The sequence below is a fragment of the Aeromicrobium phoceense genome, from assembly GCF_013868155.1.
Classification (GTDB): domain Bacteria; phylum Actinomycetota; class Actinomycetes; order Propionibacteriales; family Nocardioidaceae; genus Aeromicrobium; species Aeromicrobium phoceense.
The window spans coordinates 906908-1020648 of sequence record NZ_JACEOG010000001.1 but is presented as its reverse complement, the minus strand read 5'-3'; the positions used below and the strand labels follow the sequence as shown (position 1 = coordinate 1020648).

Genomic DNA, 113741 nt, shown 5'->3' with positions numbered 1-113741 from the left:
ACGACGGCGTCGCCGACGGGGTCGGCCCCGACGTGGCCGGCGAGGTCCCCGCGGACGGGGTCGCCGAGGCGCCGGGGACGGCCGCCTTCGGCGCTGCGGTGGCGGTGGTGCGCTCGGTCGAGCCCTTCGGACGCGGCTTGTCCTTCGCACCCGGCTTCGACGTCCCGGAGGTGGGACGCGTCGTCTCCCGGGTCGGCGCCGGTGCGACCGCTGGCTGCACCGACGGCCACGTCCGCGAGGACGAGGTCTGGAACACGAACGCGACGGAGCCGCCCTGCGGCACCTTCAGCGAGGAGGCACCCACGCTCGCGTAGGCCCAGCCGGACTTCCCGTCCGAATAGAACAGCGCCCAGTAGGCGTCGCTCGGGGAGGCCTCGACGCAGGGGTCCGACGCGGGCGCACCGTCGACACGGCACACGAATCCCGGAGCGCGCGACGCGTAGGTCAGCCGGTGGCCGGCGTCGGTGAAGTTGCTCGCGGCACGGCCACCACCGTCGGAGTCGCACCCGACGCTCGAGCCCACCACGACCGTGACGCCCTGGCTGCCGCTGCACGCCGCGGCCTGGGCCGGTGCGCTGAGGGACGCGGGTCCGGCGGCGACCCCGAGGAGGGTCGCCGCCAGGACACGACGGAGCAGTCGGCTCACTTGACGACCCGGAAGACCCTCACGCCGTTGCGCTCGGCGTAGGCGCCACGGACGATGACCTTGACCTTGCCCGTCTTCCGGCCCACCTTCAGGCGGTACGTGTACGTCCCGCTCTTCGACGCGACGCCGCGCTTGACCAGCTTGCCGCGGTAGTAGACGCGCACCGGCTCGGCGGCGGCGAGGCCGCGCACGACGACCTTCTGCACCTTGGCGCGGCGCACCTTGGACTTCGACGAGACCCGCAGCTTCTTGGCGGCCAGCACCTGGACCGACGTGGTGGCGACCGTCCGGCCGGTGGCGTCGGAGACAGCGACCGTGCGACGGGCGGTGCCCTTCGGGACACGGAGCGTGAAGGTGGCGCGGCCCGCGGCCGGCACGACCTTTCGGGCGGTGGAGCCACCGGCGACACGCGCCGTGCTGCTCCAGCCGGCGGCGAGACCGCTCGCGGTGACGTTGACGGTGCCGCCCGAGCGGGCGAACCGCGGCACGGCCGCCGCGGCACGCGGCGACGAGAGCAGCGCGAGGGCCGGAGCCGCCTGCGTCGAGGCGCGGATCCACTGGTCGATCGCGAGCTCGTCGATGCCGTCCGCGGTGCCCGCGGTCAGGGCCGCCCGGTCGTAGGCGATCGCGCCGGTCTCCGAGGCGAGCTTCCCGCCCGTGGCCTCGGTGACCTGGTGGCGGGCGATCCACGAGGCGGCCTTCGTCGCCTCGGCGGCACGACCCGCGCGGCTCAGCGCCACGGCGGCCAGGCCGGTGCTGTTCGTGTTGGGGACGCCGTTGCCGACGAAGGAGCCGTCGGCCGCCTGGGCGGCGGCGATTGCGTCCACGGCGCGGTCGATGACCGCAGCGTCGACGTCGAGTCCGGCCTCGCGCGCGTCCACCAGGGCGTTGAGGGCAGCCGTGGTCGTATCGATCTCCGGCACCTCAGGGCAGGGCGCCGTGAGCACCTGACGGAAGGTCCCGTCCGCGCACTGCTGCGCCGCGACGTAAGCCACCGACGCGGCGGCCTCGTCGCTGTCGCCGGCGATCAGGCCGCGGGTGGCGAATGTCTGGCCGAAGAGTCCGTAGGTGTCGCTGGACTCGCCGGTCTCGTCGTTCGTGGCAGCCTCGATCTGGGCGACCAGGTCACGACCGCCGACCGAGGCGACGTCGCCCCCGGCGGCGTCGACCGCGAGCAGGAGCTTGCCGGCCGACGCCGTGTAGAACGTCGTGACCTCGTTGAAGGTCGACTCGACGTACTCGTCGACGCGGGAGGTGACGGTGGAGAGGATCGTCTGCTGGACGGCCGGCTGGACGCCGAGCGCGCGCAGGGCCCCGAGGACGTCGAGCGTGAGACCGAAGTCGTCATAGTCCCACTGGTCGTTGTGGACGACGCCGTTTGTCAGCTGCGCGGAGAGCCACTGGCCCGCCGCGGAGGTGGACGGGGTGGAGGCCGCCGAGGCGGAGGGGGCGACGGCGACGGCGGTGGACACCGCGACCGCGCCGCCTGCGAGCACCGCGAGGGCGCGTCGACGCAGGGATGTACTCATGGGGGTTTCCTTCCCGCTGCACAGGACGGGAAGGGGCCGATGTCATCAGCTCCGCCCGCTGCGTTCCTCGACAGCGTGTGGCCGGTTCCGACAGGCAGGTGCTCCGGCTCGCCGTCCCGAGGGGCGGTCTCACGGTTGCGGGTCAGCGCCGGATTCGCACCGGCTTCCCCTGGCACTGCGGAAGGTGATTGTTCAGGCGCACTCTAACAGGCCGGGAGCCCCGACTTTCCCTCTCGTCGAGGGCGGGATCAGCACGTGCGGTAGACGTGGCCCTTCGCGCCGCGCGGGACGACGTCGCGATCGCGGAGCAGGACCGAGATCCTCGACCCGCGCGCGCGACAGGCGCGCGTGAACGCGCGGCGGCCGTTGTCGGTGTACTCGATCTCGATGACGCGGCGGCCGTACATCCGCGTGTACCGGCCGCACTCGCGGTACACCTCGCACTCCTCGGCCACCGCGAAGTCGAAGCCGAGCCTGCGGCCGTTGATCTCGGCGGTGTTCTTCTGGGCGATGGCGAGGCCCTCGGCGTGCGCGGCGGTGACGAGGCGCTTGGCGTAGGCCCGCGCCTGCGACCGCCGGATCAGCCGCTGCGACCGGGTCCACGAGTCGAGGTTGTCCGGCTCCACCGCGCGGTACCCGCGATCGGCGCAGGAGGCGAACCACGTCCGCATCACCCGTGCCGCGGCCGCGCGCTTGCCCGGCGAGCGCAGGTCGAGCAGCACCTCGTCGGGCCAGCCGGCGTCGCGCACGACGCGTCCCCTGCCGTCGCGCAGCAGCAGGCTCGGGTGCTTCTTTTTCCACCAGCGCAGGCTGCCCGGCTGCGTCTGGAACGCGTTCACGTAACAGATCGAGTACACGCCGGGCGCGGGCTTCTCGGTGCGATCCCGCACGACGACGTCCACCTTCGAGGCGGGCCGGTACGCCCCACCGAGCTGGTAGTCGGCGACCCCGCCGGCCGGCGGGAGCGTGACGGGCGTGACCGCCGCGAGCACCGCGAGCAGCAGGGAGGACAGGAAGGTCATGCCTCAGGAGTACCAGTCTTCGCCGTGTCGTGGTGGGCCGCCGCCACTAGCCTGTGCCCATGAGTCTCGGTGAGGAACTTCGACGGTCCATCGACGGCAAGTGGCGCCACGTGCGTGAGCAGAGCCGGGCGGAGCTGGCGCAGCTGGACCTGACGTACGACCACTCGCTCACCCTCGACGAGGCCCGCGAGCGCGTGCTCGACCAGATGAAGCAGCTCGTCCCCACGGGCATCCCCGCCGCGGGCTTCCGCACCGAGAACGGCGGCACCGGCGATCCGGGGATGGCCGTCACGGGCATCGAGATGCTGGCCCAGTTCGACCTGTCGCTCATGGTGAAGGCCGGCGTGCAGTGGGGCCTGTTCGGCGGCGCGATCGAGAACCTCGGCACCGAGCGGCACCACGAGAAGTACATCCCGGCCCTGATCAACCTGGACCTGCTTGGCTGCTTCGCGATGACCGAGACCGGTCATGGCAGCGACGTGCAGAGCCTCGAGACGACGGCCACGTACGACCCCGCGACGCAGGAGTTCGTGGTCCACTCCCCCACGCCGTCGGCGCGCAAGGACTACATCGGCGGCGCCGCCAAGCATGCGCGCGTGGCCGCGGTGTTCGCCCGCCTCATCACCCTCGGCGAGGACCACGGAGTGCACTGCTTCGTCGTGCCGATCCGCGACGAGGCCGGCGAGGACCTGCCGGGCGTCACCACCAGCGACTGCGGGTTCAAGGGCGGGCTCGGCGGTGTAGACAACGGCCGCCTCATGTTCGACGAGGTGCGGATCCCCCGCGACAACCTGCTCAACCGATACGGCAACGTCGACGAGGGCGGCGTCTACTCCTCCCCCATCGACAGCCTCAACGCGCGCTTCTTCACCATGATCGGCACGCTCATCCGCGGCCGCGTCAGCGTGGGTGGCTCCGCCCGTGCGGCCGCCGAGGTGGCGCTCAGCATCGCCAGCCGGTACGCGCTCCAGCGCCGCCAGTTCGAGGGCGTGCCGGGCGAGGAGACCGTGCTGATGGACTACCGGATGCACCAGCGCCGCCTGCTGCCCCTGCTGGCCGAGGCCTACGCGTTCCGCTTCGCCCACAACCAGCTCGTCGCGCGCATGCACCGCCTGCAGACCGAGGCCGACCCCGACGCCCACGCGCAGCGCGAGCTCGAGGGCCGTGCCGCCGGCCTGAAGGCCGCGCTCACCTCGTTCGCCACCCGCGCGATCCAGGAGTGCCGCGAGGCCTGCGGCGGTGCCGGGTACCTGGCCGAGAACCGGCTCACGACCCTCAAGGCCGACAGCGACGTCTTCACCACGTTCGAGGGTGACAACGTCGTGCTGCTGCAGCTGGTCGCCAAGGAGCTGCTGACCTCGTACGCCCAGGAGGTCACGGGCCTCGACCCGGTGGGCATGGTGAAGTTCGCCGCCAGCACCGTGGCCGAGACGGTCAAGGAGCGCACCGCCGCCGCCCAGCTGATCCAGCGGCTGATCGACGCCCGCTCGCGCGACGACGACCACAACCTGCTCGACCGCGGCACGCAGCTGGACCTCTTCGAGGACCGCGAGCAGCACGTCATCGAGACGGCCGCCCGGCGCCTGCGCCGCGCCGGCAACGACAAGGGCGCCGCCTTCGCCGCGTTCAACGCCGCCCAGGACCACGTGGTCAAGATCGGCCAGGTGCACATCGACCGAGTCGTGCTGGAGGCGTTCACCGCCGGCATCGCCCGGACCGAGGACGACGCCGCGGCCGACGTCCTGCGCGACGTCTGCTCCCTCTACGCCCTCACCATCATCGAGCGCGACAAGGCCTGGTTCATGGAGCACAACCGCATCAGCGACACACGCGCCAAGGCGGTCACCACCGAGGTCAACGCCCTGCTGGAGAAGCTGCGCCCCCACACGCTCGCGCTCGTCGAGGGACTGGGTGTGCCGGAGGAGAGCCTCGGCGCCGAGATGCTCGGCTGAGATCACATCCGCGACTTGATGGTTCTTCGGAACTATCCGGTTCAGCCGTGGCAGACTGACGCTGCTCAACTCATACATTTCGTCTCGGGGAGAAAAATGAACCGACGCATCACCCAGGTCGCGGTCGCCGCCGCGGCCGCCATGGCACTCTCGCTGGCCACGCCCGTGTCCGCCCAGGCTGCCGATTCGTCGCCCGCCAAGCGCGGCAGCGTCTCCACCGCTGTCACCGCGCCCGTCACGACCTCCGCCACCGGAGCCGTCCGTTTCACGAGCCACGCCGTGCTCAACAGCAGCTCAAGCACCTACGCACGGACCGCCGTCTCCATCTCGGCTCCCGGGGCGGTCAGCTGGTACGTGCGCGGCGACGTGTTCGTGAACGGGGTGCTCCGGGTCCGCGACACGAGCATCGCTTCGCACAACTACCCCACCGGCCGCATCTACTGGCCGCGCGCTGCGGGCTACGGCACGGCACAGCTGCGCAACGTTCGCGTCGAGTCGTACGACGCCGCAAACAAGCAGACCGTGTCGCCGCTGCCCGCCAGCAACGTCATCCGGGTCCGTCGCAGCACCGGCTACCTGGAGTCCGCCTCCATCGTCAAGCGCGGCTCGAAGCTGACGATCAAGGCAAAGAACTGGCGCGTCTACCAGCCCAACGGCAGCACCGTCCGCGTTCCCAAGATCACGGTCAAGCGCTACTACAAGGGCAAGTGGCGCAACGTGAAGCACGTCAAGTTGAACCGCAACGGTCACGGCAAGGCCAGCTGGAAGTCCAAGAAGAAGTACAAGTACCGCGTCTACCTGAAGACGACGTCCACGGTTCAGGGCACATTCCTGTACTGGCCGCGCAAGATCTGACGCAACCGCTTCCTGCCGAGCGCCGGTCCACCTTCGGGTGAGCCGGCGCTTCGCGTTGTGGGACGAACGATGAGGCATTCGGGTACCCCAGCGGGGCCGAAGGCATCATCCTTCGTCCCGAGCGGAACTCAGCTCCAGTCGTCGCGGCGCAGCGGGGTGAGCAGCTCGTGGATCGTGCGCTGGTCCTGCGCGCTCACGCCGCCGACGCCGAAGTCGAGGTCCGTCAGCGCCTCGGTGGCGGCGTCGAGCACCTTGGTGCCGGCCGGCGTGAGCGAGGCGAGCGCGCGGCGCCGGTCGCGCGGGTCGATGTTGCGGTCGACGAGTCCGTCGGCGACGAGCCGGTCGATGACGTTGGTGACCGACGTGGGGTGCACCATGAGCCGCTCGCCGATCTTCGACAGCGGCAGCGATCCCGAGGAGCTGAACGACAACAGACGCAGCACCTCGTAGCGCGCGAAGGTGATGCCGAACGGCTTCAGGGCACCGTCGAGGCGGGCGAGCACGATCTGGTGGACCCGCATGATCGAGGTCGCCAGGCGCATCGAGGTCGCGTCACCGATGCGCTCCTCCCAGAGCTCGCCGGCGCGCTCGAGCGGGTCGAAGTCCAGTCCTGGCATGGCTCCACCGTAGCCATCCGCACCGCCCTGCGCGTCCACGGACCGATCCCGGTGGTGTCGCCGTGGCGGGAAGGCTTAGGCTTGGCTTACCTACCCGTGATGAAAGGTACTCCCTTGCGCCTCGCACCCCTGCTGGCCGCCGCGACCCTCGCGCTCAGCCTTGCCGCCTGCGGCTCCTCCTCCGACGACGCGAACGAGTCCTCGGGAGCCTCGGGCGAGAACTTCCCGGTGACGATCGAGCACGCGCTCGGCAAGACGCCGATCAAGAGCCAGCCGAAGCGGGTCGCCACCGTCGCGTGGTCGAACCAGGACACCGCCCTGTCGCTGGGCGTCGTGCCGGTCGGCATGCCCAAGGTCACCTACGGCGACGACGACACCGACGGACTCCACCCGTGGGTCAAGGACAAGCTCGACGAGCTCGGCGGCGAGGCCCCCGTGCTGTTCGACGAGACCGACGGCATCGACGCCGCCGCGGTCGCCAAGACGACGCCCGACCTGATCCTCGCGCCCAACTCCGGCCTGACGAAGGAGGAGTACGAGACGCTCAGCAAGATCGCGCCGGTCGTCGCCTACCCCGGCCAGGCCTGGGGCACCTCGTGGCGCGACGCCATCAAGCTCACCGGCCAGGCCCTCGGCAAGTCCGACGAGGCCACCCAGCTGATCTCCGACCTGGAGCAGCAGATCACCGACGCCACCGAGAAGCAGCCGGAGATCAAGGGCAAGACCGCCGTCATGAGCTGGATCGACCCGAGCGACCTGAGCAAGGTCGGCTACTACACGGCGTCCGACACCCGGGCGACTTTCCTCAACGACCTCGGCTTCGAGACGCCTGACTTCGTCACGAAGGCCTCCGAGGGCAGCGACCAGTTCTTCCTGGAGATCAGCTCCGAGAAGGCCGATGAGCTCAACGGCGCCGACGTGTTCGTGGGCTACGGCGACGACGCGGCCCTGAAGAAGGTCCAGGCCGACCCGCTGCTGGGCCAGGTCACCGCGTTCAAGAACGGCTCCGCCGCCCTGCTGGAGGACAACACGCCGATGGCCGCGGCCGTGTCGCCCTCGGCCCTGTCCATCCCGTGGATGATCGACGACTACGTCGCCCTGCTCGCGGACGCAGCCGCGAAGGTGAAGTGACCACGACGACCGATCCGACCGTGGGGGCTGCCGCGCTGACGCGACAGCCCCCGTGGTGGTTCCTCGTCAGCATCGTGGCGCTCGTCGCCGCGGTGTTCCTCTCGGTCGCGTTCGGCGCGCGGGTCGTGAGCCTGTCCGACGTCGTGGAGGCGCTCACCGGCAACGGTGGCGACGTCACCTCCGCCGCGATCCGCTCACGCGTGCCGCGCACGATCCTCGCCGTGCTCGTGGGCGCCGCCCTCGGCATCGCCGGTGCCGTGCTGCAGGCCGTCACCCGCAACCCGCTCGCCGACCCGTTCATCCTCGGCATCAACTCGGGCGCCTCGCTGCTCGTCGTGATCGGCATCGCGTTCTTCGCCGCCGCATCGATGCCCGAGTACATCCTCTTCGCGCTCACCGGCGCCGCGCTGGCGGCTGTCTTCGTCTACCTCGTCGGATCGCTGGGCCCCGGCGGGCCCACTCCGCTCAAGCTGGCGCTGGCCGGCGCGATCACCACCGCCGCCTTCACCTCGCTCTCGAGCGCGATCCTGCTGCCGCGGATCGACGTCATGCGAGTCTTCCGGTTCTGGCAGGTGGGCAGCGTGGGACGCGCCGAGAACTCCGACACCCTCATGGTGCTGCCGATCCTCGTGGTCGGCGCGGCGATCTGCTTCGCCAGCGCCCGCTCCCTGAACATCCTCGCGCTGGGCGACGAGGCCGCCGCCGGGCTGGGCGTCTCGGTCGTCCGGACGCGCCTGCTGGCCGCCGCCGGGGCGATCATCCTGTGCGGCGCCGCCACCGCGCTGGCCGGGCCCATTGGCTTCGTCGGTCTCGTCGTGCCGCACCTGTGCCGGCTCGTGGTCGGGGCCGACCACCGCTGGCTGCTGCCCGTGTGCGCCACCGTCGGCGCCACCCTGCTGACCCTGGCCGACGTCGTCGGTCGCGTGCTCGGCCGCCCGGGCGAGATCGACGTCGGCGTGATCACCGCACTCATCGGCGGACCCGTCTTCCTCTGGGTCGTCCTGCGTCGCACCGGGGGTGCCACATGACCATGACCCTCCCCACCGGCCCCGAGATCGTTCACGCCGCCCGCACCCGCGGCGCGCGCCGCGCCACCTGGACCGTCGTCGGCCTGGCGATCACCCTCGTCGTGCTGTTCGTCGTTTCACTGAGCGCCGGCGACCCCGTCTACTCGCTCGGCGACGTCTGGCGCGTCATCATCGGCGAGCAGGTGCCGGGCGCCTCGTTCATCGTCGGCGAGCTGCGCCTGCCCCGATCCGTCCTCGCGGTGCTCGCGGGCGCGGCGTTCGGCCTGGCGGGCATCACCTTCCAGACGATGCTGCGCAACCCGCTGGCGAGCCCGGACATCATCGGCATCACGAACGGCGCCAACGCCGCCGCCCTGTTCGGCATCGTCGTGCTGGGCGCGAGCGGCCTCGCGGTCTCGCTCGGCGCGGTCGTGGCCGGCGTCGCCACCGCCGCCCTCATCTACGGCCTCGCAGCCTCCGGCAAGGCCGTCGGGACGCGGCTCATCCTCGTCGGCATCGGCATCGCCGCGATGCTGCACAGCGTCACGTCGTACCTGCTGGTCTACGCCAACGAGCTCGACCTTCAGCGGGCGATGCGGTGGCTGAACGGCAGCCTCAACCTCGCGACGTGGGAGACCGTGGCGATCGTGGCGGTCCCCTTCGTCTTCCTCGCGCCGGTCCTGCTGCTGCTCGGGCCTCGTCTGGCGCTGCTGCGGCTCGGCGAGGACCTGGCCGCCGGACTCGGCGTCCCGGTGGAGACGACGCGGCGGATGCTCGTGCTCGTCGCGGTGGCACTGGCCTCGTTCGCCACCGCGGCCACCGGGCCCATCCTGTTCGTCGCGTTCATGGCCGGGCCGATCGCCACGCGCCTGGTCGGCCACCGCGGCTCGCTGATGCTGCCCTCGGCGCTGGTCGGCTCCACGCTCGTGCTGGCGGCCGACCTCATCGGCCAGTACGCCTTCGACACGCGCTACCCCGTCGGCGTCATCACCGGCGCGCTCGGCGCACCGTTCCTGATCTACCTGCTCATCCGCACCCAGCGCACGGGAGGCTCCCTGTGACCACCACCCTGACCACCGAGTCACTGACCCTCGCTTACGGCGACCGGCCGATCGTCTCCGACCTCACCCTGTCGCTGCCGGCGGGGAAGATCACGACGATCGTCGGCGCGAACGCGTGCGGCAAGTCCACGCTCCTGCGCGGTCTCGCGCGCCTGCTGCCCGCCCAGTCCGGCCGCGTCCTGCTCGACGGCAGCGACATCCACTCGATGCCGACCAAGCACGTCGCGCGACGCCTCGGCCTGCTGCCCCAGTCGCCCATCGCGCCCGAGGGCATCACCGTGGCCGAGCTGGTGGCCCAGGGCCGCCATCCCCATCGCCGCTCCTTCGCGCGATGGACCGCCGACGAGGACGCGATCGTGGCCTCCGCACTCGAGGACACCGGCGTGCTCGAGCTGGCCGACCGCGTCGTCGACGAGCTCTCGGGTGGACAGCGCCAGCGGGTCTGGATCGCCCTCGCGCTCGCCCAGCAGACCGAGGTCCTGCTGCTCGACGAGCCGACCACGTTCCTCGACGTGTGCCACCAGGTGGAGGTGCTGGACCTGCTGACCGACCTCAACCGCACGCGCGGCACGACGATCGCGATGGTGCTGCACGACCTCAACCTCGCCGCGCGCTACGCCGACCACCTCGTCGCCGTGGACCGCGGGCTCATCCACGCCCAGGGCTCGGCCGAGGAGGTGCTGACGCAGGAGACGGTCAAGATCGTGTTCGGCCTCGACGCCCGCGTGGTCGAGGACCCCACCAGCGGCCGCCCCATGATCCTGCCGCTGGGGCGTCACCACGTGCGGGCCTGACCGAAGCGCAGATTCCCCGGTTACGTGTGGAGTACCACGTAACCGGGGAAACTGTCAGCCCGTCAGCGGACGCGGACCGTGGTCGCGTTCGCGCTGGGCGAGAGCAGCGACGAGCCGCCGTAGCGCGCCCAGACGGTGCGCTTGCCCTTGGCCGACTTCAGCGTGACCGTGGCCTTGCCGTTGCGCAGCTTGACCACCTTGGTCGAGGAGCCGACCTTAACCCGCACGGAGCCGGTGGGCGTGCCCGCCGACGACTTCACCGTGACGGTGACCTGGACGCGGCCCTTGCCGAGCGCCTTGGCCCGGACCCCGGTGCGCGAGGCCGCCTTGGCGACCTTGACCGTGGCCGGAGCCGAGGCCGACGGGGCGAAGCCCGCACCCGACGGGACGAAGTGCGCCGTCAGACGTCGCGAGCCGGGCTTGAGGCCCGACACGCTCAGGGTCGCCGTGCCGCTCGCCGGCAGCGCCCGCGAGGCGAGCACCTTCGAGCCCTCACGCACCTGCACCGTTCCGGTGGGCTTCTGCGCACCGGCCGCCGTCACCTTGACGGTGGCGCTGATCGACCGGCCGTAGGTCGCCGTCGCCGGGACCTTCAGCGTCGTCGTCGTGGCCACCACCGGAGCGGGCGCCGGGACGCCCTCGCCCTCGGGGGCCGCCCAGAACAGCGCACGCGCCGCCTGGCTCTGGCCACCCTTGGTGTGCGAGCGGTAGACCGGCGACGTGCCGAACACGAACGCCTTGGCACCCGAGGGCAGCGAGGCCGAGACCGCGGCCGGCTGGCCCGCCGCGTTCAGCGGACCGTTCGAGCCGTTCGTGTCACGCCAGTGACCCGACAGCAGCGGGTTGCCCGTGGCGTACCGCTGCTCGACCGTGACCGACTCCGGCAGCCCCGTGAACCACGTGGCCGGGTAGACGAAGGCGAACTTCTGCGCGTACGGCGCCAGCACTCCCGCGTCGGCGGTGTCGATCGTGACGATGCCGTTGCCGGAGTTGTTGCCCACCACCGCGGTGCCGTCGGCGATGAGGCCGAACGTCTTCGCCGCGTTGAAGGCACCCGCCGCGCGACCGACGATGCTGCCACCGGCGTCGACGAAGGACTGCACCGCAGCGCGGCCGGCGGCCTGGCTGTCGTTGAAGTTCAGCGCCGAGCCGAGCCACAGCACGTCGACGCCGTCGAGGATCGCCGGGTTGGCGGTGATCGTGGCAGCGGTGACGGCCTGCAGGTCGTCGAAGCCCAGCTGCGTCAGCGAGAGGAGGTCGTCCTGGTTGCCGGTGTAGCCGATCTTCAGGTCCTGCAGCCCTCGCGTGGACTCGTCGGACAGCTGCGCGATCTCGGCCGCCGTCGCCTTGTCGACGTCGACGTCGAACTCCTCGGCGGCGTCCTCGAGCGCGTCGCGGGCCTCGTCGGCCTCGACGATCGCCGAGCCGTCAGCCAGGACCGACACCGCGACCTCGTCCTCCAGCAGCGCGTTCAGCGTCCGGAAGTCGTTGACGCCGGCCAACTCGAACGTGAGGTACGAGCCGCCCGAGGCGACCTTGCCGTCGGCGTTGCCGGTGGTGACCTTCGTGGACGCCGGCAGCGAGCCATCGCCCGTGGTGCCGAACGAGTCCACGTCGACGCCCCAGAGGTGGCCCCAGCTCCACGCCGACACGTCGTACATGCTCAGGATCCCGGGCTTGTTCGAGATGTCCGAGCCGGGCGCCAGCAGGGCGTGCGCCAGGTTGCGGTTGGGCTGCGACATGTCGACCACGTACGAGCCCGCGGGATACGACGTGCCGTCGATCGTGGTCGCCGAGTCGAGGCGACGGACCGCGATGTTGTGCATCAACAGGCGCGACACCAGGAAGCGCGCGTCGGAGATCGAGCGCTGCTCCTTGCCGACCGGGATGACGAACGCGCGGGGATACTGCACGGCCGTCTGGTCGTCGGAGTCGTTCCACAGCGGCTTCCACTCGGCCGGCCCGGGGACCGCGTCGATGTTCGCCTGCGTGAGCGCGACGCGCTCGGCGCCGACGTTCGCGCGCCGGAAGAACTCGACCTGGTCGGCGAGCATCGCGTCGTCGTTGGCCACGACGTAGTCGACCAGGCTCTCCATCGTCTTCTTCGCCACGGCCACGTTGATGGTGGCGCTCGCGGGCGTCTGGGAGCTGCCGTTGGGGCGGCCCTTCGGGAGCTCCACCGTGTTGCTGACGGCACCCGCGAAGGCGGCGTACTGCGCCGTGAAGATCGGCGGGAAGTCGTCCCAGCCGGTCGGGGTGTCGCGGTAGGGGATCTTGATGTGGTCGGTGTCGTCGCTCGTGTTCTCGGGCACGACCTGGCCGGTCACCACGTTGTAGTACGTGTTGCCGGGGATCTCGGCGTCGACGACGTCGCGCTCGACCTTCAGCGCCGCGGCGTAGGCGTGCGGGATGAACAGGTCGTACTCGTAGTCGTCACCATGCGGCGGGCCGCACGGCTCGATCTGCAGCACACTCGTGTAGCCGTGGAAGTCGGCCGCGTAGAGCGCCTGCACCGCGTGCGCCGTGCGGACGAACGACGTCGACTCCGGTGTCGTGTTCGTGATCATGTCGCGGTTGGCGTCGAGGTTGAGCGCGGTGGGCCGCTGGCCGATCGTGCGGCCGTCGGGGTTGAGCACGACGCTGAAGTACAACCGGTGACCGCGCAGCAGCGACTTGACGTCGTTCCACGGGGCGGAGGCGAGCTCCTCGATGTAGTCCAGCGACGCGTCCGTGCCCTCCCACTCGTTGCCGTGGATGTTCGAGCTGATCCAGATCGGGGTCTTGTAGCCCGACTTCATCGCCGCGTCGGTCGCCGCCTCGCCGGGGTTCGTGCGGATCTTCTTGCGCCATGCGGTCTGCTGGGCGGTCTGCTCCTCGTCCTCGGGCGCGGTGACCGTGACCAGGTACAGCTGGCGGCCCTGCGCGGACTCACCGACGATCTGCGTCGAGACCCGGTCGGACGCGCGCATCAGCGACTGCAGCCGCGGGGCGATGTCGTCGTAGCCGATGAGGTTGCCGGTGTCGGCCGCGTCGGGATTGGCGTCCGGGTAGACCTTGAGCTTCGGCTGGACCGGGTAGGAGTCCGGCATCGCCAGGGCGCCCTCGGGCTCGTCCTCGGCGGCGGCCGCGCGCGCGGCCTTCGCGGTGAGGGACCCGGGGGTCGTGGGCTCGGGAGCGGAGCGGACGGTGGCGGACGGTGGAGCGGTGGGCTTCTCGGCGGTGGCTGGGCTCGAGCCCAGCATGGATGCCAGGAGCGCGATGCTCGCGGCAGAGGCCAGCAGACGGGTGGTGCGCACGGACGGACTTCCCTTCGGACGGGTCCGGCAGAGCGTCTGGTGGGGCACCACCGGCAGGGGGATTGCCCGCCATCTTGCTTGCTCCGGACCCGCTCGGGGAAGGGTAAGTTGCGCTGGGGGTCAGCCTTCAGGACGGTTTAACGCACGGGACGCGTGGTGCGCCTGCGGTTTCCCAACCTCAGGGACGGCGCGGGAAGCGGCTGAAGTCCGGGGTGCGCTTCTCCTTGTAGGCGTCGCGACCCTCCTGCGCCTCGGCCTGCCCGTAGAACAGCAGGTTGGCGTCGTGGGCGAGCTGCTGGATGCCCGCGTAGCCGTCCTCGTGCGCGTGGAAGCTGAGCTTCGACAGGCGCAGCGCCCACGGCGACAGCTGCAGCATCTCGCGGCACCACCTCAGGGTCTCGGTCTCGAGGTCGGCCAGCGGCACGACGGTGTTCACCAAGCCCATACTCATGGCCTCGTTCGCGTCGTACTGGCGGCACAGGAACCAGATCTCCTTGGCCTTCTTCGGGCCGACGAGGTCGGACAGGATGCTCGCGCCGTAGCCCCCGTCGAACGAGCCGACCTTGGGCCCGACCTGTCCGAAGCGGGCGTTGTCGGCCGCGATCGTCAGGTCACAGACCAGGTGCAGCACGTGGCCGCCGCCGATGGCCCAGCCGGCCACCATCGCCACGATCGGCTTGGGCGTGCGGCGCATCTGCACGTGCAGGTCGGTGACATCGAAGCGGCCGGTGGCGCCTTCGTCGGACTTGTAGCCGGAGTCGCCGCGTACCCGCTGGTCACCGCCGGAGCAGAAGGCCTTCTCGCCCTCACCGGTCAGCACGATCACGCCGACCGACTCGTCGTCACGCGCGATCGTGAGGGCGCGCGAGATCTCGCGGATCGTCTGCGGGCGGAACGCGTTGTGGACCTCGGGGCGACAGATCGTGATCTTGGCGATCCCGTCGGCCGTCGTCTCGTACCGGATGTCCGTCCACTCGCCCGCGGCGTTCCACTCAGTCATGGTTTCCACCCTAGGGTGGGCCGCGATGCACGATGACCTCGGCTTCGACCTCCCGCCGCTCGGCGCTGCCCGGCGCGTGGTCAGCCTCGTTCCGTCCCTCACCGAGGCGATCGCCGCCACGCGACCCGAGGCACTCGTCGGCGCCACCGACTGGTGCACCCACCCGGCCGGGCTCGAGGTCGCCCGCGTGCGCGGGACGAAGAACCCCGACCGCACGGCGATCGAGGCGCTCTCCCCCGACCTCGTGATCGCGAACAAGGAGGAGAACCGCGAGCTCGACGTCACCCGCCTGCGCGCGGCGGGCGTGCGGGTGTGGGTCACCGACATCACCACGCTCGACGAGGCGTTCGCCAGCCTGCGTCGCCTGTTCGCCACGGCGCTCGACTGGGACGTCCCCGCGTGGCTCGACGAGGCCGAGCGGGCGTGGAGCGAGCCGGCCGCCCCCGACGGCCGCCGCGTCGCCGTGGCGGTCTGGCGCGATCCGTGGATGGTGGTCGGCCGCGACACGTTCACCGGCGACCTGCTGCGGCGGCTCGGGCTCGTGCACGCGTTCGCCGAGGCGTCGGACCGGTATCCCCACGTGGAGGTGGGCGACCTGGACTCCGCCGACCTGGACCTCGTCCTGCTGCCGGACGAGCCCTACGTGTTCACGAGCACCGACGGGCCCGAGGCGTTCCGGGCGGTGCCCACCGCGCTGTGCAGCGGCCGGGCGCTCACCTGGTACGGGCCGTCGCTGCTGACCGCGCGCGACGAGCTGGCCGCCGCGCTGGCCTGATCAGTCGCGCGGCTCGTCGATCTCGTCGATCGTCTGCTGCGCGACGGCCTTGCGCACCTGGGCCTTCTTCGAGATCGACTTGCGGGCCGACCGCGCCGACTTCTTCGGCGTCACCGTCTCGATGTCGCTGCCGGAGACGATCTTCGGCTCGTGGGCGATCACGTAGGGCGTCTCGCCGACGATCGCGTTGTGGCTGCGCCACAGCAGGTACTTCAGCGTCAGGTTCGTCATGGTGGCGAAGCGGTTGCGGTTGCCGAGCAGCAGCGCGACGTGGACGGTGACCCAGATGAACCAGGCCGGGAAGCCCTTGAGCCGCGGCAGGCCACGGACCTCGGCGATCGCGGCGGCACGGCCGATCGTGGCCATCGTGCCCTTGTCGAAGTACTTGAAGGGCTTGGGCAGGTCCTTGCCCGAGACGCGCGCCTTGATCACCTTGGCGACGTGCTTGCCTCCCTGGATCGCGGGCTGGCCCAGCTGGGGCAGCGGCGAGTCGGGGTTGACCGAGATGTCGCCGATCGCGAAGACGCCCGGCTTCCCGCGGACCTGCTGGTGCTCGTCGACCTCGATGCGGCCGCCACGGCCCTGCGGCAGGCCCCAGTCCTTCACCACGCCGTGCGCGGCGACACCGGAGGCCCACACGACGATGCCCGCGCTGAGGAACTCCTGGTTGCCGTCGTTCTCGATGAGCACGCCGTCGCGGCGGACCTCCTTCACGGCGGTCTTCAGGCGCAGGTCGATGCCGCGCTTGATGAGCTCCTTCTTGGCGTACTCGCGCAGCTTCGGGTGGAAGGGCGCCAGCACGTGCTCACCCATCTCCACCAGCGAGATGTGGATGCGCTTGGAGTCCAGCTCGGGGTAGGTCGTCGGCATGTCGAGGTTGCGCATCTCGGCGAGCGCGCCCGCGGTCTCGACGCCGGTGGCGCCACCGCCGACCACGACGACGCGCAGGTCCTGGTCCTGGCCGTTGACCGCGGCGTTCTCGAGGTTGGCGAAGATCAGGTCGCGCAGGGCGAGCGCCTGCGAGCGGCGGTAGAGCGGCATCGCGAACTCCTCGGCACCGGGGACGCCGAAGTAGTTGGCCGTGACGCCGTTCGCGAGCACGAGGTAGTCGTACGTGACCGTGATGTTGCCGTCGAGCAGCACCGACTTGGCCTCGTGGTCCATCGAGACGACGGTGCCCTTGAGGAAGCGGATGTTGTCCTGCTTGGCACGCACGGCGCGCAGGAACCACGTGATGTCGCCGGGGTTCAGGCTGGCCGTGGCCACCTGGTAGAGCAGCGGCTGGAACGTGTTGTAGGTGTGCCGGTCGATCAGGGTGATGTCGACGTCGGCTCGCGCGAGCTTGCGCACCAGGGCCAGTCCGCCGAATCCGCCTCCCACGACGACGACGTGTGGACGATAGGACGCTCGGACCATGGACATGAGATCCAGCCTAACGAGCCTTTTTCATCGGTTCACGCCGGAGTGGCCGGTGTGAGCACGATCATGCCCGGCGGAACCACGCTTTCGCCTCAGGACGCGACAGCTGGACGATCACCACGATGGCTCCGAGGATCCACACCAGGCCGACGGGCAGCCCGAGAGCCGCGAAGCCGGCCGTGACGACGCTCACGACGACGAGCGCCCACCAGCCCAGCGGCGCGCCGGAGGCGGCCCACGCGGTGGCGGCCAGACCGACGAGCGAGAGGACGAGCCACCCGCCGAACAGCCAGGTGCCGAGGGTGACCATCTCGCCGGCGGTGATCCCGGCACTGTCGAGCTGGCGTTGCAGGAGGTCGTTCTGCTCGTACTGGGCGGTGACCTCGTCGCGAAGTCCGACGAGGGCCAGCAGGACGACGCCCGAGCCCAGCGCGCCGACCAGGTAGGCGATGCCCGAGATCAGCAGGGCCAGGCCGACGGGTCGCGGCCGGCCGCCGGCAGGAACGGCGCCCGAGTGCGGCACGGTGGCGTGCTGGGCGGGGTCGTACGGCGGCGGCTGGACCGGCTGACCGGGCTGCACCGGCTGGTTCGCCGGGCCGGGAGGGGGGAACTGCGTGGGCGCGGACGGCACCGACGGAGCGGTGCCGAGCGACAGGGGCGTGCGGCCGTTCATCACCGCGAACCACTCACGCGCCGGGGCGGTCCACAGCAGGTACACGATCAGCAGGCCGAGGATCGCCGGCAGCAGGCCGGCCACGCCACTGGCCAGGAAGCCCGCCGCGCCGATGCCGGCGAGCACGCTGAGGCCGATGCGCGAGGACTGGTGGCCGCGCGCGGCGTAGAACGAGAAGACGGTCGCGGCGATCGCGCCGACCAGCAGCGCCATGATCACCCAGCGCAGGGTGGGCAGGACGGCGTCGGGATCGGCGCCGGTCGGCTCGAGGACCTGACGCAGCCCGTCCTGGACCTCGATTGAACCCCAACCCGCCAGCACCTCGTAGAGCGCGACGGCCGCCAGGATGCCGCCGAGCCCGCCGTACACGCAGGCGAGCGTCACCGAGCGGGGCCTGGGGGTCGACATGCCTTCGATCCTCCCAGATCGCGCCTGACGCCCTCACCCCCGGACCGAGCCCGTTCCCGCCCTGACGCGACGGCGCCTCCCCGGGGGATTCCCGGGGAGGCGCACGGCACGACGCGACCGGCCGTCAGGCGCGGCGCACCACCAGCTCGTCGGCGTCCGGCTCGCGGTCGACCAGGACCGTGTCGCCGTCGCGGACCTCGCCCGCGAGCAGCTCGCGGGCGAGCCGGTCGCCGATCGCCTGCTGCACCAGCCGGCGCAGCGGCCGGGCACCGTAGGCGGGGTCCCAGCCGGTGAGGGCGAGCCACTCCTTCGCCGCCGAGGTCACGTCGAGCGTGATCCGGCGTGGCGCCAGGCGCTGGCCCAGCGAGGCCAGCTGGAGGTCGACGATGTGCGTCAGGTCCTCCACCCCGAGGGCGTCGAACATGACGACCTCGTCGAGCCGGTTGAGGAACTCGGGCTTGAAGGACATCCGCACGACGTCCATGACCTTGTCGCGCTTGGCCGCGTCGTCGAGCGCCGGGTCGACCAGGAACGACGAGCCCAGGTTCGACGTGAGGATCAGGATGACGTTGCGGAAGTCCACCGTGCGGCCCTGGCCGTCGGTGAGCCGACCGTCATCGAGCACCTGCAGCAGGACGTCGAAGACCTCGGGGTGGGCCTTCTCGACCTCGTCGAGCAGCACCACCGAGTAGGGCCGGCGCCGCACCGCCTCGGTGAGCTGGCCGCCCTCGTCGTAGCCGACGTAGCCCGGAGGGGCACCGACGAGCCGGGCGACGGAGTGCTTCTCGCCGTACTCGCTCATGTCGATGCGCACGATCGCGCGCTCGTCGTCGAACAGGAAGTCCGCGAGCGACTTGGCCAGCTCGGTCTTGCCGACGCCGGTCGGGCCGAGGAACAGGAACGAGCCGGTGGGACGGTCGGGGTCGGAGACGCCCGCCCGCGCCCGGCGCACCGCGTCGGACACGGCGCGCACGGCGTCGCGCTGGCCGATGAGCCGCTTGCCGAGCTCGTCCTCCATGTGCAGGAGCTTCGCGGTCTCGCCCTCGAGCAGGCGCCCGGTGGGGATGCCGGTCCACGACGCCACCACCTCGGCGATGTCGTCGGAGCCGACCTCCTCGTGCACCATGCGGTCGTCCGCGACCGACGCCTCGGCGGCCTGGGCGTCGGCGAGCTGCTGCTCCATCTGCGGGATCTCGCCGTAGAGCAGCCGACTGGCAGTGGCCATGTCGCCCTCGCGCTGGGCGCGGTCGGCGGCGATGCGTGCCTCGTCGATGCGCTCCTTGATCTCGCCGACGGCGTTGAGGCCCTGCTTCTCGGCCTCCCACCGCTGCTCGAGCGAGCGCAGCGTCTCCTGCTTGTCGGCCAGCTCTTGGCGGAGCTTGGCCAGGCGCTCCTGGCTCGCCTCGTCCTTCTCGTTCTCCAGGTGCAGCTCCTCCATCTTCAGGCGGTCCACGCCGCGGCGGAGCTCGTCGATCTCGACGGGGCTGGAGTCGATCTCCATCCGCAGCCGGCTGGACGCCTCGTCGATGAGGTCGATCGCCTTGTCGGGCAGCTGGCGGCCGGGGATGTAGCGGTGCGAGAGGCTCGCGGCGGCCACGAGAGCGGCGTCGGCGATCTCGACCTTGTGGTGGGCCTCGTACTTCTCCTTGAGGCCGCGCAGGATCGCGATCGTGTCCTCCACGCTCGGCTCGCCGACGTAGACCTGCTGGAAGCGGCGCTCCAGCGCGGGGTCCTTCTCGATCGACTCGCGGTACTCGTCGAGCGTGGTGGCGCCGATCATCCGCAGCTCGCCGCGGGCCAGCATCGGCTTGAGCATGTTGCCCGCGTCCATCGCGGAGTCACCGGTGGCGCCGGCGCCCACGACAGTGTGCAGCTCGTCGATGAACGTGACGACCTGGCCGTTGCTCTCCTTGATCTCGGCGAGGACGGCCTTGAGCCGCTCCTCGAACTCGCCGCGGTACTTCGCGCCGGCGACCATCGCTCCGAGGTCGAGGCTGACGAGCCGGCGGCCGCGCAGCGACTCGGGCACGTCGCCGTCGATGATGCGCTGGGCGAGCCCCTCGACGACGGCGGTCTTGCCGACGCCGGGCTCGCCGATCAGCACGGGGTTGTTCTTCGTGCGGCGGCTCAGCACCTGGACGACGCGGCGGATCTCGGCGTCGCGGCCGATCACCGGGTCGAGCTTGCCCTCGCGGGCCAGGGCGGTGAGGTCGATGCCGTACTTCTCCAGCGACTGGTACTGGTCCTCGGCGTCCTGGCTGGTGACGCGCGCGCCGCCGCGCACGGCCTCGAAGGCCGCGGTCAGCGTCTCGGGCGTGGCGCCCCGGGAGGCGAGCAGCTGCTGGGCCGGGCCCGCGACGGTGGCGATGCCCACGGTGAGGTGCTCGCTGGAGACGAACTCGTCGCCCAGCTCGCCCGCGAGGTCGATCGCGCGCTGCAGCACCTCGTGGGTGGCGCGCGCCAGCTGCGGGTTGCCGACGGTGGAGCCGCTGGCGCTGGGGAGCCGGTCGATGACGGCCTCGAGCTCGGTCAGCACGGTCTGGGGATCAGCGCCGGCCGCGGTGAGCAGCGGCGCGGCGGTACCGCCCTGCTGGGTGAGCAGGGCTCGGAGCAGGTGCGCCGGCTCCACGGTGGGGTTGCCGGCGGCAGCGGCCTGCTGCATCGCGGCAGCGAGGGCCTGCTGGCTTCGCGTGGTGAGGTTGTTCAGGTCCATGTCAGTTCCAACGTACCCAAAGTTGAGTCCATTCCACTCAACCTTGCAATTCGTCCTGTGATCTGGGCCAAAGCGGTGATCTGGGCCGAACGCACGCAGGCCCGCCCCTTCCGGGACGGGCCTGCGAGGTCGGACGGATGGCTACTCCTTGGCGGGAGTCTCCTTCGTCGCGGCAGCGGCCGCGGCGTCCTCCTCCGCGAGGATCTCGTCGCGTCGGGCGCCGGGCGTCCAGCCGGAGTCGACGACCTTGACCTGGTAGATCGAGGCCGCGACCACGAGCACCACGCCGATGAGGACGCACAGCACGATCCCCACGCCGGAGCCCGCCTGGAAGCTCGTGCCGAGCAGCGTGCCGAACCAGCCGAAGTCGGCGTCGCCGAAGGTGGAGTTGATGTCGCCGAGCGCGCCGAAGACCTGCAGCAGCAGCGCCGGCAGGATCGTGATGAGCACGCCGTTGACGAAGCCGCCCACGACGGCGCCCTTGCGTCCACCCGTGGCGTTGCCGTAGACGCCGGCACCGCCACCGGTGAAGAAGTGCGGCACCATGCCGGGCAGGATCAACGCGAGGCCGAAGGCCGGCTCCAGCCACACGGCGATCAGCGCGAGCGTCACCAGACCGCCCACGAACGAGGCCAGGAAGCCGATCAGCACGGCGTTGGCGCCGAACGGGAAGACGATCGGGATGTCGAGCGCCGGCTTGGCACCGGGGACGACCTTCTCGGCGATGCCCTGGAAGGCGGGGACGAGCTCACCCAGCACGGTACGGACGCCGTAGAGGATGATCGCGACGCCGACGCCGAACTGCAGCGCCTGGGCGAAGCCGGCCATGACCGCGGCACCCGCGTCGGCGGCGCCGAGCAGCTCCTTGGTGCTTTCGGGGCTGGCGATCAGGCCCCAGATGACGAAGACCTCGTAGATGAGGACCATCGACAGCGCGGTGGCGACCATCGAGTCGCGCAGGAACTTCAGGCCCTGCGGGAAGTCGATCTCCTCGGTGGAGCGGCTCCTCTTGCCGACGGCCTGACCCGAGGCACCGGCGGCGATGTAGCCCAGCGTGCCGAAGTGGCCGATGGCCAGCGTGTCGTCACCGGTGATCTTGCGGGTCCACGGCTGCGCGAGCGCCGGCATGACCACCATGATCACGCCGAGCAGGAACGCGCCGACGAGGACGACCAGCCAGTCGTTCTTGCCGTCGAGGCCCACCGAGAGCACCACGGTCAGCATGAGCGCCATGAAGACCATGTGGTGACCGGTGAGGAAGATGTAGCGCAGCGGCGTGAAGCGGGCCAGTGCCAGCATCACGAGGAAGCCGAGCGTCAGGACGTAAGCGCTCTGCGCGCCGTACTGCTCGGCGGCCATCGCGGTGATGACCTCGTTCGTCGGGATGACGCCCTGGGCGCCGGTGACGTCGAGGATGATCTCGCCGAGGGGGGCCAGCGAGGCGATGACCACGTTCGCGCCGGCGCCGAGGATCAGGAAGCCGAGGGCCGCCTTGAGGCCGCCACCGATCACCTGTCCGCTGGAGCGCTTGAGCGCGATGAGGCCGACCGCCGTGATGATGCCGATCAGGTACGCCGGCACGTTGAGGATCTGCTGTCCGATGAAGTCGAGTACGTCGACCAACCAGTCCATGTCGTTCTCTTTCTAGGTTCCGTCGTCCGTCAGACGAGGGGGGTCAGCTTCGCCGTGATCTCGGCGACGTCCATGAAGTTGTCGATGACGATGACCTCCGCCGGCACGTCGCCGATCTCCGGCGCGAGCTCGGCCGAGGTCAGGACGATCTGGGCGGTGCGGGCGGCACCCTTGGCGGTGCCGATGTCGGCGGCCTCGACGTCGGCGTCCTTGCCGAGCGCACGGAGGGCCTTCTCGGCGTTCATCTTCAGCAGCACCGAGGTTCCGATGCCCATTCCGCACACGGCGACGATCTTCATGAGGTGGGCCCTTCGTTGGCAGTGGTGGGGGTCAGGAGTTCGAGGACACGCTCGGCGGAGTCCGCCTCGCGCAGCCGGTCCAGCAGTTCGGTGTCGCCGAGGACGGCGGCGAGGGCGGACATCAGACCGAGATGTCCGTCGTGGTCCAGCGCGGCCAGGGCGACGACGAGCCACACCGGGTCGTTCTTCTCGTGGCCGAACTCGACGGGCTCGGCCAGCTGCAGCCAGCCCAGTCCGGCGCGCTGCACGGCGGGCGACGGGCGCGAGTGGGCCAGAGCGATGCCGGGGGCCAGCACGATGTAGGGGCCGAGCTTCTCGACCGTCTGGACCATCTCGTCGGTGTACTCGTCGGTGGCGACGCCGACCGCGGTGAGCAGGGCACCGGCCTGCCGGACGGCGTCGCGCCAGTCCGAGGCCTGGGCACGGACCGCGATCGCATCCTTGGTGAGTTCGTCGTTGAGTGCCACGAACGCCCCCTTTCGTCCCCGGTGGGACGGCTGCTTGGAGCGTAACCCGCCCCGGGTGTCTTTTGCCTAACCCTAGGCATATGTCGGCGCGTCGCCGCCCGCGACCCCGGGGCGAAGGGTCAGGCGGGTCGCTGCAGGACGCGGAGGCTCTCGGTGTGACCGACCTCGACGAAGCCGTCGGCCAGCGCGCGCTCGTAGATGTGGAAGGGCGCCTGTCCGCCGTCGTTCGGGTCGGGGAACACGTCGTGGATCGCCAGGGCGCCGCCCGGACGCACCCACGGCGACCAGCCCGCGTAGTCGGCCTGCGCGGCCTCCTCGGTGTGGCCGCCGTCGATGAAGACGAGGTCGGCGGGCGTGCGCCACCACGACGAGATCGTCGAGGAGCGGCCGACCATCGGCACGACGACGTCCTCGAGCTTCGCGGCCCACAGGGTGCGGCGCAGGACGGGGAGGGTGTCGAACGCACCGGTCTCGGGGTCGACCAGCGAGGCGTCGTGGTACTCCCAGCCGGCCTGGTGCTCCTCGGAGCCGCGGTGGTGGTCGATCGTCACGAGCGTCGCTCCGGACTCGCGGGCGACGTGGCCCAGATGCACCGTGGACTTGCCGCAGTAGGTGCCGATCTCGACGATGACTCCCCCGGGGGTGGCGTACTGCGCAGCCGCGGCGCGCAGGGCCGTCGCCTCGACGTCGGGGAGGAAGCCACGGACCTCGTCGGCGATGCGGGTCAGGTCCTCGGGGAGCGCGTTCACCCGCCGCACTCTACGACCCCCGAAGTGGGTGTGACGGAAGTGGCAAGAGGGACTCATTTTCTGACGTAGCATCGTCCGGTGACTCGACGCCCCTGGATCCTGACGGCCGCCGTCGCCGTCGCGGTGTCGTTGCTCGCAGCGCCTCACGCCACGGCCGACGAGGCGGCTCCGGTGGAGACCGTGCCCACCCCGGTCACCACGCCCGAGCCGACCGCTCCCGCGACGACTCCCCCGCCTTCGGACGCCGACCCCGGCGCCATCCAGGAGGGCGGTGAGGTCACGGTCCCGAACCCCGCCGCGCCGTCCCTCCGGAACCCGCGCGTCCTCGTGTTCGGCGACTCCTTCTCCGCCACGCGCCGCTACAGCGCCGGTGGCACGCGCACGCGCCCCAAGGCCTGGTGGGCGCACGTCGCCGACGCGGCGGGCCTGCCGGCATCGGAGGTCATGGTGAGCGCCGAGGGCGGCAGCGGCCTCCTCGCCCGCGGCCACGGCGAGCGGCTCGAGGCGTGCACCGGCACCACGTTCGGCGAGCGGCTGACCGACCTCGCCACCACGGACCCGGACCTCGTGATCGTCGAGGTCGGCCGCAACGACGTCCACCGCTGCCGCGCCGGCGTCCGCGTCCCGGCCACCGCGGCCGAGCGACGCGCCGCCGCCGACGCGTACTTCGCGACGCTCGCCCGGCTGGCCGACCGCCAGGGCATCCCCCGCTCCTTCGTCTACGTCATGACCCCGTGGGGCTCGTCGGGCGGCGCGGGGAAGATCGCCACGGCGACGCAGTACGAGGCGCTGGCCAAGGCGCGCGGCTTCACGTGGATCGCCCTCCCGTCGCTCGTCCGCAGCCAGACAATCGACGCGATCCACCCCACCGCCGCCGGCGCGAGCACGCTGGCCGCGTGGGCGATGCGGGGCTCCGACCTGACCGCTGCGATCCGCTCGCGGGGCACGCGGCACGGGGCCGTCCCGAGCCACGCGCTCGCCCAGTGCACCGGCGTCAGCGCCTGCCGTCGCGCCGGGGTCTCGACCCGGCGTCACGACACCGTCACGCGCCGGATCTGGGGCGCGGCGAAGGGCACTCCGACCCACTACGTCGCCCACCGCTTGAGCACGGGTGGCCGCCGGTCCGCGCCGGTGCTGACCACCACCTCGCCGCGGTCGTGGCGCACCGCAGCCCTGAAGGAGCGGGCCGCCACGCAGGTCGCGGAGGCCCGGCCGGGCGACATCGCCTGGTGGCTCGCCGCACCCAGCGGGGCCGGCTCGCCGTCGCAGGGCCACCTGGCCGTCGTCGAGAGCGTCGCGAGCAACAACTCCTACGTGGTCGTCACCGAGCTCACGAGCCGGGGCACCTTCCGCTCGGTCCGGTACGCCGGCACGTCGTACCCCCGCGCCTTCCTGCGCTTCGCCGGCACCGACGGCAGCCCGCGCGGCGTCGTCACCGGCCTGAGCGCCAAGCGCGGCTCCGTGGCCGTCCGCGGCCGCGCGGTGGACACCGACGCGGAGACCAAGGGCGTGCAGATCCGCGTCAAGGTCACGCAGGGCCGTCGCACGTGGACCCGCACGGCCACCCGCACGAAGCTCGGCTTCTTCCACCGCTTCTCGGTGCCGGGCCTGCGCAAGGGCGCCGCGGTCGTCAAGGTGACCGCCCTCGACGCGCCCGGCACGCGCGGCACCACCCGCACCCTGCGGACCAGCCGCGTCACCGTGCGCTGAGCCGCCGCGAGCGGCACGCAAGGGCGAACCTGCCACCAGTGCTGTCACAATCACGTGACGCACGCCACAATCAGTCCATGACCTTGCAGCGTGACGTCGACGTCCTCATCGTCGGAGCCGGCCTCTCCGGCATCAACATGGCCTACCGGATCCAGCAGGCCTGCCCCGGGCTGACCTACGCGATCGTCGAGCGACGCGACCGGATCGGCGGGACGTGGGACCTGTTCCGCTACCCCGGCGTCCGCTCGGACTCCGACTTCTTCACCCTCGCGTTCCCGTTCCGGCCGTGGCGCGGCAAGGACGCCATCGTCGACGGCGACCAGATCCTGGAGTACCTCGAGGACACGGCCCGCGAGGCCGGCATCGACCGCCACATCGCCTTCGGCCGGCGCGTGGACTCCGCCGACTGGTCGTCGGTGGACTCCCGCTGGAGCGTGGAGGCGAGCGGTCCCGAGGGCCCCGAGACGTGGTCGGCGCGGTTCGTCGTGGCGTGCACGGGCTACTACGACTACGACTCCCCCTACGACCCCGGCTTCGCGGGCGTGGAGGACTTCGACGGCACCCTGGTGCACCCGCAGTTCTGGCCCGAGGACCTCGACCACACGGGGAAGCGGGTTGTCGTGATCGGCAGCGGCGCGACCGCCGTGACCATCGTGCCCGCGATGGCCGAGACCGCCGAGCACGTGACGATGCTCCAGCGCACACCGAGCTACCTCCTGGCCCAGCCGAAGGGCGACCCGATCGCCGACGTCGTGCGGAAGATCGCGCCGCCCACCGTGGCCCACCACGTGGTGCGCACCAAGAACATGTTGCTCCAGTGGGCGCTGTTCCAGGCGTGCCAGCGCGCGCCGAAGGCCATGCGCTCACTGCTGCTGAAGGGCGTCGCGCACGGCACCGGATCGGCCGAGATCGCCGAGCAGCACTTCAACCCGCCGTACGACCCGTGGGACCAGCGCCTGTGCGTCACGCCGCAGGGTGACATCTTCGCCGCCATCAAGGCGGGCACGGCCTCGGTGACCACCGCCCGGATCGACCGCTTCGTCCCCGAAGGCGTCCGGATCGAGGACGGCACGGTGCTCCCGGCCGACATCGTGGTCACCGCGACGGGCCTGTCCATCAAGATCCTCGGCGGCGCGAAGGTGAGCGTCGACGGCGAGCCGCGCGACCCCTCCGACTCGTTCGCTTACCACGGCACGATGCTCACCGGGCTGCCGAACCTGGCCTTCTGCGTGGGCTACATCAACCTGTCGTGGACGATGCGGTCGGACCTGACGTCCCGCCTCGTCGCCAAGGTGCTGCGGCGCCTCGTCGATTCCGGCGCGAGCTCGGTGGTGCCGGAATTCACCGGCTCGGGCCCGACGGCGCCGCTGATGGACATGCAGTCGGGCTACCTGCAGCGCGGCGCCCACCTGATGCCCCGGGCGACGGACTCCTACCCGTGGTCGTTCCGCCAGAACTTCCTCGTCGACTCCTGGTCGACGAACCGCGCCGACCTCGACGACGGGCTGGTGTGGACCGCCCCCGACCGCGCGGAGGCCCCGGCGTGAAGGCGGTCAGCGTCCACGAGGGCGAGCTGACGGTCGTCGACCTGCCGACCCCCGAGCCCGGACCCGGGCAGGTGCTCGTGGCCGTGACGCGCTCGGGGATCTGCGGCTCCGACCTGCACGCGCGCGTCCATGCCGACGCGAGCGCCGACGTGGCCGTCGAGGTCGACTACGACCGCTTCATGCGGCGCGCGCACCACGTCGTGATGGGTCACGAGTTCACCGGCACGGTGGTCGCCTACGGGCCGAAGTGCCGCAAGCGCTGGCCCGTCGGCACGCCCGTGGTGGCGCTGCCCGTCCTCAAGCGCGACGGGCAGGTCGACATGACCGGACTGTCCGAGCAGGCGCCCGGCGGGTACGCCGAGTACGTCCTCGCGCAGGAGGCGATGACCTTCGAGGTCCCGGCCGGTGCCGACCCCGACCAGGTCGCCATGACCGAGCCGCTCGCGGTGGCCCACCACGCCGTGAACCGCAGCGAGATCCGCAAGCGTGAGGTCGCGCTGGTGATCGGCTGCGGCCCGATCGGCCTGGCGGTGATCCTCATGCTGAAGGCCGCTGGCGTGAGGACCGTCGTCGCGAGCGACTACTCACCGGGCCGCCGCGCCCTCGCGCAGCGCTGCGGCGCCGACGTCGTCGTGGACCCGGCGGTCCAGTCGCCGTGGGAGGCCTACTCCCGCCCGGCGACCCACCTGAGCTCCGCCCCCGACTACTTCGGCCAGGGCATCGACGCGATGCGGATGCTGCGCCGCGTCCGCCTCGTGCCGTGGAAGCGCGTGATGAAGGTGGCCGAGCGCGCGGGCCAGACGCCGCGCGGCCCGGTGGTCTTCGAGTGCGTCGGCGTGCCCGGCGTGATCGAGGACCTCGTCACCCACGCGCCGATCCGCTCGCGCATCATCGTCGTGGGTGTCTGCATGGAGCCCGACACGTTCCGCCCGACGATGGCCGTCAACAAGGAGCTCGATCTGCGGTTCGTGTTCTGCTACCAGCCGCACGAGTTCCACGAGACGCTCGAGATGATCACCGACGGCCGCGTCGACCCCACCCCGCTGCACACCGGCACGGTCGGCCTCGACGGCGTCGCGCAGGCCTTCGACGACCTCGCCGACCCCGAGCGGCACGCGAAGATCCTCATCGATCCGACGAGGTGACCGATTTCCCGTCACGACCGGCCGCGCACCGACGGAGACGGCGCTCGAGTGGCTCGCTGAGGAAGATCCCGACGCTCGTGCAGACCAGCAGCGCATCGGAGAGGAGTTCGGCGCCCAAGATGTCCGCGGTCACGACCATGAGGAGCAACGCCCCCAGGACGGCGCGGAGGCTCCACGCCAAGGCTTCCTCGCCGCGGTTGGGACGGAGCGCGATCGCCAGCAGGACCGCCATCACGGCGATCGCCCAAGCCGTCTGGTCGAGCCACACCAGGAACCCGGCCGTCAGCCCGAGGGACACGAGCAGCGCGGTCAGTCCCCACTCCCGCACGGATGTGCGGGAACTCCCGCCGACCGACTGCTCCACGCATGCAGGATCGCAGCGCGAGTGACCCTGTGTCAGGCCTATCCGAGGACTGGGCTCAGCGGCCCATGAAGCCGGCGGCGGGGGTGGCGCCGGTGAGGGCGTCGTGGGCGAGCAGGGCGGTGCCGGCGGTCCAGGTGGACTGCTCGACGGGCCAGCGCTTGCCGTCGTTGTAGACCAGGCCGGTCCACCAGGCGCCGTCGGGATCGCGCAGGTGCTGGATGTCGTCGTAGAGCGACGTGGCCGCGTCGAGGCGGCCGGCGCGCACGAGGGCCAGGACCAGCTCGAGCGTCTCGCCGCCGGTGACCCACGGGTTCACGGTGACACAGCGCGTGCCGAACTCGGGCACGACGAACTCGTCCCAGCGCTCGTCGATCCGGGCCGCCGCGGCCGCGCCGTCGAGGACGCCCGTCATCACCGGGTAGTACCAGTCCATCGAGAAGCGCGGCTTGGGCGTGAACAGCTCGGGCCGGTGGGTGAGGGCGTCGGCGATGCCGTCGGCGGCATGCTCCCAGTGCGGGCGCGGGTGGCCCCAGCGCTCGGCGAGCCGGGCGGCGCACCGCAGGCTGAACACGATGCTGGCGTTGCCGGTGACGAGGCACTCGCCGGCGACCTTGCCGTCGATGCCGCGCGCCCAGGCCACCGGACCGTTCCCGACCTGGAGCTCGAGCACCACGTCGACCGCGCGCTCGAGCATCTCGAAGAAGCCACGACCATCGACGCCCAGCAGCTCGAGGTGCCACAGTCCGGTGGCCACGTACGCGCAGTAGTTCGCGTCGGTCTCGGGCTCCTCGACGCCGTCGTCGTCGGCGCCGGGCCAGTACTTGCGGCCCCACGAGCCGTCAGGTCGCTGCGCGTGCCGAAGCCAGTCGTAGCCCGCGACGGCCTCGTCGACCAGGCCCGCCGTGGCCAGCCCCATCGCGGCCTGCACGTGGTCCCACGGGTCGAGATGACCGCCCTCGAACCACGGGATCGCACCGCTGGTGAGCTGGACGGACGCGATCCACTTCCCGGTCTGCTCGGCCTCGGTGGGCGTCACCGCGCCACCACGACGCCGAGTGGCGCATTCCGGGTTGCGAGTGGGGCGCGCGCTGCGGCGGCGTGCATCAGAACGGCTTCTGGAAGTACAGCGCGACGCTCTTGCCGAGCACCGGGTTGAGGGCCTTCTCGGCCCACCGCGTGGTGCGCGGGGCCTTCATCATGTCCCACACCAGCAGCTGGTGGTAGCCGCGCACGAGGGGGTGCTGGTCGCGCTCGACGCCGACCGCGCACTTGATCCACCAGTACGGCGCGTGCAGGGCGTGCGCGTGGTGCTGGTGCGTGAACGTCAGGCCCGTCGCCTCGACCTTGCCGCGCAGCTCGTCGGCCTTGTAGATCCGGATGTGGCCACCCTCGTTGGCGTGGTACTCGTCCGAGAGGGCCCAGCACACAGCCTCGGGCATCCAGCGCGGCACGGTGACGGCGAGGATGCCACCGGGCGCGAGGATGCGCTCGAGCTCGCTGATGGCCTGCACGTCCTCGGGCACGTGCTCGAGGATCTCCGAGGCCAGGACGACGTCGAACGAGCCGTCCTCGTAGGGCATGTCGAGGATCGTGCCGACCTTGATCTCGCCGCTCCCGCCCGGCGGGACCTCGCCCTCGAGCGCCATCGCGCCGAACATGTCCTCGACGCCCTTCAGCTCGACCTCGTCCATGTCGAAGGCGGTGACGTGCGCGCCGCGGCGCAGTGCCTCGTAGGAGTGACGGCCGGCGCCGGCGCCCACGTCGATGAAGCGCGTGCCGCGGCCCACCCGGAGTCGGTCGAAGTCAACGGTCAGCATGGGGGTTCCTTCCGTCCCGGGACTGGCGAGCACGGTGATCGCCGATCACCTTCTCATAGGCCTGTGTGGTGGCTCGGGCCACCGCGAGCCAGCTGAAGCGCTCGATCGCCCGGCGGCGGGCGACCGAGGAAAGCCGCTCGCGCTCGGCGGGGTCGTCCAGCAGCCGACCGATCTGCGTCACGAGCTGCTCGACGTCGCCCGGCTCGACGAGCACGCCCGCGTCGCCGACCACCTCGGGCAGGGCGCCGGCGGCACTGGCCACGAGCGGCGTGCCGCACGACATGGCCTCGACGGCGGGCAGGCTGAAGCCCTCGTAGAGCGACGGCACGACCATGACCTGGGCCGAGGAGATCAGCGCGGCCAGCTCCTCGTCGGAGATGCCGCTGTGCACCGTGACGGTGCCGGCGAGATCCCCGCGGTGGATGCGGTGGTGCGCGGTGCCCTCGGGATCGAGGTTGGACACCAGCTGCACGTCGATGTCGCGATCGGTGCTGAGCTTCGCGGCCGCGTCGAGGAAGTGCGAGAGGCCCTTCAGCGGGGAGTCGGCGCTGGCGACCACCACGAGCCGCCCGGGCACCCGCTCGTCCGACGGGCTGAACAGGTCGGTGTCGACGCCGAGCGGCACGACGGTCATCTGCTCGGGACGCAGCCGGAAGTCGGCCACGGTGTCGCCGGCGGAGGCCGACGAGACGCCCAGGATCGTGCGGATCCGTCGCGCCACGAACGCCTGCATCCGCACGAACGCGTACCAGCGGCGCGTCGTGATCTGCTTGCGCAGCGGGGCGGCGGCGATGTCGAGCGCGCGGTCGCGGCTGATCGGGTGGTGGATCGTGGCCAGGAACGGCTGACGCCGGTTGATCGAGAGCAGCCCGAAGCCGAGCGACTGGTTGTCGTGCACGACGTCGAAGCCCGACAGGTCGAGGCGGCGCGCGCGGAGGCTGAAGGTGAGCGGCTCGGGGAACGCCGCCGTGAGCATCTGCAGGTACTCGAGGACGTCGATCCAGTCGCGGAACTCGCGCAGCCTGGGGGTCCGGAACGGGTCGTCCTCGCGGTAGAGGTCGAGGCTCGGCACCTTCTCCAGGCGCACGGACGGGTGCAGGTCCTCCGGGTACGGCTGGCCCGAGAAGATCGTCACCTCGTGCCCGAGGTCGGCCAGTCCGGCGCTGAGGTTGCGCACGTAGACGCCCTGCCCACCGCTGTGCTGCTTGCTGCGGTACGACAACAGTGCAATCCGCACGCGGCCTCCTCGGGTACTCGTGGGTAACCCATTGTGCCGGGTCGGACGGCGGTCGGCTCAGGGGGCGCTGATCTGCACGCTCCGCAGTTCCACCTCGCGCGCCGCGCGGAGGGTGGCGTGGACCTCGGCGAGGAGGTCCGTCTCCCGCACCAGTCCGCCACCAGACCCGCGTCCGCACGGGACCGCACGTGCACCTGACAACCCCGGCGGCCGGGGTCAGTACCCCAGGAAGTGATCGCGTTTGATCCGCCGCACCTTGCCCCGCAGGCTCCGCGAGACCGTGTCGACGAAGTCCGGCCGACCGGACACCAGCGCCGTGCGCGCGGACAGGTCGGGGACGAGCTCGGCGATGGCGTCCCCGTCGACCTGCTCCACCGGCAGCCGCACGACCCGGGCGCCTGAGGCCTCGAGCTCGGCGACGTAGGGCTGGTCCTCGCGCTCCCCCAGGACGACGACCACGTCGCGGCTGGGGTGGGCGGCGAGCTGGCTCAGGAACGGCGTGACGCCGATGCCCGCACCGACCAGGAGGACCGGACCGGACGCCGGCCACACGAAGTCGCCGTGGACCGCGGTCACGCGCATCCGGTCGCCGGGGGTCGCGGCGGCCAGCGCGCGCTTGAACGAGGAGCCGGGCTCGGGATGCCGCGTCGCGACCACGACCTCGGATCCGGGGGCGGACACCACGCTGAACATGCGGCGCCGGCCTCGGGTGTCGACGCGTCCGTGCGGCACGTCGAGCTCGACGTACTGGCCCGGCCGGAACCGCAGCGGGCGATCGGCCGCGAAGACGTACTCCACGACGTCGTCCCCGAGGCGCCGGCGCTCACGCAGGGTCAGGGTCCGCGAGCCCTGCCGCAGCGCGAAGGCCACGAGTCCGGTGACGACGAGCGTCAGCTCGTACGTGCTGGTGAAGGGCTCGGTCGTCCACGGCTCGCCGAAGATCCGCGAGGTGAGCAGGGGCCACGTGAAGAGGAAGCCGGCGAGGGCGGCGACCCCGAGCTGCTGCAGCCGACGCGGCGGCAGGGTGAGCGGCTCGCTGAGCATGAAGCCGCCGAAGAACACGATGGGCGTCGAGTAGAGCGTGAACCGGACGGCCTCCTCGAGGCCGGCGCCGACGCCGACCTGCCACCAGATCGTGACGGCCACGGCGACCACGGCGAAGACGGCACCGAGCGCGAGCCGTCGCGTCCGGTACAGCACCACGACCGCACCCAGCAGGACGAACCAGAACAGCGACTCGCTGGCCACCCACCAGCCCGTGAACGGGATCGGCCAGTCCGTGAACCAGCCGAGCAGGACCGACAGCACCACGCCGGCGGCGGCCGGGTTCACGAGGTGACGCCCCCGCCAGGCGATGAGGTACTTCGACACCTGCGCCAGCGCGGCGACGAGCGCGAGCCAGGCGAGCTGCTCGGCGTGGGTGGAGGGCCAGTACAGGAACCACATGATCAGCGCGGTGACGACCGACGACTCGAGATGGGGCTGGGCGCCGACGAGCCGTCCGACGACGAAGTTCACCACCACCGACGTCGCCACCATCACCGCCAAGGTGAGCAGCAGCGCGTCGACCGGGAAGATGTCGGAGTCGAGCACGCCGAGGGCCGACTGGACCACGGCGACGACGGCCAGCGCGAGCAGCACGACGGTGACGAGCCGGTACATCGTGAACCGGCCCAGCTGGCGATCCAGGAACGTCATGCGAACACCTCTCCGGGCAGCCCGTGGGCCACCAGTCGCCGGTCACGGTCGAGGGCCGCCCACCAGTGCCCGGTGCCGGACAGGTCGGAGGCGAAGAAGGCGGCGGTGGCCAACCCGTCGGCCCACGCCGCGTCGGGCCCGCCCGCCCAGGCCGCCACCACGTCGCGGGTCGGCGTCCCGGACCGGGCGTCGAGCACGTGGTGCAGGTCCTCGGACCAGCGCCTCCGGTTGCTGGCGGATCCGCAGATCGAGTCGCCGTCCGGCACCTCCACGACGGCGATCGCGAGCTCGGCGTCGTGGGGGTCCTCCAGCGCCACGCGCAGCACCCCTCCCGACCGGTTCACCAGGTCGCCGCTGGCGTCGACGACGCACGGCTGGTCGATCATCCCAGCGATCTCGCCGGCGATCCAGCCCTTGCCGACGGCGCCGATGTCGAGGACGACCGGGCCGGGCACGCGCAGCACCGTGCCGACGAGCTCGCAGTCGGCCCACGAGGGCACGCGCACCGGGTCGCCGGAGGGAGTCAGGGTGTAGCCGGCGCCGTAGCCGAGCTGCTCCAGCGCCCCGCCGACGAGCGGGCTGACGGCACCTGAGGTCAGCGCGAACAGGCGGTCGTAGACGGCCAGGATGGCCGGGGCGTCGGGGCCGAGGTCGACCTCGCGTTCGGTGCGCAGGGCGTTGGCGGCCGAACCGACGCGGAACCGCGACCACGTCCGATCGAACGAGTCGATGCGGGCCGTGATCGCGGTTCGCAGTCCGGGGGCGATCGGGTCGGGGGTCCCGATCGACCACGCGGTTCCGATGGCGTCGAAACGCCAGTCGGAGTTCATGGGGTCAGGCCTGCGCCTGGCCGATGATCTGGTCGATGGCGTCGTTGAAGCCGCCGCTGGTCAGCGACGAGCCGGACACCTTGTCGACGTCGAGATCGGTGATCTTGCGGCCTTCGACCTGGGCGTCGATGCCGCTCTCGAACTTGCCCTGGAACTGCTCGGAGTTGCCGCCCTCGGCGTTGCCGTCGGCGTCGAGCTCGGTGATCGTGCCGTCGGCGGCGAGGGTGACCTCGACGTCGATCGACTGGGTCTGGCCGTCGGGGGTCGTGTAGGAGCCGGTGGCCTCGTACTCGCCCGGCGTGAAGGCGGCGGCGCCGGCCGGGGCCGACGCGGCGGGCTCGGACGCGGACGGAGTGGTGGCCGAGGGAGTCTTGCTGCTGGAGGACGCGTCGTCCTCGGCGGCGTCGCTGCCACAGGCGGCGAGGGTCAGCAGGGCGGTGGAGGCGGCGAGGGCGGCGTACGTGCGTCGCTTCGTCGGGTTCATGGGGCTCCTGGGTCGGTACACGAAATGGTTTCTCGTTCAACCGTCGTGCGTCCAACGTAGGCGAACCCGTCGCGGATCACTACCTCCGGGGGGCTCCCGTGGACGACCCACAGGGACTTCTCAGGTGAGCGCCGGCCTAGTCGAGGCAGAACTCGTTGCCCTCGGGGTCACGCATGACGAGGAAGCCCGCCTCCATCGGCGGCTCGGGCTCGAACCGTCGCACGCGCTCGGCCCCCCGGGCCACGAGCCGCTCGGCGGCGGCCTCCAGCGCCGCCATCCGCTCGTCGCCCTGCAGGCCCGGAGCGGCGCGGACGTCGAGGTGGACCCGGTTCTTGGCGGTCTTTCCCTCGGGCACCTGCTGGAAGAACACCCGGGGCCGCGAGCCGTCAGGGTCCTCGATGGCCGCCCGGGCATGGCGCTGGTCCTCGGGCACGCCGACCCGTTCGAGGAAGTCGTCCCACGCGGCCCAGGGATCGTCGCCGGGCTCGAGCTGGGCGTCGGGCGGCCCCGGCACCTCGTAGCCGAGCGCGGCGGCCCAGAACTCGGCCAGGAGACGGGTGTCGCGGGCGTCGAAGGTGATCTGCACGTCGAGGCTCATGGAGGGCTCCGTTCCGGTGGTCCTGGTCCCATCCTGTCCCCGCCGGACGACAGAATCGACCCCGTGACGCTCTTCCATCTCGTTCCCGCCGCGCACTGGCGCCTCACCGAGGACCGCCGGGTGTACGAGCCGGCCTCGCTGGCCTCCGAGGGGTTCGTCCACCTGTCCACGGACGACCAGGTCGCCGGCACCGCCGCACGGTTCTTCTCCGGCGTTCCCGACCTGCTGCTGCTCGAGGTCGAGATCCCGGAGGACGACCCGCGCCTGCGGTGGGAACCGAGCGCAGGACCCCGCGGAGTGGAGGAGTTCCCGCACTTTCACGGCCCTCTGCCGCTGGCCTACGTCGCGGGCTGGTCCAGATGGCGGTCGGGTGCGGAACCGTTGGGCCCGGAGTCTTAGGCTTGCCTCATGACTGTGGACAGGAAGGTGCGCGTCGCCGTCGTCGGCGCCGGCCCCGCTGGCGTGTACGCGGCCGACATCCTCACCAAGACCGAGGGCCTCGACGTGACCGTCGACATCCTCGACCGCGACCCGACCCCGTTCGGCCTGATTCGCTACGGCGTGGCGCCCGACCACCCGCGGATCAAGGAGATCATCAAGGCGCTCAAGCGCGTGATGGCCAACGAGGACATCCGGTTCTTCGGCAACGTCAACTTCGGCACCGACATCAAGCTCGAGGACCTCAAGGGGTTCTACGACGCCGTCGTGTTCGCCACCGGCGCGCGCCGCGACCGTGAGCTCTCGATCCCGGGCGTCGACCTCGACGGCTCGTACGGTGCCGCCGACTTCGTCTATTGGTACGACGGCCACCCCGACGCCCCGCGCGAGTGGGACTTCCAGCCGCACGCCAAGCAGGTCGCCGTCCTCGGCGTCGGCAACGTCGGCCTCGACGTCGCGCGCATCCTGGCCAAGACGGCCGACGAGCTGCTCGTCACCGAGATCCCCGACAACGTCTACGAGGGCCTCAAGAACAACGCCACCACCGACGTGCACGTGTTCGCGCGTCGCGGCCCGGCCCAGGTGAAGTTCACGCCGATGGAGCTGCGCGAGCTGAGCCACTCCCCCACGATCGACGTCGTCGTGCACCCCGAGGGCTACGAGTTCGACCACGGCTCGATGGAGGCGCTCGCCGCCGCGAAGAGCCAGAAGCTCGTCGTGAAGGTGCTGGGCGACTACCTGGCCAAGGAGCCGTCGGGCGCGCCCCACCGGATCCACATCCACTTCTGCCAGAACCCGGTCGAGATCCTCGGCGAGGACGGCCGCGTCGTCGGCCTGCGAACCGAGATCACCGAGCTCGACGGCACCGGCAACGTGCGCGGCACCGGCGAGTTCAAGGACTGGCCCGTCCAGGCCGTGTACCGCGCGATCGGCTACTACTCCGACAACCTGCCGGGCCTGCCGTTCGACTCGAACGGCGGCGTGCTGCCGAACGACGGCGGTCACGTGCTCGACATCGACGGCTCGCCGATCGAGGGCGTCTACGCCACCGGCTGGATCAAGCGCGGCCCCGTCGGCCTGATCGGCCACACGAAGTCCGACGCCGCCCAGACGGTCAAGATGCTCGTCGAGGACCTGCCGCAGCTGCCCGCGCCGGAGTTCGCCGACCGCGAGGCCTTCGACCGTCACCTCGACAGCCGCGGCGTGGAGTACACGACGTGGGAGGGCTGGGAGAAGCTCGACGCCCACGAGATGTCCCTCGGCGAGGGCGACACCCACCCGCGCGAGCGCAAGAAGGTCGTAGCCCGCGACGAGATGGTCGGCATCGCGCGCGGTTGAGGTTCGACGTCGAGATCACGTGGTCTCGATACGCCGCTCGCTGCGCTCGCGAGCTACTCGACCACCGGGCCGGCTCGGTGATCGAGTGCCGCGGCGAGCGCCAGCGAGCTCGCGGTGTATCGAGATCAGGAAGACCGGGCCCGGTGATCGAGTGCCGCGGCGAGCGCCAGCGAGCTCGCGGTGTATCGAGATCACACGCTCCTAGACTCGGACCATGAGCCGACTGCTGCTGATGCGCCACGGCAAGGCCGCGTTCCCCGACGGGGTCGAGGACTTCGAGCGACCCCTGGCCGACCGCGGGCGGCGCGAGGCGGCGCTGGCGGGCGAGTGGATCCGTGAGCACGTGGGCACGGTCGACGTCGTGCTGTGCTCCACCTCCACCCGCACCCGCGAGACCCTCGCCGCCACCGGCCTCGAGGCTCCCGCGCGCTTCCTCGACGAGATCTACGAGGGCTGGACCGGGAGCCTGCTCGAGGCGATCCAGTCCGTCGACGACGCCGCGTCCACCGTGCTGCTGGTGGGCCACGCCCCCGGCACCCCGGGCCTGGCCGCGCGGCTCGCGGGCGAGGACTCCGACCCCGATGCCCTGCACACCGTGCGGGCCGGCTTTCCCACCTCGGCCATCGCCGTGCTCGACGTCGCAGGTCCCTGGGCCGCGCTCGAGGTCGGCACCGCCACGCTGACCGACGTCGTCATCCCGCGCTGACGGCCGCCTGCGCGGCCAGGGCCTCGGCCAGCATCGACCGGCCGAACCAGGCGGGCACCACGGCGCGGGTGTCACGGGGCGCCTCGATCTCGACCTGCCGCGCCCGCATCGCCTGCTCCCACGAGACGTCGCCGCGCCACACGTGCGTCAGCGTGCGCAGCGTCGCCCGCACCGTGGCCGAGACCTCGTAGCCCGGGTCGTAGTCGCAGGCGTCCACGACGCCGCCCGACACGACGAGCCACCACCGGCGCGCCCGCTCCAGGTCGGTGAACTCCACCGCCACGCACGTGCGCCCGGGCGGCCAGGCGGCACTCGGCACCGTGCGGCGGACGTCCCACATCAGCAGGTGCGGGTCGAGGTCCTCGTCGCCGAAGTCCTCGATCCACCGCAGGCCCCACACGCCCAGGCTCATCACGGCCGTGTGCAGGTCGCGGCCGCACTCGGTCAGCCGGTAGCCGGACGCGTCGTGCTCGATGATCCCGTGGCGCTCGAGCGCCTGGAGCCGCTTGGACAGCAGCGCCGGGGACATCCGTGGCACCCCACGCCGCAGCTCGTTGAAGCGCGTGCTGCCCAGCAGGAGCTCGCGCACGATCAGGATCGTCCAGCGCTCGTCGAGGATCTCCATCGCCTTCGCGAGTGGGCAGAACTGGCCGTAGGAGGTCGCCATGGGTCTTCCCCTTCGTCCCGACCATCGTGCGCCTCGCCGGCCTCCCGGCGCCACCACCCGATCGGACGGTACAGAAACGGAACTGGTATCACCGCGGGCCCCGGGCGGACTCTGGGTGGAGGAACACCACACGAAGGAAGATCCATGGGAATCACCGACACCACCGCCACCGACGCGGTGCAGCAGGACACCGAGCTGAAGAACAAGCACCGCCGCATGTGGGGGCTGGGCGACTACCCCCGGGTCGCACGCGAGATCGTCTCGCCGCTGGGCGCCGTCCTCGTGGACGCGCTGGAGGTGAACCCCGGCGAGCGGGTCCTCGACGTCGCCGCCGGCACCGGGAGCGCCGCGGTCCGTGCGGCACAGCGGGGCGCGACCGTGGTTGCCTCCGACCTCACTCCCGGCCTGCTCGAGGCAGGCCGGACCGAGCACCCCGACGTGGACCTCACGTGGGACGTGGCGGACGCCGAGGCACTGCCCTACGAGGGCGACGCCTTCGACGTCGTCATGTCGTGCATCGGCGTGATGTTCGCGCCGCACCACCAGCAGGCCGCCGACGAACTGGTGCGCACGTGCCGCCCGGGCGGCCGGATCGGCATCGTCTCGTGGACGCCTGAGGGCACGATCGGCCAGCTCTTCGCCACGATGAAGCAGTACGTGCCGCCGCCCCCGCCCGGCGCCTCACCGCCGCCGCTGTGGGGGAACGAGGAGCACGTGCGGGCGCTGCTCGGCGACCGGGTCGGCGACGTGCGGGTACGCCGGCTGACCCTGCCGGTCACGCACTTCGAGGGCGGGGAGCAGTTCCGCGACTACTTCGCGGCCCACTACGGCCCGACGATCGCGGCCTTCGCCGCCCACGCCGACGACCCGGAGCGCACCGCCGACCTCGAGCGCGACCTGGCCGCTCTGGGCGAGCGTGAGGGCTCCCGCTCGGAGGAGGGCTTCACGATGCAGTGGGAGTACCTCCTCGTCACGGCCGAGGTGCGCTGAGCTCGGACGGCGCACCCGGACAGAGGACGGCCTCAGGATCTCCCTCCGATCCTGGGGCCGCCCGGCCTGTCCCCCTTGCCTCAGCGCACCCGCAGCACGAACGCGCGGCTCGCCGGCGAGGTCAGCGACGTGCCGCTGAACCGTGCCGTCAGGCGCACCGAGGACTTCTGGCGCGGCAGGGTCACGGTGACCTTGCCGCCCTTGACGTTGCCCGACGCGAGCAGCTTCGAGCCCCGGTAGATCCGGACCTTCCCCGAGCTCTCGACGAAGCCCGGGGTACGGACCACGACGCGCACCTTGGCACGCGTCCGCTCCGTGACCTTGCCGTTCAGCACCTTCGCCGACACGGTGGCCCTCGCCTTCGCGATCGTCACGTCGACCGAGGTGCGGCTCGGCTCATGCGCACGGTCACCGGCGTAGAAGACGGTCACCGCGGTGGTGCCCGGCCGCAGGGCGGTACCCGGCACGCGGATCGTCGACGAGCCGCTGCGCATGATCGCCGAGGCGACGATCCGACCGCCGGCCGTGGCGTAGAGCAGACCGCCGGCGTCGGGAGCGCCCGTCACCGTGATCGCGGTCGGCTTCCCGTAGGTGCCGCGCGCCGCCGAGGCGGTGATCGCCGAGTCGGCACGGACGTCGACCGTGACGGTGCCGGCCGAGTCGGCGTAGCGACCCTCGCCCGCGAAGGCGACGTCGAGCACGTGACGACCCGCCCGCAGCGAGCCCGCCGACACCGTGACCGTGGCCCTGCCATCGGCGACCGCGGCCGTGCCGAGCACCTCGTCGCCCAGCGACACGGTGGCCGTGCCACGGGGCGAGCCCGTGCCCGAGGCGACCGTGACCGCGACGTCGAACGCCTCGTCGGCCCACACGACGGACGGCACCTTCGCCGTGGTCGTCGTGGCGACCTCGGCGGCCGCGCCGGGGTCGAAGCCGACGATCACGGGGTCGTGGTCGCTGGCCCGGAACGGCGTGGACGCGTCGAACAGGTTCGTCACGTTGTTGTTGAACCGGCTGTACTCGCGGCCGATCGACTCGGGCGCGTTGATGGTCCACACGTCGGCGCCGGTGACCCGCGCGAATGCGGCCGAGGAGGCGAACACGTGGTCGAGCGAGCCGTGCATGCCCTCGAACTGGTAGGTCTCCTCGTCGGTGAGGCGCTGGTCGACGTTCACGAAGCCGGCGTCCTCGATGATCGCCAGCGGGTCCTCCTTGGCGTAGGAGTTGAAGTCGCCGAGCAGGAACACCCGGTCGGTGTCGGTCTGCTCCTCCAGCGAGGACACGAAGTCGACGAGCGCCTCGGCCTGACCGACGCGAGCGCGGTTCGACGCACCCTGGCCGTCGCCCTGGTCGGCGTTCACGCCGTCGCCCGAGCCCTTCGACTTGAAGTGGTTGACGATCGCCAGGAAGTCCTGGCCGGCGTCGCCGTCGACCGGGCGGAACTCCTGCGCCAGCGGGGCGCGGGCGCTGGCGAACGCGGGCGAGTCGAGGATGACCGACGGCCCGACCGGCTCGACCACGTCGCGCTGGTAGATGAACGCGGTGCGGATGACGTCGCGACCGGAGGTCGGGATCGTCGACGGCGACAGGACCGCCGCCCAGCGCTGCGAGCCGGCGTCGGCGTTGAGCGCCGCGACGAGCGTCGTGAGGGCCTCGTCGCGATCGGCGCCACCGAGCGAGCCGGTGTCCTCGATCTCCTCCAGCGACAGCACGTCGGCGTCGAGCGTGTTGATCGCCCGGACGATCTTCGCCTGCTGGCGGGCGAGGCTCACGTCGTTGGCGGCACCGCGCGGACCGTTGTTCGTGCAGGTGTTCACGGTGATGCGGTTGCCGTCGCGGTCGGTGTAGAAGGTGCAGGTGCCGCGGCTCGAGGACACCCAGTCCTCACCGGTGGTGGTGAAGTAGTTCAGGACGTTGAACGAGGCCAGCTTGACCGCTCCGCCGACGTCCTTCGGTGCCGTCTCGCGCGTGCTCTGCGGCGCGATCGTGGCGGACTCGCCACCGGCCGCGAAGGGCTGCGTCGGCTGGAGCTTCCACGTGCTGTTGCGCCAGTCCATGACCAGCGGCTCGTCGATCGTGACCGACGCGCCCGTGCGGACCTCGTTGGTCGGCGTCAGCCACGGACCCGGGATCGCGCGGTTGGCGCCCGAGGTGAAGTTGATGCTCTTGCCGTCGTCGAGCGTGATCATGCGGGCCGCGTTCCGCGCCACCAGGGCGTCGTAGGCGGACGTGCGCGGACGGACCTCGTTGGTCGGCTGCGGCAGCACGGTGTCACCCGAGGCCAGGCCGATCTCGCCGAAGGTGTTCGTGCCGTAGTTGTTCGTGAGCGTGAACGTGCCCGCCGTGGCGTCGACGAGCATGCCCTCGAGGGCCTCACGCTGCGCCTCGGTCATGGGGAAGGTGACGGGAGTCGGCGTGACCGTGCCGGCGGTGGTGGCGTCCTGCCACGTCGCCGCGGTGATCTGGGTCAGGCCGTTGAACTCCGACACGGCGCCGGTGACGTCGATCGTGTCGCCGAGGTCGACCGACTGCGCGAACGCGGTGGACGAGCCGAAGACGAACAGGCCGTGTGACGCGGGACCGGCCGTGCCGCCGGTACCGGGCGTCTGGAGGTACGCGCCGTTGAAGCCGCCCGACGCGTAGAGCGCCGTGACGACGCCGGTGGTGGTGACCGTCTGGCCGACGCGCGGGCTGGCCGCACCCGTGCCCTGGATCTGCGCGATCGTGACCGTCTCGGAGGGCTCGGGCTCTTCGGGCTCGGCGTCGCCGGGGCCGGCGCAGGTGGCGCCGCACGCCACGGGCGAGGGCGCCGCGGTGGTGAAGTCGGTGGAGTTCACGTCGGTGTCCGCGCCCGCTGCGCGCGTCACCGAGGCGGTCACCGTGTAGCCGTCGGCCTTCGCCGTGCCCTCGTAGGTGTTCGAGAGGCCGTAGCCGATGAGATCGACCAGGGACGCGTTGGCACGGACGGTGGCCAGGTCTCCGGTGAGCGCGGTCTCGGAAGAGACGAGCGCGATCGTGCCGCCGTTCGAGTTGCCCGAGAAGCCGGTCGTGCTGGCCACGTCGGGGGTGGGCAGCGCCGCGCCGTTGGCGGCGTTCGAGTTGCCGCTCACGAGCAGCGTTCCGCCGGGCTCGAGGTGCCGGTCGCCGAGGGGGATCACGGCGGAGAAGTTCGCGGTGCCGTTGTACGCGCGGTACTGCACCGACCAGCCGTTGACGCTGATGTCCTCGTCCGTCGGGTTGTGCAGCTCGACGAACTTGTTGAGGTAGGTGGCCCCCGCGGAGCCGCCGTTCAGGTAGACCTCGTTGATCACGAGGCCGGAGCCGTCGGGAGCGGCGGTGGCCGCGGGCGGCACCGCCACGGCCGCACCGGCCGCCACGGCGAGCGCGGTCAGACCGCGAAGGACAGGACGAGACATCGGGATTCCCCTCGAGTGGTGCTGATGGAGTGAGCCGGGGCGGCCCGCGTGCGGACCGCCCCGGCTCAGGTCACTACTTGACGAACGTCTTCGCGGACGTCGTGGAGCCGTTCGCGACGGAACTGCCCTTGTAGAACACCCGCAGCGTCGCCTTGCCGCGCGGGAGCTTGGCCAGCTTCACGCGGGCCACGCCGTCCTTGACCGTGGCCTTGCCCACGACCTTGGTGCCGCGCTTGACCACGACCGTGCCGGTGGGCGTGAAGCCCTTGGCCGAGACGCGGGCCTTCAGGACCGCGCCCTTGGACTTGATCTTCGAGGCGACCACGGCGCGCACCGAGGTGTCGGCCTTGGTGACCTTCACGGTCGCCGTGGCGTCGGCCGGCTCGTACGAGGCGCTGCCGTTGAAGAACAGGCCGTAGGTGTACGAGCCCGGCTTGAGCGCCGTGCCGCCGAAGCGGAACGTGCCCTTGCCGTCGGACAGGAAGGCCGTGCCGACCTGCATGCCCAGCTGGTTCGCGACGTAGACGATGCCGCTGGTGCCGGGGGCGGCCGTCAGCGTGATGGTCGCGCCCGTGCCGTACGGCGTGGTCGAGCCCTGCGCGGTGAACGGCGTCTCGCCCTTGATGACCTCGACCGAGACGGTGGTCTCGGAGCCGGCCACCGTGCCGGAGCCCTGGTAGGCCACGGTCAGCGTGCGCTGGCCGAGCCGCAGGTCGGAGGCCTGGACCTCGACCGTCCCGGAGCCGTCCGTCACGGTGCCGGTGCCGACCTCGGTGGCGCCGTCGCGGACGACGACCGTGCCGTCGAGGTCGCCCGCCGCCGCGGTGACGTCGACCGAGACGTCGAACGCCTCACCCTTCGTGACCTGGGCGGGAGCCGTGGCGGTGGTGGTGGAGGCGGCCTTCTCGACCGACAGCGGGATGGTGGCCACGGTGCCGCTCGGCGACGCCTCGGCGCGGATCGTGCCGCCCTCGATCGCGCCCGCGGGCACGGTGAAGGAGAACTGGCCGGAGGCGCCGTTGGTGACCGGCTGCGAGCCGAGGTCGAGCGTCTGGCCGTCGCCGTACTCCAGGGTGGCCTCGACCGACGTGTTCGCCGGGCTGCCCAGCGAGGTCAGGTTCAGCTTCGGCAGCGAGAACGTCGCCGTCTCGCCGACCTCGTAGGAGCTCGCGAGGCCCGTGACGGCCACCGAGCGGCGGCCGAAGTCGGGGGTCACCGGGGACTTGGCGCCCAGGTACTCGATCCAGCCCTCGTAGTCGACGACACCGGTGTCGACGTAGGTGCCCTCGGCGAAGGCGCGGAAGTTGTCGCCGCCGGTGGCCAGGAACGACGGGACGATGACCTTGTAGGACTTCGCCGGGTCGAGCAGCTGATCGTCGATCCAGACGCTGGTGATGCGGTCGCCCTCGGCGCGGGTCGCGTCGTACGTGTAGCGGACGTTGTCGGACACGCCCAGCTGCAGGTACGGGCGGCTCGGCACCGTGTTGTCGGGGTTGCGCTGCCACTGCTGCTCGAAGACCTTCTTCAGCGACTCGCCCGTGAGGGTGACCGTGAAGAGGTTGTTGGTGAACGGCAGCACGGCGTTGGCCTCGGCGAACGTCACCGAGCCGTCGGTGTTGTTCGGGCCGCCGGTGGTGGTGTTACCGGCGAAGAACAGCTCGTCGCGCAGGCCGCCGGGGTTGTTGATCGACAGGTCGGCCGGTGCGTTCGTCGCCTTGGACTGGGCGAGCATCGCGTCGGGCACGAGGTTGCCGATCGTGGACTCGCTCGCACGGTCGTCGCGACCGGTCTTGGGTGCGGCCGGGTTCGACGGCGTGTAGACGCCGCCGACGTAGCTGCCGCCGGTGTAGGCGGTGGTGATGTCGGCCGTGATGTCGGCGACCTTCTCGTTGCCGATCGTGGCGGCGTACGCGAGGGCGTTGTCGACGATGGTCTTGACCGCGGCGACGCGGGGCAGCTGCTCGTTCGCGGTGGCGACGCGCGGGACGTTCGCGACCGTGTGCGAGGCGACGTCTCCGGTGTCGGGATCGACCGACAGCGTGACCTTGCCGATGTTCTCGCCGTAGCTGCCCGTCTGGATGATCGGGCGGGTCTTGGCGCCCTGGCCGGGGACCGGGGCGTCCCACGCGTAGGCCTTGTGGGTGTGGCCGGTGAAGATCGCGTCCACCGAGGCGTCGGTGTTGTTCACGATGTCGGCGAAGGCGCCGCCGTGGGCGACCTCCTCGGCCAGGCTCGAGCCGTCGGGGGTGCCGGCGCCGGCACCCTCGTGGAACGCCGCGACGATGACGTCGGGACGGTCCGCCTCGGGCAGCGCCTCGAGGCGGTCGACCTCGGTGTTGACGGCCTCGACCGGATCGGTGAACGTCAGGGTCGAGATGCCGGAGGGCGTCACGAGCGAGGGCGTCTCCTCGGTGACCGCGCCGATGACCGCGACCTCGAGGCCGCCGACGGTGAAGGAGGCCGACGCCGGCAGTGCCGCGGCACCCGTGTCCCGGAGCTTCACGTTCGCACCGAGGTGCGGGAAGTCGGCCCGGTCGGTGACGCGGCCGACGAGGTCGTCGAAGCCGCGGTCGAACTCGTGGTTGCCCACGGACGAGACGTCGAGGTCGAGCGCGTTGAGCACGTCGATCGTGGGCTCGTCCTGCTGCGTGGCGGACGCGAACGGCGAGGCGCCGATGTTGTCACCGACCGAGAGGAAGAGCGTGTTCGCCTCTCCCGCCGTCTGTCGGATCTGCTCCACCGTCGTCGCGAACTTCGTGGTGTTCGAGTCGATGCGGCCGTGGAAGTCGTTGATGTCGACGAGGGTGATGTCGACGGGGTCGGCCGCGGTGGCCGACGGGGCCACGACGATCGGTGCGCTCAGCAGCGCTCCGATCGCAACGGCCGAGAGGGAACGTCGGGACTTCAAGGTCTGTGTCCTTTGTCGCAGGGGAACCGGTTTGGCACACCGTAACCCTGAGAATCAGCCAAGAGACCGGACGGACCATGACATTTTGGTTAAGACGCGGCAAAAGGTCGGGGGCGCCTCGTGGACGCCGCGGCGTCAGAGCGCGATGACGGCCCGGAGCCGGCACGGGCCCTCGGGCGCGGCCACGATCGGGTCCATCGCGAAGGGCACGCTGGCGCCCGCCCGGACCCGGTCGAGCTCCACGACGCGCGCCGGTCCGGTCTGCTGACCGATGAACGCCGTGACGCTGTAGTCGCGGACCTGCTTGCCGGTGTTCTTGAGCGTGCCCTGGACCTTCCAGACGCCCTTGGCGTTCCGGCGGCAGACGTAGGAGGTGATCGCCAGCGGATCGACCGTGCCCGAGGCCTCGGTGGAGACCTTGCCGGGCGTGGTGGAGGCCGAGCTCGCCGACGGGGTCGGGGCATCATCGCTCCCGCCGCAGCCGGCCAGGGCGAGGACGAGCACCACCGGGAGCCACGCACGCATGGGGCCATCCCATCACGCCCCCTCGAAGCGCTTGCGGAGGCTCACCCGGCGACCGTTACGATCGAAGGTGAGGAATCCATCATCTTTACCGGGAGGTCGCGTGACCATCGAACGCATCGGAGTCGTCGGAGGTGGCCTCATGGGCTCCGGCATCGCAGAGGTGAACGCGCGCGCCGGCATCTCGGTCGTCGTCGTCGAGGTCACCGAGGAGGCCGCCGCCGCCGCGCACGGCCGGATCGAGACCTCGCTGCAGCGTGCCGTCGACCGCGGCAAGCTCACCGAGCAGGACCGCGACGTGACCCTCGAGGCCATCAAGGTCACGACCGACCTCGACGATCTCGCCGACCGCCAGCTGGTGGTCGAGGCGGCGAGCGAGAAGGAGTCGATCAAGCTCGACCTCTTCACCCGCATCGGGAGGATCCTGCAGGACCCCGACGCGATCCTGGCCTCCAACACGTCGTCGATCCCCATCGTGAAGCTGGGCGCCGCGTCCGGCCGAGCCGACCGGGTCATGGGCGTGCACTTCTTCAACCCGGCGCCCGTCATGAAGCTCGTCGAGCTCATCCCGTCGCTGACGACCTCGGACAAGACGCTCGACCGGATGCGCTCCTACGTCTCGGAGACACTCGGCAAGCAGCCCATCGACGCGACCGACCGCGCGGGCTTCATCGTCAACTCGCTCCTGGTGCCGTACCTGCTGTCGGCGATCCGGATGTACGAGGCCGGGTACGCCTCGGCGAAGGACATCGACAACGGCATGGTGCTGGGCTGTGGCCACCCGATGGGGCCGCTCGCGCTGAGCGACCTCATCGGGCTGGACACGATCAAGGCGATCGGCGAGTCGATGTACGAGGAGTTCAAGGAGCCCCTCTACTCGCCGCCGCCGCTGCTCGACCGCATGGTCGACGCGGGCCTGATGGGCAAGAAGTCGGGCCAGGGCTTCTACCCCTACCCCTGAGGCTCAGTCGGTGGTGCGCTTGCCGAGACCCTGGTCGGGCAGCAGGCGCAGGAACAGGCCCTCGGCCTCGGCGCACACGACGTCGCCGTGGCGGATCTCGCCGCGGATGAACCACTTGCGGCCCTCGACCCGGTCGATCCACGCGACCGTCTCGAGCTCGGTGTCGATCGGGGTGAGGGCGCGGTAGTCGGTGTGGAGGTAGGCGGTGCGGGTGATGCCGCCCGCGGCGAGCGACGCGATGATGCCGAGCACCTCGTCGAACAGCAGGCTGACGGCTCCGCCGTGCACGGCCATCCCGCCGCCCATGAACCAGCGCCCGAAGCGCACGGTCCCCTCGACGCGGTCGGTCGTGCGCGAGGTGACGTCCAGCTCGGGCAGCATCGCGTGGCCGCGCACGGGCAGCTCGGCGACGCGGCCGTTGACCTGATGCTGCTCGTCGGTGACCGACGGCTCGAGGCGCTCGCGCCACCGCGCGAGGTCGGCGGAGAGTCCGTCGATCGCCTCGCGGTCCATCGGCATCGCGGCCAGCACGTCCTGCACCGCGTGCAGGTTCCGCACCAGCTCGCCGTAGGCGCGGACGTCGTCCGCGGCGAAGTCGCCCTTGAACATCTCTTCCCAGCTCACCGGGCCGAGGCTACCCAGCGCGCCGGGTCGGGCCGACCACCGCTCCCCCGGCGTGGACGAGCCCACCGCTCGTCGGGAGGCGCCGACCGCTGGTCGCTCGTGACCGGGCTCGGGGTGCACGGCGCCACCGCGAGTCGACACAATGGCAGCGTGACGTGACCCACACGCACCGTTCGACCCCGCCGGAGGCCCCATGATCGTCCCGCTCACCCTGCGCGACTTCCTCGACCGCGCCCGCACCGTGTACCCCGACCGCGTCGCCGTGGTCGACGAGCCGAACCAGGTGGCGGACTCGTGGGGCGAGGTGACCTACGCCCAGCTGTACGCGAGGGCGCGCAGCCAGGCCGCGACGCTCGACGAGCTCGGTGTGCCGCAGGGCGCGAGGGTCGCGATGGTCTCGCACAACGCGGCGCGGCTGCTGGCCTCGTTCTACGGCGTGGCCAACTGGGGCCGCGTCTTCGTGCCGGTGAACTTCCGGCTGGCGCCGGCCGAGGTCCAGTACATCGTGGAGCACTGCGGCGCCGAGGTGGTCATGCTCGATCCCGAGCTGGCGCACCTCGCGGAGTCCTGCTCGTCGGCCAAGCACGTGTTCGTCCTGGGCCGCGACGACGACCGGATCTGGGCGTCGAAGGCCGAGCCGGCCGAGTGGGAGCCCGACGAGAACGCCACCGCCACGATCAACTACACCTCGGGCACGACCGCCCGGCCCAAGGGCGTGCAGCAGACGCACCGCGCCCGCTGGGTCAACGCCACCACCTTCGGCTGGCACGCCACGCTCACCGACCGCGACGTCTACCTGCACACACTGCCGATGTTCCACTGCGACGGCTGGGGCCTGCTCTACTCGGCCACGGGCGTCGGCGCGAAGCAGGTCGTGATCCGCCAGATCGACGGCACCGAGATCCTGCGGCGTATCGAGGAGCACGGTGTCACGGTGCTGGCGTGCGCTCCCGCGGTGCTCAATGCCACGCTCGACGCGCTCGAGGACTGGACGGGCGACACGGGCCGCGACCGGGTGCGCTGCATCGTGGCCGGGGCTCCCCCGCCGACCCGCACCATCCAGCGGGTCCGCGAGGAGCTCGGCTGGGAGTTCATCCAGATCTACGGCCTCACCGAGACCTCGCCGCTGCTCACGATGAGCCGCATGCGCGAGGAGTGGGACGACCTCGAGGGCGAGGAGCAGGCACGCCTGCTGGCCCGCGCCGGCGCCCCCACGATCGGCACGCGCGTGATGATCGACGACCAGGGCGAGATCCTCGTGCGCAGCAACACCGTGCTCGCGTCGTACTGGGAGAATCCGGAGGCCACCGAGGACGCGCTGGCGGGCGGCTGGTTCCACACCGGCGACGGCGGCGTCTACGAGGACGGCTACGTCACGATCGCCGACCGCAAGAAGGACGTCATCGTCTCCGGCGGCGAGAACGTGTCGTCGATCGAGGTCGAGGACGTGCTGGCCTCGCACCCGGCCGTGCGCGAGGTCGCGGTGATCGGCATCCCCGACGACAAGTGGGGCGAGCTCGTCCTGGCCCTCGTGGTGCTCGACGGCGACGTCACCGAGGACGACCTGCGCGCCCACGCGCGCGAGCGACTCGCCGGGTACAAGGTGCCGAAGCGCGTCGAGTTCCGCGAGGAGCTGGCCCGCACCGCCACCGGCAAGCTGCAGAAGTTCAAGCTCCGCGAGGCCTACTGGGAGGGCCGCGACCGCCAGGTCAACTGAACCCGATACGCGGGCTCGTTCCTCGCCCCGCTACTCGATCACCGGGCCACCGGCGACGGAACTGCGTGCGTAACCCCGACACGCGGGCTCGTTCCTCGCCCCACTACTCGATCACCGGGCCGGAGCTGCGTGCGTGATCTCGATTCGCCGGGCCGGTGATCGAGTAGCTCGCGACGGAGTCGCGGCGTATCGAGATCCTGCTCAGCCCGTGTTGCGCAGGCCGTTGGCGATGCCGTTGACGGTCTGGAGCAGCGCGGCGCGCATGTCCTCGTCGACCGCTTCGGGGTCCTCGCGGTAGCGGGCCAGCAGGTCGACCTGGGCGAACGAGATCGGCTGGAGGTACGCGTCGCGGACCTCCAGCGTGCGGCGCAGGCCCGGCTGGTCGTCGAGGACGTGGCGCTCGCCGGTGACCCGCAGCACCTCCTCCACGGTGACCGCGTGCTCGGCCCGGATGCGGTCGAAGATCGGGCGCAGGTCGGCCGGAACGAGCGTGTTCACGTAGTGCCCGGCGACGTCGAGGTCGGTCTTCGCCAGCGTCATCTCCACGTTCGAGATGAACGTGCGGAAGAAGTGCCACTGGTCGAGCATCTCGGCCAGCACGTCGCCCTTCCCGGCGAGGCGGGCGGCGCGCAGGCCGCTGCCGACACCGAACCACCCGGGCACGATCTGGCGGCTCTGGGTCCAGCCGAACACCCACGGGATCGCGCGCAGGCCGTCGATGCCGCCCCCGGTCTCGGGGCGGCGCGACGGGCGCGAGCCGATGTTGAGGTCGCCGAGCTGGTCGACCGGGGTCGAGGCGAGGAAGTACTCGAAGAGCCCCGGGGCGTCGATCAGGCGGCGGTAGGCGGCGTAGGCGGCGTCGCTGACCTGGGTCATCGTGTCGTCCCACTGCTGCATCGACTCGGTGGGCGTGCGGGCCTCCAGGTGCAGCGTGGAGGCCTCCAGCACCGCCGCGAACGACAGCTCGAGGTTCTCGTGGCCGAGGCGCGGCAGCGAGTACTTGTCGCTGATGACCTCGCCCTGCTCGGTGAACTTGATGTCACCCGTGAGCACGCCGTACGGCTGGGCCAGGATCGCGTCGTAGGTGGGTCCGCCGCCGCGGCCCACCGTGCCACCGCGTCCGTGGAAGAGCCGCAGGGTGACGCCGTGCTTCTGCGCCACGTCGCGCAGCGCCCGCTGCGCGCGGTGCAGCTCCCACTGCGAGGTGGTGATGCCGCCGGCCTTGTTGGAGTCGGAGTAGCCGAGCATGACCTCCTGCCGGTCGTCGCGCAGGCGGACCAGCGCGCGGTAGTGGTCGTCCGAGAGCAGCTCGTCGAGGACGTCGCCGGCCCGGCGGATCTCGTCGACCGTCTCCAGCAGCGGCACGAAGCCGAGGCGGGCGAACGGCGGCGTCTCCTCGCTGCCGACGAGGTCGACCAGCCCGGCCTGGCGCGCGAGCACGACCGGCGCGAGCAGGTCGTCGCCGCTGACGGTCATCGAGACGATGTAGGACTCGATGACGTCCTCGCCGAAGGCCTCCTTCAGCTCGCGGACCGCGGCGAAGACGCCGTAGGTGCGCGCGCCCCACTCGTCGAGCGACGGCGGGTCGGCGGCCAGCGGGCGCAGCCGGCCCAGCTCGCGCGAGAGCAGGGCGAACCGCTCGTCGCGGCTGAGGTCGTCGTAGGACGTCTCCGACTCGTCGAGCCGGTCGAAGAGGAGCGCGAGCGCGTGGTGGTGGGCCTCGGCGTGCTCGCGGATGTCCATCGTGGCCAGGTGCAGGCCGACCGACGAGATGGCGCGGATCCCCCGCGCCAGCATCCGGTCGGCGATGAGCTCGCCGCCGTGCGCGCGCAGCGACGCGTCGACCACGGCCAGGTCGGACAGCAGCTCGTCGCGGTTCGCGTAGTCGCGGCCCGGGACGTGAGGCGTGCCCTCGGCGACGCGCGCCGCCGAGTTGGCGACCTTCAGCTTGACGCACGACAGCTTGAGCCGGTAGGGCTCGTGCGCGTTGACGTTCAGCAGCCGGGGGTCGAGATCGGGCAGCGCCACGAGGTCGGCCTGCAGCGACTTGGTCAGCTCGGCACTGACCTCGACCAGCTCGTCCGACGACGACAGCTCGCGGATCAGCAGGTCGAGGTTGGCGTCGACGATGCGCGTGGCGATGCGGTTCTGCAGCTGCAGGATGCTGAGCGTGACCTCGGGCGTGACGTTCGGGTTGCCGTCACGGTCGCCGCCGATCCAGGTGCCGAACGACAGCGGCCGACGGGCGGGGTCGAGAGCGATGCCGTGCTCGGCGAGCCGGTCCGCGAGGTCGGTGCCGATGTCGGGCAGCGCCTCCTCGAGGATCTGCTGGAGGAAGAACACGAGGTGGCGCGCCTCGTCGAGCGGCGTGGGTCGCGTGCGACGGACCGCGTCGGTCTGCCAGATGAGGTCGATCAGCTGGGCCAGGTCGCGGTCCTGCGCGACGCGGCGGCGGGTGCCGGGCTCGGCGGAGTCGACGAGGATGTCGGCGATCCGGCGCAGCTTCGTCAGCACGGTGCGGCGGCTGACCTCGGTGGGGTGGGCGGTGAAGATCGCACGGACGTCGATCCGCTCCACGCCGTCGCGCAGCGCGTCGACGCCCTGCTCAGCGACGATGTCGTCGATCGCGCGGGCCAGCCAGCCCTGGTCGTCCGGGCGGGCCTCGATGCCGCGCACGCGGGCCACCTGCTCGGCCACGTTCGCGAGGTTGAAGTAGACGCTGAACGCCCGCACGAGCTTGCCCACGGTGGGCGCGTCGAGGTCGGCGAGCAGCGCACGGATCTGCGAGGCGGCCTCGTGGCGCTCGTCGGGGTCGTCGGACTCCTCGATGACCTTGCCCTGGGCGCGCACGAGCTCGACCTGGTCGAAGAGGTGCTGGCCCTCCAGGCGCCGCAGCGTCTGGCCCAGCAGGTCGCCGACGCGGCGCACGTCGGTGCGCAGCGACTCGTCCTTGGATCGGGCGATGGCATCGAACTCGGAGTCGGTCATGGAGCTCCCCTCGGCTGGCGAAAGTCGTGGGGCGCCGTTGCCCGCGACCAGCCTAGTCAGATCCGCGGCGGCGTGGGAGTGACGCGCGGCTCAGGGCGCGTGGTGGACGACGGCCTCGACGAGCTCGCGCCACGGGCCGTCTACCTGGCGCTCGGGCAGGGTGGCCTCGCGGTCGTTGGCCTGCAGCTCGTAGACGAAGCCGTCGGGGTAGCCGTCGCCGGGAGTGGCGTCCCACGGGCACGCCTCGACGAGCGGCCACCAGGCCTGCGCCTCGTCCTCGGACGTCGCCTCGACCTCCCACTGCCGGCGCAGCCCGGCGAAGCCGCCGGTGCGGGTCACCCGGACGACGAGGAGGGGCTGGTCGATTCCGTCCATACCCCCACAGACTGCCACGCGGATCGCACCACGTCAGCAGCGTCGTGATTCTCGGCGACCGCCACCGTGGCCCTGGCGAACTGCTCGAACGTGGCCCGCGGGGACAGGTCGCCGAGCAGGGTCTCGTACCAGATCCGGCCGGCGACCTCCCACGCGTTGCCACCGAGCCCGGTGGCGACGAGGTGGAACGCCTTGTTGGGGATCCCGGAGTTGAGGTGCACGCCGCCGCTGTCCTGCGTGGTCTCGACGAAGTCGTCCATGTGGGCCGGCTGCGGGTCCTTGCCCAGCACGTCGTCGTCGTAGGCGGTGCCGGGCGCACTCATCGACCGCAGGGCCCGGCCCTGGACCGCCTCGGTGAACAGGCCCTCGCCGATGAGCCACGACGCCTCGTCGGCGCTCTGGCCGGCGGCGTGCTGCTCGACCAGGGCGCCGAAGACGTCGGCGACGGACTCGTTGAGCGCCCCGGACTGGTCGCGGTAGACCAGCCCGGCCGTGTACTCGACCACTCCGTGCGCCAGCTCGTGGCCGATCACCGAGAGGGAGGCCGTGAAGCGCCCGAAGATCTCACCGTCGCCGTCGCCGAAGACCATCTGGGAGCCGTCCCAGAAGGCGTTGTCGTAGGCGACGCCGTAGTGCACGGTGCCCGCCAGCGTGAGCCCGGCGTCGTCGATCGACTGGCGTCCGTACACGGAGCGGAGCAGCCCGTCGGTGGCGCCGAAGCCGTCGTAGGCCTCGTCGACGGCGACGTCGCCGGTGGGCGGATCGCCTTCGGAGCGGACCACGCGCCCCGGCAGCTCGGTGCGGTTCTCGGCATCGCTCACCCGGCGCCGCAGGGGCGTGTCGGCCGCCGGCGGGCGCGCCGACGGGTGCCTGTGGCCGCCGTGCCCGGGCCGCTCGGACAGCGCGTGCTGGGCCGCGCGGGCAGCCGTGGCGTAGCGGTCGTCCTCCAGCGAGGCGATCTGACGGAGCAGGTAGGGCGGGACGATCCCCCGAATCGTTTCCATGCCTCGACCGTAGGGCCCGGCACCGACATCGCGCGCGGCGACGACTGCCACGTGAGACGAGGCGCGCCGTTCGGCCATCAGACGTAGCCGTTCGGTCGTCGCGAGGACGCCGGCTCCCCGGCTAGCGTGACGGCATGCCCTCCTGGACCCTGCGCGACCACGGTCGCGACCTGGCCGTGCACGAGGACGCCGAGGGTCGCGTTCGGCTCGGCCTCGACGGCGTGGACGTCGACGAGGCCGTGCTGGGCCGGCTCGGCGAGCACGAGTTCGAGCTCGACCGGCTGGCGGGCCGTCACCAGAAGGTGAAGGCCGAACGTGGCGTGCGCGGCGGGATCACCCGCGTCTCGCTGATCGAGTCCGGGAACGGCGAGCTGCCCGTCACCGTGCCGTTCGTCCCGCCCGACGGCTCGCGACCCCGCCGGCTGTACGACCTGCGCGAGGCGCACCCCTACGCGTACGCCACCCGGCACGTCGCCACCTCGGCGGCCGGCCTGCTCGGGCTCGGTGCCCTGGTGTCGGCGTTCCTGTCCCGGTTCGCACCGCGGCTCGACTGGTCGTGGGTGCCCAACCCCGACATCGAACTGCCCGACTGGAACCTCTTCGGCTGGGTGCCCGACCTCTTCGGCTGGGTACGCGACCTGTTCGCGTGGTGGCCGGACTGGGACCTCGGCTGGCTGAAGGTCGTCCTCGGCCTCCTCGTGGCCGTCAGCCTGACGGTGAGCGAGATCCAGCGGCGCAAACGGATCCGTCAGCGCGCGGAGGCTCCTCCGCCGCCGTCCGACGACTCCTGATCGCGCTCGTGCCTCAGCGTCTGCACGCCCCGGCTCCACGCCGGCAGCGCGCCTCGCGCCTCGTGGTCCGGAACCTGACGGCTGAGCACGAAGCGGACCATGAAGAAGCCGATCACCACCATGGCGATTCCGAGCACCCAGCCCAGGCCGGCGCGGTCCTCGTTCGCCAGCCACACGATCACGGTGGGCACCGCGAACACCAGCATGAGGATGATCGAGATCATCCGCGCGCCGGCGGCGTTGGCGGCCGCCGCGGCGGGACTGGTGTCCATCATGTTGGCCTCGATGAACTGCGCCGGGCGCATGAACGCGAACCACGGCAGCACCACGAAGACGACGAGCCTGAGTCCCGCGAGCATCGCCGCGCCCGCGTTGGAGAGGATGATCAGCGCCAGATCGGAGGTCGCGGTGCCACTGCCGCGCGAGGCGTCGAACCAGTAGTGCCAGCCGTCGGGCCGGCGGGTCGCCTCGATCGTCTGCTCGACCCCTGATCTCAGCCGGACGTAGGTCCCGGTGAGCCCCAGGATCGGGCCCATGAGGAACGGCAGCGCGAGGATGCGCGCGAACGCCACCATGATCGACGGACCGGCGAACCGCAGCCAGATCGTCTCCAGCACGGCCCACGACACCGGCACCACCGCCCCGATCATCAGGACCAGGCCCAGCAGCTCGTCGCCCTCGCTGTCGGCCGCCACGTCGTCGATGACGAGGTACTGCGCGACGACGATGGCCACCACCAGCAGCCACGGCACCGGCGTGAACAGGATGCGCCGCCACGGCGAGTTCCACGTCATGGGCGCGAGCGTAGGGCAGCTCCTCGCGGCGGGCCCGCCCGACGTCGACTGACGTCGAGTGGCGCAAACCCGGGTCGCGAGTGGCGCAAGAACGCCCGCCACTCGGCGAGTGGCGGGCGAATCTGCGCCACTCGGCGAACCGGGGGGCGGGCGAGGGGCCGAGGGTCAGGGCTGACGGCGCCAGACGGTGACCTGGCGGCCACCGTAGAGCGCGGGCAGGTTCTGCGGAGCGCGCGCCTGCACCAGCTCGGCCTGGAGCTCGGCGACCTTCGCCTGCAGCGCCGCCACCTGGTTCTCCAGCGCGATGACGCGCTTGACGCCCTCCAGGCCCAGGCCCTCGGCGGTGAGGTGCGCGACCATCCGCAGCAACTCGATGTCACGCAGTGAGTAGCGGCGGCCGCCGCCGGAGGTGCGCCCGGCCTCGACCAGGCCCATCCGGTCGTACGTGCGCAGGGTCTGGGGATGCAGTCCCGACAGCTCGGCCGCGACGCTGATCACGAAGACCTTCGCCTCGGGGCCGGGTGGGATGAATTCGTTCATCTGGCACTCCCCGTCCTCGCGGCGCGGAACGCCTCCACCGCGGCCCGCTCGTCGGGCGACGGCTCGTGGGGCACCTGCACCTCGACCGTGATCAGCAGGTCGCCGCGCGACCCGTCGCGCCGCGTGCCGCCCTTGCCGCGCGCACGGAACGTGCGGCCGTTGGGCGTGCCCGGCGGCACCTTGAGCTTGACTGACGGACCGTCGATCGTGGGCGCGCTGACCTCGCCGCCGAGCACCGCGTCGTCGAACGGCAGCGGCACGGTGACCGTGAGGTCGTCGCCCTTGCGCCCGAAGCGCTCGTCACCCTCGACGTGCACCAGCAGGAACAGGTCGCCCGCGGGAGCTCCGGTGTCGCCCTTCGCGCCCTTGCCGCGGATCTTGATCCGCTGGCCGTCCTTGACGCCGGCCGGCACCTTGACGTTGATGGTGCGGCTCGACGGCGCGCGGCCGGTCCCCGTGCAGACCTCGCACGGGTGCTCGACGATCAGCCCGCGACCGCGGCACTGCGCGCAGGGCTCGGTCATCGCGAAGACGCCGCCCGAGGCACTGGTCTGCATGCCGCTGCCCTGGCAGTTGCCGCACACCTTCGGGACGGTGCCGGGCTTCGCGCCCGTGCCGTGGCACATCGTGCACGGCTCGTCGCTGGTGAGCCGCAGCGGGAGCGTGACGCCCTCGACGGCCTGCCGGAAGGTGATCGTCGCCTCGGTCTCGAGGTCGTCACCGCGTCGCGGCTGGGGTGCGCGGCGGCGACCGCCGCGGGCACCCCCGCCGAAGATGCCGCCGAGGATGTCGCTGAGGTCGAAGTCGACCCCGCCGTTGGGGTACGAGCCGCCGCCACCGCCGGGCGGGAAGCCGCCCTTGAACTGGCCGAACAGCGAGCGCTGCTCGTCGTACTGCTTGCGCTTCTCGGCGTTGCCGACCACCCCGTAGGCCTCGGAGATCGCCTTGAAGCGCTCCTCCGCCTGGGTGTTGCCGGGGTTGGAGTCGGGGTGGTTGTCCCGCGCCAGCTTGCGGTACGCCTTCTTGATCTCGTCGGCCGAGGCATCCTTCTTGACGCCCAGGACCGCGTAGAAGTCCTTCGTCGCCCAGTCAGTCGGTGCGCTCATTCACCCCTCCTCCCTCTCGTGTCTTGGTGATCTCGATACGCCGCTCGATCACCGGACGGCTGGCTCGGTGATCGAGTGCCGGCGAGCGAAGCGAGACGGTGTATCGAGATCATGCTTCAGTCCTGCGTGGTCGGCTGCTCGGTGGCCTCGGCGGCGGCGCCGGGGTCGACGACGCCCACCACGGCCGGCCGCAGGACGCGGTCGCCGACGCGGTAGCCGGTGCGCATCACCTGCGCGATGCTCTGCACCGCCACGTTCGGGTCCTCACCCGCGTGGAAGACGGCCTCGTGCAGGTTCGGGTCGAACGGCTCGCCGGCCTCGCCGAACGAGACCAGGTCGAACTTGCCCACCGTGCCGCGCAGCTGGTCGGCCACGGCCTTGAAGCCGCCGGTCAGCTCACCGTGCTCCTCGGCGCGGCCGAGGTCGTCGAGCACCGTCAGCAGCTCCGTGAGGACCTTCTGCTTGCCCGTCTCGACCGCGCGGACGCGATCGTCCTCGACCCGTCGCTTGTAGTTGATGAACTCCGCCTGCTTGCGCTGGAGGTCGTTCGTCAGCTCGGCGACCTTCGCCTCGAGCTCGGCGACCGGGTCAGGAGCGACCTCCTCGGAGGCCTGCTCCTGCTCCGCGCCGGCGGCGGGCGCCTCCCCCTCGGGGGAGGTCGCCTCGTCGCCGAACGGCTTCTCGGTCACTTCTGCTCACCCTCGTCATCGACGATCTCGGCCTCGACGACGTCGTCGTCATCGGCCGGGGCGTCGCCGGTCGGGGCAGCGCCCTCGGCGCCGGCCTCGGCCGCGGCGGCGGCGTACATCGCCTCGCCCATCTTCGAGCTGGACGTGCCGAGCTTCGTCACGGCCGCCTGGATGGCGTCGGTGTCGTCACCCTCGAGGGCCGACTTCAGCGCGTCGACGTCGCCCTGGACCTCGGTCTTGACGTCGTCGCCGACCTTGTCGCCGTTCTCGGCCAGGAACTTCTCGGTCGAGTGGACGAGCGTCTCGGCCTGGTTGCGGACCTCGACGGACTCGCGGCGCTTGCGGTCCTCCTCGGCGTACTGCTCGGCGTCCTTGACCATCTTGTCGATGTCGTCCTTCGACAGCGCGGAGCCGCCGGTGATCGTCATCGACTGCTCCTTGCCGGTTCCGCGGTCCTTCGCCGAGACGTTCACGATGCCGTTGGCGTCGATGTCGAACGTGACCTCGATCTGCGGGACGCCGCGAGGCGCAGGCGGGAGGCCGGTGAGCTCGAACGTGGCCAGCAGCTGGTTGCCGGCGGCCATCTCGCGCTCGCCCTGGTAGACCTGGATCGCCACGGACGGCTGGTTGTCGTCGGCCGTCGTGAAGACCTCGGAGCGCTTGGTCGGGATCGTCGTGTTGCGCTCGATGAGCTTCGTCATGACGCCGCCCTTGGTCTCGATGCCCAGCGACAGCGGGGTCACGTCGAGCAGCAGGACGTCCTTGACCTCGCCCTTCAGCACGCCGGCCTGCAGGCTGGCGCCGATGGCGACGACCTCGTCGGGGTTGACGCCCTTGTTGGGCTCCTGGCCACCGGTGAGGCTCTTCACGAGCTCGGAGACCGCGGGCATGCGGGTGGAGCCGCCCACCAGCACGACGTGGTCGATCTCCTTGACGGTGACGCCCGCGTCACGGATGACGTTGTTGAACGGCGCCTTCGTGCGCTCGAGCAGGTCGGCGGTGATCTTCTCGAACTCGGCGCGGGTCAGCGTCTCGTCGAGGAAGACGGGGTTGCCGTCGACGACCGTGATGTAGGGCAGGTTGATCGACGTCGAGGACGAGCTGGACAGCTCGATCTTCGCGCGCTCGGCGGCCTCGCGGATGCGGGGCATCGCCATCTTGTCCTTGGTCAGGTCGACGCCGGTGGACGCCTTGAACTTGTTGACCAGCCAGTCGACGACCGCGTTGTCCCAGTCGTCGCCGCCGAGGTGGTTGTCACCGCTGGTGGCCTTGACCTCGATGACGCCGTCGCCGATCTCGAGCAGGGACACGTCGAACGTGCCGCCGCCGAGGTCGAACACCAGGATCGTCTGGTCGTCGCCCTTGTCCAGGCCGTAGGCCAGCGCGGCCGCGGTGGGCTCGTTGATGATGCGGCTGACGTTGAGGCCCGCGATCTCGCCGGCCTCCTTGGTGGCCTGGCGCTGGTGGTCGTTGAAGTACGCCGGCACGGTGATGACCGCGTCGGTGACCGGCTCGCCCAGGTAGGCCTCGGCGTCGCGCTTGAGCTTCTGCAGCACGAACGCGCTGATCTGCTGGGGGTTGAACTTCTTGCCGTCGATCTCCACCGACCAGTCCGTGCCCATGTGGCGCTTGACCGAGCGGATGGTGCGGTCGACGTTGGTGACGCCCTGACGCTTGGCGACCTCGCCGGTCAGGACTTCACCGTCCTTCGCGAACGCGACGACGGACGGGGTGGTGCGAGCGCCTTCGGCGTTCGCGATGACGGTGGGCTCTCCACCTTCGAGCACGGCCACGACGGAGTTCGTCGTGCCGAGGTCGATGCCGACTGCACGGGCCATGGTTCCTCCTGGGGATCGCAGTGTCTCTGCTTGAAATCTGTGCCTTGAAAACTGTGGGTCAAAAGACTTGAGTCATACGTTATCAACTTCGATCAAGCCCGTTCCATTCCCCCTCCCGCCTTCGATCTGCAGGACCAGACCCTGGTCTGACGACGCGCGTCCGGGGCGCCCCTAGGCTCGGGCCCATGGAGGACAGCCGGATCGCGCCCGCGGGGCCGTGGCGCCTGGGCCCGCGCGCGACGCGGCTCTTCGACCTCGCCCTCGCCTCGGCGCTGGTGCTGCCGTCCTTCCCGTTCGCCGTGCTGGCGGGGCAGTCGCTGTGGGCGCTGACGCTCTCGCTGCTGCAGACCGTGCCACTGTTCTGGCGCCGGCGGCACTCCGCCCTGGTGTTCGGGTTCGTCGCCGCGGCCAGCGTGCTGCAGGCCGCGACCTACGACATCCCGACGTGGGGACAGGTCGCCTTCCCGGCCGCGCTGTACGCCCTCGCGCGGTACAGCTCGGGCCGGGCGGCCCTCGTGGGCCTCGGCGTGGGCATCTGCGGAGCGGCCGTCGCCTCGTGGGTGTGGACCTCCTCGTCGATCGCCGCGTACCCGCCGGGCCTGGAGTACGTCGACTACGACATCGGGCTGGACGACCTGTCGCCCTACTTCTTCAGCATCGCCGCGATCGTCCTGGCCGCGTGGGCGCTCGGCAGCCAGGCACGGATCCGGCGGGCCTACGAGGCGAGCCTGGTGGAGCGTGGGCGGCAGCTGGCGCTCGAGGCCGAGCAGCGTGCGGTGCTGGCCGCCGCCGAGGAGCGCACCCGGATCGCCCGCGAGATGCACGACGTCGTCGCGCACGGCCTTTCCGTGGTGATCGTGCAGGCCGACGGCGCGCGGTACGCGGCAGCGAAGGATCCACAGGTCGCAGTCGAGACCCTCGGCGCCGTCGCGTCGGTCGGCCGCGACGCGCTCACCGAGATGCGGCGGCTGCTCGGGCTCCTGCGTGGCACCGAGGACCCCGCGCTCACGCCGCAGCCACGGCTCGAGGACATCCCCTCACTCGTCACGGCGGACGACAGGGTCGAGCTCGACCTCCCCGACCCCGTCCCCTCGGTGCCGGCAGGCGTCGCGCTGACCGCCTACCGCCTCGTGCAGGAGTCCCTGACCAACGTCCGCAAGCACGCGGGCCCGCAGGCGCGTGCGGTCGTGCGCCTCGCGGCGAGCGACGACGCCCTGGACATCGAGGTCGTCGACGACGGCCGCGGCTCCTCCGCCGACGGCTCCGGCGGCCTCGGCCTGCTGGGCATGCGCGAGCGGGTGGAGGTCCACGACGGCACGCTCGAGGTCGGGCCCGCGCCCGGCGGCGGATGGGCCGTGCGTGCGAGGATCCCCACGTGATCCGGGTGGCGCTCGTCGACGACCAGCAGATGGTGCGCGCCGGGTTCCGCATGCTCGTGGAGAGCCAGGACGACCTCACGGTGGTGGGTGAGGCCGGCGACGGCGAGGAGGCGCTGCGGCTGCTCGCGGAGGTGGAGGCCGACGTCGTCCTGATGGACGTGCGCATGCCCCGCCTCGACGGCGTGGAGGCCACGCGCCGGATCGCGCCCGGCGACGACGGCCCCCGCGTCATCGTGCTGACCACCTTCGACCTCGACGAGTACGCGTTCGCCGCGCTCCGCGCCGGGGCCTCGGCCTTCCTGCTGAAGGACGCCGCTCCCCCGGACCTGCTCGCGGCGATCCGCGCGGTCCACGCCGGCGACGCCGTGGTCGCCCCCTCGACCACCCGGCGACTGCTCGACCACTTCCTCGCGGCACCGTCCGCCCCACGGGCCTCGGCCGCCGCCGACCGGCGCCTGTCCGGCGTCACGGAGCGCGAGCGCGAGGTCCTCGGCCTGATCGCCCGCGGCCTGAGCAACCCCGAGATCGCCTCGACGCTCGTCGTGTCGGAGGCGACGGTCAAGACGCACGTGAGCCGACTGCTCGCGAAGACCGGGTCGCGCGACCGCGTGCACCTCGTGCTGCTGGCCTTCGAGGCGGGCCTCGTCGGCTGACCGTACATTCACAGCCCGCGGCGATCCACGAGCCATTCGACGGATGACTTCGCGCCGACCCATGCCCCAGCTTCGACATCGCCCCACGACGCCAGCTCTTTCGCAGCCCGAAGGTCGGACAGCAGGTTGCGCCGATGAATCGGCTCATGGTGCGCGGCTCTGTTGCGCACGATCGTCAGGCTCGTCAGGCGATCTTCCACCTGGCGGCGCCTCTCACGCAGGTCGGCATGGCCTTGGGGAAAGGCCCGATGGAGGGCGGGCACCCACAGACTCGCGTGGTAGCGCCTGGCCACGAGGTACCGCCAGAAGCCGAAGCTCAACTCAGCGACGACCTTCCCGTGGACAACAGGTTCGCGCCCTCGCTTCGAGGCACGCTCACGCGCCTTCACGATGTCGCGCCGACCTCGCTGGTCCAGCGGCGCAAGGTCGAACCACGGACCTTTGCCGCGCGCCGCGGCCCACTCGGCCAACCGTTCATCGAGGGCGTTGCGCACGATGACCTCAACCATCCCGGTCGTGGCCATGAGCGAAGCCGAGGCCTCGACGTTCCACTCGTAGAGGCGGATGGCTTCGCCGAGGTCCGGCGTGACCGCCAGGTACGAGCTCAGTCGCTCATGGGTCAGGAGCCCGGCGATCCGCACGTCATTCCACGCCTCGTCAGCGTCGATTGACATGTCTCACCCCCTCCGTATAGTTGCTCGGGAAGACCCCGGAACGATCCCTGGTTCACGCCACATCGCCGGGGTTTCGCCATTCCCCTCCGGCTTCCCGTCCGCTGGCGCGCGCGGCGAGCCTCGGACACGAGACCGACATGCCCGACGCCCCGCGTCATACCGTGGGCGGACGCCGAAGATCCGCCCGTGAGGCGACGCCCCGGGCCCCGGCCCGGAAATAGCGTCGAGGCATGACTTCGACCTCCCTTCCCGGCGCCGCCACCGAGCGCGGCGTCATGCCTGCCGCGTCCGTGCGCGGCCTGTCCAAGACCTACGGCCACGGCGACACCACGGTGCACGCGCTGCGCTCCGTCGACCTCGACCTGGCGCCCGGCCGGTTCACCGCGATCATGGGCCCGTCCGGCTCGGGCAAGTCGACGCTGATGCACTGCCTCGCGGGTCTCGACCGCCCCACCGAGGGCACGGTCGCGATCGCGGGCACCGACATCACCGCGCTCGACGACGACCGGCTGACGCACTTCCGCCGCGACCACCTCGGCTTCGTGTTTCAAGCATTCAACCTGCTGCCGATGCTGACCGCGCGGCAGAACATCATGCTGCCGTTCGAGCTGGCCGGCCGCCGCCTCGAGCCGGGCGCCACCGAGCGGATCGAGCAGGTCATCGACGTCCTCGGGCTGCGCGACCGACTCGACCACCGCCCCGGCGAGCTCTCGGGCGGTCAGCAGCAGCGCGTCGCGATCGCCCGGGCGCTCGCCGCGGACGCCGACGTGGTCTTCGCCGACGAGCCCACCGGCAACCTCGACAGCACCGCGTCCTCCGAGGTGCTGTCCTACCTGCGCCGCAGCGTCATCGAGATGGGCCACACGGTCGTCATGGTCACGCACGAGCTCGACGCGGCCGCCTACGCCGACGACGTCGTCGTGCTGGCCGACGGTCGCGTCAGGGCCCACCTCGACACCCCCTCGCGCGACGAGATCGTCCACGCCCTCGAGGGCGGTGCCCGATGAGGACCGTCCTGTTCGCGTCGCTGCGGACCCACACCCGGCGCTACGTCTCGGCGCTCGTCGCCGTGTCGATCGCGGTGGCGTTCGTCGTCGTGATCGACGCCATCGGCTCGGGCGCGCGCAGCGGCATCGCCGCGAGTGTGGAGGCGGCCTACCCGGAGGCCGACCTCGTCGTGGGCGAGGAGTACGGGATCGCCGAGTCCGATCCCGACCGCGTCCTGCGGGTGGCCGAGAGCCGGGGCGACCGGGCCGCCGTGATCGCCTCCACGTGGACCACGGTGGAAGGGCCCGAGGGAACGATCGGGGACGACGTCCGCGTCGGCACCGTCGCGCTCGATCCGCAGCTGCGCTCGCAGGAGATCTCGAGCGGCCGCGCCCCGAGCTCCGACCGCGAGGCGCTCGTCTCCACCGACACCGCGAAGGCGGAAGGCATCGCCCTCGGCGACACCCTGACCGTGGGGGTCGGCCGCGAGACGGTGGACGTCACCGTCGTCGGCCTCGCCGGCTCCTCGAGCTACCTCGACGCGGACGTCGACATCACGTGGCCGGCCATGGCCGCGGTCGGCCTGGCGATTCCCGACGCCGTCGCCTACGACGTGCGCGACGACGTGGCCGGGGCGCAGGAGGCGCTCACCGCGGTGACCGAGTCGCCGGTGCAGACTCGCGACGAGTACGTGGACGCCCGCATCGTGCTGATGAACCAGGGCGCCGACGTCCTGTCCTACCTGCTGCTGCTCTTCGCGGCGATCGCCGGCTTCGTGGCCGTGCTCGTCATCGCGAACACCTTCACGATCCTGTTCGCCCAGCGCAGCCGTGACTTCGCCCTGCTGCGTTGCGTCGGCGCCACGGGCCGCCAGGTCCTGAGGTCGGTGCGCGCCGAGGCGCTCGTGCTGGCGCTCGTCGCCGGGGCGACCGGCGTCGTGGCGGGCATCGTCACGGGACGGCTGCTCGGCTGGCTGATCCGCGCCTTTGCCGGAGAGGAGGCCTTCGGGCCCGTCAGCCACTCCCCGACCTGGCTCGTGGCCGCGTTCGTCGGCGGCGTGCTCACGACGATCGTCGCGGCCTGGCTGCCGACGCGCGCCGTGGTGCGCGTCAGCCCACTCGCGGCCCTGCGGCCCGCCGCGGACCCGACCGCCCGCACGACCGCGGGCCGGGTCCGCATCGCCGTCGGCGTCCTGACGACGCTTGCGGGATTCGCGGCGCTCGGCCTGGCCGTGTGGGGGTCCTCGATGCCGCTGATGCTGGCCGGCGGGATGGCATCGTTCATCGGCGTGCTGCTGCTCGGGCCCGTCGTCGTGCCGCGGCTGCTGCGGCTCTTCGGACGGGTCGGCCGCGCGGGCGGGCCGTTCCGGGTCGCCGCGGCCAACGCCGTGCGTCACCCGCGCCGCAGTGCCGCGACCACGGCGTCGCTGCTCGTCGGCGTCACGCTGGCGACGGCGATCCTCACCGGCATGGCCAGCGCCCGCGACGCCGTCACGACCGAGATGGACGCCGAGTACCCCGTCGACTTCGCCGTCAGCGGAGCCCGCGCCTTCGACCCCGACCTGGTCGAGGCGGTGCGCGGGGTCCCTGACGTCGCCGACGTCCGGGGCGTGAAGGGTGCGACGGTCGCGTCGGAGGCCGGACGGCTCACGGTGATCGCCGCGAGCGAGGCCGACCGGGCCGCGACGCTGGACCCGGCCGCCATCAGCCCGAAGGGCGACGAGGTGCTCATCCCGGCCGCGGTGGCCCAGGAGTTCGCCGACGGCGTGCCGGAGGAGCTCACCCTGCGGACCGGCGACGGCGCGGTCACCCTCGCGACCCGCGTCGTCGGCTCGGAGTGGGGTCAGGCGGCGATCGTCCCGACTGAGGCCCTCGAGCAGGTGGCACCGGACGCCGCTGTGCGCGTGCTCTGGGTCCTGGCCGAGGACGGCGCCGACGCGGACGACCTCGCCGGAGCACTCGGGGCACTCACCCGCGACGCGGACGGCGAGGTGGCCAACAACCTGAAGGACCAGCAGTGGGTCGCCACGCAGCTGGACGTGCTGGTGTGGGCGGTCCTCGGACTGCTGGGCGTCGGCATCCTCATCGCCCTGGTGGGGATCGCGAACACCGTCGGGCTCTCCATCCTGGAGCGGTCCCGCGAGCACGCCCTGATGCGTGCCCTCGGGCTGACCCGCCGTGGCCTCAGCCGCGTGCTGGCCGCCGAGGGGATGCTGCTGGCGCTCGTCGCGTCGGTCATGGGAGTCGTGCTCGGCACGGTCTACGCGATGTTCGGTGTGGCCACGGTGGTGGCCGACGTCATGCCCGACGCGCGCCTCGTGGTGCCGTGGGGCCAGCTGGCCGCCGTGCTGGTCGTCGCGACGGCCGCCGGGCTGGCCGCGGCCACCCTCCCGGCCCGCCGGGGCGCGCGGGTCATGCCGGCCGAGGGGCTGACGCTCGACTGAGTCGCGCCCGCCACTCCCCCGGTTCGGCGAGTGGCGCAGATTCGCCCGCCACTCACCGAGTGGCGGGCGTCTTTGCGCCACTCGGCGTCAGGGACCCTGGATCAGCGGGCCCAGCGCAGCTCACCGGGAGCGCCGACCGGCACCTGCGGGTCCCGTGGGGGCACGGCGGGGAGCCGGCGGTAGGGCTCGCCGAGCGCCGGCCGGGCGTCGGGCTCGCCGCGATTGGGCCAGAGCGACAGCGCGCGCTCGGCCTGCGCGGTGATCGTCAGCGAGGGGTTCACGCCGAGGTTGGCGCTGATCGTCGATCCGTCGACCACGTGCAGGCCGGGGTGCCCGAAGAGTCGCTGGTACGGGTCGACCACGCCCTCCTCGGGCGTCGCTCCGATGACACAGCCGCCGATGAAGTGGGCCGTGACCGGCACGCCCACCAGGTCGGCCACCGAGCCTCCGGCCACGCCGCCCACGCGCCGGGCGAGGCTCCTGGCCACGCGGTGCGAGACGGGGATCCACTCGGGATTCGGCTCGCCGATCCCCTCGCGCGTGGTCATTCGCAGGCCCCACGGACGGCGCCGGAGGAAGGTCGTGACCGAGTTGTCGAGGGTCTGCATCGTCAGGATCACGATCGACTGCTCGGCCCAGCGCCGCGGGTCGTGGAGGCGGAACGCTCTCCGCACGCCCAGCCGACGGTAGGTCCGCAGCGTGGCGCGCCACCGCGGCATCCCCTCGACCGGATCGACCAGGTGCGCGTTGAGCAGCCCGATCAGCCCGGAGCCGGGGCCGTACCGGACGGGCTCGACGTGCGTCTGCGGGTCGGGATGGAAGGACGAGGTGATCGCGAGCCCCGGCGTGTGGTCGGCGCGGCGGTCGCCGTCGCGCGCGGACAGCACGGACTCGGAGTTGGTGCGCGCCAGCGTGCCAAGCAGCGGCGAGATCCGGGGCAGCGAGCGGCGCCGCAGGCGGTGGAGCAGGTCCTGCGTGTTGAGCGAGTTGCCCGAGAAGACCACCTGCTCGGCGGTGAGGCCACCCCGCTTCCACGGGGTCCCGGTCCCTCGAGTGGACACCCGGTAGCCGCGTCCGCGCGGGCGCACGTCGGTCACGGTCGTCAGCGGGCGGACCTCGGCCCCGGCCTGCTCGGCCAAGTGCAGGTAGTTCTTCACGAGGGTGTTCTTCGCGCCGATCCGGCACCCCGTCAGGCAGGCGCCGCACTGGGTGCACGACGTGCGGTCCGGGCCCCGGCCTCCGAAGAACGGATCGGCCAGCGGCAGGGAGGGCCGGTCGGCGAACAGCACGCCGACGTCGGCCGGGTGCACCGTCTCGGCCACGCCCAGCTCGTCGGCGACCTCGGCCAACAACCGGTCGGCCGCCGTCGAGCCGGGGTAGGTGACGACGCCCAGCATCCGCCTCGCCTGGTCGAAGTGCGGCTCCAGCTCGGCCCTCCAATCGGTGATGTGGGCCCAGCGCGAGTCCTGGAAGTACTCGTCGCCCGGCTGGTAGAGCGTGTTGGCGTAGACCAGCGAGCCGCCGCCCACGCCCACGCCGCTGGCGATGAGCACGTCACGCAGCGGGGTGAGCCGCAGGATCCCGAAGCACCGGGCCCACGGCGCCCACAGGTAGCGGCGCACGTCCCACGACGAGGTGGCGAACTCGGCGTCGGCGAACCGGCGGCCGGCCTCGAGCACGACGACGGAGTAGCCCTTCTCGCGCAGCCGCAGTGCCGTGACGCTGCCGCCGAACCCGGATCCGACGATCGCCACGTCGTAGTCGAAATCGCTCACGCGACCTCACCGTAGGGGACTGTTGACAGGTTGCCAATAGGCCGCCGAGACTGGCCCATGACCTCCGCGGCGCGCACCCGCCTCGCCCCCGACTTCCGGCGCCGGTCGATCCTCGACGCCGCGGCCGTGCTCTACGCCTCCCGCCCGTACGATCAGGTCTCGACCACCGAGCTGGCCCGCGCGGCGGGCGTGACGCGCGGCCTCGTCCACCACTACTTCGGCAGCAAGCGCGCGCTGTTCCTGGCGGTCATGCGCGAGTCGGTGCAGATGCCCGAGGCCGCGCTCCCCGACCTCTCCGGCCTGCCGCTGCCCGAGCGCGTGAGCCGCACGATCGACTGGATCCTGGACGCGGCGACCACCTACGGGCAGGCGTGGGTCGCGGCCTCAGGAGCGGCGAACCTCCACGGCCCCTCCGACGTCCAGGCGATCGTCGACGAGGCCGACGACCGCGCTGCCCGCCTCGTGCTCGACGCGCTGGCGCTGCCCGACGACGCCGCCCTGCGCGCGCGGCTCCGCCCTGTGGCGGCCTACGTGAAGGCGCTCTGCCGCGAGTGGCTGGTGCAGGGCACGCTCGAGCGCGAGGACGTCCACGCCGACGTGTGCGCGGCCGTCCTCACGGTGACGGCGCCATGACGTCGATCGGGATCATCGGCACCGGCTTCGGCGGCATCGGCACGGCGGTCGAGCTGCTCACGCACGGGTACGACGACGTGCGGCTGTGGGAGCGGGCCGACGAGCTCGGCGGCGTGTGGCGCGACAACACCTACCCGGGCTCGGGCTGCGACGTGCCGGCCCCGCTCTACTCCTTCTCCTTCGCGCCGAGCGACCGGTGGTCGCGCCGCTACCCCGTGCAGGCCGAGATTCTCACCTACCTGCGCGACGTCGCCGACCGGTTCGGCGTCGCCCCGCGGTGCCGCTTCGGCGCGCGAGTCGTGTCCGCGCACCGGGACGCGAGCGGCTGGCGCGTCGCCTTCGACGACGGCACCGCCGAGACCGTCGACGTCCTCGTGAGCGCGGTGGGCCAGTTGTCCGAGCCGAGTGCGCCCCGGGTCCCGGGCTGGGAGTCCTTCGCCGGACCGGTGCTGCACGCCGGCTCGTGGGACGCCTCGGTGGACCTCGCCGGTCAACGCGTGGCCGTGGTGGGCACGGGCGCGTCCGCCGTGCAGCTGGTGCCGCGGCTGGCCGAGGTCGCGCGCGAGCTCGTCGTGGTGCAGCGGTCCGCCCAGCACGTGCTGCCGAAGCTCGACGGCGCCTACCCGGCCTGGTACCGCGACCTCGCCGCCCGCGAACGGCGGCCGATCGACTGGATCACCCAGCAGTTCTCGCGTGGGCTCGATCCGGAGTCGGGGGTCGCCACGTTCATCGAGCGCCTGGCCGCCACGCACCGCCGCGTGCAGGTGCGCGACGCGGGCCTGCGGCGCGACCTCGTCCCGCGCCACCAGGTGGGCTGCAAGCGGATCCTGTTCTCCAACGAGTACTACCCCGCCCTGACGCGCGACCACGTGCGCCTCGTGCCGCACGCGCTCACCGAGGTGCGCCCGGAGTCGGTCCGCACCGCCGACGGCACCTGGCACGCCGTGGACGCGATCTGCTTCGCCACCGGTTTCGACACGCAGGACTTCCTGCACGGGATCGAGGTCACCGGTCCGGGTGGCAGTCTCCACGAGCAGTGGCGCGACGGCGCTCGCGCGCACCTCGGCATCCACGTGCCGGGCTTCCCGAACCTCTTCCTGGCCTACGGCCCCAACACCAACCTCGGCGGCGGGTCGATCATCACGATGCTCGAGGCGCAGTCGCGTCACATCCGCGCCACGCTCGACCGGATGCGGGACCGCGGAGCGCACGAGGTCCAGGCCCGGCCCGAGGCGGAGCAGCGGTGGGACGCGCGGGTGCAGGACCAGCTCGCGCGGTCGGCCTGGGCGTCGTGCTCCAGCTGGTACCGCCATCCCGAGACCGGTCGCATCACCTCGAACTGGCCCGGCGGCACGTGGGCGTACGAGAGCGTGGTCTCGCAGGTGCACGACGAGGACTTCGCGTGGGCCTGAGGCGCCCTCCGGGAGGTTGAGCCGGGCGGGGACAATGGAGGCATGTCCCCCCGCCGCCTGTTCCGCACCGTCGCCGTCGCCGAGGCCATCACCTGGGCCCTGCTGCTGACGGGCATGTTCCTCAAGTACGTCACCGAGACCACCGAGCTGGGGGTGCGGATCGGCGGCATGCTGCACGGCGTCGTCTTCGTGGCCTACGTGGTCACCACCGTGGTCGTCGCGATCGACGCGCAGTGGAGCCTCAAGCGCTCGGCGCTCGGCCTGCTCGCCGCCGTGCCGCCGTTCTTCACGATCTGGTTCGACGTCGTCAGCGAGCGCCAGGGCGCGCTGCCCGAGCGGTGGCGCCTGACGACCGGCGAGCCGGCCGGCACCCTTGACCGCCTCGTCGCGTGGCTCGTGCGCAAGCCCCTGCAGGGCCTGGCCGTCGGCGTGCTGGCCGTCGTGGCCCTCACCGGCGCGGCCCTCGTGGTGGGCCCGCCCACCAGCTGACCCCCGCGGACCCGCGCACGCCCCACTTTTGTGACGGGAGTCGGCCGGATCGAGGCTCAGAAGCCGAAGGGCGTCACAAAAGTCGGGCGTGCGGTTCTTCGGCTCAGGTCAGCGCGCGCGTGATCGGGTCGATCGCGAAGTAGACGACGAACAGCGCGGCGATGATCCACAGCAGCACGTGGACCTCGCGGATGCGGCCCATCACGACCTTGAGCACGACGTAGGCCAGGAAGCCCGCGCCGATGCCGGCGGTGATCGAGTACGTGAACGGCATGAAGGCGATCGTCAGGAACGCCGGGATCGCGATCTCGGGGTCCTTCCAGTCGATCTCGGTCACCTGCGTCATCATCAGGAAGCCCACCAGCACGAGCGCGGCCACGGCGGCCTCGTTCGGGATGATCTGGACGACGGGCGTGAAGATCGTGGCCAGCAGGAAGCACAGGCCCGTGACCACGCTGGCCAGGCCGGTGCGCGCGCCGTCGGCGACGCCGGCCGTGGACTCCACGTAGGACGTGTTGCTCGAGACGCCGGCGGCACCGCCCACCGCGGCGGCGACCGAGTCGACGATGAGGATGCGCTGCGCGCCCTCGGGCGCGCCGTCCTCGTCGTTCAGGCCGGCCTCGGCGCCGACGGCCGTCATCGTGCCCATCGTGTCGAAGAAGTCCGCGAGCATGAGGGTGAAGACGAGGAGAACCGCCGCGACGACGCCGACGCGGTCGAACGAGCCGAGCAGGTTGAAGTCGCCGAGCAGCGAGAGGTCGGGCGTCTCGACGATCTTGTCGGGCCACGCGGGGACGTTGAGGTTCCAGCCCTTCGACGTCGGGTCGCCGCCCGAGCCCGGGGTGTCGGTGATCGCCTGAACGATGATCGCCACGATCGTGGTCACGACGATGCCGATGAGGATCGCTCCGGGGACCCGGCGCGTGTGCAGGCTGATCATCAGCAGCAGGCCGAAGCAGAACACCAGCACGGGCCAGCCCGACAGCTCGCCGGCGATGCCCATGCCGATGGGCGGGGCGGCGTTGCCGGTGGCACGCACGAAGCCCGCGTCGATCAGGCCGATCAGGGTCAGGAAGAGGCCGATGCCCACCGCGATCGCGGTCTTCAGCTGCCCGGGCACCGCGTCGAAGACCGCCTTGCGGAAGCCGGTCAGCACCAGCACGAGGATCACGATGCCCTCGAGAACGACCAGGCCCATCGCGTCGGCCCACGTCATCTGGGTGGCCACGGAGAACGCGACGAAGGCGTTCAGGCCCAGGCCGGTCGCCAGCGCGATCGGGAAGTTCGCGACCACGCCCATCAGGATCGTCAGCACGCCGGCCACGAGCGCGGTGCAGGCCGCGATCGTCGCGAATCCCGAGCCCGGCTCGGTGCCTCCGCCGAGGAACTTGCCGTCCGCGTCGGCCACCCCGCTGAGGATGATCGGGTTGAGGACGATGATGTACGCCATCGTCAGGAAGGTCACGACGCCGCCGCGGACCTCCTGTCCGACCGACGAGCCGCGCTGCGAGATCTTGAAGTAGCGATCGAGGGTAGTCGTCACGGGTCCCCATCCTGCCAAGCGCGCGAGCGTCCCGGCACGGCGGGCTCATCGGAGGCTCTCAGGAAACGGACAGGTACGCTCGGCAGACTGTCCGGGCGACTCCCTCGACGAAATGAGAACCATGCGGAACCTGAAGACCCTGCCCCTCGTCCTGCTGCTGTCCGTGGCGCCCCTGGCGGCCTGCGGCTCCGGCGACGACGACGCGAAGGACTCGAAGAAGGAGAGCTGCACGGAGTACGACTCGGGCGCCTCCAGCGACGCCGTGAAGGTCTCGGGCGAATTCGGAAAGACCGGCCCCAAGGCCACCTTCACCGCGCCGCTGGCCGCGAAGGCCGATGACCTGCAGCGCACCGTCGTCGACGACGGTGACGGCGACGACACCTCGAAGGGCGACCAGGTCGAGGCCGTCATCACCGTCTTCAACGGTCGCGACGGCAAGCAGGCGCTCAGCGAGCAGGCCACCCTGACCGCCGGCGACGACAAGACCTTCGAGGCCTTCCGCGCCGGCATCGAGTGCGTCCCCACCGGCTCGCGCGTCGTCACCACGGTGGCCGCGTCCGACGTCTACGGCGCCGAGGGCTACGCCGACCTCAACATCAAGGCCACCGACTCGCTCGTGATCGTGACCGACGTCGTCGACGTGCGCGAGGAGGTCAAGGCCGAGGACTGGAAGACGGATGTCCCGGAGGTGAGCCTCGAGGGCGACCAGCCGAAGGTCACGCTGCCGAAGACCGACCCGCCGAAGGACGTCCTGGTCAAGGTCCTCGAGGAGGGTGACGGCAAGACCGTCAAGGCGGGCGACGCCCTCACCGTGAACTACCAGGGCAGCACCTGGGAGGACAAGGGCAAGGTCTTCCAGCAGACGTTCGGCAAGGACGGCCAGCCCGCCCAGCTCTCCACCGACCAGGTCGTGCAGGGCTTCAAGGCCGGCGTCGTGGGCCAGAAGGAGGGCTCCACGGTGCTGATCAACATCCCCGCCGAGTACGGCTACGGCACCGAGGCCTCCGAGGGCAACGAGCTCGGCGGCAAGACGCTGCTGTTCGTCGTGGAGATCGTCTCGATCGACTCCTGACGCCTCACCAGCCCACATTTGGAACGGGATCCACGCCGAACACGCTTCGGAAGGTGGATCCCGTTCCACAAGTGGCGAGGCCTGGTGCGTCAGAACGAGCCCGCGGGCGCCGTCACCACGGAGCCTGAGCCGCGGAACCGCTCGGCGGCCGCGGTGATCCGCTCGTTCAGCGCAGCCCACCAGGCCGCGTCGCGCTCGCTGCGCGACTCGTCCCACGTGTCGCCCTGGCCGTCGAGGCCCTCGCGCAGGATCTCCAGGTGTCCCGCGTGCTGCGCCGTCTCCGACACCATGTGAACCAAGAGGTAGTCGAAGGTCGTGTCGGGCTCGCCCCACCACGGCACCTTCGCCGGCGAGTCCGCCGGCAGCTCCTCACAGGCACGCGCCGTGTGCTCGCCCACGGCGACGTAGAGGTCGACCACCGACTGAGCGCTCTCGTCGGGCGTCAGCCACAGGTCGGAGTTGTCCTCCTCGCCCGTGGTGGTCTCCCACGGCGTCCCGAGGTCGCTCCGGAAGCCGGCGCAGCTCGCGACGTACTCGAGCTCGACGATGGCCAGGTGCTTGACCAGGCCCAGCAGGTTCGTCCCCGTCGGCGTCAGCGGTCGCCGCGCGTCGTATTCGTCCACTCCGTGCACGGCACGGAGCACGGCGCGGTGGCCCCGCTGCAGGTAGTGCAGGCTGGTCTCCCGGCTGCTCATCGGCTCGCCCTCCACCCGGGGTCGCGACCGATGAATCCCATCAGCCTGAGCACCCCGTCGGCGTCGGGCGGCACGGGCACCGCCGGCCCGTACTGACCGGAGTCGCGCAGGATCTGCTCGTGCAGGCTCATCCCCTGCAGCAGGTGCTCGCACTCCTGCGGGTCCAGGCCCGACGGCACGCCGGCCGACTCGGCCAGGTCCCACGTGTGCATGAGGACGTCGGTCGAGTAGAACCGGTCGATGATGCCGCCCAGCGGCTCGGTGCCCAGCTGCGGGTGCGTGAAGTCGTCCTCGGCCGCCGGCGAGTCGAGCAGCTCCTGGATCTCGGCGGCGTGGGTGCACCAGGCCGCGGCGGGATCCGCGAGGTCGACCTCGCGACGGAGGTGGACGCCCCCGGAGGCGAGGAAGCCCTGCGACCACGTGACGAGGTGCTCCACGACGTCGCGCGCCGCCCACTCGGGTACCGGCGTGGGCGCGTCCCAGTCCTCGACGCGGTCGGCCACGGAGGTGAACCCGTCGGTGACGCGGGCATGGCGTTCGGCCAGGGGCTTCGACGCCCCGGGATGAGATGCGGACACGGATCCTCCGACGGTCGACGACACGAGGCTCCCAGTCGACCGCTCCCCCCTCCGCGGCGTCAAGGGCGGCGAGGACCCGGGTTGTCGAACCACCTGCGTGCACGAGACGGTGGCGGGGTGACCGCACTCCACGAGCTGGACGCCCACGACCTCGCTGCCACGATCGCCGCCCGCGATGTGTCGTGCGTCGAGGTGACGCAACACTTCCTCGACCGCGTGGAGGCCGACCACCTCGGCGCCTTCGTCACCGTGACACCCGAGCGTGCGCTCGCCCGCGCCGCCGAGCTGGACTCCCTCGACGAGCGGCCGCCCTTCGCCGGCGTGCCGACGGCCTTCAAGGACCTCACGCCCACCGCGGGCGTCCGCACGACGATGGGCTCGCGCCTGCTGGCCGACCAGGTCCCCGACCACAGCGCCGACTTGGTCGGTCTCGTCGAGGAGGCCGGATTCATCAGCCTCGGCAAGACGAACACCCCCGAGTTCGGCCTGAGCTCCTACACCGACAACGACGTCGTCGGGCCCACGGGGACCCCGGCCGATCCGGCGCTCAACGCCGGCGGCTCCAGCGGTGGCGCCGCCGCGGCCGTGGCCGCGCAGCTGCTGCCCCTCGCTCCGGGCAGCGACGGCGGCGGCTCGATCCGGATCCCGGCGTCGTGCTGCGGCGTGCTCGGGTTCAAGCCCTCGCGCGGGCGCGTCGGGGCCGGACCGGACTCCCCCACCTGGAGCGGTCTGGCCACCGATGGAGTGCTCGCGCGCTCGGTGCGCGACGTCGCCGCGGTCCTCGACCTGCTCGCCCGTCCGGTCCCCGGCTCGTCGCGCGTGTGGCCGGCGCCGGCGACACCGTTCGCCGAGGAGATCCGCCGCGAGACCGGCCGGCTCCGGATCGCCACCTGGACCGACCCGTACCTCGACTTCGTCGACGCATCGCCCGGCTCGGTGGCCGCGGTCGCCGCCGCGCGCGAGGCCCTCGCCGGGCTGGGTCACGAGGTGGTCGAGATCGCGAACCCGTGGCCGGCCGAGCTCGAGCCGCAGTTCAACGTGGTCTGGTCGGCGGGCATGGCCTCGGTGCCGCTGCCCCCGGAGGCGATCGGGACGCTGCGGCCGACCACGCGCTACTGGTACGAGCGCGGCGGGCAGGCGTCCGCCCCGGCGCTCGCCGCGGCACTGACGTTCCTCGAGCTGACCACGGCGGCGGTCAACGCCTCACTGGCGTCGTTCGACCTGTTCCTCACGCCGACCCTGGCCCTGCCGCCGCAGCCCCACGCGTGGTTCACGGAGTCGGGCGACCCCACCGAGGACCACCGGCGCGAGCTGCTCTTCACGCCCTACACGGCGCTCATGAACATGAGCGGTCAGCCGGCCGCGAGCGTGCCGGGCCACGTGCACGACGGCCTGCCCGTGGGCGTCATGCTGGCCGGCCACGTGGGCGCCGACGCCCTCGTCCTGCGCGCCGTCGATCAGCTGATGGGCGTCAGCGGGCGGTCATGACGATGGGGTCACCGTCGGTGATGGCGATGGTGTGCTCGCTGTGGGCGCCGCGGGAGCCGTCGGCGCTGCGGATCGTCCAGCCGTCGTCGTCCATGCGGATCTCGTCGGTCGAGGCCAGCAGCCACGGCTCGATCGCGATGACCAGGCCGGGCTTGAGCGGGAAGCCGCGGCCCGCCACGCCGTCGTTCGAGATGTGCGGGTCTCCGTGCATCGTGCGGCCGACGCCGTGGCCGCCGAACTGCGTGTTGACCGTGTAGCCGTACTCACGGGCGGTCTCGCCGATGGTGGCGCTGATGTCGCCGATCTTCCCGCCGGGACGGGCCACCTCGATCGCCCGTGCGAGGGCCACCTCGGTGGCCTCGATGAGGCGCAGGTCCTCGTCGCGCGGCGTGCCGACGACGACGCTGAGGGCCGAGTCGCACACCCACCCATCGACGCTGACCGCGAAGTCGAGGCTGACGAGGTCGCCGTCGCGCAGCTTGTACCGGTGCGGGAGGCCGTGCAGCACCGCGTCGTTGACGCTCGTGCACAGCACCTTGCCGAACGGGCCACGGCCGAACGAGGGCGCGTAGTCGATGTAGCACGACTCGGCACCGCGGTCCTTGATCATCCGGTGGGCCAGGGCGTCGAGCTCGAGCAGGTCCATCCCGACGTCGGCCGTCTCGGCCAGGGTCGTGAGGACCTCCGCGACGAACCGGCCGGCCGGCCGCATCTCGTCGAGTTGGGTGGGGTTCAGCAGCTCGATCGCCATGCGGCCAGCCTACGGACCCGCGTCAGCGGCGGACCCGGAAGGTCGCGGTGTACGACCCGCTGACCTTGCCTGGGGCGACCAACGCCCCACGGCGCTGCGAGGCTCCCTTGGAGCGGCCGACCTTCCACTTCCAGCCTGCCGTCACGGCGGCACGGTCGGAGGGAATCAGGGCGTCCAGCTGCTCGAGCAGGGCCGCGAACGTCCGGGGTCCCTCGTCGTCGCCACCGAACTCGGGGCAGTAGATCTCGCCGTCCTCGTCCTCCATGCACTCCGGCTTCGAGGCCGCGCCCTTCGGCGCATAGGTGACCTTGCCGCGACCGACCGCGTTCCTGCCGATCGTGAACTTCTTCGACGGGCCGGTGCGCAGGCCCTGCGGCTTGCCGTTCACGTACTCGCGGTAGACGGGACGCACGAGCACGCCGCGGCCGGCCTTGACCGACGAGCCGCCGAGCGTCACCCAGGCCTTGCCGTTCCACTTCTGGGCACCGCTGAACCGGTACTCGATCGCCTTCGCGCTGCGCAGCGTGAGGTGCGAGGTGACCGAGGTGATGGTCGCGTCGGCCAGGTCGGTGCCCACGATGGAGGCGACGTCGCCACCGATGTCACCGGCCAGCTGGTCGCCCAGCTCGCCGCGGTCGGAGTAGACCTGCTCGTTCGTCAGGGTGCCGGTACGGCCGTCGCGCAGGCGGTACGAGATCCGCCAGACGTGACGCGCCGTGCCGATGCCGAGGTTGTCGAGCGTGTCGACGGCGGCGAAGGCGGGCGCGTAGCTCGCGGCGAACGCCGCCATGTCGGGGTTGACGACCGTGCCGCTGTACGTGCGGATGCGCTGGGCGGACGCGTTGTAGACGTGGGTGGTCACGCCGAAGCCCTTGATCAGGCCGAGCTCGCCGCGGATGGCCGCGTAGCCGTCGTGCGTGATCGTGCCGATCTGCTGGCCGATCCGTGAGACCTGCTTGTACGAGCCGACCTCGCCCGTGGCGTCGGGGACGATGAGCGCCGCCGAGGCGTTGTGGATCGACAGCGAGGTCTCACCGGCGAAGTCCATCGGGTGGCCGAAGGCCCACACCGTGGAGCCGCAGATCGCCGTGACCGTGCCGACGCCGCCGGAGAACAGGTCGCCGGTGGAGTAGCCGACCGCGATGTTGCCGCCGGGCACGAGCGGGTCGTCGATGACCGTGGGCGTCGCGACCGCCGCGAAGCCACCGGCGCGCGCCGAGCGGGCGGCCGGCGAGGCGCCCGGGACCCGGGCCAGCGTGCGGTTCGCGAGGCGGTTGGCCTTGGCGCCGCCCGCCACGACCTTGCGCGTCCGCAGCAGGGGCAGGGTCGCGCCCGCGAGGTCCACCTCGGTGGCGGCCGAGACGCCGCTCAGGCCGCGGCGCGTGATCGAGACCTGCGCCGGGCCCAGGCGGTCGACGCCGGTGCGCTTCATGTGGTCGGCCGGGGTCACGCCCGCGATCGGGATGTTGTCGGCGTTGAGACCGTACGCGACCGCGCCGATCAGCCGGCCGTCCTGGGCGTAGACGGGCGAGCCCGACATGCCCGACCAGATGCCCGCCCTCGGGCTGCCCGTGTCGATCCCGGCACCCGAGAGCTCGAAGAGCAGCATGTCGACGCCCTGGCCGAGCGCGTTCTCCAGGTGGCCGGTGTAGCGGCCAGTGAACTGCACGGGCTGCGTGCCCTTGACGACCGTGAGGCCCGTGACCGCGGTGTTCTCGTCGAACGTGTCGACCACCTCGTCCTGGGTGATCATCGGCACGCTGCCGTCGGAGCAGAACGCCGCGGGGGCCGCGACGGCGGGCGAGGCGGGGGCGACCAGCGCGGTCGCGGCCACGCCGCTGATGGCGGCGGCGGACAGCCAGCGCAGGGTCGGACGATGCATCGGGTACCCCCGGTTGAAGGACTTGAGTCGGATGATCGTATCCACAGAGTCCGTCCCACCGGGGGTGATACCCGAATCAGCCTCCGAGCGACGTCCGGAAGCGCTGCATCCCCGAAAGCCAGTGGTCGGTGTCCTGGGCCTTGCGGCCGTACATCGTGCCGACGGACTCGTGAGGGAGCGCGAGGAAGCGGCCCTCGTCGATCGCCTCGAGCAGGACCCGCGCGGCCTCGCTCGGCGCCAGCGTCTCGCCCGCCGCCGCGACCGACGCGTGGGCCAGCCGCGCGTCGGGCTCGGTGGCCGTCTCGCCCGCCTCGGCCATCGGCGTCGCGACGCCCATGGGGCACAGCGCCGTGACTCGGACGCCACGGTCGCCGTACGTGGCGGCGAGCCACTCGGCGAAGCCCACGGCGGCCCGCTTGGAGACCGAGTAGGTCGGCGAGCCGAGCTGCGTCAGCAGGCCCGCCGCCGACGCGGTGACCGCGAAGACGCCGGGGTTCTCGACGTTCCACCGCGGCACGAGCGCGCGCGCCGCGCGCACGTGCGCCATGAGGTTGACGTCCAGCGAGAGCGACCAGTCGAACTCGTCGGCGTCGAGACCGAAGCCGCGGAAGATGCCGGCGTTGGCGACGAAGACGTCGATGCCGCCCAGCTCCTCGTCCGCGCGGGCGATGAGGTCGGTGACGCCCGCCTCGGACGCCACGTCGCCGGCGAACCACGGCTGTCCGAGCCGCTCGCCGGCCTCGGACACGCGCTGCTCGTCGAGGTCGGCCAGCAGGACGCGGTCACCGCGCTCGACCAGGGCCTCGGCGATCGCCAGGCCGATGCCACCGGCCGCACCGGTGACCACGCAACGACGCCCGGTCATCGGAGTCCCTGCCTCTTCAGCTCGGCCTTCGCGAGCGAGTTCTTGTGCACCTCGTCGGGACCGTCGGCGAACCGCAGGGTACGGATGCCGGCGTACATCTCCGCGAGCGGGAAGTCCTGGCTGAGGCCTCCGCCGCCGTGGACCTGGATCGCCTTGTCGAGGATCCACTGCACGGTCTGCGGCGTCGCGATCTTGATCGCCTGGATCTCGGTGTGCGCGCCCTTGTTGCCGACGGTGTCCATCAGCCACGCGGTCTTCAGCACGAGGAGGCGCAGCTGTTCGATCCGCACGCGCGACTCGGCGATCCAGTCGCGCACGACGCCCTGGTCGGCCAGCGGCTTGCCGAACGCGGTGCGGTCCTGCGCGCGCTGGCACATCAGCTCGATGGCCCGCTCGGCGATGCCGATCGAGCGCATGCAGTGGTGGATCCGGCCTGGGCCGAGACGCGCCTGGGCGATCGCGAACCCGTCGCCCTCGCCGGCGATGAGGTTCGTGACCGGCACGCGAACGTCGGTGAACCGCAGCTCGGCGTGGCCGCCGTGGTCGCGGTCGTGGTAGCCGAACACGTGCATCCCGCGCACGATCTCCAGGCCCGGGGTGTCCCGCGGCACGAGGATCTGCGACTGCTGGCGGTGGCGGGCGGCCGTCGGATCGGTCTTGCCCATGACGATGAAGACCTTGGCGTTCGGGTTCATCGCGCCGGTGATCCACCACTTGCGGCCGTTGATGACGTACTCGTCACCGTCGCGCACGATCGAGGTCTCGATGTTGGTGGCGTCGCTGGAGGCCACGTCGGGCTCGGTCATCGCGAACGCCGAGCGGATCTCGCCGGCCAGCAGCGGCTCGAGCCACTGCTTCTTCTGCTCGTCGGTGCCGAACTCGTTCAGCACCTCCATGTTGCCGGTGTCCGGGGCCGCGCAGTTCGTGGCCGGCGGGGCCAGCTGGATGCTGCGGCCCTGGATCTCGGCCAGCGGCGCGTACTGGAGGTTGGACAGCCCTGCTCCCCCCTCGCCGGGCAGGAACATGTTCCACAGCCCGCGCTTCTTCGCTTCGACCTTCAGGTCCTCGATGACCGCGGGGATGTCCCACGAGTCGTTCGCGTAGTTGGCCTCGATCTGCTCGTGCGCGAGCGCCTCGGCCGGGTGGACGACCTCGTCCATGAAGGCACGCATCTGCGCGATGAGGTCCTGGGTCCTGTCGTCGAAGGCGAAGTCCATCGGATCAGCCCTCGGCGATGACGTAGACGACGTCGGCGATGCAGGCCGGCTTCTCGACGCCGTCGATCTCGACGACGACGGTGAGCACGACCTGGGTGCCGATCGAGATGTCCTGCGTCTCCTTCAGCGTGGCGGTGGCGCGCACGCGGGAGTCGACGGGCACGGGGTGCGGGAAGCGCACCTTGTTGGCGCCGTAGTTCACGCCCATGACGGCGCTCTTGACGCTGTAGATCTGCGCGGTGAACACCGGAAGCAGGCTCAGCGTGAGGTACCCGTGGGCGATCGGCTTGCCGAAGGGGCCCTTCGCGGCCGCGTCGGGGTCGACGTGGATCCACTGGTGGTCGCCGGTGGCGTCGGCGAAGAGGTTGACCTTCTCCTGGGTCACCGTGACCCAGTCGCTGGTGCCCAGCTCCTGGCCGGTGGCGGCCTTCAGGTCGGCGATCGTCTCGAACTCACGGGTCATCGGGGTCTCCTGGGGTGACTAAGCGCTTGCTTAGTCTGCACCGTACCGCGAGGACGAGGTCACCGGCAACGGTCCTGCTCGACCGGTGGCACGCGGGTTCGGCGGACTCGATTGTCGCGCCGCCGCGCAGATGTGACACTCGGTTACATGAACGTCCCCGTCGGCCCGCCGCGCCGCGAGCGCCCCGAGCTGAAGCCGACCCCGCAGCTGCGGCCGGCGCGCCTCGTGGCGAGCCTGCTGAGCCTCGTGCTGGTGCTCGGGCTCGGCTGGGCCGCGTGGAACTACATCGGCACCAACATCGTCGCGAAGCAGCGCCAGGGCGAGATGGCGGTCGCGCTGGCCGACGACTGGAAGGGCAACCGCGAGGGCGACGCCACCCGCGACGAGATCCGCATGGGCCAGGTGTTCGCCGTGCTGCGCGCCCCGCGGTGGGGCGACGACTTCGAGGTGCCGGTGGTGGCCGGCATCGACGACACCGCGCTCACCTCGGGCGTGGGCTGGTTCACCGACACCCAGCGCCCGGGCCAGAAGGGCAACTTCGCCGTCGCCGGCCACCGCGTCACGAACGGCCAGCCGTTCAAGGACTTCCCGAAGCTGCGCGCCGGGGACCTCGTCGAGGTCGAGACGCGCACGCACGTCTACACGTACGAGCTGCAGAACTCCGGCACCGACACCATCGTCGACTTCACCGACATCTGGGTGGTCCAGCCCGTGCCCGAGAAGGCCCGGGAGTCGAAGGACCAGAGGACGAAGGCCCGCCCCACCGAGTCACTGCTGACCCTCACCACGTGCTCGGAGATCTTCCACACCGACAACCGCTCGGCGGTGTTCGGGACGCTCGTGAAGACCGAGCACGTCTAGCCGGTCTCAGCGTCCGCGACCGCTCCACGACGCATGGTGTAACTCCGTGTTCCTTTTCGCCCGTTCCATACCGATCGGGGAGAAGAGATGAACCACCCACCTCACCGGCTCGTGCTCGCGTCCGGCGCTGCGCTCGCACTCGGCCTCGCCGTCTCGACGTCCGGCGTCGCCCACGCCGCCGGCGCCCCCAGCAGGCTGCGACAGTCGACCGACGACACCTTCCTCACCGCCGGAAGTGGTGTCGCGAACTCGTACACCGTCCTCGCCAGCGGAACCTCGACCCTGGTCACGTTCAAGGACGCGTCTGGGGCGCCCTTCTCCGTTCCGGCGGGCACTCCCCTCTGCGGCACGTCAGCGGACGTCACGCTGTGCCAGGTCACCAGTGGTTCGGTGGGGACGAGCAAGTCCACCTTCATGGGCGGAGCCGGGAACGACACCGTGTCCTACGCCGGTGTGACGAAGTCCGTGTCGGCCGCCATCGGCAGCAGCGCAGGGATCAGCGGTGGCACGAGCGGCTCGATCAACGCGGACGTCGAGAACCTCCTCGGTGGGTCGGCGGCTGACGTTCTGATCGGCGGCGCCCACCCACTCGGCCGGGTCGACGGCGCCGCCGGCGACGACACGCTGGGCGGAGGCCCGAACGGCTCGGCGCTGGTCGGCGGCACCGGCAACGACCAGCTGCTCGCGCGCGGGCCCAACAACTACTTCGAGGGCGGACCGGGGAACGACCACCTCGTCGGCGGGTCGGGGGTGGACTGGTTCTTCGCCAAGGACGGAGCCGCCGGAGACCGCATCACGTGCGGAGGCGGCGACGACTGGGTGAGCGCCGACCCCGGCGACACGATCGTCGACCCGCAGAACTGCGAGACGATCTCGTAGGCACCCAGCGGCTGATCGGGGCGCCCCAGGGGCACCTCGATCAGCTGGTGGTGAGGTCGTCGACCAGCCAGTCGCCGTCGACCTGCTTCATCCGCACCACGATCGAGAGCGCCGCGGGCGAGGCGGGCTTCGTCGCGATGGTGCGGTTCTGGTCGACGAAGGCCAGCAGCCGGACCGAGGTGGTGGAGCACTCCTGACCGCACTCCAGGGCGGCGATCATGCGCACCGTCGCGGTCACGTCGATCTTGCGCTGCTGTGCCGTCGCGGTGAGCTGCGGCGTGAGCTCGGAGTATTTCTTGGCGAACCGCTTGGTCATGACCTCGGTGGCGTCGTCCAGGTCGGCCGCGATCGTAGCGTGCTCATAGCCCAGCATGCGCGGGATGGCCTCGGACGCAGCGGCGGTGGCGGCGTCCTGGACGTCGAACTGCTCGACGGCCGACGCCTCCTCACGCTGGATCACCAGCACCACCACGAGGGCGAACACGACAGCGGCAAGTGCCAGGCACACCAGTGCGGTGCGGCGTGCGGGGGGGCGGATCCTCACTGATCACTCCCGTCCTGGGCCGGCTCGTCCTCGACGGCGACGTCGGCGAAGCTGTCGACGAGCCACTCGCCGTCCTCGCGCACGAGCGACACGCGCCACCGCAGGCGTGGCTTGCCGTAGGCCACGTTCTCAGGCTTCGTGGTGACCGTGATCGCGGCGAGGGACTCGGCGCTGTCGGCGTCGATGCTGTCGATCGCGACCTGGTCGACGGTGCCCTTGGTGACGATCTTCGCCTCGGCGAAGCGGGCCAGCAGATCCTGCGTCGAGACCTCGAACTGCTCGGCGAGGTCGTCGGTCATGAGCGGGGTCATGCGCTCGACGTAGGGGTCGAGATCGGTGACGTCGTAGGTGTTGATCCCCGCGGCGAACCGCTCGGTCGCGGCCCGCACGTCCTGCCGGGCCGAGGTGTCGGCGTACGCGGGCACCTCGGCTCCCCGGGCCAGGACGGCGATGCCCGCCACGAGCCCGAGCACGGCGATGACGACCAGGGCGGCATCGAGGAGACGACCCCGCGTCACTGCGCCACCGCGGGCCCGAGCATCATCCATTTCCACGACTCCTCGCCGAGATCGAGCGCCTGAGGGATCGTCGACTGCGCGTCGCCCACCTCAAGCCGGTTGGTCGCCACATCGTACGTGCCCAGGACCAAGGGCTGGTCCGGCGTGGAGTTCGTGGACGCTCCCGAGACGCGGGCGGGCCCGGCCTTGGATCCACGCGGACTGGTCGCGGCGCAGGTCTTGGAGCGGTCCCACTTCTCGACCGTGCGATCGAAGGGGGTGCGCTGCCGGCCCGACGGGACGTAGCCGCTGAGGCACGGCGCGTTCTCGGGCTCGAGCGAGAGGCTGAGTCGGGCGGCGTACTGACCGGTGCGCGAGTCCTTCGCAATGATGGAGTAGGCGCTCTCGACGCCGTGGGGCGCGATCACCAGGACGCCACGGACACCGCCGAGATTCGCCTTCACCGTGGCGTTGAGGGTGATGGCGTCCTCCACGAGCGCCGAGATCTGGTCCGAGTTCTCGTCGACGACCGTGCGCAGCGTCGTGGCCGTGGGCGCTCCGACGTCGATCACCCGGCGCAGGTCGGCGTCGGAGGCCCGCACGGCTGTCGACAGCTCTCGCAGGTTGGTGGCGAAGGTGCGGATGTCGTCCTGCGAGTCGACCTGGGTCTGCAGCACGGTGGAGGAGCTGCGGATGAGCGCCGCGGTGACCTCGTACTTCTGATCGGCCTCCGTGATGAACGAGTTGCCGCTGTCGATGATCGTGCGGAGGTCGTCGCCGGAGCCCTCGAAGGCGTCGCCCAGCTCGGCGATGACCGTGCTGAGGTCCTCGGGATTCACCGAGGACAGCAGCTCGCTGACGTTCGTGAGCAGCGTGCGAGTGTCGATGGGCACCTCGGTGTTCTCGCGCGCGACGACCGCGTCGTCGTCGAGGAACGGCCCCCGGTCGCTGCGTGGCTGGAAGTCCAGGAACTGCTCGCCGACGGCGGAGCGGTTGGCGATGACCACCTTGGTGTCGGCCGGGATCTCCGTGGACTTCTCGTCGATGTGGACCTCGACCTTGACTCCGTCCCCGTCGAGCCACATGTCCGTCACTCGACCGACGCTGACGCCGCGGTACGTGACGTCGGCGGTCGTGAAGATGCCGCCGGACTCGGCCATCTCGACCGTCACGGTGTAGCCGCTGCCGAACAGCCGGTCGACGCGGGCGTAGTTGGCGCCGATGTAGGTCGCGGCGATGAGGGTACCCACCACGAAGAGCACCAGCTGGATGCGAACACGGCGGGTGATCACGGCGTCACCACCGTTCGGGCCAGGACGCCGGAGACGTCCTCCTCGCGCAGGCTCTCCTTGAGAGCCGCGCGCTCGCGCTCGGTCATGAGCCCGACCGTCTTGGCGAAGTCGGTCTCGAAGTCGATCGACACGTTGAGGAAGTTGCCCATCTGGTAGTTCCGCGCTTCCTTCGGCGTCTCGCCCAGCAGGGAGTCCGGGAACGGGAAGGTCGGCAGGACCTCCAGGGAGGTGATGAGCGCGTCGCCCGCCGAGCCGAGACTGTCCAGGACCGGCGCGAGTGCCTGGAGGTCGGCGGTGAGCGCGTCCTTGCTGGCGATGATCACGTCGGAGCCGACGTCGCCGAGCTCGGAGAGGGCGGCGAGCATCTTCACCAAGTTGGCCCGCTGCTCGTTGACCGTGGCCAGCGCGGCCGGGAGGTCGTCGAGCGCGGCGTCGATCGCCTGCTTCTGGTCGTTGGTGGTGCGGGCGAGGCGGTCGATCTGCTCGATCGCCTCGACGATGTCGTCCTTGGAGTCGTCGGCGACCTCGACGAACTCGTCGAGGCGGCGCACCAGCGTGCGCATGTCGGCCTCGCGACCGGACAGTGCCGTGTTGAGCTCGCGACTGATCACCTGCGCCTTGCTCAGCGCACCGCCGTTGAGGACGAGCGAGAGCGACCCCAGGACCTTCTCGATCTCGGGCGCGTTGCCGGTCCGTTCGATCGGGATGACGTCGCCCTCGTCGAGCCGGCCGCCGCCGCCCTCGACCGGCGCGGCCAGGGACACGAACTTCTCGCCCAGGATCGAGGTCTGACGGATCGACGCCGTGGCCTGGTCGGGCAGGTCGACGTCGCGGTTCATCTTGACCGTGACCTGCGCGCGCCAGCCCTCGAGCTCGACCTTCGTGACGCGGCCGACCGAGACGTCGTTGACCTTGACCGCGCTCTGGGGCACGAGGTCCAGGACGTCGGCGAACTCGATGACGACCGTGTAGGGATCGTCACCCAGGTCGGCTCCGCCCGGCAGCGGCAGGTCGCCGACGCTCGACACACAGCCGGACACCAGGGCGAGTGAGCCGAGGGTGCCCACTGCTGCGTGGAGGAGGCGGACCCGACTCATCACGCCACCCCCATCAGGTCCGAGAGCGAGGTCGGCGCGCTCGTCGCGGCTCCCGAGGACGGGTCGGCCTGCCGGCCGAGCCACGTGAGCACGTCGGCCATGGCATAGCACGCCGAGGTGTACTTGGAGTTCTGCTCGCTGGCGGGCGCGCAGAAGGCGGCCACCTGCTCGGGCGTGGTCATCACGGTGAACTTCCCGTCCCGGGCACCCTTGAGCGACGTCCGTGAATCGAGCGTGCCGGTGGTGGGGTTGTACGCCGTGGCGAGGTTCGACAGTGCCTTCGGCCCGGACTCGAGGATGTCGGCCAGCTCCTTGCGCTGCTTGGCCAGCGACCTGGTGACCTTGCTGAGCCCATCGACGTTCCGGCGCAGTCCCGTGCGGTTCTCGGCGACGTACGACTGGACCTGCTCGAGTGCGCTCGCCAGCTTCCGCACGGCGAGCTGCAGGTCGTCGCCTTCGTCGGCCAGGACGTCCGAGACCCCCGCCAGGCTGGCGTTGAACCGCTGGACGCTGGCGTCGTTGGCCTCGAGCGCCGAGACGAAGCGCTCGATCTGCTCGACCGAGGCGAACAGCTTGTCCTTGGAGCCGTCGGCGGTCTTCGTCAGCTTCGACAACGCCTCGATGCTCTCGCGAATCTCGGCACCCTTCCCGTCGAGGTTCTTGGCCGAGCTCGCCAGCAGGTCGCTCACGGCACCGTCCTCGTTGAGGCCGTCGGGCCCCAGCGTGGTGGCCACGCGATCGAGCGCCGCGAACGTCTCGTCGAGCTCGGTCGGCGTGCCCGTCCTCGACTGATCGAGGTGCGCACCGTCCGGCATCTTGGCTCCTCCGGTGTAGGCCGGCACGAGCTGCACGAAGCGGTCGCCGACGACCGACGGCGAGACGATGACCGCCTGGGCGTCGGCCGGCACGTCGTAGTCGCCGTCCCACGCGATCCGCGCCCGAACGTTCTGACCGCGCGGGGTGAGCTTCTCGACCGTGCCGACGTCGACGCCGAGGATGCGAACCTTGGAACCCTCGTACAGCGAGACGGACCGCTCGAAGTCGACCGTGATCGTCTTGGTCTCGGCACGCGACCCCCCGACGATCGCGAGCACGATCACGACCGCCAGGACCACCGCGGCGAGGACGACGGCGAGGACGGCGCGCGGGATGCGGTTCCGGGTCGAGGCGCTCACAGACCCTCCTCCAGGCCGAAGATGCTCAGCAGGTTGTAGACGTACGCGTCCAGCCACGGGCCGTTGGAGCTGTTGTTCGCGACCATCGCGTAGTACGCGGGCAGCTGGTCGATGGCGCTGGTGATGTTGGCCTCGTTCTTGCGCAGCACCGCCACCACGCCGGCGAGCCGGTCGAGGGCAGGCTTGAGGTCGGCACGGGTCTCGGTGACCAGGGTCGAGATCTCCTGGGACATGTCCGTGACGCCGACCAGCACGGCATGGATCGCGTCGCGCCGTGCGGTGAGCGCCTCGAACAGCACCGAGCCGTCCTCGAACAGCTTGGCGAACTCCGTGTTGCGATCGGCCAGGACCGTGGAGATGCCGTCGATGTTCTCGAGCAGCGTCTTGATCTCGGCATCGCGCGAGGCGAGGCTGTTGGACAGCGCGGTGACACTGGTGACGGCCTCGCGGAACTCGTCCGGCGTCTTCGCGGCCACGTCGTTGATCGTGTCCAGCGCCTGCGCGAGTTGGTCGTTGTCGATCTGCTGCGTGGTCTCGGTGAGGCCGGAGAACGCCTGGACGATGTCGTACGGAGCCTGCGTGCGCGTGACCGGGATGACCGCGCCCTTCGCCAGGGTGCCTGAGCCATCGGGTTCAAGGCTGACGTACATCGTCCCGAGCAGGGACTTGATCCGCACGGACGCGCCGGTCTGGCTGCCGAGCCGATCGCGGTCCTTCTTCACGCGGAAGACCACCCGCACCTTGTCGCCGTGCAGCTCCAGGTCCGCGACCTCGCCCACGCGAACGCCGGCCAGCCGCACGTCGTCGCCCTTCTTGAGGCCACCGACCTCGGTGAACTCGGCGGCGTACTCGGCGCCGCCACCGATGATCGGCAGCCGCGCGGCCTGGCTGGCGAGCAGCAGGATCGCGGCGATGATCGCCAACGAGACGGCGCCCACGATCACGGGATTGCGCTCGCGGAACGGCTTCATGTCCCTCAACGGCATCGACTCACCCCCGCTCCGGTCACGGTGACGCGCCTGGTGGTCTTGAACGGACGGGTCTTCTCCCATCCGGGCACCCCGCTGAGCGAGGGAACCTTGCCGTTGACCCCGAGTTCGCACACGTAGAAGTTGAAGAAGGACCCGTACTGACCCGTGCGGCCGATGCGATCGATCTTGATCGGCAGGATTCCGAGCGTGCGATCCAGGTCGCGTCGAGCCTTCTGGGTTCCGATCTGGGATGTCAGCTTGCGCAGGTTCTTGATGTCCGCCGTCATCGCGGGGCCCGCGTCGTCGAGCAGGCCGGCCGTCTCACCGGTCAGCACGGCGATGTCGTCGAGCGACCCGGTCAGCACACCGCGGTCGTCCTTCAGCCCGGTGATCAGCTGTTGCAGGGTGGAGATCGCGGTGGACAGCTCGTCATCGCGCTCGTTGAACGAGGTCAGGACGACCGTGAGGTTGTCGATCACCGACCCGATCAGCTCGTCGCGCTCGGCCAGGGTGCCGGTGAGGGAGGCGGTGTGCGCCAACAGCGACTCGACCGTGCCGCTCTCACCCTGGAACACCTGGATCAGCTCGTAGGCGAGCTGGTTCGTGTCCTCGGGCGACAGCGCCTCGAACAGCGGCTGGAAGCCGCCGAACAGGTCGGTCAAGTCCAGCGCGGGGGTGGTGCGGTCGAGGCCGATCGTCTCGCCTTCCTTCAGTCGCGCGGCGGGGCCGTCGCCCTCGCTGAGCGAGATGTAGCGCTGGCCGATCATGTTGCGGTAGCGCAGGGAGGCCTGTGTGCCCTGGGTGAGCGCGATGTCGGTGTCGACGTTGAGCGTCACGATCGCCGAGTTGCCCGAGTGCACCTCGACGTCGGAGACGTTGCCGACGCGCACCCCCGCGATGCGCACGTCGTCACCCACCACGAGGCTGGTGACGTCGCTGAAGACGGCGCGGTACTCGTGCGTGCGACTGAACGAGCGATTCCCGATGACCGCCGCCAGCAGGGCCGTCAGGAGCCCGGTGACGACCAGGAAGACCATCAGCTTCACGAACGAGCGCGCGGTCGCGCGGTCGAGTCCGGTACGGCTCATCCGAGGCTCACCTCCGCTCCGCGCAGGACCGGCCCGTAGAGCGCGGTCGCCACATCGGGAACGTCCTTCGGCTCGACGCCGAGGGACGCCGCCACGATCGCCTTGACCTGTTCGGCCTCGGCGGCACTGCCGCCGGAGCGTACGACGGTCGGCGCCGTCAGCGGCACTCGCTTTCCGAGGTCGCCGCCCACGCCGAGCTCCTCGAGCAGTGAGTCGCTCATGCCCGGCGCGGGGCGCTTCTTCGTGTACCGCGTGCCCGGCAGCGTGGCGCAACTGGGAGACAAGGAGCCCGGGCCGCCGGTGGCGGCGGGCAGGCGCGGCGTGTCACGGCCGTCGTACTCGCGCGGCGAACGCGGCGCGAACTCGATCGACACATTGGCGCGGTTGTTGCGGAACGTGCTGTCGATGGCGGGCATGAGCCGGTCGATGCCCTGGAGCACGCAGCCGATGGTCGGCGAGTAGTCGGCCAGCAGCTCGAGCGTGGGCCGGGAGTCACGCGCGAGCGTGATGAAGTCGTCGCCCGAGCGGTCGAAGAGCGCTTCGGCCGACGTCGCGAAGGCGGCGGTCTCCACGAACAGGGACTGCAGCTGCGCCCGGCGAGCCGTGAGCGTGTTGCCCGTGACCACGGCGTTGCGCAGGGTGGTGCCGATCTCGGGCATCGCGTCGGCATACGTCCTTGCCGTGTCGCCGAGCAGCGTGATGTCCTCGACGAGCTCGGGAGCCAGTGGGGTCATCTTCTGCAGGTAGGCCGACAGCGTCTCCAGGCCCGTGCCGAGCGTCTCGCCCTGGCCGGAGAGCGCGTCGGACAGCGCCGTGAGAACGTACGACAGGTCTTCGGGATTGAGTGCCGTCAGCAGGGGGTCGAGGTCGGTCAGCAGGTTCTCCACGTCCGACGGCAGCGCCGCCTGGACGATCTCGTCCCCCGCCTCGATCGGCTGTCCCGACGACTGAGCGACCGGTTGCAGGTCGACGTACTTCTCGCCGAACAGCGTCTTGGGGACGACGAACGCCTGGACGTCGGCGGCGATCAGTGGCTGCTGCTCGGGATCGAGTGCCAGGTGGATCACCGCTTGGCCCTCTTCCGAGGTGATCTCGTCGACCCGGCCGACGATCACCCCGCGCAGCTTGACGTCGGCGTTGGCATTGAGCTGCAGGCCGGCGCTCGAGCTGCGGATCGTGACGGGGACGTCGTCGGAGAACAGCTTCGTGAACATCGCGTAGGTGAGGAACACCGACCCGGCGACCAGGGCGACCATGACGACGCCGAGGCCGCGGACCACGGCAGGACGGTCCATCGTCGAGACGCGGGGCATCAGCCGGCCAGCCTGACGGTCGTGGTGGTGCCCCAGATCGCCATCGACATCATGAGGTCCGCGACGTTGATGACGACGATCGACGTGCGGACGGCGCGGCCCACCGCCACGCCGACGCCGACGGGGCCACCGCTGGCGTAGTAGCCGTAGTAGCAGTGGATGAGGATCACGAGGAACGCGAACACCAGCACCTTGAAGAACGACCAGAGCACGTCCTCCGGCGGGAGGAACAGGTTGAAGTAGTGGTCGTAGGTGCCCTCGCTCTGACCATAGATGGCCGTCACCGTGAGCTTGGTCGCGAAGTACGAGGCCATCAGTCCGAGCATGTACAGCGGGATGATCGCGATGAGCCCGGCGATCACGCGCGTCGTGACCAGGTAGGGGAGCGACGGGATGGCCATGACCTCGAGCGCGTCGACCTCCTCGGAGATCCGCATGGCGCCCAGTTGCGCCGTGAAGCCGCAGCCCACGGTGGCGGCCAGCGCGATGCCGGCGACGAGCGGCGCGATCTCGCGCGTGTTGAAGTACGCCGAGAAGAAGCCGGAGAACGCACTGGTGCCCAGCTGCTCCAGGGCACTGTGGCCCTGCATGCCGACCTCGACGCCGGTGAAGAACGACATCGTCGTGATGACGCCGACCGTGCCGCCGATCACTGCGAGCGAGCCGCGCCCGAAGGTGACCTCGGAGAGCAGGCGCAGGATCTCCCGCGGGTACCTCATGACCACGCGGGGCATCCACGCGATCGTGCGGATGTAGAACGCGAGCTGGAGTCCGAGGTCGTCCAGCGTGCTCAGGGGCCGCCGGTAGGCGCTCTTGACGTCGACCACGTCACAACGCCTTCGCCGGGACGAGCTGGAAGTACAGCGCGCTCATGACGAAGTTCGCCATGAACAGGAGGAGGAAGGTGATGACGACCGACTCCATGACGGCCTGGCCGACGCCCTGCGGACCGCCGTCGGCGTGCATCCCCATGTAGGTGGACACGAGCGCGGCGATCAGGCCGAACACGAGGGCCTTCGCCATGCCCTGGTAGAGGTCGGGCGTCTGGGCGAGCGCCGTGAACGAGGCCAGGTAGGCGCCCGGGGTGCCCCCTTGGAGCACGACGTTGAAGATGTAGCCGCCGAGCACGCCGACGACGCTGACCAGTCCGTTGAGGAAGACGGCCACGAGCATGCAGGCCAGGACCCGCGGCACGACGAGACGCTGGATCGGGTCGATACCCAGCACCATCATCGCGTCGAGTTCCTCACGGATCTTGCGGGCTCCGAGGTCGGCAGCGATCGCGGACCCACCGGCACCCGCCACCAGCAGCGCCGTGGCGATCGGGGCAGCCTCGCGCAGCACCGCCAGGACCGCGGCCGAGCCCACGAACGACTGCGCGCCGAACTGCTGGACGAGGCTGCCGGTCTGCAGCGCCACGACGGCACCGAACGGGATGGCCACCAGGGCGATCGGGATGATCGTGATCGAGGCGATGAACCACGCCTGCTGGATGAACTCGCGGAACTGGAACGGCCGGCGGAAGACGGCGATCAGCACGTCAGTGCCGAAGGCGAAGAGTCGTCCTGCGGTCGCCAGCGGCGCCGTGACGGTGGCGATCAGGCTCAACGGGCACCGCCGACGGACTGCGGCGACGGGGACATGAACCCCGAGCCGTCGTTCTCGAAGGAGCCCGGCGGCGGGACGACACCGTGGGCGGCGCACCAGGCCCCCGGCTCGGCCTGCGTGGCGCGAGGGCGGCCGTCGGACGGGAAGAGCTGGAGCGGGATGGGCGGCAGCGGCGGCAGCGTGGTGTGGTCCTCGGCGGCGAGCTCGTCTGCGTCCTTCTCCTCGCTCATGCCGATGGGCCCCACGGTCTGGGCGTTGAGGAACTGGCGCACCGCCGGCTCCTCGCTCGAGAGCAGCATCTCGCGGGGACCGAACATCGAGAGGTGGCGGTGGTAGAGCAGGCCGATGTTGTCGGGCACCGTGCGCGCGGTGTTGATGTCGTGGGTGACGATGAGGAAGGTGGCCTCGGTCTGGGCGTTCAGGTCGACCATGAGCTGGTTGATGAACGCGGTGCGCACCGGATCCAGGCCGGAGTCCGGCTCGTCGAACAGGATGATCTCGGGCTCGAGCACCAGCGCACGAGCGAGGCCGGCTCGCTTGCGCATGCCGCCGGAGATCTCACCGGGAAGCTTCATCTCGGCGCCCACGAGGCCGACCATCGACATCTTCTCCATGACGATGTCGCGAATCTCGGTCTCGTTCTTGCGGGTGTGCTCGCGCAGGGGGAAGGCCACGTTGTCGAACAGGGTCATCGACCCGAACATGGCCCCGTCCTGGAACAGCACGCCGAACAGCTTGCGGATCTCGTAGAGCTCGCGCTCGCTGCAGGTGGCGATGTCGGTGCCCTCGATGAAGATGTGTCCCTCGTCGGGCTTGAGCAGGCCGATGAGCGCCTTGAGGAACACCGACTTGCCGGTGCCCGACGGGCCGAGCATGACGCTGATCTGCCCGGCGGGCAGCGTCAGCGACACGTCACGCCAGATCGTCTGCTGACCGAACGTCTTGGTCAGGCCTTCGACGCGAACTTCGACACCCATGGGGCTCCTTGTCAGGGGGACGGAGCCCGCGCGTTCGCGGGCACCTGGAGGAACTCGTCCGGATCACGCGCCGGCGCGCCGCTCCCTCACCGCGAGCGCCAGGCGGATCGCCACGAGAAGGCCGAAGAGGGCGGCCAGGCCGGCAGCGAACGGGGACCCGGTCGCAGGGAGCTCGGTCGTCTCGGCGGAGACGCTGGTCGTGGTGTCCGCCACGCCGTCGCCGTCGCTGTCCTCCCAGGTGTAGCCGCTGTCGCTGACGTCGGTGGGATCGTCGGGGTTGACCGGGTCGATCACCTCGGGGTCGGTTCCGCTTCCGTCGGGAACGTCGGGATCCTCAGGTGTCTCGGTCCCGGACCCGACAGGCGGCGGCGGGCACTCGGTCTGGGAGCAGCCCGCTCCGACCGCGATGGTGCCGATGATGCGCTGCTCCTTGTCGGGAACGACGCCGTCCCCGGCCGAGTTCAACACTCCTCGGGTGCACCGCAGGTCTGCCTTGGAGATCGATCCGACGACCGGCGGGTCCATCTCCGAGTGGAGCGTGAAGCTGAGGGGCATCTGGACGTAGATGAGGCCGTTGCCGTCAGCGGCCTGCGGCACGTCGACGGCGTCGACCCTGCCGCGAGCGACGATCGACACCTCGCTGCCCTCGGTCAGGTCGACCCAGTCGTTGACCAGGGGTCCCGGCTCGCCGTTGGGTCCCTTGACGTCGGGGCTCATCGTCTCGACGAGCTCGCCCCCGGGCGCCACGGCCTGAAGGTCGACCTTCGTGGTCGAGGAACCCTTGACCCGGCGCACCTTCATCGGTCCGTAGAGCCGATCGACGAGCGCGGTCGACAGCGCGAGCGTCAGGGACGTCTCGGTCGCGGGCACGGTTGCACCGGCTTCGACGCTCGCAGGCAGATCGGTCTGCGACGTCACGTAGAACTGCTTGGGCCCTTGGAGCGAGAGGTCGATCGTGGAGTTCAGCGCCTTGCAGACGTAGGGGACACGGTCGATGCTGGCCGGCACGGCCTGCGCGGGCGCGGAGAAGGCGATGGCGCCGCCACCGACCACGGCACTGGCCACCGCGAGGCGAAGGCCTCGACGTACATGAGCGCTCAAGCGCATGGTTTCCTCGCTTCACGACTGGACAGACCCGGCTGATTGCCACCCCCGGGTCGCAATCGCGTCGACTGTAACCTCTAGTTGCACTGTGATGCAAGCCACTCTCGTCCGTCGAGGGATCACACCCGACTCGCGAGTAACAAGAGCACGGGAAGGGCGCCTGCGGCGGCCGCGAAGGCCAGCGCGAGCAGGTCGATCGGCGGCCAGGTCGCCGCCTCGGCCCACGTCCGACGCCCGGCCGTGGCGAAGCCGCGGGCGTCCATCGCGATCGACGTTCGGCTCGCGTCCCTCATCGTGTGGACCAGCAGCGCGAAGGCCATCGGCCACGGGCGGCGCCGCAGCCCGCGCGCCCTGCGGGCCCGGTCGAGGTCGTGCCAGGCCTGCCACGCCCCGCCGACCCGTTGCAGCGCGGCGGACAGCGCAGCGGCGAACCGACCGGGAACGTGCAGCGTCTGGGCCAGGTAGTCGCCGAGGCGCGCGACGTCGATGTAGCCGGCGGCCACGGCGCCCGGCCACGCCATGACGAAGGTCCGCACTCCCGCGACCGCCGCGACCTCGAGGTCGCGACCGCCGAACAGCCACGTGCTCCACACGATCGTGGCGACCGGGAGCGCCACGAAGGCCAGGCACACCACCGGATACCGCCACGAGGGCACCACCGCCACGACCGCCACGACGTAGACGGCGGCGCACGTCACGGCGATCGGCATCGTGCGGATCGCCGGTGAGCCGAGGGCCGCGGCGACGCCGATCGCCAGCAGGACGAGCGGGTTGAGTCGCGTGATCAGGCCAGTCATCGCACGACGACCCCCTCATGCAGGACCACGTCGCGGTCGCGCGGCAGGTCCGGATCGTGCGTGGAGACGGCCACCGTGGCACCTGCCTGCGCCGACGCCCCCAGCCAGCCGGCGACGGTCGCCCACGTGCCTCGGTCCTGTCCGACGGTGGGCTCGTCCGCGAGGACCAGCCCCGGCCGGTGCGCGCAGCTGGCCGCGAGCGCCAGCCGGCGCTGCTCTCCGCCCGACAGCCGGTAGGGGTGATCGTCACCACGGCCGACCAGGCCGATGACCTCGAGCACCGCGTCCACGTCGACGGTGCGCCCGAACGCTGCAGGGCTGGCCTCCAGCTCCTCGCGCACCGTCCGCGCGACGAAGCCGAGCTCGGGGTCCTGGGGGCACCAGCCGAGCTCGGCCGGTGCGTCGACCTCCCCCGAGACGGGCTCCAGGAGTCCGCCCAGCGCCAGCAGCGCCGTGGACTTGCCCGCTCCGCTGCGGCCCACGAGCGCTGTCAGGGTGCCGGGTGCCAGCTCGAGCGTCAGCCCGTCGACCGCCCGCGTGCGCTCGGTGCCCCGCAGCGTGCGCGTGACCCGGTCGATCACCAGCGCACGAGCGGTGACGCCGGCCGGGGCGAACGGGTGCACCAGTTCCTCAGGGATCCAGGCCGGCTCGGGCGCCGGGCGCCCCGGCATCCATAGCGCCTCCGGCACGGCAGCGCCACGGAACGACGGCACGGACCCGTCGAAGACCGGTCGCCCCTCCTCGAGCACGACGACCCGGTCGACATGGTCGAGCCAGAGCTCGAAGCGGTGCTCGACCACGAGGAGCGAGCAGTCGCCGACGACGCGCAGGACGGCGTCGCGGACCTCCGCCGCCAGCTCGGCGTCCAGCATGGACGTCGGCTCGTCCAGCAGGAGCAGGTCCGGCTCCGTCGCCAGGGCGCCCGCGAGCGCGAGACGGTGCCGCTCTCCGCCCGACAGCGCACTGGTGAAGCGCTCACGCCCCTGATCCAGGCCCACCGCCTCGAGCGCGGCGTCGACCCGTCGCCAGATCTCCTCGCGCGGCAGACCCAGGTTCTCCGGGCCGAACGCCACGTCGCGCCCGATCCGGTCCGCGACGATCGACGAGGACGGGTTCTGGGTGACCATCCCGATGCGCCCGTGCACCTCGACCGATCCGCTGGCCTCGCCGACCAGCGTCGTGCCGAGTGCGCCGGCGATCGCATGCAGGGCGGTCGACTTGCCACTGCCGCTGGGCCCGACCAGCAGGACGCGCTCACCGGGGTCGATGCGCAGGTCAAGCCGGTCGAGCGCCGGGCGGCGGGCGTGCAGCGGCGTCCAGGAGTAGTCGTGGAACGCGACCGTCACTGCCGGCCGGCAGCGAACGAGTCGAGCGCACCTGCCTGTGCGAGCGCACGCACCAGGAGCCAGCCACCCAACCCGGCGATGATGATGCCGGAGGTGACGAAGAAGCCCAGGTGGAACAGCCGCCACGTCAGGTCCCAGTCCGCGTAGTAGTAGTTCCATTCGTAGAAGGCTGCGAAGACCGCCGACAACGCGCCCGCGAGGACGGCAGTCGGCAGGTCGAACCTCCGGTACAGGAAGATCGCGAACGCGAGCTCGGCCCCGAGCCCTTGGACGAGGCCCGAGATCAGCACCGCGCTGCCCCACTCGGTGCCGCCGAGGACGATCGTGGACACGAGCGCGGCGACGAGCTCGGTGGCGAGCGCCGCACCTGGGCGGCGGACGATCAGGCCGCCGACGACGCCGGCGATGAGCCACATCCCGGCGAGGAGGGCCGCAGCCGGCTTGAATCCCACGGCCGCACCGATGTCGACGAGGGCGTAGAGCTTCCCCCAGCCCCAGAAGACGACGCCGAACGCGACACCGAGCATCGTGATGGTCACCAGGTCGAGCGTGCGATACCTCGTGGTGGAACGGACAGCAGATGTCATCGTGACTCCCTTCGCCGGTGCTAACCGGAGCAGGTTCAAGGGTCTGCGGCTGTTCCGCACTCTCAGCGCCCTCTGCATGGCGCTCCCCTGTCGTGTGCAGCCAGCCTAGCCTCCCGTGGCGGGCGCGGCACCGGGGGCGGCCCCCGAGGCGATTCCGTCCTCTGCCCAGGAGGCCCGAGCCGCGAGCCGGCCCAGCGGTGGGAGCTGCATCAGCAGCACGCAGGCGGTCCAGCCGATCGCGGTGCCCAGGGCGTTGCCGACGAGGTCGTCGACATCGGCGATCCGGCCGGCGCCCACGACGAGCACTCCGGCCAGCTGCACCGCCTCGATGGCCACGCTGACCAGCAAACCCACGGCCGCCGCCCGGCGCACCGTCCGGACTCCGGTGACGAGCGGCAGGAGCATTCCGAGGGGCACGAAGAGCAGGATGTTCAGCAGCATCCCGGCGGGGTCGTCCAGGACGTCGGTGAACGGCGTGAGGTGGACCAGGACGCGCCACGGCCGCGGGTCGTCCGTGGCGACGGGAAACGGCAGGAGCACATGCGCCAGGACGGCGGCGCCGTAGACGCACGCGACCACGCCGACCGCGGCGCGCAGCGGAGTGAGGCGCCCGCGACGGTGCAGCCACCCGAGCGACGCGGCGATCGCGGCGATCGTCGCCGGGATCAGCACGGGGAGCACGGGGATCTCGACGGTGGACACCGGAGGATCCTCTCAACCCCCGGGCACGCCAAGGGCGGGGGCGGGTCCGCAGAGACCCGCCCCCGCTCCCCCGGCGGCACTCAGTCGCGACGCGTGCGGCGACGTTGCAGCATCACGGCTGCACCAGCCACGACCAGGGCGCCGCCGAGGACTGCGACACCGAGCCCCGGACCACCGGCGGCGGCCAGGTAGTCGTCGCTGGCCCAGTCGTCGTCCGAGGCGTCGCCACTGGCGTCGGCGGCGACGATCTCCACCGGGACCTCGGCGATGACGACGCCCCGGCTGAGCACCTTCACCGTGTGGGAGCCGAGCGGCGCGTTCGTCGGGATGCGCACCGAGGCCTCGCCCGAGGTGCTCACCACCCGCGTGCCCATCGCGATCGGTTCGGAGTGCAGCTCGAAGGCCAGCTCCTTGCCGATCCAGTCCGGACCGAACGCGAAGGTGATCGTGTCGCCGGGCGACAGCACGTCGGAGCTGAGCAGCTCGACCTCATCGTCGGCGGGCTCCTCGCCCGGGTCAGTCGTGGGCTCGGTCGTCGGCTCCGCGGTCGGTTCGCTCGTCGGCTCCGAGGTCGGCTCCGAAGTCGGCTCGGTCGTCGGCTCCGAAGTCGGCTCGGTCGTCGGCTCCGAGGTCGGCTCGGTCGTCGGGTTGGTGACGGGGTCGCCCGAGACCGGGATGCTGCCGAGATCCAGCGCGGACGGACCCGCGCAGGTCAGTGCCGCCGGCAGCGTGGTGCTCGTGGTGTGGATCGTCGCCGCAATGGTGAAGTCCTGCGGCATGCCCAGCGCCACCGACTCGGCCGCGTAGGCCGGGACGGTGATCGAGGGCACCGTGCCCGAGGCCGGGATCAGCCACGGGGAGCCGGCCTGCTGCGGGATGTCCGTGCGGGGGGAGCTCAGGTTCGGGATCGCGACCGTCGACGTCTGACCGCCGGTGGTGAGCGTGATGGCGGCATCGGTCGAGCTGCCCTCGGCCGACCGGCCACCCAACAGGAGCACGGTCGACTCGCGCAGCAGCTCCGGCATCGTCAGCGTGATGCTGACCCCGCGCTCCGCGATGGTCTCACCGGGGCGCACTGAGCCGGGAACCGTCGTCTCGGCCAGGACGCCGATGTCGTGGTTGCCCAGGTTGAGTCCGCCAGCGACGACCTCGCACACGTACGTGAAGCTCTTCGAGAGGTCGACCGGCTCAGTCGGCGTGGGCTCGGTCGGCTCCGTGGTGGGCTCGGTCGTCGGGTCGGTCGTCGGCTCCGTGGTCGGCTCCGTGGTCGGCTCCGTGGTGGGCTCCGTGGTGGGCTCGGTCGTCGGGTCGGTCGTCGGCTCGGTCGTCGGCTCGGTCGTCGGCTCCGTCGTCGGCTCCGTCGTCGGCTCCGTGGTGGGCTCGGTCGTCGGCTCGGTCGTCGGCTCGGTGGTGGGCTCCGTCGTCGGCTCGGTCGTCGGCTCGGTGGTCGGCTCGGTGGTCGGCTCCGTCGTCGGCTCCGTCGTCGGTTCCGACGTGGGCTCGGTCACCGCGATCGAACCCAGGGCCAGGTCAGCGGGGCCGGTGCACGAGAGCGTCGACGGGATCGTGGAGTCGTCGGCCTTGTAGATGGTGGCGGTGATGTTGAAGGTCTGGGGCATGCCCACGACCACCGTGTCGGTGGCGTAGTCCGGCACCGTGATGGGCGGCACCATGCCGGTGGCCGGGATGAGCCACGGCTCGTTCGCCACCTGCGGGATCGGCGTGCGGGCCGAACCCAGCTCGGGGATCGCGACCGTCATCGTCTGGCCGCCCGACGTGAGGGTGACGGCGGAGTCGGTGGACGCACCGGCTGCCTCACGTCCTCCGAGCAGCAGCGCGGTGGACTGACGCAGGAGCTCCGGCATCGTGAGCGTGATGCTCACGGCGGTGGAGGGGATGGTCTCGCCGGGAGTCACCGAGTCCGGGACCACCGTCGTGGCCTTGACGCCGATGTCCTGGATGCCGAGGTTCAGACCGCCGGCGATGACCTCGCACTTGAAGGGGAAGTCCTTCTCGAGCGTCTGGTCGGCGGCCGCCGGACTGAGGAAGCCGGCACCGACGACACCGGCGGCGGCCAGGCCCACGGCGGCGACAGCGGCGGTCGCGCGTCGGGACGGTAGAAGTGTGAAGCGCACAGATGGTTCCCCTCGTTGTGGCGAGCACTCCATCTGGCGCACGCCGAACTGCGTGTGATCCACCTCACCCTAAGTGCTGTAACTCGTAGTGACAACCGGTGTTCGCGAACGACTTGCGCTGCCGACGACCGCGCATCGACCACAATGGGCCCATGCCCTCCGTGCGCACCCCCGACCCGAACCCCGGCTGGCTCTCCGAGTTTGAACTGGAGGAGACCCGCGGCCGCGTCCCGATCCTCTACGTGGAGGCGATCCCGGTCCGTCTGGACAGTCTCGGCCAGGTCGAGCAGGTCGGTCTGCTGCTGCGTGGGTCCGCCACCACCGGCACCATGGCGCGGTCGTTCGTCTCGGGACGCGTGCTCCACGGCGAGCCCATCCGCACCGCGCTGATGCGCAACCTGGAGAAGGACCTCGGTCCCACCGCGTTCCCGCAACTGCCCGCCGACATCGTGCCGTTCACGGTGGCCGAGTACTTTCCGTTGCCCGGCGTGACGCCCTTGCACGACGCGCGCCAGCACGCCGTCGCGTTGGCCTACGTCGTGGCGGTCACCGGTGAGTGCGACCCGCGCCAGGACGCGCTCGAGCTCTCGTGGCTGACCCCGCGCGAGGCCCTCGCCCCCGCGGTGCTCGACGAGCTCGAGGGAGGCCGCGGCGTCCTGCTCCAGCAGGCGATGGCGCACGTCGGCGCCCTGGCGTGAGCCGCAGGGCGGCCCCGCCGGGGACCCGTCACCCGAGCCCGTGGCTCATGCTCGTCGCGGCGATGGTGGCCCAGGTCACCGCCACCGCCGTGGTGAGCACGCCGCTGCTCCTCATCCCCCACCTGCACCTCGACGAGGGCCTCTCCCTCGTGGCCAGCGGTGCGCTCGCCGCCGCGCCCCTGGTGGGCACGCTGCTCACGCTCGTGGTCTGGGGAGCGATCGTCGACCGCGTCGGTGAGCGGATCGCCCTGTCCTCCGGTCTCGCCCTCCTCGTGGCCGGATGCGCCGTGGCGCTCGCGGGCGCCCGCGCCGACGACGCGATCGTCCTGGCTCTCGGCTTCGGCCTCTGCGGCGTGGCCGCAGGCAGCTCCAACTCCGCCAGCGGCCGCCTCGTCGTGGGCTGGTTCCCGGCCCACCGGCGCGGACTCGCGATGGGCATCCGTCAGACCGGTCTTCCGCTGGGCGTCGGGCTCGCCGCCCTCGTCGTGCCGGCGGCGGTGCAGACCCGCGGCGTCGCGTGGATCGTCACGCTGTGTCTCGTCGTCGCGGCCGTCGCCACCGTCTTCATCGCCGTGACCGTCGTCGACCCGCCCCGCCACGCGAGCGAGGACCCCAGCGGCGGCGCCAACCCCTACCGAGGCGATCGACGGCTGGCCCGGATCCACGCCGCCTCCGCACTGCTCGTCATCCCGCAATACGTGGTGTGGACGTTCATGCTGCTGTGGCTGATCGACCGGCACGGCTGGAGCGCCGCCGCCGCGGGCGTCCTCTACGCCGTCTCGCAGGTGCTCGGCGCCGCCGGCCGCATCGGGGCCGGCTGGTGGTCCGACCGCGTCGGCGACCGGCTCGGTCCCATGCGACAGGTCGCGGTCGCGGCCACCGCGGTGATGCTGCTGCTGGCGCTCCTCGAGGGCTCGCCCGTCGCGGTCGCCATCATGGTCGCGGCGACGATGATCACAGTGGCCGACAACGGGCTGGCCTTCACGGCGGTGGCCGAGATCGCCGGGTCGCGCTGGTCGGGCCGGGCGTTCGGGATCCAGAACACCGGGCAGTACCTCACATCGGCCGCCGTCCCTCCCGTGGTGGGCGCGATCGTGCAGTACGCGGGCTACGGCTGGGCGTTCGCGGCCGCGGCGGTCTTCCCCCTCGCAGCCATCGCCTGCGTGCCCGTTGCTACTCGTAGGTAACATCAAGGCACGGCTTTGGCTGGCCTAACTGAGCAGCCCGCTTCGCCGCAGATTAGGGTCAGCACAAACTGCTTGAACCGCGAGAGGAATCGGCATGGAACCGATCAACATCATCGCCGGAGTGATCACGCTGGTCTCCACGGCGTTGGCGGTGTACTACCTGGCACCCGGGATCAAGCGGATGCTCGGAGTCATCCGCGCCGGCACGCCGGCCTACGGGCGCACCGACAACCCCAAGAGCCGCACGAAGAACATGCTGGTCGAGACGCTCGGCCACACGCGCATGCTCCAGTGGCAGTGGGTCGGCATCCTGCACTGGGCCGTCTTCTTCAGCTTCATCATCCTCAGCACCGCGGTCGCGACGGCCTACCTGCAGGTCTGGAACCCGCACCTCGTGCTGCCGCTGATCGGCCACTTCTTCCTGTTCGAGTGGGTCAGCGAGCTCATCGCCTGGCTCGGCCTGATCGGCATCGCCGCGCTCGTCGTGATCCGTCAGCGCAACCACCCGCGCACCCTGGGCCGCAAGAGCCGCTTCTTCGGCTCGCGCTTCGGCCAGGCCTACTTCGTCGAGGCGATGGTCGCGCTCGAGTGCGCCGCCGGCATTCTCATCCGCGGCGCCGAGTACCAGCTGATGAGCCTCGAGGGCGACAGCCACGCGAGCGCCTTCCACTTCCCCACCACCGCCTGGATCGGCGAGACGCTGTGGTCGGGCCTGTCGGTCACCGGCCTCGAGGCCGCCATCACGATCCTGGCCGTCGTCAAGGTCGTCTCGGCCACCGTCTGGCTGATGGTGATCGGCAAGAACCTGACGATGGGCGTCGCCTGGCACCGCTTCCTGGCCTGGTTCAACATCTACTTCAAGCGCGAGGCCGACGGCGGCACCGCCCTCGGTGCCCTCGTCCCGCTCTACGTCGCCGGCAAGCCGCTCGACCTCGAGACCATGGAGGACATGGAGGAGGAGGAGTTCGAGAAGCTCGGCGTCGGCAAGGTCGAGGACTTCAGCTGGAAGAGCATCCTGGACTTCTCCACCTGCACCGAGTGCGGTCGCTGCCAGAGCCAGTGCCCCGCGTGGAACACCGAGAAGCCGCTCTCGCCGAAGCTGCTCATGATGGGCCTGCGCGAGCACGCCTACGCGAAGGTGCCGCTGCTCGGCGCCGACCCCGAGACCCTCACCGAGGAGCAACAGCGCGAGCTGGAGCGTCCGCTCATCGGCAGCGAGGACCTCTTCGGCGTCATCGACCCCGACGTCCTGTGGTCGTGCACCAACTGTGGCGCCTGCGTCCAGCAGTGCCCGGTCGACATCGAGCACGTCGACCACATCGACAACATGCGCCGCTACCAGGTGCTCGTCGAGTCCAACTTCCCCGCCGAGCTCAACAACATCTTCAAGGGCCTCGAGCGCAAGGGGAACCCGTGGGGCATGAACCCGCGCGACCGCATGAAGTGGGCCGAGGACCTCGACTTCGAGGTCAAGCAGGTCGGCGTCGACGTCGAGTCCCTCGACGAGGTCGAGTGGCTGTTCTGGGTCGGTTGCGCCGGCGCCTTCGAGGATCGCGCCAAGAAGACCACGCAGGCCGTCGCCGAGCTGCTGGACATCGCCGGCGTCACCTTCGCCGTCCTCGGTGACGGCGAGACCTGCTCGGGCGACTCCGCCCGCCGTGCCGGCAACGAGATCGTCTTCAAGCAGCTCGCGATGGAGAACGTCGCGGTCTTCCAGGAGACCAAGGTCAAGAAGGTCGTCTCGACCTGCGCCCACTGCTTCAACACGCTCAAGAACGAGTACAAGGAGCTCGGCATCGAGCTCGAGGTCGTGCACCACACGCAGCTGCTCAACCGCCTCGTGCGCGAGAAGAAGCTCAAGCCGGTCGCGCCCGCGGCTCCCGCGGCCAAGGTCACGTACCACGACCCCTGCTTCCTGGGCCGTCACAACCAGGTCTACTCGCCGCCGCGCGAGCTGATCGGCGCGACGGGCGCGGACTACGTCGAGATGGACCGCAGCAAGGAGACCTCCTTCTGCTGCGGCGCCGGCGGCGCCCGCATGTGGATGGAGGAGAAGATCGGCTCCCGCATCAACATCAACCGCACCGAGGAGGCCATCGGCACCGGCGCGGAGAAGATCGCCGTCGGCTGCCCGTTCTGCCGCGTCATGCTGGCCGACGGCCTCACTGCGAAGCAGGCCGAGGACGAGTCGCTCGTCAACGTCGAGGTGCTCGACGTCGCGCAGCTGCTGCTGCAGGCGGTCAAGCGCTCCGAGGAGGACGTCGTGGCCGAGGCGGAGGCCCTGGTCATGGCGGCCGAGGAGTCGCACGCCTCCGGCGACGAGCCCGAGGACGCCGAGCCCGGACCCGCGGCCGAGGCCGATCCCGGCACGCTGACCGACACCGAGTCGGTGGGCGCCGCCGCGGACGCGCACGACTCGGCCGAGGCTCCCACGGACGCCGGCGACGACCTCGACAACCCCGAGGGCGACAGCCGCGCCGAGGACGCCGAGATGGCCGCGAAGCACAACATCGCGGTCGACGACAAGGGCACCGCCGGCGGCATCTTCGAGAAGGGCGACGCCACGCCGGAGGGCGCGGCCGACCACGAGGGCACCAAGCCCGTCTCCGTGGCCACCGAGCCCGAGGACGAGCCGGCCCAGTCCGACCCCGAGCCCGAGGCCACGGGCGATGCGGTGTCGAACCCGGAGCTCGGCTCGGAGTCCGAGGACGGTCCGGCCCAGAACGAGCGCCAGGAGGGCCTCGGCCAGCCTGACGCCGAGGCGGCGGCCGAGGTGTCCGAGGCTCCCGCCGAGGCGCCCGAGACCGAGGCCGAGCCCGCCGAGGCCGAGCCCGCCGCCGAGGAGCCGGAGGCCACCGAGCCCGAGGCCACCGAGGACGCCCCCGCCGCGAACGAGCAGCCGTCGCTGCTCGACGCGCTGGAGGACGACGAGCCGAAGCCGCACACGGCGGCCGAGGACGAGCCCAAGCCGGAGCCGCACCCCGAGAGCGGTGACACGACGAACCCGGACGCCGAGTCCGTCGTGTACGACGACTCCGAGCCCGAGCTGCCGGCCGAGAAGCACGCCGAGCCGTCCTCGGAGCAGGAGGAGCTCGCCGCGATCACGCCGGTCGAGGACGCCCCCGCCCCGGATCCGGTCTCGGACGACGCCGTGCCGCTCAGTGACGCCAACCCGTCGGGGGCCGAGCTGAGCGAGTCCGCCCAGCAGGCCGCTCAGGACGACGAGGCCGACGACACGAAGGCCTGACGGCCCTCACGCACGACGACGCGCCAGCCCCTCACGGGTGCTGGCGCGTTGTCGTTACCGCGGAGAGGACCTAGGGACGGGCACCGCGCTGCTGCACACAGCGGCTGGCCGCACCGATGCCACCGGTGAGCGCGGCACGAGCATCCTTCGTCTCGAGCCACGAGGCCAGGAACCCCGCGGTGAACGCGTCGCCGGCACCGGTGGTGTCGACCACCTGCACGCGCGGCGCGGCCACCTGCTCGCGCGCGCTCCCGGCCACGTAGGCGGCTCCCATCGAGCCGAGCGTCACCACGACGTGCGGGTACATGGACGTGAGGGTGTCGAAGTCGACGAACGGGCCGGTGGCACCGACCAGCAGGCGCGCCTCGTCGAGGTTGGGCACCAGCAGGTCGACCCCGCGGGTCCAGGCGGCGAACGCCTCGGGCGTGACCCCGCGCAGGAACGCAGTGGTGCTCGGGTCGACGCTCACGCCGGCTCCGCGCCGCTTGGCCTCGGCGATCAGCTCGATCGCGACGTCGCGCGTCTGCGGGTCGAAGAACGTGTAGCCGGTGAGGTGCAGCCAGTCGACCCCGTCCCACAGGTCCTCGGGCAGGTCGGCGGAGGCCAGGGTGCCGTTCGCGGCGCGGTCGACGTACATCGTGCGGTCGGCGTCGTCATCGAGGGTCAGCACGATCGTGGCCGTGGGCAGCAGCGGGTCGGCGACGAGCCGCGGCTCCACCTGATGGTCGCGCAGAGCGGCGCCGTGCCGCTGCACCCCGTCGTTGCCGACCTTGCCGAAGAACCGGGTGTCGGCGCCGAGGAACCCCAGCCACGCCGCGGTGTTCGCGGCCGAGCCGCCGGGTGTCATCCGGATCTGGGCGCGGGTGTCACTGCGCGGCGCGACGGGCTCGAGCGGCAGCACGCCGATGTCGTCGACCACGTCACCCACGACGAGGATCACGGGTACTCCGCCGCGGCGATCGCGATGCGCGCGGCGACCGCGATGTTGTTGCGCGCGATGTCGAGGTTGACCGCGAGGCTGTCGCCGCCGGTCAGCTCGACGATGCGCTGCAGGAGGAACGGCGTGACCTCCTTGCCCGACAGGCCCTTCGCGTCGGCCTCGGCCAGTGCGCGCTCGAGCGCCTCGGCGTGGACGACGGGATCGAGCTGCTTCTCCTCCGGCAGCGGGTTGGCCACGACGATGCCCGACTTCAGGCCCAGCTCGTCGCGGCTGTGCATGACGGCGGCGACGGCGAACGCGTCCTCGGCCCGCCAGTCGAGCTCGTGGCCCGACGACGTCAACCAGAAGCTGGGAAAGTCCTTCGTGCGAAAGCCCAGGACGATGACGCCGAGCGTCTCGAGGCGCTCGAGCGTGGCGGGGATGTCGAGGATCGACTTCACGCCCGCCGACACGACCGTGATCGGCACCTGGCCCAGCACCGTGAGGTCGGCGGACTCGTCGAACGACTCCGACGCACCGCGGTGCACGCCGCCCAGGCCGCCGGTCGCGAAGACACGAATCCCGGCGCGGTCGGCGATCCACGACGTGGCGGCCACCGTGGTGGCGCCGCTGCCGGCCATGCCGAGCACCACGGGCAGGTCGCGCACCGTGAGCTTCGGGACGTCCTCGTTCGCGATCCGGGCGAGCTCGTCAGCGGTGAGGCCGGCCTTCAGCTCGCCGTCGAGCACCGCGATCGTGGCCGGCGTGACGCCCTGCGACCGCAGGATCTCCTCGAACTCCTGCGCCGCCTCGAGGTTGTCGGGACGGGGCAGGCCGTGGCTGATGATCGTGGACTCGAGGGCGACGACGGGCCGCCCCTCGTCCAGGGCAGCGGCGACTTCGGGGGACGGCTGGACTCTCACCCGGCGACTCTATCGAGGCGCGACGTCAGAACTCGTAGCCGCAGTTCGAGCCGATCTCCCGGAACGAGCCCTTCATCGGGAAGATCTGGACCTCGTCGACCTTCTTGTCACGGGGGCCCTTGCGGTTCTTGATCAGCTTCACGGTGACCTTCGCGCGCCAGTGGCTGTAGTAGAGGCCCGTGTTTCCCCATCCGGTCCTGTCGCCCGGGGTCGTGGTCCAGTCGTAGTTCTTGTTGGTGACCTTGACCCAGTTGGACTCGGAGTAGTAGCGATCCTCCTCCCTCCACATCCCGCTCTTGTAGACCTCCCACTCGATCCAGCGCTTCACCATGTACTTGCCGGAGCCGTACAGGTAGGCGGGATCCTTGAAGGTCACCCGCACGGCGATGGCCGACTTGAAGGTGTCGCAGCTCTTCCACCGCGTGGTGATCCGGAACGTGCCGGCCTGCGCCGCCGGCGCGAATCCCAGGATCAGCGCCGCGAGCAGGGTCACGACCAGCGTGATGCGTCTCGTCCTCATCTCAGTGCCTCTCTCATCGGTAGACCGTGATCGTGACGACGCCGGTCCGTGCGTCCATGGCGTTGGGTGACTGGGAGAAGACGACCTGGAGCCGGTGCCGGCCCCGCGCGAGGGGCGGGCTGACGAGCGTCAGGGTGTTCCGGTGCCGTGCGGCGAGGGTGGCCGTGGCCCGCACGCGACCGTCCACGAGGAGCTGGAGGCGCCCTGTCGCGTTGATCGCCGGCGTCGTCCTGAGGGTCGCGGTGACGCGGATGCGCTCCGTCGTGAGGAAGGTGAGGTCGTTGACGCGGCCCCCGAGCCTCGTCGCGGCCTTGACCCGCACGGTGACCGGCGCCGAGGTCGAGGACGAGAACTGTGCGTCTCCGCTGTAGGTGGCGGTCAGCACGTGGTCACCCAGGGCGAGGTTGCGGGGCAGGGCGAAGGTCGCGGCGCCGTTCGCCAGCTCGGCCGTGCCGAGTACGCGCTGGCCGTCGCGGATCGTCACGGTCCCCGTGGGCGGTCCACCCGCGCCCGTGACCGCGATCGTGACGGTCGCCGCGGCACCGTAGGCGACGGTGGCCGGCGCGCGCAGCACGGTCGAGGTGGCCGTGACGGCTCGGTTCGGGTCGAACGCCCACAGCTCGTTCCCGACGTTGCGGTCGTCATCGGGACTGTTGACGAAGTAGAGCAGCCCTTCCGCGCCGTAGAACACCATCGGCCCGTCGAGCACCGCTCCCGCCGCGTTCGGCAGGTCCATCACCCGCTCGGTCCCGGCAGGAGTGCCGTCGGTCCGGTAGAGGTCGCGGCCCGAGCCGCCGTTGGCCCCGAAGTACGCGTGGGAGCCCCACGTGGTGATCGGGAACGGATGCGCCCCGGCCGCCCCGGCACGCAGGTCCCCGAGGCGGACCGAGGACGTCCCGCCGGAGAACCACGGCTCCCGGCCGGTGTCGTCCTGCTCGAGCCCGAAGACCACCCCGGAGCCCAGCGTCACCGGATCGGTGGCGTCTCCCGCCGGGCTCACGCGCTGACCAGCGCCCGTGCCGTCGGTGGCCCACATGCCGTCCCAGTCACCGCTCCAGGCCCGGTAGAACAGCCGGCCGCCTGCGACGGCGGGCTCGAAGTCCCACTGGTCGTCGAGGTACGCGAGCGGCAGGTGCGCGACCTTGACGGTCCCCTCGGAGACGCCGTTCGTCCGCCACATCTCGGGCTCGGCGACGCCGGGCTCGGTGCTGTCGAGGAGGAAGTACAGCGATCCCCCCATCACCGCCGTCCCGGTCCGCTCGGCGAACGGCGTGCTCTCCTGCGGCGACGGGTCGCCCCAGGCATCGGTCTGCGAGATGTCTTTGACGAGCTGCGGAGGGCCGGTGGGGCCGACCCTCCACAGCTCTCTCCCCGTTCCGGACGTCGCGACGTAGTGATCGCCCCACTCGCTGACATCCGCGGTCCTGATCGTCTGGTCGGCCGTGAACACGAACGCGTCGCCGACCATCCCCAGTGCGACCGGGCTGGAGTCCGTCCAGTCCGTCCGCCACTGGTCCTGCAGCTCCTCGTCGGAGGTCATGCGCGCCGTCGGGTTGACGTCCAGCAGCTGGGGCGCCGCCCCGGGTCCGGTCCACCGGTACAGCTCACGCCCGTGCGCGCCGTCGTCGGCCGCGAGGTAGACCGCTCCGGGCCCTGCCTCGAGCAGCCATGTCGAACCGGCGTCGTCGACCGTGAGGTCGGCGATCATCTCCGTGCCCTCGGTCGTCCCGTCGGAGTACCAGACCTCCGCGCCTCCTGCCGGGCCCGTGGCGGTGAAGACGAAGCCGCTGCCGAACTTCAGGAGCGAGCCCACCAGGCCACGCCCGCCCGGGTTCGGGTCGAAGAACTCGTGCGTTCCCTCGCTGGTGCCGTCGGAGGTCCACAGCTCACTGTCGTTCGAGCTGGTCCCGCTGCTGCCGTGATTGACCCAGAAGATCCGATCGCCGATGGCGACGTGGGCCGCGCTCGTCCCGCCCTCGAGGCCCGTCGCCACGCGGTAGGGCTCGGGCGGAGCCGCCACGGCCGGAGCCGCCACGAGGCCCATCACGAGCACGAGGATCGCGCCAAGCATCCACCGGACCGACCGAGTCATCGCCACACCTCCGCGAACGACCCCCCAAGATCCTCAGGGTCACACCCGCGGTCGGAGCGCGTGACGGAAAACGTTCACTTACCGGCGAATTCGTGACCTGCGACCGCTGATGGGTCAGGTGGTGCCGGAGAGGTTGACTCAGAGCCCGAGGACGGCGCGCACGGTGGTGATGACGCCGTTCTCGGAGTTCGGCGGGGCGGTGTAGTTCGCCAGGTCGAGGATGTCGGGATGGGCGTTGCCCATCGCGAACGACCAGTCGGCCGCCTCGAGCATCTCGTAGTCGTTGAGGTAGTCGCCGAACACCATCGTCTGGGTGGCGTCGATGCCCATCTCGGACTGGAGCTCGCGGACGGCGAGACCCTTGTTGACGCCCTCGGCCATCACGTCGACCCAGTGGGCGCCCGAGATCGCGACCGGGTTCTTCTCCGCGTGCTCGATGAGGAACGGGGCGGTGACGGCCTCGAGGTCGCCGAAGTCGTGGACGGCGAGCTTGATGATCGTGTCGTCGACGGCCGTCAGGTCGTCGACCACCTTGAGCCGCCGGTAGTACGGCTCGACCTGGTCGAGGAAGGGCTGGTCGGTGCGGTCGATCCACGCCGACTCGACGCCGCAGACCACGATGCCGAGGTCGACGCCGCGATCGAGCAGTCCCTGCGTCTTCGCGACGGCCGTGGACACCCAGGCCGGGTTCAACGGGTGCACCGCCACCTCGACGCCTCGGTGGGTCACGTAGGCGCCGTTCTCGGCGATGATGACGAGCTCGCCGGCGACCTCGTGGAACATCGACTCGATGGTCGCCCACTGGCGTCCGCTGGCAGGAGCGAAGGCGACGCCGGCCGCCTGCAGGTCACGGATGAGGCCGAAGGTCTCGGCGGGCATCTGCTTGCGCTCGTCGAGGAGGGTGCCGTCGAGGTCGGCCACGACGAGCTTGATGTCGGGCGCGGTCATGCCCTCAGTCGATCACACTCCGGTGGAAGTTCGCGTGGGACCGCGATGCCGTCGGTCCGCGCTGGCCCTGATAACGGGACCCGTACTTCTCCGAGCCGTAGGGGTTCTCCGCGGCCGACGTCAGCCGGAAGAAGCACAGCTGGCCGATCTTCATGCCGGGGTAGAGCTTGATGGGCAGCGTCGCGACGTTGGCCAGCTCGAGCGTGATGTGGCCCTGGAAGCCGGGGTCGATGAAGCCGGCCGTCGAGTGCGTCATCAGGCCTAGACGGCCCAGCGAGGACTTGCCCTCGAGCCGGGCGGCCACGTCGTCGGGCAGCGTCACGTACTCGTAGGTGGAGCCGAGCACGAACTCCCCCGGGTGCAGGATGAACGCGTCCTCGCCGTTGACCTCGACCTCGCGCGTCAGGTCGGACTGGTCCTGCGCCGGGTCGATGTGCGGGTACTTGTGGTTGTCGAACACGCGGAAGAACTTGTCGAGGCGCACGTCGATGCTCGACGGCTGGATCATCGAGGGCTCGTAGGGGTCGAGCGCGACCCGTCCGGCGTCGATCTCGGCGAGGATGTCGCGGTCCGAAAGCAGCACGAGTAGAACCTAACGCACGCCTGCCGCCCTGGTCGCGGAGCCGTTCTGACCGGTGACGCCTGGCCCTTTCGTGTGCGAGGGTGCTGGCAAGCCAACCCTGAGGAGTCAGACGTGTACAAGACCATCCTCGTCGGCGTCGACGGCAGCGACACCGCGTCCCGCGCCGCGGAGGTCGCGGCCGGGCTCGCCTCCGCCACCGGCGCCGCGCTCCACATCGTCACGGCGGTCGACGAGAAGGCCGCCGCGGCCACCGACCTGCCGCCTGGCATGCACCCGCTCAGCCCCGGCGAACGGGCCGAGGCCATCGCGCGCCAGGTCGCCGAGGGCCTCTCCTACCAGGGGACCGTCGAGGCGAGCCCCGCGCCCGGCAAGCCCGCCGACGCCCTCGTGCACGTCGCGAAGGAGATCGGCGCCGACCTCATCGTGGTGGGCAACCGTCGCGTGCAGGGGATCAGCCGCCTGCTCGGCAGCGTGGCCACCGACGTGGCGCACCACGCGCCCTGCGACGTGTACATCGTGAAGACGGTCTGAGCGGGAGCGAACGCCGCTCGTGGATGGAGCCGGTGACGGGAATCGAACCCGCGTATCTTGCTTGGGAAGCAAGCGCTCTGCCATTGAGCTACACCGGCGGTGTGCCCCGATCGTACTAGGCACGCTCGCCGGCCTCGCAACGTCATACGGAACGGCTGCTGGAGCGACCGCATCGTATGACGCAGCGGCGGCCTCAGAACTGGCGGAGGAACTCGCGGACCTGGCCCACCAGCTCGGCGGGGCGCTCCTCGGGGATCCAGTGGCCGGTGCCCGAGATCTCGGTGACCGTGACGTTCGGCGGGCCCTCCACGCGGCGCACGAGGCTGGGCGCCAGCACGAGATCGCCCGTGCCCGGCAGGAAGAGCAGCGGCACGTCCTCGACCCGGCGGGCGTAGCCGCGGCCGATCTTCGGGATCTCCTTCTGCAGGAAGGAGCGGTACATCGCCTGGCCGGCGCGGGCGCGCGCCGGGTCGCGGAACCGCGCCAGGTACTCCTCGCGCACCGAGCGCGGCCAGTGGAAGCGCCGAGTCGCCCCCGCGCGGAAGACCGTCTTCAGCAGCACCTGACCCGCGCGGCGCTGCAGGAACGCACCACCGGGACCACCGGCGATCGGCTGGTACGCGAAGCGCCACATCTGGTGCAAGGGCACGTCCTGCCACGGCGCCACGATCGCGGCGGCGACGACGCCCCGCGTGGAGCCCGGGTGGCGGCTCGCGACGAGCAGCGAGGTCCAGGCGCCCCAGTCGTGACCGACGAGCACCGGCCGTTCGAGCCCGAGGACCTCGAGGGCGCGGGCGACCTCGTCGGCGATGACGCGCTTGTCGTAGGCGTCCGTTCCTTCCGGCACGTCGCTCCAGCCCGCACCGCGCAGGTCGAGCGCGACGACGTGGTGGGTCTCCGCCAAAGCGGGCATCACGTGACGCCAGCAGAACCAGTGCTGCGGCCAGCCGTGCAGCAGGACGAGGGTCGGACGGTCGGCCGATCGGTGAGCCGTTCCGGCCTCCGCCACGTGCAGGCTCACGCCGTCGACATCGATCCACCGGTGCTCGACTCCGGGCACCACAGGCAGGGTCCGTTCGGTCATGGATTGATCGTAGGGTGATCCGCATGACACTCGTCGAGCTCACGCGCGAAGACTCCGTCCGCACGATCACGCTGAACGCCCCCGAGCGCCTCAACGCCCTCGACTGGCCGCTACTGGAGGAGCTACGCGCGGCCGTCGAGTCCGTCGCCGCCGACGACGAGGCCCGCGCCCTCGTGGTCACGGGCGCCGGCAAGGCCTTCTGCTCGGGCGCGAATCTCGAGAGCCTCTTCGGCGACACCGGCCGCCCGGCCGACGTCCTGCGCGAGCACCTGATGAACGTCTACGCCTCGTTCCTGGGCATCCGGAACCTCTCGATCCCCACGGTCGCAGCAGTGCACGGCGCGGCGGTCGGCGCCGGGCTGAACATCGCCCTCGCGTGCGACGTCATCGTGGCGGGACCCGAGGGCGGCTTCGGGCCCACCTTCAGCAAGATCGGCCTGCACCCCGGCGGCGGCTGCACGTGGATGCTCACCCAGCGCATCGGCTCGGCCAACACGGCCGCAGCCCTCTTCAACGGCGACATCATCAAGGCCGAGGCCGCCCTGCGGCTGGGCATCGCCCAGGAGATCGCCGACGACCCGAAGGCCCGTGCCGCCGAACTCGCCGCGTCGTGGAGCATACGCAACCCCAAGTTGATGTCCGACATCAAGAAGTCGGTCGCGATCGCGGCGCGCGACGACCTCCACGAGTCGCTCAACTTCGAGTCGTGGGCGCAGGCCGAGTCGCTCAGCAGCCCGGAGTTCGCGGCGTTCGCCGCGAGGTTCGCCGGACGCTGACGCCTCACGCTGACACCGGACGCCCGTCGACTCCGGCCGAGGGGCGTGAGAAGGTCAGTTCCCATGTGGACCCTGCATGGTGACGGCTCGAACGTCTCCCCCGGCGCGATCGTCCTGCCCGAAGAGCGCCTCTCCTGGCCGCGCACCCTGGGCTTCGGCGCCCAGCACGTCGTGGCGATGTTCGGCGCGACGTTCCTCGTGCCGCTCCTCACCGAGATGCCGCCGACGACGACGCTGTTCTTCTCCGGCTTCGGCACCCTGCTCTTCCTGGCGATCACCCGCGGCCGGCTGCCCAGCTACCTCGGGTCGTCATTCGCGTTCATCTCCCCGGTCCACGCGCTCGTCCTCGACGACAACATGGGCGCCGCCCTGTT

102 protein-coding genes, 1 tRNA gene and 2 riboswitches (2 of these 105 running past the window's edge) are annotated in these 113741 nt (G+C 71.1%); of the genes, 34 read left to right on the top strand and 69 right to left on the bottom strand.

The annotated features are described in order from the left end of the window. The 3 genes from H1W00_RS04820 to H1W00_RS04810 form a co-directional block, all read right to left on the bottom strand. Positions 1–646, bottom strand: the 5' portion of a protein-coding gene (locus H1W00_RS04820) for a hypothetical protein (protein ID WP_181754140.1). 200 nt of this gene lie to the left of the window's left edge; the window shows 646 of its 846 coding nt (coding positions 1–646); the start codon lies at positions 644–646; its stop codon lies off the left edge, out of view. Beyond that, entirely contained in the window at positions 643–2175 is a 1533-nt protein-coding gene (locus H1W00_RS04815) for a prenyltransferase/squalene oxidase repeat-containing protein (RefSeq protein WP_181754138.1), read from the bottom strand. The genes H1W00_RS04820 and H1W00_RS04815 overlap by 4 nt, the downstream gene beginning before the upstream one ends. 76 nt (positions 2176–2251) lie before the next feature. Continuing rightward, positions 2252–2403: riboswitch (cobalamin riboswitch) on the bottom strand. 20 nt (positions 2404–2423) lie between these two features. Beyond that, a complete protein-coding gene (locus H1W00_RS04810; protein WP_181754136.1) occupies positions 2424–3197 on the bottom strand; it encodes an endo alpha-1,4 polygalactosaminidase in 774 nt (257 codons plus the stop codon). A gap of 59 nt (positions 3198–3256) precedes the next feature. Between H1W00_RS04810 and H1W00_RS04805 the strand changes: the two genes are divergently transcribed. Together H1W00_RS04805 and H1W00_RS04800 are read left to right on the top strand one after the other, a co-directional pair. Further along, complete coding sequence (locus tag H1W00_RS04805; protein WP_181754134.1) at positions 3257–5149, top strand: acyl-CoA dehydrogenase family protein; 1893 nt, start codon at positions 3257–3259, stop codon at positions 5147–5149. 96 nt (positions 5150–5245) lie between these two features. After that, on the top strand, positions 5246–6004 hold the full coding sequence (locus tag H1W00_RS04800; protein ID WP_181754132.1) for a hypothetical protein: 759 nt from the start codon (positions 5246–5248) through the stop codon (positions 6002–6004). Between the two features lie 128 nt (positions 6005–6132). On the opposite strand, the gene H1W00_RS04795 is transcribed toward H1W00_RS04800, so the two are convergent. Beyond that, complete coding sequence (locus H1W00_RS04795) at positions 6133–6621, bottom strand: MarR family winged helix-turn-helix transcriptional regulator (RefSeq protein WP_181754130.1); 489 nt, start codon at positions 6619–6621, stop codon at positions 6133–6135. Between the two features lie 114 nt (positions 6622–6735). Between H1W00_RS04795 and H1W00_RS04790 the strand changes: the two genes are divergently transcribed. Genes H1W00_RS04790 through H1W00_RS04775 form a run of 4 tightly spaced genes read left to right on the top strand, consistent with a single transcriptional unit; the run spans position 6736 to position 10614 of the window. Continuing rightward, positions 6736–7752, top strand: coding sequence for an iron-siderophore ABC transporter substrate-binding protein (locus H1W00_RS04790; protein ID WP_206679967.1), 1017 nt, complete (start codon positions 6736–6738; stop codon positions 7750–7752). Then, the gene (locus H1W00_RS04785; protein WP_181754126.1) at positions 7749–8780 is read left to right on the top strand and encodes an iron chelate uptake ABC transporter family permease subunit; all 1032 of its coding nucleotides are present in this window, start codon (positions 7749–7751) and stop codon (positions 8778–8780) included. Before H1W00_RS04790 ends, H1W00_RS04785 begins: the two co-directional genes overlap by 4 nt. Beyond that, entirely contained in the window at positions 8777–9820 is a 1044-nt protein-coding gene (locus tag H1W00_RS04780; protein WP_181754124.1) for a FecCD family ABC transporter permease, read from the top strand. The genes H1W00_RS04785 and H1W00_RS04780 overlap by 4 nt, the downstream gene beginning before the upstream one ends. Next, positions 9817–10614 carry an ATP-binding cassette domain-containing protein gene (locus H1W00_RS04775; RefSeq protein ID WP_181754122.1) on the top strand — a complete coding sequence of 266 codons (798 nt, stop codon included), beginning with the start codon at positions 9817–9819 and terminating at the stop codon, positions 10612–10614. Before H1W00_RS04780 ends, H1W00_RS04775 begins: the two co-directional genes overlap by 4 nt. A 62-nt stretch (positions 10615–10676) precedes the next feature. Here H1W00_RS04775 and H1W00_RS04770 read toward each other — a convergent pair whose 3' ends face one another. Beyond that, a complete protein-coding gene (locus tag H1W00_RS04770; RefSeq protein WP_181754120.1) occupies positions 10677–13910 on the bottom strand; it encodes an Ig-like domain repeat protein in 3234 nt (1077 codons plus the stop codon). Between the two features lie 178 nt (positions 13911–14088). After that, positions 14089–14910: a 1,4-dihydroxy-2-naphthoyl-CoA synthase gene (gene menB, locus H1W00_RS04765; protein WP_181754118.1), complete on the bottom strand. Its 822-nt coding sequence runs from the start codon at positions 14908–14910 to the stop codon at positions 14089–14091. A gap of 25 nt (positions 14911–14935) precedes the next feature. Between menB and H1W00_RS04760 the strand changes: the two genes are divergently transcribed. Beyond that, complete coding sequence (locus tag H1W00_RS04760) at positions 14936–15685, top strand: helical backbone metal receptor (RefSeq protein WP_181754116.1); 750 nt, start codon at positions 14936–14938, stop codon at positions 15683–15685. Here H1W00_RS04760 and H1W00_RS04755 read toward each other — a convergent pair whose 3' ends face one another. The 7 genes from H1W00_RS04755 to H1W00_RS04725 form a co-directional block, all read right to left on the bottom strand. Further along, on the bottom strand, positions 15686–17107 hold the full coding sequence (locus H1W00_RS04755; protein WP_181754114.1) for an NAD(P)/FAD-dependent oxidoreductase: 1422 nt from the start codon (positions 17105–17107) through the stop codon (positions 15686–15688). A gap of 61 nt (positions 17108–17168) precedes the next feature. Next, a complete protein-coding gene (locus H1W00_RS04750; protein WP_181754112.1) occupies positions 17169–18185 on the bottom strand; it encodes a hypothetical protein in 1017 nt (338 codons plus the stop codon). 124 nt (positions 18186–18309) lie between these two features. Continuing rightward, positions 18310–20898, bottom strand: a complete 2589-nt coding sequence (gene clpB, locus H1W00_RS04745; protein ID WP_181754110.1) for an ATP-dependent chaperone ClpB — start codon at positions 20896–20898, stop codon at positions 18310–18312. Between the two features lie 141 nt (positions 20899–21039). After that, a complete protein-coding gene (locus H1W00_RS04740; protein ID WP_181754108.1) occupies positions 21040–22530 on the bottom strand; it encodes a PTS ascorbate transporter subunit IIC in 1491 nt (496 codons plus the stop codon). Between the two features lie 29 nt (positions 22531–22559). After that, a complete protein-coding gene (locus H1W00_RS04735) occupies positions 22560–22829 on the bottom strand; it encodes a PTS sugar transporter subunit IIB (RefSeq protein WP_181754106.1) in 270 nt (89 codons plus the stop codon). Next, a complete protein-coding gene (locus H1W00_RS04730) occupies positions 22826–23296 on the bottom strand; it encodes a PTS sugar transporter subunit IIA (RefSeq protein ID WP_181754104.1) in 471 nt (156 codons plus the stop codon). The genes H1W00_RS04735 and H1W00_RS04730 overlap by 4 nt, the downstream gene beginning before the upstream one ends. 119 nt (positions 23297–23415) lie before the next feature. Then, a complete protein-coding gene (locus H1W00_RS04725; protein ID WP_338072824.1) occupies positions 23416–24045 on the bottom strand; it encodes a class I SAM-dependent methyltransferase in 630 nt (209 codons plus the stop codon). Positions 24046–24123: 78 nt separating this feature from the next. On the opposite strand from H1W00_RS04725, the gene H1W00_RS04720 reads away from it, so the two are divergent. The 3 genes from H1W00_RS04720 (at position 24124) to H1W00_RS04710 (ending at position 28447) form a co-directional block, all read left to right on the top strand. Then, entirely contained in the window at positions 24124–25755 is a 1632-nt protein-coding gene (locus tag H1W00_RS04720; RefSeq protein WP_181754101.1) for a GDSL-type esterase/lipase family protein, read from the top strand. Positions 25756–25832: 77 nt separating this feature from the next. Further along, positions 25833–27302, top strand: a complete 1470-nt coding sequence (locus H1W00_RS04715; protein ID WP_181754099.1) for a flavin-containing monooxygenase — start codon at positions 25833–25835, stop codon at positions 27300–27302. Next, positions 27299–28447: a zinc-binding dehydrogenase gene (locus tag H1W00_RS04710; RefSeq protein WP_181754097.1), complete on the top strand. Its 1149-nt coding sequence runs from the start codon at positions 27299–27301 to the stop codon at positions 28445–28447. The genes H1W00_RS04715 and H1W00_RS04710 overlap by 4 nt, the downstream gene beginning before the upstream one ends. Here H1W00_RS04710 and H1W00_RS04705 read toward each other — a convergent pair. The 8 genes from H1W00_RS04705 to H1W00_RS04670 form a co-directional block, all read right to left on the bottom strand. Further along, positions 28428–28811: a hypothetical protein gene (locus H1W00_RS04705; protein ID WP_181754095.1), complete on the bottom strand. Its 384-nt coding sequence runs from the start codon at positions 28809–28811 to the stop codon at positions 28428–28430. The two genes, H1W00_RS04710 and H1W00_RS04705, sit on opposite strands and share 20 nt — an antisense overlap. 55 nt (positions 28812–28866) lie before the next feature. Further along, positions 28867–29847: a prenyltransferase/squalene oxidase repeat-containing protein gene (locus H1W00_RS04700; protein WP_181754093.1), complete on the bottom strand. Its 981-nt coding sequence runs from the start codon at positions 29845–29847 to the stop codon at positions 28867–28869. A gap of 67 nt (positions 29848–29914) precedes the next feature. Further along, on the bottom strand, positions 29915–30628 hold the full coding sequence (locus H1W00_RS04695) for a class I SAM-dependent methyltransferase (RefSeq protein ID WP_181754091.1): 714 nt from the start codon (positions 30626–30628) through the stop codon (positions 29915–29917). After that, complete coding sequence (locus H1W00_RS04690) at positions 30615–31865, bottom strand: glycosyltransferase (RefSeq protein ID WP_181754089.1); 1251 nt, start codon at positions 31863–31865, stop codon at positions 30615–30617. The genes H1W00_RS04695 and H1W00_RS04690 overlap by 14 nt, the downstream gene beginning before the upstream one ends. A gap of 216 nt (positions 31866–32081) precedes the next feature. Further along, positions 32082–33563 carry an FAD-dependent oxidoreductase gene (locus H1W00_RS04685; RefSeq protein WP_181754087.1) on the bottom strand — a complete coding sequence of 494 codons (1482 nt, stop codon included), beginning with the start codon at positions 33561–33563 and terminating at the stop codon, positions 32082–32084. Then, the gene (locus tag H1W00_RS04680; RefSeq protein ID WP_181754085.1) at positions 33560–34393 is read right to left on the bottom strand and encodes an FAD:protein FMN transferase; all 834 of its coding nucleotides are present in this window, start codon (positions 34391–34393) and stop codon (positions 33560–33562) included. Before H1W00_RS04680 ends, H1W00_RS04685 begins: the two co-directional genes overlap by 4 nt. A 4-nt stretch (positions 34394–34397) precedes the next feature. Next, positions 34398–34877 (bottom strand): FMN-binding protein, encoded by a 480-nt coding sequence (locus H1W00_RS04675; RefSeq protein ID WP_181754077.1) that lies wholly within the window; start codon positions 34875–34877, stop codon positions 34398–34400. A gap of 136 nt (positions 34878–35013) precedes the next feature. Then, a complete protein-coding gene (locus H1W00_RS04670) occupies positions 35014–35475 on the bottom strand; it encodes a VOC family protein (protein WP_181754074.1) in 462 nt (153 codons plus the stop codon). A 63-nt stretch (positions 35476–35538) separates the two neighbouring features. On the opposite strand from H1W00_RS04670, the gene H1W00_RS04665 reads away from it, so the two are divergent. From H1W00_RS04665 to H1W00_RS04655, 3 genes are all read left to right on the top strand, one after another. Then, on the top strand, positions 35539–35874 hold the full coding sequence (locus H1W00_RS04665; protein WP_181754072.1) for a DUF952 domain-containing protein: 336 nt from the start codon (positions 35539–35541) through the stop codon (positions 35872–35874). Between the two features lie 9 nt (positions 35875–35883). Beyond that, the gene (locus H1W00_RS04660; protein ID WP_181754070.1) at positions 35884–37251 is read left to right on the top strand and encodes an FAD-dependent oxidoreductase; all 1368 of its coding nucleotides are present in this window, start codon (positions 35884–35886) and stop codon (positions 37249–37251) included. Between the two features lie 214 nt (positions 37252–37465). Beyond that, on the top strand, positions 37466–37957 hold the full coding sequence (locus H1W00_RS04655) for a SixA phosphatase family protein (protein ID WP_181754068.1): 492 nt from the start codon (positions 37466–37468) through the stop codon (positions 37955–37957). On the opposite strand, the gene H1W00_RS04650 is transcribed toward H1W00_RS04655, so the two are convergent. After that, positions 37944–38624 (bottom strand): winged helix-turn-helix transcriptional regulator, encoded by a 681-nt coding sequence (locus H1W00_RS04650; RefSeq protein WP_181754067.1) that lies wholly within the window; start codon positions 38622–38624, stop codon positions 37944–37946. The two genes, H1W00_RS04655 and H1W00_RS04650, sit on opposite strands and share 14 nt — an antisense overlap. 144 nt (positions 38625–38768) lie before the next feature. On the opposite strand from H1W00_RS04650, the gene H1W00_RS04645 reads away from it, so the two are divergent. After that, a complete protein-coding gene (locus H1W00_RS04645; RefSeq protein ID WP_181754065.1) occupies positions 38769–39614 on the top strand; it encodes a class I SAM-dependent methyltransferase in 846 nt (281 codons plus the stop codon). A gap of 80 nt (positions 39615–39694) precedes the next feature. On the opposite strand, the gene H1W00_RS04640 is transcribed toward H1W00_RS04645, so the two are convergent. The 3 genes from H1W00_RS04640 to H1W00_RS04630 form a co-directional block, all read right to left on the bottom strand. Beyond that, positions 39695–43030, bottom strand: coding sequence for an ExeM/NucH family extracellular endonuclease (locus tag H1W00_RS04640; RefSeq protein WP_181754063.1), 3336 nt, complete (start codon positions 43028–43030; stop codon positions 39695–39697). A 73-nt stretch (positions 43031–43103) separates the two neighbouring features. Next, positions 43104–45938 carry a 5'-nucleotidase C-terminal domain-containing protein gene (locus tag H1W00_RS04635; protein WP_181754061.1) on the bottom strand — a complete coding sequence of 945 codons (2835 nt, stop codon included), beginning with the start codon at positions 45936–45938 and terminating at the stop codon, positions 43104–43106. A gap of 135 nt (positions 45939–46073) precedes the next feature. Then, entirely contained in the window at positions 46074–46463 is a 390-nt protein-coding gene (locus tag H1W00_RS04630; RefSeq protein WP_181754059.1) for a hypothetical protein, read from the bottom strand. 106 nt (positions 46464–46569) lie between these two features. Here H1W00_RS04630 and H1W00_RS04625 point away from each other — a divergent pair, with 106 nt between their 5' ends. After that, positions 46570–47421 carry a 3-hydroxybutyryl-CoA dehydrogenase gene (locus H1W00_RS04625; protein ID WP_338072904.1) on the top strand — a complete coding sequence of 284 codons (852 nt, stop codon included), beginning with the start codon at positions 46570–46572 and terminating at the stop codon, positions 47419–47421. Between the two features lie 3 nt (positions 47422–47424). On the opposite strand, the gene H1W00_RS16990 is transcribed toward H1W00_RS04625, so the two are convergent. Continuing rightward, the gene (locus H1W00_RS16990) at positions 47425–48045 is read right to left on the bottom strand and encodes a hotdog domain-containing protein (protein ID WP_181754055.1); all 621 of its coding nucleotides are present in this window, start codon (positions 48043–48045) and stop codon (positions 47425–47427) included. Between the two features lie 193 nt (positions 48046–48238). On the opposite strand from H1W00_RS16990, the gene H1W00_RS04615 reads away from it, so the two are divergent. Then, positions 48239–49762, top strand: a complete 1524-nt coding sequence (locus tag H1W00_RS04615; protein WP_181754053.1) for an AMP-binding protein — start codon at positions 48239–48241, stop codon at positions 49760–49762. A gap of 201 nt (positions 49763–49963) precedes the next feature. On the opposite strand, the gene ppc is transcribed toward H1W00_RS04615, so the two are convergent. The 3 genes from ppc to H1W00_RS04600 all read right to left on the bottom strand — a co-directional run bounded on the left by ppc (position 49964) and on the right by H1W00_RS04600 (position 54129). After that, positions 49964–52750 carry a phosphoenolpyruvate carboxylase gene (gene ppc, locus H1W00_RS04610; RefSeq protein WP_181754051.1) on the bottom strand — a complete coding sequence of 929 codons (2787 nt, stop codon included), beginning with the start codon at positions 52748–52750 and terminating at the stop codon, positions 49964–49966. A gap of 90 nt (positions 52751–52840) precedes the next feature. Then, a complete protein-coding gene (locus H1W00_RS04605; RefSeq protein WP_181754044.1) occupies positions 52841–53125 on the bottom strand; it encodes a protealysin inhibitor emfourin in 285 nt (94 codons plus the stop codon). Beyond that, entirely contained in the window at positions 53086–54129 is a 1044-nt protein-coding gene (locus H1W00_RS04600; protein ID WP_181754042.1) for a M4 family metallopeptidase, read from the bottom strand. Before H1W00_RS04600 ends, H1W00_RS04605 begins: the two co-directional genes overlap by 40 nt. Positions 54130–54263: 134 nt before the next feature. Between H1W00_RS04600 and H1W00_RS04595 the strand changes: the two genes are divergently transcribed. Next, on the top strand, positions 54264–54920 hold the full coding sequence (locus H1W00_RS04595; protein ID WP_181754040.1) for a hypothetical protein: 657 nt from the start codon (positions 54264–54266) through the stop codon (positions 54918–54920). Here H1W00_RS04595 and H1W00_RS04590 read toward each other — a convergent pair. The 5 genes from H1W00_RS04590 to dnaK all read right to left on the bottom strand — a co-directional run bounded on the left by H1W00_RS04590 (position 54878) and on the right by dnaK (position 59887). After that, a complete protein-coding gene (locus tag H1W00_RS04590; RefSeq protein WP_181754038.1) occupies positions 54878–55714 on the bottom strand; it encodes a hypothetical protein in 837 nt (278 codons plus the stop codon). The two genes, H1W00_RS04595 and H1W00_RS04590, sit on opposite strands and share 43 nt — an antisense overlap. Positions 55715–55879: 165 nt before the next feature. Continuing rightward, positions 55880–56254 carry a heat shock protein transcriptional repressor HspR gene (locus H1W00_RS04585; RefSeq protein ID WP_181754036.1) on the bottom strand — a complete coding sequence of 125 codons (375 nt, stop codon included), beginning with the start codon at positions 56252–56254 and terminating at the stop codon, positions 55880–55882. After that, positions 56251–57360 (bottom strand): molecular chaperone DnaJ, encoded by a 1110-nt coding sequence (gene dnaJ, locus H1W00_RS04580; RefSeq protein ID WP_181754034.1) that lies wholly within the window; start codon positions 57358–57360, stop codon positions 56251–56253. Before dnaJ ends, H1W00_RS04585 begins: the two co-directional genes overlap by 4 nt. Before the next feature lie 116 nt (positions 57361–57476). After that, positions 57477–58049, bottom strand: coding sequence for a nucleotide exchange factor GrpE (locus H1W00_RS04575; protein WP_181754032.1), 573 nt, complete (start codon positions 58047–58049; stop codon positions 57477–57479). Continuing rightward, positions 58046–59887: a molecular chaperone DnaK gene (dnaK, locus tag H1W00_RS04570; RefSeq protein WP_181754031.1), complete on the bottom strand. Its 1842-nt coding sequence runs from the start codon at positions 59885–59887 to the stop codon at positions 58046–58048. The genes H1W00_RS04575 and dnaK overlap by 4 nt, the downstream gene beginning before the upstream one ends. 185 nt (positions 59888–60072) lie before the next feature. Here dnaK and H1W00_RS04565 point away from each other — a divergent pair, with 185 nt between their 5' ends. Together H1W00_RS04565 and H1W00_RS04560 are read left to right on the top strand one after the other, a co-directional pair. Continuing rightward, positions 60073–61266, top strand: a complete 1194-nt coding sequence (locus tag H1W00_RS04565; protein WP_181754023.1) for a sensor histidine kinase — start codon at positions 60073–60075, stop codon at positions 61264–61266. Continuing rightward, on the top strand, positions 61236–61919 hold the full coding sequence (locus H1W00_RS04560; protein WP_181754021.1) for a response regulator: 684 nt from the start codon (positions 61236–61238) through the stop codon (positions 61917–61919). Before H1W00_RS04565 ends, H1W00_RS04560 begins: the two co-directional genes overlap by 31 nt. An 8-nt stretch (positions 61920–61927) precedes the next feature. Here H1W00_RS04560 and H1W00_RS04555 read toward each other — a convergent pair whose 3' ends face one another. Beyond that, a complete protein-coding gene (locus tag H1W00_RS04555) occupies positions 61928–62593 on the bottom strand; it encodes a hypothetical protein (protein WP_181754019.1) in 666 nt (221 codons plus the stop codon). A 230-nt stretch (positions 62594–62823) separates the two neighbouring features. Between H1W00_RS04555 and H1W00_RS04550 the strand changes: the two genes are divergently transcribed. Next, complete coding sequence (locus tag H1W00_RS04550; protein WP_181754017.1) at positions 62824–63600, top strand: ABC transporter ATP-binding protein; 777 nt, start codon at positions 62824–62826, stop codon at positions 63598–63600. Beyond that, on the top strand, positions 63597–66023 hold the full coding sequence (locus H1W00_RS04545; RefSeq protein WP_181754015.1) for an ABC transporter permease: 2427 nt from the start codon (positions 63597–63599) through the stop codon (positions 66021–66023). The genes H1W00_RS04550 and H1W00_RS04545 overlap by 4 nt, the downstream gene beginning before the upstream one ends. Positions 66024–66124: 101 nt before the next feature. Here the strand turns inward: H1W00_RS04545 and H1W00_RS04540 are convergent, their stop codons facing one another. After that, positions 66125–67798 carry an FAD-dependent oxidoreductase gene (locus H1W00_RS04540; RefSeq protein ID WP_181754014.1) on the bottom strand — a complete coding sequence of 558 codons (1674 nt, stop codon included), beginning with the start codon at positions 67796–67798 and terminating at the stop codon, positions 66125–66127. 57 nt (positions 67799–67855) lie between these two features. On the opposite strand from H1W00_RS04540, the gene H1W00_RS04535 reads away from it, so the two are divergent. From H1W00_RS04535 to H1W00_RS04525, 3 genes are read left to right on the top strand one after another with little or no spacing between them, the layout of a single operon-like run. After that, entirely contained in the window at positions 67856–68431 is a 576-nt protein-coding gene (locus H1W00_RS04535; RefSeq protein ID WP_181754012.1) for a TetR/AcrR family transcriptional regulator, read from the top strand. Next, on the top strand, positions 68428–69843 hold the full coding sequence (locus tag H1W00_RS04530; protein WP_181754010.1) for a flavin-containing monooxygenase: 1416 nt from the start codon (positions 68428–68430) through the stop codon (positions 69841–69843). The genes H1W00_RS04535 and H1W00_RS04530 overlap by 4 nt, the downstream gene beginning before the upstream one ends. A 42-nt stretch (positions 69844–69885) precedes the next feature. After that, positions 69886–70332, top strand: coding sequence for a DUF3817 domain-containing protein (locus tag H1W00_RS04525; protein ID WP_181754008.1), 447 nt, complete (start codon positions 69886–69888; stop codon positions 70330–70332). A 103-nt stretch (positions 70333–70435) separates the two neighbouring features. Here H1W00_RS04525 and H1W00_RS04520 read toward each other — a convergent pair whose 3' ends face one another. Beyond that, positions 70436–71875 carry an NCS2 family permease gene (locus tag H1W00_RS04520; protein WP_181754006.1) on the bottom strand — a complete coding sequence of 480 codons (1440 nt, stop codon included), beginning with the start codon at positions 71873–71875 and terminating at the stop codon, positions 70436–70438. Positions 71876–71996: 121 nt separating this feature from the next. On the opposite strand from H1W00_RS04520, the gene H1W00_RS04515 reads away from it, so the two are divergent. Then, positions 71997–72947 (top strand): FKBP-type peptidyl-prolyl cis-trans isomerase, encoded by a 951-nt coding sequence (locus H1W00_RS04515; RefSeq protein ID WP_181754004.1) that lies wholly within the window; start codon positions 71997–71999, stop codon positions 72945–72947. 89 nt (positions 72948–73036) lie between these two features. On the opposite strand, the gene H1W00_RS04510 is transcribed toward H1W00_RS04515, so the two are convergent. Together H1W00_RS04510 and H1W00_RS04505 are read right to left on the bottom strand one after the other, a co-directional pair. Next, a complete protein-coding gene (locus H1W00_RS04510) occupies positions 73037–73642 on the bottom strand; it encodes a DinB family protein (protein ID WP_181754003.1) in 606 nt (201 codons plus the stop codon). After that, positions 73639–74220, bottom strand: a complete 582-nt coding sequence (locus H1W00_RS04505; protein WP_338072823.1) for a maleylpyruvate isomerase N-terminal domain-containing protein — start codon at positions 74218–74220, stop codon at positions 73639–73641. Before H1W00_RS04505 ends, H1W00_RS04510 begins: the two co-directional genes overlap by 4 nt. A gap of 117 nt (positions 74221–74337) precedes the next feature. Between H1W00_RS04505 and H1W00_RS04500 the strand changes: the two genes are divergently transcribed. Beyond that, positions 74338–75708, top strand: a complete 1371-nt coding sequence (locus tag H1W00_RS04500) for an amidase family protein (RefSeq protein WP_181754001.1) — start codon at positions 74338–74340, stop codon at positions 75706–75708. Here the strand turns inward: H1W00_RS04500 and map are convergent. The 5 genes from map to H1W00_RS04475 form a co-directional block, all read right to left on the bottom strand. Continuing rightward, entirely contained in the window at positions 75692–76459 is a 768-nt protein-coding gene (gene map, locus H1W00_RS04495) for a type I methionyl aminopeptidase (protein WP_181753999.1), read from the bottom strand. The two genes, H1W00_RS04500 and map, sit on opposite strands and share 17 nt — an antisense overlap. A 22-nt stretch (positions 76460–76481) precedes the next feature. After that, on the bottom strand, positions 76482–78341 hold the full coding sequence (locus tag H1W00_RS04490) for a hypothetical protein (RefSeq protein WP_181753997.1): 1860 nt from the start codon (positions 78339–78341) through the stop codon (positions 76482–76484). Positions 78342–78417: 76 nt separating this feature from the next. Beyond that, entirely contained in the window at positions 78418–79206 is a 789-nt protein-coding gene (locus tag H1W00_RS04485; RefSeq protein ID WP_181753995.1) for an SDR family oxidoreductase, read from the bottom strand. After that, positions 79203–80423, bottom strand: coding sequence for an acyl-CoA dehydrogenase family protein (locus H1W00_RS04480; RefSeq protein WP_181753993.1), 1221 nt, complete (start codon positions 80421–80423; stop codon positions 79203–79205). The genes H1W00_RS04485 and H1W00_RS04480 overlap by 4 nt, the downstream gene beginning before the upstream one ends. Positions 80424–80427: 4 nt before the next feature. Beyond that, on the bottom strand, positions 80428–80886 hold the full coding sequence (locus H1W00_RS04475; RefSeq protein WP_181753991.1) for a MaoC family dehydratase: 459 nt from the start codon (positions 80884–80886) through the stop codon (positions 80428–80430). A 147-nt stretch (positions 80887–81033) separates the two neighbouring features. Here H1W00_RS04475 and H1W00_RS04470 point away from each other — a divergent pair, with 147 nt between their 5' ends. After that, positions 81034–81747 carry a class E sortase gene (locus H1W00_RS04470; protein WP_181753988.1) on the top strand — a complete coding sequence of 238 codons (714 nt, stop codon included), beginning with the start codon at positions 81034–81036 and terminating at the stop codon, positions 81745–81747. 87 nt (positions 81748–81834) lie between these two features. Next, the gene (locus H1W00_RS04465; RefSeq protein ID WP_181753986.1) at positions 81835–82626 is read left to right on the top strand and encodes a calcium-binding protein; all 792 of its coding nucleotides are present in this window, start codon (positions 81835–81837) and stop codon (positions 82624–82626) included. A gap of 40 nt (positions 82627–82666) precedes the next feature. On the opposite strand, the gene H1W00_RS04460 is transcribed toward H1W00_RS04465, so the two are convergent. The 17 genes from H1W00_RS04460 to H1W00_RS04380 all read right to left on the bottom strand — a co-directional run bounded on the left by H1W00_RS04460 (position 82667) and on the right by H1W00_RS04380 (position 99859). Then, on the bottom strand, positions 82667–83170 hold the full coding sequence (locus H1W00_RS04460; RefSeq protein WP_181753984.1) for a hypothetical protein: 504 nt from the start codon (positions 83168–83170) through the stop codon (positions 82667–82669). Further along, positions 83167–83688 (bottom strand): pilus assembly FimT family protein, encoded by a 522-nt coding sequence (locus H1W00_RS04455; protein ID WP_181753982.1) that lies wholly within the window; start codon positions 83686–83688, stop codon positions 83167–83169. The genes H1W00_RS04460 and H1W00_RS04455 overlap by 4 nt, the downstream gene beginning before the upstream one ends. Further along, entirely contained in the window at positions 83685–84959 is a 1275-nt protein-coding gene (locus H1W00_RS04450) for an MCE family protein (protein ID WP_181753980.1), read from the bottom strand. Before H1W00_RS04450 ends, H1W00_RS04455 begins: the two co-directional genes overlap by 4 nt. Further along, positions 84956–86056 carry an MCE family protein gene (locus tag H1W00_RS04445; RefSeq protein ID WP_181753978.1) on the bottom strand — a complete coding sequence of 367 codons (1101 nt, stop codon included), beginning with the start codon at positions 86054–86056 and terminating at the stop codon, positions 84956–84958. Before H1W00_RS04445 ends, H1W00_RS04450 begins: the two co-directional genes overlap by 4 nt. Then, positions 86056–87231 (bottom strand): MCE family protein, encoded by a 1176-nt coding sequence (locus H1W00_RS04440; RefSeq protein WP_181753976.1) that lies wholly within the window; start codon positions 87229–87231, stop codon positions 86056–86058. Before H1W00_RS04440 ends, H1W00_RS04445 begins: the two co-directional genes overlap by 1 nt. Continuing rightward, positions 87228–88217: an MCE family protein gene (locus H1W00_RS04435; protein WP_181753974.1), complete on the bottom strand. Its 990-nt coding sequence runs from the start codon at positions 88215–88217 to the stop codon at positions 87228–87230. The genes H1W00_RS04440 and H1W00_RS04435 overlap by 4 nt, the downstream gene beginning before the upstream one ends. Next, positions 88208–89290: an MCE family protein gene (locus tag H1W00_RS04430; RefSeq protein WP_181753972.1), complete on the bottom strand. Its 1083-nt coding sequence runs from the start codon at positions 89288–89290 to the stop codon at positions 88208–88210. The genes H1W00_RS04435 and H1W00_RS04430 overlap by 10 nt, the downstream gene beginning before the upstream one ends. Further along, entirely contained in the window at positions 89287–90603 is a 1317-nt protein-coding gene (locus H1W00_RS04425) for an MCE family protein (protein WP_181753970.1), read from the bottom strand. The genes H1W00_RS04430 and H1W00_RS04425 overlap by 4 nt, the downstream gene beginning before the upstream one ends. Beyond that, the gene (locus H1W00_RS04420; protein WP_286930431.1) at positions 90603–91430 is read right to left on the bottom strand and encodes an MlaE family ABC transporter permease; all 828 of its coding nucleotides are present in this window, start codon (positions 91428–91430) and stop codon (positions 90603–90605) included. Before H1W00_RS04420 ends, H1W00_RS04425 begins: the two co-directional genes overlap by 1 nt. A 1-nt stretch (position 91431) precedes the next feature. Beyond that, positions 91432–92205, bottom strand: coding sequence for an MlaE family ABC transporter permease (locus tag H1W00_RS04415; RefSeq protein WP_181756164.1), 774 nt, complete (start codon positions 92203–92205; stop codon positions 91432–91434). Positions 92206–92207: 2 nt separating this feature from the next. Continuing rightward, entirely contained in the window at positions 92208–93188 is a 981-nt protein-coding gene (locus tag H1W00_RS04410) for an ABC transporter ATP-binding protein (protein WP_181753968.1), read from the bottom strand. Between the two features lie 63 nt (positions 93189–93251). Then, on the bottom strand, positions 93252–94253 hold the full coding sequence (locus H1W00_RS04405; RefSeq protein ID WP_181753966.1) for a DUF6801 domain-containing protein: 1002 nt from the start codon (positions 94251–94253) through the stop codon (positions 93252–93254). 158 nt (positions 94254–94411) lie between these two features. Beyond that, a complete protein-coding gene (locus tag H1W00_RS04400) occupies positions 94412–95089 on the bottom strand; it encodes an energy-coupling factor transporter transmembrane component T family protein (RefSeq protein WP_181753964.1) in 678 nt (225 codons plus the stop codon). Beyond that, the gene (locus tag H1W00_RS04395) at positions 95086–96435 is read right to left on the bottom strand and encodes an ATP-binding cassette domain-containing protein (RefSeq protein WP_181753962.1); all 1350 of its coding nucleotides are present in this window, start codon (positions 96433–96435) and stop codon (positions 95086–95088) included. The genes H1W00_RS04400 and H1W00_RS04395 overlap by 4 nt, the downstream gene beginning before the upstream one ends. Further along, positions 96432–97022 (bottom strand): ECF transporter S component, encoded by a 591-nt coding sequence (locus H1W00_RS04390; protein WP_181753954.1) that lies wholly within the window; start codon positions 97020–97022, stop codon positions 96432–96434. The genes H1W00_RS04395 and H1W00_RS04390 overlap by 4 nt, the downstream gene beginning before the upstream one ends. Then, positions 97012–97121: riboswitch (TPP riboswitch) on the bottom strand. (Overlaps the previous gene by 11 nt.) Positions 97122–97127: 6 nt before the next feature. Then, entirely contained in the window at positions 97128–97724 is a 597-nt protein-coding gene (locus H1W00_RS04385) for a VanZ family protein (protein WP_181753952.1), read from the bottom strand. An 80-nt stretch (positions 97725–97804) separates the two neighbouring features. Further along, entirely contained in the window at positions 97805–99859 is a 2055-nt protein-coding gene (locus tag H1W00_RS04380; RefSeq protein WP_181753950.1) for a DUF6801 domain-containing protein, read from the bottom strand. Positions 99860–100011: 152 nt separating this feature from the next. Between H1W00_RS04380 and H1W00_RS04375 the strand changes: the two genes are divergently transcribed. From H1W00_RS04375 to H1W00_RS04365, 3 genes are all read left to right on the top strand, one after another. Then, complete coding sequence (locus tag H1W00_RS04375) at positions 100012–100557, top strand: DUF4916 domain-containing protein (RefSeq protein WP_181753948.1); 546 nt, start codon at positions 100012–100014, stop codon at positions 100555–100557. Beyond that, entirely contained in the window at positions 100554–101744 is a 1191-nt protein-coding gene (locus tag H1W00_RS04370; protein ID WP_206679966.1) for an MFS transporter, read from the top strand. Before H1W00_RS04375 ends, H1W00_RS04370 begins: the two co-directional genes overlap by 4 nt. Positions 101745–101838: 94 nt before the next feature. Further along, entirely contained in the window at positions 101839–104991 is a 3153-nt protein-coding gene (locus H1W00_RS04365; RefSeq protein WP_181753946.1) for a heterodisulfide reductase-related iron-sulfur binding cluster, read from the top strand. 70 nt (positions 104992–105061) lie between these two features. On the opposite strand, the gene H1W00_RS04360 is transcribed toward H1W00_RS04365, so the two are convergent. The 6 genes from H1W00_RS04360 to dcd form a co-directional block, all read right to left on the bottom strand. Continuing rightward, positions 105062–105931 (bottom strand): PfkB family carbohydrate kinase, encoded by an 870-nt coding sequence (locus H1W00_RS04360; protein WP_181753944.1) that lies wholly within the window; start codon positions 105929–105931, stop codon positions 105062–105064. Then, a complete protein-coding gene (locus tag H1W00_RS04355) occupies positions 105928–106833 on the bottom strand; it encodes a pseudouridine-5'-phosphate glycosidase (RefSeq protein ID WP_181753942.1) in 906 nt (301 codons plus the stop codon). The genes H1W00_RS04360 and H1W00_RS04355 overlap by 4 nt, the downstream gene beginning before the upstream one ends. A gap of 25 nt (positions 106834–106858) precedes the next feature. Next, a complete protein-coding gene (locus H1W00_RS04350) occupies positions 106859–107353 on the bottom strand; it encodes a hypothetical protein (RefSeq protein WP_181753940.1) in 495 nt (164 codons plus the stop codon). 13 nt (positions 107354–107366) lie between these two features. After that, a complete protein-coding gene (locus tag H1W00_RS04345) occupies positions 107367–109445 on the bottom strand; it encodes an Ig-like domain repeat protein (RefSeq protein ID WP_181753938.1) in 2079 nt (692 codons plus the stop codon). A 138-nt stretch (positions 109446–109583) separates the two neighbouring features. After that, a complete protein-coding gene (locus H1W00_RS04340) occupies positions 109584–110393 on the bottom strand; it encodes an HAD family hydrolase (RefSeq protein ID WP_181753936.1) in 810 nt (269 codons plus the stop codon). 4 nt (positions 110394–110397) lie between these two features. Further along, positions 110398–110976 (bottom strand): dCTP deaminase, encoded by a 579-nt coding sequence (gene dcd / locus H1W00_RS04335; protein ID WP_181753934.1) that lies wholly within the window; start codon positions 110974–110976, stop codon positions 110398–110400. Between the two features lie 111 nt (positions 110977–111087). Between dcd and H1W00_RS04330 the strand changes: the two genes are divergently transcribed. Next, the gene (locus tag H1W00_RS04330) at positions 111088–111507 is read left to right on the top strand and encodes a universal stress protein (RefSeq protein WP_181753932.1); all 420 of its coding nucleotides are present in this window, start codon (positions 111088–111090) and stop codon (positions 111505–111507) included. Between the two features lie 24 nt (positions 111508–111531). Here the strand turns inward: H1W00_RS04330 and H1W00_RS04325 are convergent. Then, a tRNA-Gly gene (locus H1W00_RS04325) sits at positions 111532–111605 on the bottom strand. Positions 111606–111700: 95 nt separating this feature from the next. Beyond that, the gene (locus H1W00_RS04320) at positions 111701–112591 is read right to left on the bottom strand and encodes an alpha/beta fold hydrolase (protein ID WP_181753930.1); all 891 of its coding nucleotides are present in this window, start codon (positions 112589–112591) and stop codon (positions 111701–111703) included. Between the two features lie 23 nt (positions 112592–112614). Here H1W00_RS04320 and H1W00_RS04315 point away from each other — a divergent pair, with 23 nt between their 5' ends. Further along, positions 112615–113367, top strand: coding sequence for an enoyl-CoA hydratase (locus H1W00_RS04315; protein ID WP_181753929.1), 753 nt, complete (start codon positions 112615–112617; stop codon positions 113365–113367). 63 nt (positions 113368–113430) lie between these two features. Beyond that, positions 113431–113741, top strand: partial view of a uracil-xanthine permease family protein gene (locus tag H1W00_RS04310; protein WP_181753927.1) — the start only. The gene runs 970 nt beyond the window's last position; the window shows 311 of its 1281 coding nt (coding positions 1–311); it begins with the start codon at positions 113431–113433; the stop codon falls past the right edge of the window.

Bases quoted from the DNA above. Each gene is read 5' to 3' on its own strand.
- H1W00_RS04815 (WP_181754138.1), bottom strand. From the start codon at position 2,175: ATGAGTACATCCCTGCGTCGACGCGCCCTCGCGGTGCTCGCAGGCGGC.
- H1W00_RS04810 (WP_181754136.1), bottom strand. From the start codon at position 3,197: ATGACCTTCCTGTCCTCCCTGCTGCTCGCGGTGCTCGCGGCGGTCACG.
- H1W00_RS04805 (WP_181754134.1), top strand. From the start codon at position 3,257: ATGAGTCTCGGTGAGGAACTTCGACGGTCCATCGACGGCAAGTGGCGC.
- H1W00_RS04800 (WP_181754132.1), top strand. From the start codon at position 5,246: ATGAACCGACGCATCACCCAGGTCGCGGTCGCCGCCGCGGCCGCCATG.
- H1W00_RS04795 (WP_181754130.1), bottom strand. From the start codon at position 6,621: ATGCCAGGACTGGACTTCGACCCGCTCGAGCGCGCCGGCGAGCTCTGG.
- H1W00_RS04780 (WP_181754124.1), top strand. From the start codon at position 8,777: ATGACCATGACCCTCCCCACCGGCCCCGAGATCGTTCACGCCGCCCGC.
- menB (WP_181754118.1), bottom strand. From the start codon at position 14,910: ATGACTGAGTGGAACGCCGCGGGCGAGTGGACGGACATCCGGTACGAG.
- H1W00_RS04760 (WP_181754116.1), top strand. From the start codon at position 14,936: ATGCACGATGACCTCGGCTTCGACCTCCCGCCGCTCGGCGCTGCCCGG.
- H1W00_RS04755 (WP_181754114.1), bottom strand. From the start codon at position 17,107: ATGTCCATGGTCCGAGCGTCCTATCGTCCACACGTCGTCGTCGTGGGA.
- H1W00_RS04750 (WP_181754112.1), bottom strand. From the start codon at position 18,185: ATGTCGACCCCCAGGCCCCGCTCGGTGACGCTCGCCTGCGTGTACGGC.
- clpB (WP_181754110.1), bottom strand. From the start codon at position 20,898: ATGGACCTGAACAACCTCACCACGCGAAGCCAGCAGGCCCTCGCTGCC.
- H1W00_RS04740 (WP_181754108.1), bottom strand. From the start codon at position 22,530: ATGGACTGGTTGGTCGACGTACTCGACTTCATCGGACAGCAGATCCTC.
- H1W00_RS04735 (WP_181754106.1), bottom strand. From the start codon at position 22,829: ATGAAGATCGTCGCCGTGTGCGGAATGGGCATCGGAACCTCGGTGCTG.
- H1W00_RS04715 (WP_181754099.1), top strand. From the start codon at position 25,833: ATGACCTTGCAGCGTGACGTCGACGTCCTCATCGTCGGAGCCGGCCTC.
- H1W00_RS04695 (WP_181754091.1), bottom strand. From the start codon at position 30,628: ATGCTGACCGTTGACTTCGACCGACTCCGGGTGGGCCGCGGCACGCGC.
- H1W00_RS04685 (WP_181754087.1), bottom strand. From the start codon at position 33,563: ATGACGTTCCTGGATCGCCAGCTGGGCCGGTTCACGATGTACCGGCTC.
- H1W00_RS04680 (WP_181754085.1), bottom strand. From the start codon at position 34,393: ATGAACTCCGACTGGCGTTTCGACGCCATCGGAACCGCGTGGTCGATC.
- H1W00_RS04675 (WP_181754077.1), bottom strand. From the start codon at position 34,877: ATGAACCCGACGAAGCGACGCACGTACGCCGCCCTCGCCGCCTCCACC.
- H1W00_RS04670 (WP_181754074.1), bottom strand. From the start codon at position 35,475: ATGAGCCTCGACGTGCAGATCACCTTCGACGCCCGCGACACCCGTCTC.
- H1W00_RS04660 (WP_181754070.1), top strand. From the start codon at position 35,884: ATGACTGTGGACAGGAAGGTGCGCGTCGCCGTCGTCGGCGCCGGCCCC.
- H1W00_RS04655 (WP_181754068.1), top strand. From the start codon at position 37,466: ATGAGCCGACTGCTGCTGATGCGCCACGGCAAGGCCGCGTTCCCCGAC.
- H1W00_RS04650 (WP_181754067.1), bottom strand. From the start codon at position 38,624: ATGGCGACCTCCTACGGCCAGTTCTGCCCACTCGCGAAGGCGATGGAG.
- H1W00_RS04645 (WP_181754065.1), top strand. From the start codon at position 38,769: ATGGGAATCACCGACACCACCGCCACCGACGCGGTGCAGCAGGACACC.
- H1W00_RS04640 (WP_181754063.1), bottom strand. From the start codon at position 43,030: ATGTCTCGTCCTGTCCTTCGCGGTCTGACCGCGCTCGCCGTGGCGGCC.
- H1W00_RS04630 (WP_181754059.1), bottom strand. From the start codon at position 46,463: ATGCGTGCGTGGCTCCCGGTGGTGCTCGTCCTCGCCCTGGCCGGCTGC.
- H1W00_RS04615 (WP_181754053.1), top strand. From the start codon at position 48,239: ATGATCGTCCCGCTCACCCTGCGCGACTTCCTCGACCGCGCCCGCACC.
- ppc (WP_181754051.1), bottom strand. From the start codon at position 52,750: ATGACCGACTCCGAGTTCGATGCCATCGCCCGATCCAAGGACGAGTCG.
- H1W00_RS04605 (WP_181754044.1), bottom strand. From the start codon at position 53,125: ATGGACGGAATCGACCAGCCCCTCCTCGTCGTCCGGGTGACCCGCACC.
- H1W00_RS04600 (WP_181754042.1), bottom strand. From the start codon at position 54,129: ATGGAAACGATTCGGGGGATCGTCCCGCCCTACCTGCTCCGTCAGATC.
- H1W00_RS04595 (WP_181754040.1), top strand. From the start codon at position 54,264: ATGCCCTCCTGGACCCTGCGCGACCACGGTCGCGACCTGGCCGTGCAC.
- H1W00_RS04590 (WP_181754038.1), bottom strand. From the start codon at position 55,714: ATGACGTGGAACTCGCCGTGGCGGCGCATCCTGTTCACGCCGGTGCCG.
- H1W00_RS04585 (WP_181754036.1), bottom strand. From the start codon at position 56,254: ATGAACGAATTCATCCCACCCGGCCCCGAGGCGAAGGTCTTCGTGATC.
- dnaJ (WP_181754034.1), bottom strand. From the start codon at position 57,360: ATGAGCGCACCGACTGACTGGGCGACGAAGGACTTCTACGCGGTCCTG.
- dnaK (WP_181754031.1), bottom strand. From the start codon at position 59,887: ATGGCCCGTGCAGTCGGCATCGACCTCGGCACGACGAACTCCGTCGTG.
- H1W00_RS04565 (WP_181754023.1), top strand. From the start codon at position 60,073: ATGGAGGACAGCCGGATCGCGCCCGCGGGGCCGTGGCGCCTGGGCCCG.
- H1W00_RS04560 (WP_181754021.1), top strand. From the start codon at position 61,236: ATGGGCCGTGCGTGCGAGGATCCCCACGTGATCCGGGTGGCGCTCGTC.
- H1W00_RS04555 (WP_181754019.1), bottom strand. From the start codon at position 62,593: ATGTCAATCGACGCTGACGAGGCGTGGAATGACGTGCGGATCGCCGGG.
- H1W00_RS04550 (WP_181754017.1), top strand. From the start codon at position 62,824: ATGACTTCGACCTCCCTTCCCGGCGCCGCCACCGAGCGCGGCGTCATG.
- H1W00_RS04545 (WP_181754015.1), top strand. From the start codon at position 63,597: ATGAGGACCGTCCTGTTCGCGTCGCTGCGGACCCACACCCGGCGCTAC.
- H1W00_RS04535 (WP_181754012.1), top strand. From the start codon at position 67,856: ATGACCTCCGCGGCGCGCACCCGCCTCGCCCCCGACTTCCGGCGCCGG.
- H1W00_RS04530 (WP_181754010.1), top strand. From the start codon at position 68,428: ATGACGTCGATCGGGATCATCGGCACCGGCTTCGGCGGCATCGGCACG.
- H1W00_RS04525 (WP_181754008.1), top strand. From the start codon at position 69,886: ATGTCCCCCCGCCGCCTGTTCCGCACCGTCGCCGTCGCCGAGGCCATC.
- H1W00_RS04515 (WP_181754004.1), top strand. From the start codon at position 71,997: ATGCGGAACCTGAAGACCCTGCCCCTCGTCCTGCTGCTGTCCGTGGCG.
- H1W00_RS04510 (WP_181754003.1), bottom strand. From the start codon at position 73,642: ATGAGCAGCCGGGAGACCAGCCTGCACTACCTGCAGCGGGGCCACCGC.
- map (WP_181753999.1), bottom strand. From the start codon at position 76,459: ATGGCGATCGAGCTGCTGAACCCCACCCAACTCGACGAGATGCGGCCG.
- H1W00_RS04490 (WP_181753997.1), bottom strand. From the start codon at position 78,341: ATGCATCGTCCGACCCTGCGCTGGCTGTCCGCCGCCGCCATCAGCGGC.
- H1W00_RS04485 (WP_181753995.1), bottom strand. From the start codon at position 79,206: ATGACCGGGCGTCGTTGCGTGGTCACCGGTGCGGCCGGTGGCATCGGC.
- H1W00_RS04480 (WP_181753993.1), bottom strand. From the start codon at position 80,423: ATGGACTTCGCCTTCGACGACAGGACCCAGGACCTCATCGCGCAGATG.
- H1W00_RS04475 (WP_181753991.1), bottom strand. From the start codon at position 80,886: ATGACCCGTGAGTTCGAGACGATCGCCGACCTGAAGGCCGCCACCGGC.
- H1W00_RS04470 (WP_181753988.1), top strand. From the start codon at position 81,034: ATGAACGTCCCCGTCGGCCCGCCGCGCCGCGAGCGCCCCGAGCTGAAG.
- H1W00_RS04465 (WP_181753986.1), top strand. From the start codon at position 81,835: ATGAACCACCCACCTCACCGGCTCGTGCTCGCGTCCGGCGCTGCGCTC.
- H1W00_RS04445 (WP_181753978.1), bottom strand. From the start codon at position 86,056: ATGAGTCGGGTCCGCCTCCTCCACGCAGCAGTGGGCACCCTCGGCTCA.
- H1W00_RS04435 (WP_181753974.1), bottom strand. From the start codon at position 88,217: ATGCCGTTGAGGGACATGAAGCCGTTCCGCGAGCGCAATCCCGTGATC.
- H1W00_RS04430 (WP_181753972.1), bottom strand. From the start codon at position 89,290: ATGAGCCGTACCGGACTCGACCGCGCGACCGCGCGCTCGTTCGTGAAG.
- H1W00_RS04425 (WP_181753970.1), bottom strand. From the start codon at position 90,603: ATGCCCCGCGTCTCGACGATGGACCGTCCTGCCGTGGTCCGCGGCCTC.
- H1W00_RS04410 (WP_181753968.1), bottom strand. From the start codon at position 93,188: ATGGGTGTCGAAGTTCGCGTCGAAGGCCTGACCAAGACGTTCGGTCAG.
- H1W00_RS04400 (WP_181753964.1), bottom strand. From the start codon at position 95,089: ATGACTGGCCTGATCACGCGACTCAACCCGCTCGTCCTGCTGGCGATC.
- H1W00_RS04390 (WP_181753954.1), bottom strand. From the start codon at position 97,022: ATGACATCTGCTGTCCGTTCCACCACGAGGTATCGCACGCTCGACCTG.
- H1W00_RS04375 (WP_181753948.1), top strand. From the start codon at position 100,012: ATGCCCTCCGTGCGCACCCCCGACCCGAACCCCGGCTGGCTCTCCGAG.
- H1W00_RS04365 (WP_181753946.1), top strand. From the start codon at position 101,839: ATGGAACCGATCAACATCATCGCCGGAGTGATCACGCTGGTCTCCACG.
- H1W00_RS04350 (WP_181753940.1), bottom strand. From the start codon at position 107,353: ATGAGGACGAGACGCATCACGCTGGTCGTGACCCTGCTCGCGGCGCTG.
- H1W00_RS04345 (WP_181753938.1), bottom strand. From the start codon at position 109,445: ATGACTCGGTCGGTCCGGTGGATGCTTGGCGCGATCCTCGTGCTCGTG.
- H1W00_RS04340 (WP_181753936.1), bottom strand. From the start codon at position 110,393: ATGACCGCGCCCGACATCAAGCTCGTCGTGGCCGACCTCGACGGCACC.
- H1W00_RS04320 (WP_181753930.1), bottom strand. From the start codon at position 112,591: ATGACCGAACGGACCCTGCCTGTGGTGCCCGGAGTCGAGCACCGGTGG.
- H1W00_RS04315 (WP_181753929.1), top strand. From the start codon at position 112,615: ATGACACTCGTCGAGCTCACGCGCGAAGACTCCGTCCGCACGATCACG.